This is a genomic window from Kitasatospora fiedleri (assembly GCF_948472415.1).
Classification (GTDB): domain Bacteria; phylum Actinomycetota; class Actinomycetes; order Streptomycetales; family Streptomycetaceae; genus Kitasatospora; species Kitasatospora fiedleri.
The window spans coordinates 3,419,031-3,530,052 of record NZ_OX419519.1; the positions used below are offsets into that span (position 1 = coordinate 3,419,031).

The window sequence follows — 111,022 nt, forward strand, 5'->3', positions numbered from 1 at the left end:
CGGCCGGACGGCTCCTAGGCGGCGGTGGCGACCGCGGCGCGGCGCTGGAAGTCCCGGGCCTCGGCGAGCCGGCCGGAGCGGGCCAGCAGGGTGGCGTGGGTGAGCAGGGTCAGCCGGTCGGCCTCCGGGCGGTCGGCCGCCGGGGCCAGCAGGGCCAGCGCCTCCCCGGTGCGGCCGCGGCCGGCCAGGAAGCCGGCGAACTCGGCCCGCAGCTCGGCCTGCGCGGCGTTGGCCGCCAGGCTCTGCCGGTAGAGCACCTCGGCCAGCTCCGGGTCGCCGAGCCGGTCGGCGGTCAGCCGGGCCAGCTTGCCCAGGGTGTGCGGGTGGTTGGGGCGCAGGGCGAGCGCCCGCAGCATCAGCCGGCGGCCCTCGGCGACGTCGTCCCGGTGCTCGACCAGGTGCAGGGCGTAGTTGCACAGCGTGCGGGGGTGGTCCGGGTCCAGCCGCAGGGCGGCCCGGTAGCGCTCGCCCGCGTAGTCGGGGTCCTGCTTCTTGTGCTCGGCGAACAGCGCGAAGTTGCTGTTCACCCGGGCGTACCGGGTGTCGGCGGGGACGGGCCGGCCGGCCTCGCGCTTCTTGTCGTCCGGCGCCCAGTGGATCTTCTCGGTCCACAGCGCCAGCAGCCGCAGGTCGTTGGCCTCCTGCGGGTAGCGCCGCTGCGCCTCGGCCAGCCCGATCGGGTCCGGCCGGTCGGCGAGGTAGCCGAAGCGGCGCATGGTCTCCCACTCGGAGAGGGTGATCAGCTCCTTGAGCTCCTCCGGGTAGTCGGGGCGGATCGTCGTCGCGTTGATCCGGCTGCCGCCCGCCAGCACCGAGCGGTCGAAGCGCTCGCCGGCCAGGTCGAGGAAGCGGGCGAAGTCCTCCTGGAGGTTCTCCTGGCGGCCGACGAAGTCGACCTCGGCGCCCGGCTCGCCCGCGTAGGAGGCGTAGATGTTGCCCAGGGCGCCCGGCAGGGTGGTCACCGCGCGGCGCACGAAGGTCTCGAAGTCGTCGCTCTCGCAGTGCTCGTCCAGCGGGTACTGCGGGCGCCAGCCCTTCTCCATCCGGTAGGACCAGTAGGAGCGGTACCACTCCAGCGGGTCGCGCACGAAGGCGCCGACGAAGGAGTACGCGGAGCGGTCGAAGTCGGCCAGCAGGTCGTGCTCGCGCATGCCCGGGTCGCCGACGTCCTCGAAGGCGAGGCCGAGTTCCCGGATCTTGCGGCGGATCCAGGTGCTGCCCGTCTTGGGCGTCAGCAGCAACAGCGCGTTACTGCCGAGGAGGTGAATGGCCATGGTCTGCTTCCTCGTTCTGCGGGTCGGCCGCCTTCCGGCGCGCGGCCCGGGGGGAGTCGAACAACTTCACCGTGCTGCCCGGGGCCGGGCCCGGCTCCGGGGCGCCGGGGGCGGGCGCGGGCGCGGGCCGCAGCCAGCGGTCCAGGAACCCGGCGGTCAGTCCGTCCAGGGCGGCCCGGTTGGCGGCGGTCACCACCTCGTGGCCCTCGTCGGGGAAGAGCGCCAGGGTCGCGTCCCGGTCGGCCCGGGCCAGTGCCATGAACATCCGGGTCGCCATCTCGGCCGGCACCCGGCTGTCGTTGGCGCCGTGCACCAGCAGCACCGGGCAGCGCACCCCGGCGGCCCGGTTCACCGGCGAGCGCTCGGCCAGGGCGGCCCGCTGCTCCGGCCGGGACGGGTCGCCGATCCGGCGCCGCAGCATCGGGGCGGCGCTGCGCCAGAACGCCGGCGGCTCGGCGACGAAGCCCACCAGGTCGGTCAGCGGCGAGCTGGCCACCGCGCAGCGCAGCGGACGGTCGGTGGTGGCGGCCAGTTGCAGCACCGCGTAGCCGCCGTAGCTGCCGCCGACCAGGGCGATCCGGTCCGGGTCGGCCAGCCCCTCGGCGACCGCCCAGTCCAGGGTGTCCTCCAGGTCGTCCTGCATCGCGGCGCCCCACTGCCCGTCGGCGGCGGCGATCCAGCCGGAGCCGAAGCCGGTGGAGCCGCGGAAGTTCGGCTCGATGACGGTGCAGCCGCGGGCGGCCAGCCAGGCCCGCCGCTCGGTGTACCGCCAGCGGCTGCGCCGCCACGGGCCGCCGTGCACCAGCAGCACCGCCGGGCCCGGGCCGTCCGGCGGGCGCGGCCCGGTGGGGCGGGTGACGTAGCCGACGGCGCGCCGGCCGTCGCGCAGCGGCACCTCGACCGGGCGGCACTCCACCGGCAGCGGCGCCCGCCCCGGCCGGGCCTCGCACAGCGGCCGGGTGCCGCCGCCGTCCGGGTCGTGCACCAGGTAGTGGACGTCCCGCTCCGGGCGGTGCGAGGCGACCAGCCAGGCGCCCGGCCGGCGTTCCAGCACCTCCGGCTCGGTGCCCAGCGCGGCCCGCAGCCGCTGCACCGCGTCCGCCCACCGGCCGTCCAGCGGGACGCAGGCGAGCCGCTCGCGCTCGACGTGGACCAGCTCCGGCCGGCCGTCCGGGCCGGTCAGCACCCCGGCGTAGTCGCCGCCGGCGACCCGGTGCAGGGTGCGCGGCGCGCCCGCGGGCGCGCCGGGGCGGCAGTCGAGTTCGGCCAGCCGGACGCCGTCCGGGCCGTCCGGCAGCACCAGGTGCAGCCGGGCCGGGTCGGCGGCGAACCCGAGCACCCGGGCGGTCAGCGCGTCCTCGTGCGGCACGTGCAGGTAGCGGGCCCCGGGGGCCGGCCGGCCGCCGTCCCCGGTGTCGAGGTGGCGCAGTTCGCGCGCGCCGTCCGGGAGCACGGTCTCGGCGAGCCGGGGCCGCAGCTCCCGGTCGAAGTAGACGGCGGCGTGCGCGGAGCCGGTCAGCACCGGGGTGCCCGCCCCGGTGCGCAGGCAGATCCGCAGGTAGTCGCGGTGGCCGGGCTCGGCGGCGTCGACCGCGACCACCACCTGGTCGGGGCGCCGCTCGGAGAGCCCGGCGATCCGCATCCGGGTGGCGCCGTCGCCCAGCCGCTGCCACTGCCCGGACTCGACCCGGACCAGGTGCAGCGCCCAGTTCTCGGCGCCGGCCGCGTCCGCCTCGGCCTCGGCCAGGCCGACGCCCGGCAGGTGCGTCCAGGTGAAGGCCCGGCAGCGGGCCGCGCCGACCCGGCCGCGGTGTACCTCCCGGCCCCGCGCCAGGTCGTGCAGCACCAGCCGGACCGCCGCGGTGCCGCTGGACAGCCAGGCGGCGAACCGGCCGTCCGCGCTGATCGAGGGGACGCCGTTGAGCTCGCCGCCCGGCTCGCTCACGGGGCGGTCCGGGCCGCCGCGTGGGCCCGCTCGACGCAGGCCGCCACCGCCGCGATCTCGGTCTCCCGGGGCACGCTGATCCGCACCCCGGCCGGCCAGTCGGCGGGGTAGCCCTGGAGGTCGTGCAGCAGCCGGGTGAGGTAGCCCGCCGCTTTCAGCTCCGCGACGACCGACTCGGCGCGGGGGGTCTCCAGGCAGACGTAGTTGGCGTCCGAGGGCCACACCCGCACGCCCTCGACCGCGGCCAGCGCGGCCGCCAGGGTCTCCCGGGCGGCCCGCGCCCGGCGGACGCTCTCCTCCACCGCCGCGGGCTCGGCCAGCAGCCGCAGCACGGTCTGCTGGGCGACGCCGGAGACGCTGTTGGGCATCAGCCAGAACGGGAAGTCCGGACGGGCGAAGCCCTGCGAGACCGCGAAGCCGATCCGCAGGTTGGCCATCCCCCATGCCTTGGAGAAGGTGCGCACCACCACCAGGTGGGGGAACTCCGCCACCAGGCCGAGCGCGGTGGCGGGGGCGAAGTCCGCGTAGACCTCGTCCAGCACCACCAGGCCGCGGGCGCGCTCCAGCAGGGCCCGGACGTCCGCCAGGTCGAACTGGTAGCCCAGCGGGTTGCGCGGCGAGCAGAGCACGATCACCGCCTCGGGCCGGTCCAGGAACGGTTCGAGGGCGGGCAGCAGCTCGGCGGGCTCGCGCACCGGCACCGCCCGGTAGTTCCAGCCCTGCTGGCGGGAGACGGTCGCGGTGAGGTGGAAGTTCGGGGTGACGTCGACCACCAGGCCGCGGTAGGCGCTGCGCAGCAGCGTGTCGATGAGCTGGGTGGCCCCGGCGCCGACCCGGACGAACGGGGCGGGGACGCCGAACCGGGCGGCGACGGCGGCGGCGACGTTCTCGCTCCAGACGTCGCCCTTGTTGGTGAGGTCGATCGGGTCGGCGGCCAGCCGCAGCTGCTCGGACTGCTCCCGCGGGTCGAGGAACTGGTTGCCGGTCCAGGTCAGGTTCAGGGTCATCAGGGGGTTCCCCGCCTAGGTGTGTTGGGTGGCGCCGGTCGGTTCGGGCCGGAGCTGGAAGCGGCGCTTCTTCCCGCCCGGCGGGGTGATCCGCTCGCACTGCTCCAGTTCGGGGTCCTCGTCGGGCAGCAGGCGGGCCAGCGCCTCGCGCAGCAGGCCGGCCACCGCCGCCGGGTCGGCGGGCTCCCCCGCCCCTGCCGTCCCGGTCGTCCCGGTCGTCTCTGCCGTCCCGGTCGTCCCGGTCGTCCCGGTCGTCTCTGCCGTCCCGGTCGGCTCGGCGGTCCAGCGCAGCAGCGTCCGCCGCCCGCCGCCGAGTTCGAAGCGGAAGTCGGCCAGCCCCGGGACGGAGCCGACCGCGCGGGTCACCTCGTCGGCGGGCAGTTCGCCGGTGCGGAAGGGCACCGTCTCCGGCTCCCGGCCGCGCAGCCGCAGCAGGCGCTGCGTGCCGTCGGCGGCGGTCTCCAGTTCGGCGAAGTCGCCGGTGCGGTAGCGGACGAAGACGGTGCTGCGGTTGACCAGGTTGGTGAGCACCAGCTCGCCGGCGCCGGAGGGGGCGAGCCGGCCCGCCGCGTCGAGCACCTCCAGCCGGACGTTCTCGCCCAGCACCCGGTAGACCCGCTCGTCGGGCGCGGTGGCGGCGATCAGGCCGCCCTCGGTGGAGGCCAGCGCGTCCACCAGGGGCGCGCCGAAGTAGCCGGTGAGCCGGGCCCGGTCGTCGGGGTGCAGCGGCTCCCCGCTGGTCAGCAGCAGCCGGGGCCGCCAGGGCGCCCGCGCCATGCCCTGCCGGAGCAGTTCGGTGCGCAGGTCCAGCAGGTAGGTCGGCTTGCCGTACAGGACCGGGGCCGGGAACCGGGCCAGGACGGCCGGGACGGACGCCCCCGCGTCGGGCAGTTGCAGGCGCAGGTAGAGCCCGTCGTTCAGGGCCGGGAGCGGGCGGACGAAAGTGGGCCGTCCGGGTTTGTTGCTGACGAACAGGACCGCGGGCGCGCCGCGCGAGAAGAGCTCCCCGGGCAGTCCGGCGATTTCCCGGATCTGGGCGAAGAAACGGTGGTTCACCGCGTACCAGGCGGATTCGTCCAGGGCCACTTCCAGGGGCTGCCCGGTGGTGCCGCTGGAGGATATCCGGTGCTCCGGTTCGCCGGCCCCCTCCGGGCGGAACCGCCCGCCCTCCGCCTGGTGCTCGGCCCGGCCCACCAGGGGGAAGTCGGCGTCCGCGCCGAGTTCTCGGTAGAAGGGGACGCACCGGCGGGCGTACGCGAGGAATTCGGAATGCACGCTTGCCATGAAACCTGCTTCGTCCGGAAATTCAGACACTTCTTCCGTCGGCAGGAGTGTGACACTTTGCATCTCGCGGTGTCAACCATCGGAAAAGCATTCCCGGGGAACGCCGAAATGGCCCCGGAGAGCACCGTGGGTGCGCTCGCCAAGGCCCTTCCGGTATGGGATTTTTTTATCGGTCCTCAGCGGGCGGCCAGCGCCGCCAGCTCGTCGACGTCGTACTCGGCCCGCGAGAAGTCGCCGTAGCGGGTCAGCTTTCCGCGGCTGGCCCATTTGCGGACGGTCGCCTCGGAGACCCCGGCGGCCTGGGCCGCCAGCCGGGTCGGCAGGGTGCGCGGGCGGGTCGCGGCCGGGGCTCCGGGAGCGCCGGGGCCGCCGGGGGCGGCCAGGGTGCGGCGCAGGGCCAGCCACTCGCCGACCTGCCAGTCGTGCCCGGCCGCGCAGCGGACCGCGCCGCCGGGCCGGGGACCGGCCGTCGACGCCTCCACCGGGCTCCCGCAGCCGGGCCGCGGGCAGCGGCCCAGCAGGACCGCGTCCGCGCCGCGCCGGCGCAGCACCCCGCGGGCCGCGGCCGCGGCCGCGCCGAACTCGTCGGCGGCCTCGTCGGCGGCCGGCAGGGCGAGCAGCGCGTCGAGGTGGCGCAGCAGGAACGCGGCCAGCGGGCCGGCCTCCCGGGCGGGCGCCGGGGCGGCGGGCAGCCGGTCGGCGACCGCCCCGGCCCAGCAGGCCAGCGTTCCGGTGATGCCGGTGCGGGCGGCGCTGGCCTCCTCGTCGAAGCCCGGGCCGCCGCCCCGGCGGCCGCCGCTGACCCGTTCGCGCAGCGGCATCGCGGCCGGCTGGCGCAGCGACTCCAGTTCGCGGTGCAGCCGCTCCAGTTCCACCAGGGCCGCCGCGATCCGGTCGCGGAGTCGGGGCGACGGGCTGGTGCCGCCGCCCGCCGGGGTGTCGTCCACGGCTCGGTTCATGGGTGCTCCTCTGGGCGCGGGGCCCGGTGGCGGGCCGGCGGTGGGGCGGCGGGCGTCCGGTCCGGTCAGTCCCAGCCCCAGCTGCCGGCGGCGGCGACCGTCGCCGTCCCGGCGGGCGCGGCGGTCCCGGCGGCGGCCGTCCCGGTCCCGGCGGCGGTCGGGAGCTCCGCCGTCGCGACCCCCAGCACGGCGGCGGCCGCCGCGGCGAGGACGAGCGAGGTCAGGAAGCGCACAGACATGGGGGGTCCTTTTCGCGGGGACGTCGAATTCACTGGGGCCCGGCCTTCCCGGAGGAGAATTGCGGCATTCCCGCCGCCCCCCTGATTCCAAGAATTCACCTGACCGCCACGAATCAAAGGTGACACATCTTCCGGGCGTCGCTCCAGGTCTGCCCGGTGGCCTCATGCTGCCCAGGCAACAAGGTGCCATTCACCACGCCAGGCGCACCGTTCCGTCGCACAGACCGGCAAGTCCCATACCGCCGGAAACGACCAAATCGGAACGTACGGCACCGCCCCGGAGCAGCTGCCGGACCACCGCGAGAACCCGCTCGCCCGCTATGCGCGCGCTCGGCCCGGTGAGGTAGATGACCCCCAAATGTCCGGAACCACTCGTTCTAGGCGCGTAGACATGTTGCACGAGACAGTCCGAGGGGTGGGCGGACATTTCCCGCGCGACGTCATTGATGTCCCAGGAACCCGCGACGGGACCGGCCGCGGGTCCGGCCGCGCGGTCGGCCGCGCGGCCCGGAACGGAGTCCGGAACGCGGTCCGGACCGGCATCGGGGCTCGGAACGCCGAACCGGATATGTATCGCATACACGGCTGTCCATGGTGGCACGGCGCCGCCCGGGAAACGGACCCGCGAAAGGCCGCTAACTGCCATGGCAGCACACGGCCACCGGCCGGTCAGATCCAGCCGGCCCGGCCCGCCAGCACCCCGGCCTCGAAGCGGCTGCGGGCGCCGAGCCGGCCGGTGAGGTCCGCCATCATCCGCCGCACCGTGCGCAGCGAGACGCCGAGCTGACGGGCCGCCACCTGGTCGGTGCTGCCCGCCTCCAGCAGCCGCAGCAGCTCCAGCTCCTGCGCCGTCGGCCCGTCCTGCTTGCCGGGCCGCACCCCCTCCAGCGGCTGGCCCTGCTGCCAGGACACCTCGAAGAGGTGCACCAGCGCGGCCAGCACCCCGGGCGCGCGCACCATGACGGCGCCGACCTTGGTGTTCTTCGGGTCGGCCGGGAGCAGCGCCGTCTCCCGGTCCACGATCAGCATCCGGATCGGCAGCGACGGGATGGTGCGGATCTCGCCGCCGAGGCCGGCCAGCCAGTGGGCGTACTCGGTGGTGGCGCGGTCGTTGCGGACGCTGTCCAGGTAGAGGGTGCGGATTCGGACACCGGCGGCCAGGGTCCGCTCGTCCAGCGGGCGGCTGGCGTCCAGCGCCTCCCGGCTCTGCGCGCCGCCCGGCATGAAGGACATCAGCTCCTGCCGCGCCTGCCCGGCCAGTTCGGCCAGCCGGGCCCGGACCGAGGCCACCTCGTCCAGCCGCTCCAGGCTGAGGTTGCCGCGCTGGCCCCAGTGCGCCGAGTAGACGGCGGCCAGCTCGGCGGCCTCGCTGCGGGCGTCGGCGAGCTGGGCCTGCTGGGCCCGGATCTCGCTCTCGCGCCGGTTCAGCAGCGCGGCCAGCCCGATCTCGGGGTTGAGCGCGACGGGGCCGGCGGAGTCCTCCGGCGCGTACAGCATGGAGAGTTCGGCCAGGCCGTCCAGGCAGGTGCGGACCTCGGTCTCGGCCATCGTGAGGTGGTGGGCGATCTCGGGGACCCCCCAGCCGGGGCGGGCGACCACCGTGCGGTAGACCTCCAGCAGGTGGTCGTTCAGCCCCAGCAGGGTGGAGAGCCGCCCCTGCTCCGCTCCGGGTTCTCCCCTGCCGTCGCCCAATGCACGCATCTCTCGCACCCTCTCCACGTACACGCCGCGGGCCGCCGCATGTCGAGGGATCTCCCCGCGCCCGCCGCCCGCAGCGATGGTAGTCGGCGGGGGGCATGCCCACACCAGGGGAGGGTGTCCGGCGGGCCGGACAACACCAGGTCAGAGGCCCTCTCCCGCGGCCGGGGCGCCGTCCACCAGCTCGGCCGGCGGCCGTCCCGGGGCCCGCGCGGCGAGCGCGTGGGACAGCTGCCCCCACCCGGCGGGCGACAGCAGCGCCGCCGCCTCGTCGGCCCCGCACAGCCGCCACTCGGCCAACTCCCCCGGGTCGAGCCGAATCCGGGCCAGCTCGGGCTCCGCCAGCGGGCCGCCGTCGAAGACCTGCACCACCCGGGGCCGGTCGCCGGGGCGGTGTACCCAGTCCACGACCAGCAGCCGGCCCGGGACGCGGTCCAGGCCGAGCTCCTCCGCCACCTCCCGGACGGCCGCCGCCCGGGGCGTCTCCGCGCCCGCCTCCACGGTGCCGCCGGGCAGCCCCCAGTGCGGGCCGCCCGCCGCGGACCTCAGCCGCACCAGCAGCACCCGGCCGTCCGCGTCGGTGAGCACCACCCGGACCTTGGCGACTGCCGCGGGCAGCTCGACCCGGCTCGGCTCCTCCGGGTGGAAGCACAGCTCGTTGCCCTCGGGATCGGTCACGGACACCCGCGGCCCGCCCGCGCCGTCCACCGCCCGCACCCCGGCCCGCCCCCGCAGCACCGCCACGTCCGGCACCACCAGGTCGAGCCGGACCCGGCCACCGCCCTCGCCCGGCCCGACCGGCCGGAAGCACAGCCCCGGCAGCCCCGGCGCCCCCGGCAGCGCGACCCGCACCCGCCCCGCCTCCTCCTCGACCGCCGCCCCGCCGAGCAGGTCGGCCCAGAACCCGGCCAGTTCGCGGGGGTTGCGGGCCGGTACCACGATCCGTGACAGCTGCATGCGGGGAGGGTAACGGGTGCCCGGGGGCGCTCCCCGGCGAGGCCGCCGCGGTTCGCCGTGGTTCGGCGCGGTCAGCGCAGCCAGGAGAGCTCGGCGGCGCGGGCACCGGCCTGGAACCGGCTGCGGGCCTCCAGGAGGTCCATCACCTCGGAGATCAGCCGCCTGACGGTGCGTTCGGAGATGCCGAGCTTGCGGGCCGCGACCACGTCGGTGTCGCCCTGGTGGAGGATTCGCAGCAGGGCGTAGTGCTGGCCCGACAGGCCGTTCCGGTCCCGGCTCCTGGTGTCGCCGAGCGGGGTGGCACCCGACCAGACCAGGTCGAACAGGGCGCACATAGCGGCGATCGCGCCCTTGCCGTACAGCACGGTCGCGGTGTCGCTGCGCTCGGGATCGAGCGGGACGATGGCGGCCTCGCGGTCCACGACGATCATCCGCATCGGCAGCGAGGGCACGGTCCGCACCTGGCCGCCCCGCTCGCCCAGCCAGCGGGCGTAGTCGGTGGTGGGCTGGTGGTTGCGCACCGAGTCCAGGAAGATGGTGCGCAGTTCGACGCCGCGCAGCAGCAGTTCCTCGTCGAGCGGGCGGCTGGACCGGCGGGCGGACTCGCTCTGCCCGCCGCCGGGGATGAACGCCAGCACCTGGGAGTGGGTGCGCGCGCCGAGTTCGGCCAGCCGGTCGCGAATGGCGTCCACGCCGACCAGGTCCTCGGTCTGGGTGAAGCGCCGGCCGGAGGCCGACTCGGCGCGGATCACCTCGAAGGCGGCCTGGGCCCGTTCCACCTCCTGCCGGTGGGCGAGGAGTTCCGCCTCCCGGTGGGCGAGCAGGGTCTTGAGGCCGAGTTCCGGGATCACCGGACGCATGGTGAGCGGGTCGTCCCAGGAGGAGCGGAGCAGCGAGAGCCGGGTGAGCTCCTGGTAGGCGGAGCGGACCTCGCCCCCGGACAGGTCGAGTTCGGCGGACAGGTCGGCCGCGGGTGCCTCGGGGTTGCGCAGCAGCGCCTGGTAGACCCGGCTCGCCGCCTCGCTCAGGCCGAACGACTTCAGCTCGGCCTGCATGTCAGGACGCGTCCGGTGTGCGGCGTATTCGATCGAAGCCGTTCATCATGCGCATGGTATCCCCCACCTTCCGACCAACATGATCGCCCGCGGTGTAGGTCTAGACCACTGGTGCACGTGGTGTCAAAGGTTTCGCCGAAGTTCCCAGCGGATTGCTCAGCCCGCGAGATAGCGGTCCAGTCGGCCGATCGGATTCACCGGTTTCCAGGTCATGTAAGGGATTTCGTCGTTCCGCCGGGCTTCGTCCGGTTGGAGCGCCTTGACCGGATGGTGCAGGTGCACCATGAAATCGTCGTAGCTGTACAGCGCGGTCGCCGCCTGCAGCCGCAGCACCAGGTCCACGTCCTCGCCGCCCCAGCTCTCGTACCGCTCGTCCATCCCGCCGATCCGGTCGAACACCTCCCGGGTCAGCCACACGCAGCCGCCCACCGGTCGGCGCATCCAGAACCCGCGCAGCCCGGCCGGATCGAGCGCCGGCGCCCCGTCCGGGCCCCGGGCGTGCACCGCCCGCCGGCTGGACTCCTCGTCCAGGTACAGCATGTCGCGGTACGGCAGGAAGGCGCCCGTGCCCGGGGCGCGGAACCGCTCCAGGCTCCGGGCGACGAAGCCGCGGTCGGGCAGCAGGTCGGCGTCGAAGACGCAGACGGTCTCGGCCTCCACCGCGGAGTTGGCCACGCCGGCGTTCACCACCCAGGCCTTGTTGAAGGCGCCGGGGTGCGGCGCGAACAGGTACTCGTCGGCCGCCCCCGCGATCTCCGCCCGGCGGCGCGGCACCTCGTCCGCCTCGACCACCGTCACCGTGTACCCGCCCGGCACCGGTTCCTGGTCGCGCAGCGCGGCCAGGCAGGCCAGCAGGTTGCGCAGCCGGTGCCCGTCCGCGCCGCGGTCCCGGAACGGCACCACCACCTGCGCGGCCCGGCCCGGGGCGGTGGTCCGGGCCGCAGCCCCGGTGCCGGGCCGGTCGGCCGGGGCGGGCCGGAGGTCCGGTTCGACGGCCGCGCCCAAGTGGTGGCCGATCCGGCCGCGCTGCGCCGTCCGCCAGGCCAGCTCGGTCAGCGGCAGCATCCGCTCGGGGAACTTCTCGATCATCGGGACCAGCGCGGCCACCAGGGCGCGGTGGTGCTCGGGCCGCTCCGGTTCGGCCAGCAGCCGCCGGGCGGCCGGGGCGAACGGCGCGGCGTCCTCGTCACCCGCGAGCCGGGCCAGTTCCTCGGTCAGCGGCTGCGTGCGGTACCAGTGGTACGGGTTGGCGGCCCGCGCGTGCGGGTCCGCATGGATCACCAGCGCGTCCGCGACGAGGCGGGCCGCGACCGGCGGGTCGGTGGCGCGAAGCCAGGACATGGTGGTCTCCGAATTCCTCACGGGCAATGGGTCGGTGGTACGGGCCGGCCGCCCCGGTGGGACGGCCCAGCGGCCCCCGGTCCGCCGCACGGCGGCTCCTCCGCGGGCAGGTCGCGCAATTCCTCGGACGGCCAGCGCTCCACCCCGTGGTGTGCGCGCAGCCGGGCCCCGACGCCGACCGCCCGCCAGAGCACGTCGGTGAGCTCGTCGGTCCAGGCGTCCGGCCAGTCCGGGGCCGGCACCGGGCCGGCCGCGTCCAGGACGGCGCCGCACAGGCAGGGGCGCAGCTCCAGCGCCGAGGTCTCGGCGGGCGCGCGGCCCAGGACGGTGCCCAGCGCCAGCCCGTAGCGGACCACTTCGGTGAGCGGCAGTATCCGCTCGCGCTCGACGGGCGGCGGCCGGTCGGTGATCGCCACGAACGCCGCGGCCGGGGCCGCACCCGGCCAGTTCCGGCCGGACCGGGCCATGTACCGGCTCCAGGACGCCCGCCGCCAAGTGCCGGCGGCAGGGTCCCACAGCGAGATCCGGGCCCGTCCGGCGTGCAGGCGCGGCAGCACCTCGGGCAGCGGGCTGACCCGGTCGGCGAGCGGGCCGCCGAACGGCCGCTCGGGCGGCCCGGCGCACACCTCGGCCGAGGGCCGGGGCGGGGCGCCGGGCGCGGCCCGGAGCGTGGCCAGGCCGCCGGCGTGGACCAGCGTGTCCAGCCGGTGCCGCCGGGCGAACTCCGGCAGCAGGCCGTCGGGGGAGCCGCCCGCGGCCAGCGCCGCGTCCGCGAAGCCGGAGAACGCGAGCGCCAGGTCGGACGGCAACAGGACGGCGGTCGGCGGCAGGCAGTCCTGCGGCACCGCGGCGGCCCAGCCGCAGCCGCGCAGCGCCGCCAGCCGGGCCGCACCCGCGTTCCACGAGTCGGGCTCCACGTGCAGCGCAAGGGCGGCGCGCGGGTGTCCGGCCACCGCCCGGGCGAGTTCGGCGGTGAACGCGGGCGCCAGCTCGGCGGTGTCCCGGACCACCAGGTGGTGCGTCGAGCCGGTCGTGGCCGCGGCCCGCCAGGCCCGGACGGGGACGCCCGCCGGGTCGCCGCGGACCACCCGGACCGGACCGAGTCCGCGCAGCCGGGCGGTCAGCGCCGCCACCGCCTCCGGGCGGGCCACCCCGCCCGCCACCGCCACGCTGACGACGGGCGTCACGGCGCGGTGCGGGCCGGGGTCGCGCCGACCGGGACGGGGTCGGCCAGTTCCCGGGTCCGTTCGGCCAGCACGGCCAACTGCCGCCCGCTCAGGTCGTCGAACGGCAGGTGGAGGACCAGCCGTTCCAGACCGTCCCGGACGTACCGCTCCAGCAGCGGCCCGAGCAGCCGGGCGCCGACCTCGACCACCGTGATCCGGCCCAGGTCGCGCACCCCGACCGGCCGGTTCCGGTCCGCGGTGCTGACCGCGAGGCTGAGCTGCATGGTGCGGGGCAGCGCAGCGGCCCCGGCGGAGGGCGGGCCGCCCGCGTCGGACAGCCGCTCCGGCGCCAGGCCGGGCACCATCAGGCCGTCCAGGTACGGCCCGAGCGCGGACAGCACGCCCGGGTCGCCGCTGGCCAGCAGCAGCGGCGGGGCCTGGAAGCCGGGGGGCTTCTCGAACCGCACGGTGTCGGGCAGGCCGCGGCCGTCCCGGCGCAGCACGTCGTCCAGGGTGCGCACGGTCTCCAGCAGGTTCTGCCGCCGGGTCTGCGGGTCCAGTCCGTACAGCGCGTTGACGTTGGCCCGGGAGCCCGCGCCGATCCCCAGGACCAGCCGGTTGCCGGAAAGCTGCTGGAGCATCACCACCGAGCGGGCCATGCTCAGCGGGTGCCGGTAGCCGGCGCACAGGATCGCGGTGCCGAACTCCTCGAAGGGCAGTCCGGTGCCCATCGCGTGGGCCAGGTCGGCGACCGGGTCGCCGGCCACCGCGCGGTCCGCGCCGTCGTTCTCGGTCAGCGTGACGTCGCGGGTCCACACCCCGGTGAAGCCGAGCTCCGCCGCCTCGTACAGGTGGCGCCGACCGTGCTGCCAGGGGTCGTCGTACAACGGGAGCAGGATGCCGGTCCTCACCGCGACCACCCGCCCGACCCGATCGACCCGGTGGGGACCGCGGAAACCCGCAGGTCGGGTCCGACCCGCTCGGCGGACCGGAACTCCCAGCGCAGCGCCCCGGCGATGCTCCCGATGCCAAGGTCGCCGAGCGGAGCGGGCCCGGCACCGAGCAGCGCGGGCGCCAGGTGGCCCACCGCCTCGTCCACGCACCCGGCGGCCAGGAGCCGAGCCGCGGTGCGCGGACCGCCCTCGACCAGCACCGAGCGGACGCCCAGGCCGAGCAGGGCGGACAGCAGCGCTCGCGGGTCGACCTGCCCGGCGGAGGACCCGACGGGCAGCAGGTCCGCACCGGGCGGTGCGGCGGCGGTCGCGAACCGCTCCGGCACGGCCAGCACGGTCCGCGCCGACCCGTCGAACACCCGCGCCGTCGCGGGCAGCCGGGCCGGGTCGGAGGCCACCACCACCCGCACCGGGGCGGGGCCGGCCACTCCGTGCCGCACCCCCAGGTGCGGGTCATCGGCGCGGACCGTGCCCGCCCCGACCAGCACCGCGTCGTGCCGGGTCCGCAGCAGGTGGGCCTCGGAGCGAGCCGCCCCGGAGGTGATCCAGCGCGAGCTGCCGTCTGCGGCGGCGATCCGGCCGTCCAGGGTCGTCCCGAACTTCCAGGTCACCCAGGGCCGGCGCCGGGTGGCGCCGGTCAGCCAGTAGCGGTTCGCCCACGCCGCCTCGGCGGCCAGCAGCCCGCCCTCGACGGCGACCCCGGCGGCGGCCAGCGCCGCCGCTCCGCCCGCGGCCGACGGCGTCGGGTCGGCCACCGCGTACACCACCCGGGCCACCCCGGCAGCCCGCAGCGCCTCGGCGCACGGGCCGGTGCGGCCGGTGTGGGCGCACGGTTCGAGGGTCACCACGGCGGTGCCGCCGCGGGCCCGGGGGCCGGCAGCGGCCAGGGCCACCACCTCGGCGTGGGGCTCGCCGTCGCGCAGGTGCGACCCCTCGCCGGCCACCCTCAGCCGCTCGTCCAGGACGACGCAGCCCACCGTGGGATTGGTGCCGGTCCGTCCCAGCCGCTCGGCGGCGAGCTCCACGGCCCGCCGCATGGCGCTCTGCTCGGCCCGCTCGCGCACGGCCTACACCCCCGCCGGGGCGCGGAACGCCGCGCCCAGCCGCAGCAGTTCACCGGCGACCAGGACGCACCGGTCGGCCAGTTCGGCATCCGGTCCGGTCGGCGCACCGCCGACCGCGTGGAAGTCGTCCGGACAGCCGGCGACCTGGGTGGGCACCACCCAGGCACCCATCGCCCGTGCCACCGTGCGCAGTTGGTCGCACACCACGTTGCCGGTGCGCGGCCCGCTGCCGTGCGCGGCGACCGCGACCGGCTTGTCAACGAACGCGTCGCCCGGCAGCCGGTCCAGCACCGCCTTGAGCAGTGCCGAGTAGCCGCCGTGGTAGACCGGAGAGACCAGTACCACCGCCTCCGCCCGGGCGATGCGCTCGCGCAGCCCCGCCTGGTCGGCCGCTGCGGGGTCCCCGGCGGGCACCGTCTCGGTGTCCGCCCCGGCCGACTCCAGCGCGTCGGCGATCGCCCGGGAGAGCGCCGCCGTGTAGGAGTCCACGCGCTCGCTGCCCATCAGTATCAGTGTTCCCATGCCGTCCTCCTGGTCGTCCTGGTCGTCCTGCTCGGGGGCGGGTCAGCTCGCGGACCGGCCGACCGGGCCGCCGAGCGCCAGCGTGTGGCGGGTCACCCTGACCTTGGTCTCCAGGTAGGAGCGGTTGTCCTCGGTGACGAACACCCCGGTCGGCACCACCGCGGCCACCTCGATCCCGTAGCGGGCGAGTTGGGCGGCCTTCTCCGGGTTGTTGGTCAGCAGCCGCACCCGGGTCAGGCCGAGCAGCCGGAGCATCTCGGCGGCGGCCCGGTAGTCCCGGGAGTCCGGGGCGAGCTGCAGTTCCTCGTTGGCCGCGTAGGTGTCGAACCCGGCGTCCTGCAGCAGGTAGGCGTCCAGCTTGTTGTACAGGCCGATGCCGCGTCCCTCCTGCCGCAGGTACAGCACGCAGCCGCCGACCGCGCCGATCCGGCGCACCGCCTCGTGCAGCTGCGGGCCGCAGTCGCAGCGCGCCGAGCCCAGCACGTCGCCGGTCAGGCACTCGGAGTGCAGCCGCACCAGCGGCACGGGATCCGGGTCGGGGCGGTCCTCGCCGAGGGTGATCGCGAGGTGCTCACCGGGGTCGCTCAGGCCGTGGAAGGTGTGCAGCCGGGCGGCGACCGTGTCGCCGCCGTTCAGGTGGATCGGCACGGGCACGGTCGCCCGGATCCGCGCGGTTCCCGTCCCGGTGCCTGCCCCGGCCGCGGCTCCCGTCCCGGTTTCGGGCATCGTCTCGACTACGGACATCGCTCGTCCTCTCTCCCGCCGACCAGCGGCGGATGCTCCGGCAGGGCTTCGGTCAACGGCAGGTGGAGGTCACGGCGTCCCACATCAGGCTCGCCGGGCAGGCCGCCGCGCTGTTCGGCAGGTCGTCGGCCGCCTGCACGGGGCCGCCGAGGAAGAGGACCGCGGCCGCGGCCACGGCGAGAATCCCGGCGGTCCAGGAGGGCGTTCTGGTCTTCGACATGAAATTCTCCAGGGAATTCTTGAGCATTCGGAAAGGGCGTCCGGAAATTCCGGCGGTTCCACGCTCCGGGGAAGTTCCGGATTCGCTCGACGGCCAACTGTCCCTCGGACGGAAAGGCTTCCGCCACCGAAGCCGGTGGCCGGACCCTGCCATGCCTGATCCGGACAGGAGTAGGCCGGGCGGGCGTCGACATGCCCCAGGAAACCCGGTCCGCCGGAGTTGTCGCGGTCCGCGCAGCTCGTGCCGGAACCGGACAGGATGGCCGGATAGGCCGCACGGTCCGCCATTTCCGCACGATCTTCCGACGGCCGGGGCTTTCCGGCCGCGCATTGTGCGCAATGGGCCCGGCTAGGGTGAGGAAATGACCAGCGCACCGAACGGCCGAGTAGCCGCTCCCGCCCTGTCCGACCCGCCGACCACCCTGCTTCTGCTGCGCCACGGCGAGACCGCGCTGACCCCGGACCGGAGGTTCTCCGGCAGCGGCGGCACCGACCCCGCGCTCTCCGCCACCGGCCTCGACCAGGCCGCGAGGGCGGGCGCCTCCGCCCTGCTCGCCGAGGCCCCCGTGCACGCCGTGATCAGCTCCCCGCTGCGCCGCTGCCGGCAGACCGCGCAGGCCGCGGCCGAACGGCTCGGGCTGGGCGTGCGGATCGAGGACGGGCTGCGGGAGGCCGACTTCGGAGACTGGGAGGGCCTCACCCTGGACGAGGTCCGGGCCCGCCACCCCGCGGACCTGCGGGCCTGGCAGGAGTCGGGGGCGGCACCCACCGGTGCTGTCGAGTCACTCGCCCAGGTCGCCGAGCGGACCGCCGCGGCCCGCGACGCCCTGCTGGCCCGCCACCCGGGCCGCCGCCTGCTGCTGGTCAGCCACGTCACACCGATCAAGACCCTGATGGCGGGGACGCTGGGCGCCCCCGCCGGGGCGGTGCACGCGATGTACCTGTCCCCGGCGTCCTTCTCGGCACTGGTGCACACCGGTTCGCGCACCGCCATGCACCTCTACAACGACACCTCCCACCTGCGCTGATCCCAACCGTCCGCAGTCGAACCGACCCCGGGCCGCTGGCCGGATCAGGCACGGCCGGGTCCGGCCAGCCCGGACCGTGGCGGCCGGGGGACGGGCGGGCGAGAGTGGGGCGGTCGGCGAACCGGTCCGTCCGCGCCTCCGCCCGGACGGGCCTGGACGCCCACCGCCCACCGCCCCAGCGACGGAGAGGAAGCCATGGCCAACATCGTCTTCGCCCACCAGGTGCCCGACGCCGCAGCGGAGTTCCTCTCCGTGCTGGACCGGGCCGACGAACCGGCCGCGGTCGTCCTCACCGGGGACGGGTGGCGGTACGTCGAACTGCCCGCCGCCGACGCGGCCACCCGCGTCCGCCACCTCGCCCGGGCCTGCACCCGGCCCGGACCGGCCGCGACCTGGTCGCCCGGACAGGTCTCGTCGGACGACACCCACTGGGCCCACAACCCCGCCGACTGGCGTGCGGAGCAGGCCCGTTCGGGACTCGCCGCCGCCCAGGCCGCGGCCGCTGCCGGACCGGTCCGCCACAGCCTCGGCCACGCCGGGCACTCGCAGTTCCTGATCGACGAGGCGCACCCGCTGACCGAGCGCCAACTGCGGTCAAAAATAGTCCTGTTGGCGGACCTCAAGTCCGGATCGCTGCCGTCCGCCACCGCCGGACGCGACCACCTCACCCAGTCCGCGCCGTCCTGCGAGAGCTTCCTGCACCTCGACCGCGAGCGCGCCGAGCACCTCTACTACCTCGTCTACAGCCCCGACCCGCTGGTCGAGGTGCCGCGCGACCCCTGGGACTTCGCCCGCTCCCCCTACGAGCGGGAGCGGATGACCGCCACCCGCGATTGGGTGCGCGCCACGCTGCCGCACCCCGGGGCCAGCGTGGTGGAGGCCGGTGCGTGCGAGGGTGCGCTGAGCGAACTGCTCTGCGAGGCCGGCCTGGACGTCACCGCCACCGAACCCGCCGACGACTTCCGCGAACGGGCCGCCCACCGACTCGCCGGACGGGCCACGGTGACCGCCGACACCGTCGAGGACCTCGCCCGGACCACCCGGACACCCGCCGACGCCTACCTGCTCGCCGAAGTCCTCTACTACCTCGACGACCCGGCCGTGACCGAGTCGCTGGCCACCGACCTGCTGCTGGTCACCGCCCCGCGCGAACTCCTCGAAACCAAGCTGCGCCCCTACTTCGAAGGTCCCGGCGCGGCCTGCTGGCGGATCGAGTCCGAGCACGAACTGCTCGGCGCGCGCCTGGACTTCCTGGTCGACGGCCTGATGTACCAGCGCAAGCGCGGCAGCGTCGGCCTGGTGTGCCGCCGCCGCGCCCAGGCCGCCCGCTGACCGGCGGCCGCCGCCTGCCTCCCGTCTGCCGCTGCTGTCCACCGCCCGTCGATCGTCCCGGTCCCCGACCGGCCCCGTCCCGCTCCCACCGCCTCCCGGAGCCCCTCATGACCACCACCGCACCCGCCGGACTCCGCACCGTCACCTGGGAACTGACCCCCGAGAACGATGTCCCCCCGAAGCTGCACCACCAGCTGAACGCCCTGCTGCGGGAGTCCTTCCCGTACACCACCGAGCAGTTCCGCGACGGCCGCAGCTGGGCGGGTGCCCGGCCGGAGCGCCGGCTGATCGGCCGGATCGACGGCCGCCCGGTCGCCCACACCGGCCTGCTGCGCCGCTTCCTACGCGTCGGCGGAACGGACCAACTGGTCGGCGAGGTCGGCCTGGTGGCCGTCCACCCCGCACTCCAGGGCACCGGCGTCGGCCGGGAGATGGCCGACCGCACCCAGGCCGCCCTGGCCACCCTCCGGCTTCCGTTCGGCTACCTCAACTGCCACACCAGCGTGCTCGGCTACTACCTCTCGGTGGGCTGGACGGCACTCGACGGCACCGACACCCGGCACTACGAGCCGGACGACGAACTCACCGCCCTGGTCACCACCGCCCGGCCGATGGTCCTCCCGGTCACCGCCGCCCTCACCGCCTGGCCGGCGGGCACCCGAATCGAACGCGACGGCACCGAACTCTGAAGCGGGGAACCCCATGACGCACCGCCACCGACCGGTCGGCCGCCCCACCGGGACGGCCGGACGATGACACCGACCACCGCCCCGCCGACCGGCTCGGCCCTCGGGTCACCGATCGCACCGGCCGCCGGCCGCCGTCCGGTCGTCATCAGCGTCGCCGTGATGACCCACCCGGACCGCCTCGGCCACGCCCGCGCCCTCGCCGCCGCGCTCCCGCGATGGCCCGCCGCGGTCGCCGTCGACCCGCACCCCGCCGAGCCGCCCACCACGTTGCGCGCCGCCCGCGCGGCCTGGGCGGCGATGCCCGCCGACGCCACCCACCACCTGGTCCTCCAGGACGACATCGCCCTCTGCCGCGACTTCGCCGCCCGCCTCGACGCCGCCGTGGCCGCCCACCCGGACCGCCCGCTCGCCCTCTACGCCAACTGGAACACCTGGAACGGTGCGGCGACCCGGGCCGCCGCCCTGGCCGGAGCCGGCTGGGCACCGGCCGTCCCGGGTGAGTGGACCCCCTCGCTCGCCCTGCTGCTGCCGCGCGCCGACGTGCTCGCCCTGCTCGCGGCGGTTCCCGCCGACAGTGCCGAGACTGCCCCGGACGATGTCGTGCTGCAACGCGAACTCGCCTCCCGGGGCCGCCGGGTGCTGATCTCGGTGCCCCACCTGGTGGAGCACCTCGGCGACCGGAGCCTGGTCGGCAACGACACCCACGGCCCCCGCCACTCGGCCTGCTTCGCGGACCACGCCGCACCCGCGGAAGCCGGAACGGCGGCCTCGCCCCCGGCCTCGGCCGCGACCCGGCCCCCGACGTGGCAGCCGTGGGAGTCCTCGCCGTACCCCGCCGCCCTGCTGGTGCACCTGCACCGCGGCGAGGCGCACGCGGTGCTCCCCCACCCCGACGGGCCGCGCCACCTGCCGGTGCAGGAGTACCTGCGCGGCACGGGGCTGGCGCACGACGCCGCGGCCCGCCGCGAACAGGCCGGACGACTCCCCGGGCAGCCTGTCGATTACCCCCGCCTGCGCACCGAACTCTGGTACGCGGGTTACCTGTTGGGGGTGTCCGCGCCCCCTGACGGCCCGACCGCGGACGACCCGCTCGTCCGGGCCGGCCTGCGCACCCTGGCCCTCGGCGGCACCAACAGCCTCGGGCCGGTGCACCGCTGGGCGGTCCGCCACGCCGACCGGCTGACCGACCTGGTCGCGGACGGCGTCGAGGCCGGCCGCACCCGCAGGCGCCGGCACGGCCCGCCGGCCGCCCTCGACCCGTCCGGCCCGATCCCGGCTCCGGCCGAACGGATCTGGCTCCGCAGGCCCGACGTGGAGGACCTCACATGACGATCCGACGCCTGGTGTTCTCCCCGCACGCCGACGACGCCGTGCTGTCCTGCTACGGCGCCCTCGGTCCGGGGAGCGCGGTGGTGACCGTGTTCGCCGGGGTGCCCGAGGACCCGGGGCTGCTCACCGACTGGGACCGCGCGCTCGGCGCCGCCGACTCCCGCGAACTGGCCCTGGAACGCCGCGCGGAGGACCTCCGGTCCTTCGCCCCGCTCGGCCTCGTCCCGGAACAGTGGCCCTACCTGGACGGGCAGTACCGGCCGGGCGAGACCCCCCGGCAGTTGTCGGCCGACCTGGCGGCCCGCGTCCGGGCCGGGGCACCGGTCGGAGCGGGCCCGGCCCGGGAGGTCTGGCTGCCCGCCGGGCTGCTCGGCCACCCCGACCACGTACTGGTCCGGGACACCGGCCTGGCGGCGTGCGCGGAACTCGCGGACGAGGGGCTGCCGCCCCGGGTGGTGCTGTACGCCGAGTACCCGTACCAGCTGTTCCAGATCAGCAACCACCTGCGGGCGGCCGGCACCCGGGACGGATTCGCCTGGACCAACGACCGCCCGGAACCGCTCGCCGCCTGGGCCGCCGAGCAGTTCCCCCGGGCCACCGCGGGGCGGCACCGGGCCGGGGAGACCCGGCTCCCGGAGATCACCGCCGCCGCCAAGGCAGCGGCGATCCGCGCCCACGCCACCCAGGTCGACGTGATGGACCGCCAAGTGCGCGGCCAACTGCTGAACCTCTCGAACCTGGAGCTGGAGTACTGGTGGCCGCTGCACGGAGCCCGGGCGGCGCTGTCGGACCTGGCCGCGTCCGCACCCGCACCCGCGTCCGCACTAGCGTCGGCGTCGGCATCGGCGCCGGCGCCGGCGGGCGCCTCGTCGGCCGGAGCACGGAACGGCGGCGGCCGGTGAGCCTGTCCCCCGCCGACGTGGCCGACCCGCGGCACCCCGGGGCGGTCGGTGACGCACCGGACACCCGGGCCGCCCGGCTGCGGCGGCGCCTCGGCCTTCCCGCGCTCGCCGGCCAGGGGCGGATCGTCGCCGCCACCGTGCTCGACGCGTTCGGCGTCGGGATGTTCGTCCCGCTGTCCTTCCTGTTCTTCATCCTGACCACCGACCTGACGATCGCCCAGGTCGGCCTGGGCACCAGCATCGCCACCGTGCTCTCCCTGCCCGCCGCCCCGGTGGCCGGCACGATCGTCGACCGCTGGGGCCCCCGCACCTCGCTGATCGCCAACAACCTCCTGGCCGCGGCCGGTTACCTCTGCTACCTGCTGGTGGACTCGCTGCCCTCCCTGGTCGGCAGCATGCTGGTGGTGCTCTGCGCCGAACGCCTGTACTTCGCCTCCTGGCCCGCCTTCGTCGCGGACCTGGCCGAAGGCGCGGAACTCGACCGCTGGTACGCCTTCACCACCGCGGGCACCAACGCCAGCGTGGGCATCGGCGGCGCGGCCGGAGGGCTGCTGCTGGGCAGCGGCTGGTCCGGTGCGGCCGTGTTCATCGTCGCCGTGAACGCCGCGACCAGCGTGATCGCGGCGTTCCTGCTGCTGGCCCCGCGCGGCACGAGAACGACGGCGGCTCCGACCGCACGACCGCCGGCTGCGGCGACGGCCTCCGACAGCCCACTCCAACCGGACCGGACGGGATGGTGGGACAGCTGGCGGACCCTCTTCCGGGACCGGGTGCTGCTGGCCCTGATGGCGGCGCAGACCGCCTTCGCGTTCGGCTGGCTGATCCCGACCGTGGTCCTGCCCGTCTACCTGGTCGAGGTGGACCGGCTACCCGCCTGGCTGCCATCGACCGCCCTGACGGTGAACGCCGTCGTGATCGTGCTGGCCCAGTCCCTGGTGACGGCCAGGGTGGTGGCGTACCCGCGGGCCAGAGTGATCTCCTGGGCCGCCGTCCTGATGCTCGGCTCGATCGCCCTCCTGGCCTTCGGCGCCGCCGGCCGCGGCCCCGCCACCGTGGCGGTGGTCTACACCGCGGTCCTGCTCTTCACCGCCGGCCAGATCCTGGCCGGCCCGGCCACCACCGCCATCTCGGCCACCGCCGCCCCACCCGAAGCCCGCGGCCGCTACCTCTCCCTCTTCAACCTCACCTGGGCCCTCTCCGCAATCACCGGCCCCCTCCTGGTGGGCACCCTGATCGAGCACCACCCCGCCGTCTTCTGGACCCTCCTCGCCACCCTCGTCGCCACCGGCGGCCTCGGCTACCGCCTGGCCGCCCACTGGTCACCCCCCACTGCCTGACCACCCACCCAACCCACACCACGACCAAGGGCCAGGCTGACGGGACAACCCCGGCGACCTGGCCCTCGTCACGTGCGCAACGGCTCTGCTCGCTGAGCCCCCTGTCGGGTTCGAACCGACGACCCCCGCTTTACAAGAGCGGTGCTCTGGCCAGCTGAGCTAAGGAGGCGCGGTGGCCGTCCGCGGAGATCCACGGCGGCACCAGTGGGCAGTGTACCGGGCGGGGGCGCGGGGGGTGGGGTGGTTGTGCGGGAGGGGGTGTGACCGGATCGATGCCAACTCGGGGGCGGCAGAGGGCTGACAAAAGGATGAACTGCCAGGTAGCGTCGCGGAGAGCCGGGCCCGGCACCAGTGGTTCAGACCAGTGGGGAGTTGCCGGGGCGGCGGCGAGAACATCCACCTTTACTCGGATCGTCCGGCACGTTCCTGCCGGTGAAGGAGCGAAGCACCATGGCTTCTGTGACGTACGACAAGGCCACCCGTGTGTACCCGGGTGCCGACAAGCCCTCCGTCGACCAGCTCGACCTGGAGATCGCGGACGGCGAGTTCCTCGTCCTGGTCGGTCCCTCCGGCTGCGGCAAGTCGACCTCGCTGCGCATGCTGGCCGGCCTGGAGGACGTGAACGAGGGCGCCATCCGCATCGGCGACCGCGACGTGACCCACCTGCCGCCGAAGGACCGGGACATCGCCATGGTGTTCCAGAACTACGCGCTGTACCCGCACATGACCGTCGCCGAGAACATGGGCTTCGCCCTGAAGATCGCCGGCGTGAACAAGGCCGAGATCCGCACCAAGGTCGAAGAGGCCGCCAAGATCCTCGACCTGACCCAGTACCTGGACCGCAAGCCGAAGGCGCTCTCCGGCGGTCAGCGCCAGCGTGTCGCGATGGGCCGCGCGATCGTCCGCCAGCCGCAGGTCTTCCTGATGGACGAGCCGCTGTCGAACCTGGACGCCAAGCTCCGCGTGTCCACCCGCACCCAGATCGCCTCGCTCCAGCGCCGCCTGGGCATCACCACGGTCTACGTCACCCACGACCAGACCGAGGCCATGACCATGGGTGACCGCGTCGCGGTCCTCAAGGACGGTCTGCTGCAGCAGGTCGACGCCCCGCGCGCCATGTACGACCGCCCGGGCAACCTGTTCGTGGCCGGCTTCATCGGCTCCCCCGCGATGAACCTCATCGAGGTCCCGCTGGTCGACGGCGGCGTGAAGTTCGGCGGCTCGATCATCAACATCGCCCGCGAGGACCTGGCCAAGGCCGGCGACGCGAAGAGCGTCGTGGTCGGCATCCGCCCCGAGCACTTCCAGGTCGTCCCGGCCGGCGGCCTCGAGGGCGTCGCGGTCACCGTCAACGTGGTCGAGGAGCTCGGCGCCGACGGCTACGTGTACGGCACCACCCAGGTGTCCGGCGAGGACAAGGACATCGTGGTCCGCGTGCACAGCCGCGAGATCCCGCAGCGCGGCGAGACCATCCACATCGTGCCGGTCGGCAACGAGCCGCACGTGTTCACCACCGAGGCCGAGGGCGGCAAGCGCCTCAGCCGCTGAAGCTGAACCTGACGCCGAGGCCGAGGCCGACGCCGACGCCGACGAGAGCACCGGAGGAGGGGCGCCGTACCTGACGGCGGCGCCCGCCCCCCGCTCCCCGCTTCTTCCACGGAACCCCCTGCCCACGGCGGTCGGCAGGGGGTTCCGGCGTTCCCGGAACGCCCCCGCGCACCCGGCCCGGCGCTCCCCGGACACTTCCGGCCGCGATAGTGACGCTCTCCGGACGCTTCCGTCACTCCCGCGGACGCGGCGTCAACCCGATGGCGGAACAAAACGGGACAGCGGTCACCCGATGGTGTAACGCGACGCGCCCGCCCCGCCACGCACCGCTACTCTCCTGTGCGTGAAACAGCTCGTGCGCCGCATCGCCCAGACCGTTGCCCTCACCCTGCCGGTGGTCCTGGTGACCACCGGCACGCTCGCCGTCACCCGCGTCCCGTGGGCCCCACCGACGGGCCTGGACCAGCAGGTGGTGGCGGCCTCCAGTGGCGACGGCACCATCGGCCGCACCGCCACGGCCCCCAACACCCAGGGCCTCGCCCCGCAGGACGCCCTCCGGGTGGACCTGATGGAGGAGCTGAAGAACCACAACCCGGGCACCGCCCTCGACCTGCTCGAACGCACCATGCGCGAGAACCCGTCGCTGACCCCGTACTGCACCGCGCTGGCCGGCGAGCTCGGCCGCGCCGCGGTGAAGAAGTACCAGGGCGACGCGAAGCGCGCCCGCTCCTTCGCCCGCCCGGTCTGCGACGGCTCGTTCGCCGCCGGCGTGGTCAACTGACCGACCGCGCACGGGAGGAGCGGCCCCGGCGGCAGCCCCGACGGCGGCACCGGCCCGGGCCCGAGCTCGACCGGCCGACCGCGCACCGGAGGTGCCCTCCCCCGACGCGGCCCGGGCCGGCCGGAGCGGGCCCGCTATCGTGGCGCGCATGACAGCAGACACCGGCACCGCCCCGGGTGCCACCGCCCCCGCCGTCACCCAGGCGGTGATCCTGGCGGGCGGGCAGGGCTCCCGGCTGCGGCCGTACACCGACGACCGGCCCAAGCCGCTGGTGGAGATCCCCGGCACCGGGAAGCCGATCATCGGACACCAGCTGGAGTGGCTGGCCGCCGAGGGCGTCACCGACGTGGTGATCTCCTGCGGCCACCTCGCCGAGGTGCTCCAGGAGTGGCTGGAACGGGCCGACCTGCCGCTGCGCACGCGGACCGTGGTGGAGGCCGAACCCCTGGGCCGCGGCGGCGGGTTGCGCTACGCCGCCGCCTCCCTGCCGCGCCCCGCCGAGCCCTGGTACGCCACCAACGGCGACATCTGGACCAGGTTCAGCCTGCGCGAGATGGCCGCCTTCCACCACGAGCGCGCCGCCACCGCCACCCTCGCGCTGGCCCGCCCGCGCATCCCGTGGGGCGCCGTGGAGACCGACCGCTTCGGCAACGTGCTGGACTTCATCGAGGCCCCGCCGTCCCCGTTCCTGATCAACGCGGGCCTGTACGTCTTCGCCCCGGGCTTCCGCGAGCTACTCCCCGAGGTCGGCGACCACGAGCGCACCACCTTCCCGCAGCTGGCCCGCGACCGCCGACTGGCCGGCTACCAGCTCCCGCAGGGCTGCTACTGGCGCGCCATCGACACCGCCAAGGACCTCACCGAGGCCGCCAAGGAGCTCTCCGCGTCCCGGCAGTAGCCCCCGGGCGCTCCCACAACCCCGCACGGGCCCGCCACGACGCCCCGGAGGCCGCGGAACGCGCTCCGGGGCGTCCCGCTGCCCGGGGGGGGGGGGAGCACGGCGCGACCGCCGACGGCCCAGCGGCCGCACAGAGACACCGAAGACACCGAAGACACCAAGACCCCGCAGCAGAGCCGTAGGGTCCCTCCCGGACGTCCGGGAGGGACCCTACGGCGTGTCGTTCCGCGCGGGATCGGCCGTCAGGCCGCGGGCGCGGGGTGCTGCGGGCTCATGCCGAGTTCGAGCAGCGGCGGTCCGCTGCCCAGCAGGCCGCCGATCACGCCGTGCGAGGGCTGCGCGGTGCGCGGTGCCCCGGCGGGGGCGCCGCCCGTGCCGGTGCCGCCGGCGGAGCCGCCGTTGCCGGTGCTGCCGCCGCCGCCACCGGTGCTGGAGGTGCCCGAGCCGGCGCCGTTGCGGGCGGTCGGCGTGGCGCCCCCGGACGGGGTGCCGCCGCCGGGCTGCTTGGCCTTGCCGCTGCGGCTGGACGAGGGCGAGGGCGCGGCCGGCGCCTTGCCCTGGCCCTGGCCCTGGGTGGGGCTCGGCGTGGGGGTGGGCGTGGGCGACGGGGTCGGGGTCGGCGAGGGGCTGTTGCTCGGCCAGACCGGGGAGCCGAAGTCGGTGGGCGGCTCGACCGGCGCCGTGCTGCCGCCGGTGCGGACCGCCGCGCCGAGCAGCGAGCCGGAGAGCAGGGTGAGGCCGACCACCACGGCGGTGACCACGCCGCGCCGGCGCAGCATCCGCCGCCGGACCGCGCCGGGTTCGCCGGGCCCGTGCCGGCGGAACGCCTCCAGGGCGATCCGGCCGTCCAGCGAGGCGAACGGGGCCCCGGCGATCAGCAGCGGGCTCCAGGCCGCGAGGAAGATCAGGTCGGGGGTGTCGTAGACCGGCACCGCCTTCCAGCTCACGGTGAACAGCAGCGCCGCGGACAGCGCCATCGCGGTGCCGGCCGCGAGCCGCTGCCACAGGCCCAGGATGGACAGCACGCCGACCACGATCTCCAGGAAGGAGACCGCGAGCCCGGCGCCCACCGGGTGGGCCATCGCGAAGTCCAGCAGCGGCTGGGCGACCTTCCACGGGTGCAGCGAGGACAGCCAGCGCATCATCGAGCCGCGCTCGCCGCCGTCGAAGTACACCGGGTCGCACAGCTTGCTGAACCCGGCGTACACCGACAGCGAGCCGAGCAGCACCCGCAGCGGCAGCAGCACCAGGCCCAGGTCGACCCGGCGGCCGGGGTACCAGGCGTGCTTGGAGCCCTCGCTGAGCGACGGCACCTCCGGCAGCTCGCCCTCGGGCTGCCAGCTGCGCCCGGCGCCGATCCGGACCGTCTCGTCCAGCAGTTCGGGGACGCCGACGTGCGGGGTCTCGCCCGGGGTGCCGGCCGGGCCGTACTGGCGCGGGACGCCCTGGAGCTGCTGGGTGTCGTCGTCCTCGAAGCCCTTGGCGGGGGCGGGCACGGTGGTCAGCCGGACGGCTTCCAGCAGCTGGGTGGCGGCGGTGTCGCCGGGCCCGGTCCGGCCGCTCCAGGCGGTGACCACCCGGGCCTTGCGGCGGGGGGCCCCGCCGGTGACCGAGGCGGCGGTGATCCCGGCCAGCGCGGGCACCGACGCCGCGGGCACCACGATCTGCGGGGTGACGCCGCTGCGCAGGCCGTACGGGTCACCGAAGGCGGCACCGGCCGGGGCGTCGATCATCGGGGCCACCGGGGCGGAGAGCCTGACCCGGAAACTGGCCTGGGTGCTGCTGAGCCTCGACGGGTCGGACGGCACCCGGACCGTGTTGAGGCCCGGACCGTCGTCTATCCCCGCGGGGCGCTGCCCGAGGCGCAGAGGTGTTCTGGTGTCCACACCCCTCTAACCGGGTGACGGGCCCCGAGGACACTCTCCCGGGTGGATTCCGGGCGAGGATTTGAAGTGATCATGAGAAAACCGATCGGGCCCGACCGGACCCGACCGGTTCCCCCACGAAAACGACGCGCTACCGCGGCGCCGCTGCGGCACGGCACCCCGCACCGCGGCGCCGCTGCGGCACGGCACCCCGCACCGCGGCGCCGCTGCGGCACGGCACCCCGCACCGCGGCGCCGCTGCGGCACGGCACCCCGCACCGCGGCGCCGCCGCGTCAGCGCAACACCCCGCGTCAGCGCTTGGCGCGCAGCCGGGCGGCCTCGTACAGCACGATGCCCGCCGCCACACCGGCGTTCAGCGACTCGGTCCGGCCCGGCATCGGGATGCGCACCAGCAGGTCGCAGGTCTCCGAGACCAGCCGGGACAGGCCCTTGCCCTCGGAGCCGGCCACGATCACCACGGGGCCGGTCAGCACGTCCAGGTCGCCGATCTCGGCCTCGCCGTCGGCGGCCAGGCCGACCACCATCACGCCGGCCTTCTGGTATGCCTCCAGCGCCCGGGTCAGGTTGGTGGCGCGCGCCACGGGCAGCCGCGCCGCCGCGCCGGAGGAGGTCTTCCAGGCGCCCGCGGTCATGCCGGCCGCCCGGCGCTCCGGGATCACCACGCCGTGCGCGCCGAACGCGGCGGCGGAGCGGACCACGGCGCCGAGGTTGCGGGAGTCGGTGACGCCGTCCAGCGCGACGATCAGCGCGTCCTGCCCGTTGTCGGCGGCGCCCTCCAGCAGGTCGTCGGGGTGCGCGTACTCGTACGGCGGGACCTGCAGCACCAGGCCCTGGTGGTTGAGGCCGCCGGTCATCTGGTCCAGCTGGGCCCGCGGGGCCTCCATCAGCGGGACGCCGCGCTCGTTGGCGGCCTGGAAGGCCTCCCGGACCCGGTCGTCGGTGTCGAGGAACTGCTGCACGTACAGCGCGGTCGCCGGGACGCCGCCCTGGAGCGCCTCGACCACCGAGTTGCGGCCCACCACCAGCTCGGCCGCGCCCGCGCCGCCGCGGCCGCTGCGGGAGCCGCCGCCGGCGCGGCGCATGCCCGCGCGGGACTTGGCGTCGCGCTCGCGCTTGAGCGCCGCGTTGGCGGCGCGCTGCTTGGGGTGGCCCTTGCGGGCCTCGCCGGGCGGGGTCGGGCCCTTGCCCTGCAGTCCCTTCCGGCTGTGGCCGCCGGTACCGACGCTGGCACCCTTCTTCGATCCGGGGTTGCGGCGGTTCCTGCGCTGGCTGTTGCCGGCCATGGTTGTACTTCCTGTCTCTGCGTCTGCTTCGTGCGTCGGGGCCGCACCCCTACAAAGGTACGGCCCCGGCGCGCCCCGGAGGGCTACTGGTACTACCGGCGGCCGGTGGTCCGGCCCGGTGTCACTGCCCGATCGTCCAGCGCGGGCCGGACGGGGTGTCCTCGATCGCCAGCCCGGCGGCGCCGAGCTGGTCGCGGATGGTGTCCGCGGTGGCGAAGTCCTTGCGGGCGCGGGCGGCCTGGCGCTGGTCGAGGACCAGCCGGACCAGGGCGTCGACCACGCCGCCGAGCTCCTCGCCCTGCTCGGCGCCGCCGGCCCACTGCTCGTCGAGCGGGTCGAGGCCGAGCACGCCGAGCATCGCCCGGACCTCCGCCAGCCGGGCCGCGGTGGACTCCTTGTCGTCCGCGCCGAGCGCGCTGTTGCCCTGCCGAACGGCCATGTGCACGGCGGCGAGCGCCTGCGGGACGCCTAGGTCGTCGTCCATCGCCTCGGCGAAGGAGAGCGGCACCTCGGGGGCGGCGTCGACCGGGCCGCAGCGCTCCACGGCCCGCTCGATGAAGCCCTCGATCCGGGCGAACCCGGTCTCGGCCTCGCGCAGCGACTCCTCGCTGTACTCGATCATCGAGCGGTAGTGCGGGCCGGCCAGGTAGTAGCGCAGCACGATCGGCCGCCAGCGCCGGACCATCTCGGAGACCAGCACCGAGTTGCCCAGCGACTTGGACATCTTCTCGCCGGCCAGCGTCACCCAGGCGTTGTGCACCCAGAAGTTGGCGAACTCGTCGCCGAAGGCCCGGGACTGGGCGATCTCGTTCTCGTGGTGCGGGAAGATCAGGTCGAGTCCGCCGCCGTGGATGTCGAAGGCGCGGCCCAGGTACTTGTGCGCCATCGCCGAGCACTCCAGGTGCCAGCCCGGGCGGCCGCGGCCCCAGGGCGTCTCCCAGCTCGGCTCGCCGGGCTTGGCGGCCTTCCACATCGCGAAGTCGCGCGGGTCGCGCTTGCCGGTCTCGTTGTCGCCGGAGGGCTGCCGCAGGTTCTCCAACTCCTGGTTGGAGAGGGCCAGGTACTCCGGGAAGGTGGTCACCGCGAAGTACACGTTGCCGTCGGCGGCGTACGCGTGGCCGCGCTCGATCAGGCCGCGCATCATCTCGATCATCTCCGGGACGTGCCCGGTGGCGCGCGGTTCGGCGCTCGGCGGCAGGCACCCGAGGACGGTGTAACCCTCGTTGAAGGCGCGCTCGTTGGCGTACGCGATCTTCCACCAGTCGGTGGACTGCTCGCGCCCCTTGGCGATCACCTTGTCGTCGATGTCGGTGACGTTGCGGACGAAGGTGACGTCGTAGCCGCGGTAGCGGAACCACCGCTGCATCACGTCGAAGTTGAGGCCGGACCGGATGTGCCCGATGTGCGGCGGTGCCTGGACCGTGGCGCCACACAGGTAGATCGAGACACAGCCCGGCACCAGCGGGACGAAGTCGCGTACCTGGCGGGTCATGGTGTCGTACAGGCGAAGGCTCACAGCGACCAGGGTAGTGGGCGGCGGGGGGTGCCCCGCCACCTTCCGGCCCCTTTGGCGTGCCCGCGTTCAGCCGATGTTGCCGACGATCTTGCGCGGGCTGAGCCGGATCACCACCCGGACGTCGTCCGGCCCGTCGAAGCCGTAGGCCTCGCCCCGGTACTTGTGCGACAGCTCGTCGATCAGCTCCCGGCCGCCCTCGGTGGTCAGGGTGACCTCGCCGCGCGCCTCGAAGTAGGTGTACGGGTCGTCCGCCGGGTTGACCAGCAGGCTGACCCGCGGGTCGCGCACCAGGTTGAGGTGCTTGCGGCGGCCCTGCACGGTGGAGAACAGGATGTCGTCGCCGTCCCGCTTCACCCAGACCACGGAGGACTGCGGGCTGCCGTCGGGCTGCACGGTGGAGACCACCGCGTAGCTCTTCGCGTCCAGCAGCGCCCTGACCTTGTCGCCGAGTTCGACGCCCATGTCTCCTCCTGTGCCTGGTTCTTGACGGCTTGTCGGAACTCAGGCTATGCGGCGGGCCGTTCGTAGACCAGTGCCGTGGCGATCGCGGCGAGTCCCTCCGCGCGGCCGGTCAGGCCGAGGCCGTCGGTGGTGGTGCCGGAGACCGAGACCGGGGCGCCGACCGCGGCGGACAGCGCGGCCTGGGCCTCGGCCCGGCGCTTGCCGACCTTGGGGCGGACGCCGATCACCTGGACGGAGACGTTGCCGATCTCGAAGCCCGCCGCCCGGACGAGGCGGGCCGCCTCGGCCAGCAGCGCGACCCCGGCCGCGCCCGCCCACTCGGGGCGGGAGGTGCCGAAGTGCGCGCCCAGGTCGCCGATGCCGGCGGCGGAGAACAGCGCGTCGCAGGCGGCGTGCGCGGCCACGTCGGCGTCCGAGTGCCCGGCCAGGCCGGTCTCGCCGGGCCAGTCCAGGCCGGCCACCCGCAGCGGGCGGCCCTCCTCGAAGGCGTGCACGTCGGTGCCGATGCCGACGCGGGGGAGGATCGGGTCAGTAGCCATCGGTGGCCCTCCGGCGGGCGAGCACGGCCTCGGCGAGCACGAGGTCCAGCGGGCGGGTGACCTTGAACGCCTCCTCGTGGCCGGGCACCACGACCACCCGGCCGCCGAAGCGCTCGATCAGCCCGGCGTCGTCGGTCACCTCGGCGCCCTCGGCGAGCGCCCGCTCGTGCGCGGCGACCAGCCCGGGCAGGTCGAAGCCCTGCGGGGTCTGCACCGCGCGCAGGGTGGAGCGGTCGGGCGTGTCCAGCACCGGCTCGGGGCCGGACGGCTGCGGCTCGACCCGCTTGACGGTGTCGGCCAGCGGCACCGCGGGCACCACCGCCCCGGCCCCGGCGCGGACGGCGGCGGCCACCGCGTCCACCACCTCGACCGGCACCAGCGGGCGGGCCGCGTCGTGCACCAGCACCACCCGGGTCCCGGCCGGGACGGCGGCCAGGCCGAGCCGCACCGACTCCTGCCGGCTGGCGCCGCCGGGCACCACCCGGACGTCCTTGCCGTCCAGGCCGTGGCTGTCCAGCAGCGAGACGACCTCGGCCACCCCGTCCGGCGGGGCGCACACCACCACCAGGCCGACCGCCCGGCTGCGGGCCAGCGCCCGGACGGCGTGCACCAGCAGCGGCACGCCGCCGAGTTCGCGCAGCGCCTTGGGGGCGCCGGGGCCGAGTCGCTCGCCGCGCCCGGCGGCCGGGACGACCGCTGCCGCGAGCTGTGCTGAGGCGTTCAGGTTTGGCTCCTCGGGTGTGATGGGTATGGCCCGTGCCGAGCGCGGATACCGCGAGCGGGCAGGCCCCCTTCCTGACTGCACGTTAGTGGAACCGCGCCCGTGGCCCCGCCATGCCACCGCCCCCTTCCGGGCATGGCGAAGCGCCCGAGGTGCCGTTCGGGCACCACCGGGCGCTGCGTCGCACTGCTCAGGAGGCGAGGACCTCGTCGAGCAGCGTCTCGGCCTTGTCCTCGTTGGTGTTCTCGGCGAGCGCCAGCTCGCTCACCAGGATCTGCCGGGCCTTGGCCAGCATCCGCTTCTCACCGGCGGACAGGCCGCGCTCGCGCTCGCGGCGCCACAGGTCGCGGACGACCTCTGCGACCTTGATCACATCGCCGGACGCGAGCTTCTCGAGGTTCGCCTTGTACCGGCGCGACCAGTTGGTGGGTTCTTCGGTGTACGGTGCCCGGAGCACCTCGAAGACGCGGTCCAGGCCCTCTTGGCCCACCACGTCGCGGACGCCGACGAACTCGGCGTTCTCCGCGGGCACGCGAAGCGTCAGATCTCCCTGCTGCACCTTCAGCACCAGGTAGGTCTTGTCCACACCTTTGATCTGGCGAGTTTCGATGGCCTCGATCAGCGCAGCCCCGTGATGGGGGTAGACCACCGTGTCGCCAACCTTGAACGTCATGTGACAGGACCCCTTCCGTGGCTTTCCAGAATAACACGCTTTTCTGCTGACTCGAAGGGCGTTTTCGCAGGTCAGGGCCGGTCCCAGGGCTTGACAACCACCCCGGTCGCATGCTGCGACCGGTGTTCGATCAGGGCTTCCCGCAGGTCGGAGGCGGTCTGACCGCGCGGCGAAACCTCTGGTCACGACTCCGAAACCATGGTTGGATCTTGAGTTTTTGCCCCCGACGCGCCGGGCGCCCCGGATCGTGATCGGACCGCGACACGGGGCCACCCCGTGAGAGGCGGATATGTGTGGTCGGTAGTCTGACCCTCGACCACCGACCGTGATCCGTTTTCCGCTGGATCGTCCCCCCATCAAGGAGAAGTCGCCGCCGTGAGCCGGAGCCTTCGACGCGGCGCTGTCGCCGCCATCGTCCTCGCCGCGATCGTCCCGCTGGCGGCCTGCGCCGCGGGCAACGACGCGAGCACGCTGCAGATCAAGCCGGACAACGCGGCGACGGCCATCGGGAGCGACGTCAAGCTCAACAACATCGTCGTGGTCACCCCCGGGGGGACGGCCGGCGAGTACACCGGCCCGGCGAACGTCACGGTCAACGTCGCCAACACCGGTGACGGCCCGGAGGTGCTGACCTCCCTGAAGGTCGGCGACACCGCCGCCAAGCTGACCGACAAGAGCGGCGCCGCGGTCGACAGCATCGCGCTCGCGCCCGGCGAGTCGGTGCTGCTCGGGGCCGAGGGCGGCCCGCTCGCCGCGGTGCCGAACGCGGACGTGTCGGTCGGCGGCTACGTCAAGACCACCTTCACCTTCAAGAACGCCGGCGAGGTCTCCGCCAACGCCAACGTGCAGCCGGCCGACGGCCTGTACGAGGGCTACGGCCCGGCGAAGGCGTCCCCCTCCGCCCCGGCCTCCCCCGCCGCGAGCGCCTCCGCCTCCGCGGGTGCCTCCGTCTCCGCGGGCGCCTCCACCTCGCCCTCCGCGGGCGCCTCGACCTCGCCCTCCGCCGGGGCCACCGGCTCGGCGAGCGCCCCGGCCGCCCCGTCCGGCTCGGCCACGGCCGGCTGACCCGGCGGCGCGCGGACAGCAGGACAAACAGCAGGACGGACAGCAGGAGGGGCCCCGCCGCGGCGGGGCCCCTCCTGCGTGCTGTGCCGGTGCGCCGCTCTACCGGCGCGTCGCGGTTTACGGCTCGAACTTGTAGCCCAGGCCGCGGACCGTGACCAGGTAGCGCGGGGCGCCCGGGTCCGGTTCGATCTTCGCCCGCAGGCGCTTGACGTGGACGTCCAGGGTCTTGGTGTCGCCGACGTAGTCCGCGCCCCAGACCCGGTCGATCAGCTGCATCCGGGTCAGCACCCGGCCCGCGTTGCGCAGCAGCATCTCCAGCAGGTCGAACTCCTTGAGCGGCAGGTCGACCTTGGCGCCGTCCACCGTCACGACGTGCCGGTCGACGTCCATCCGGACCGGCCCGGCCTCCAGCGCGCCCGGGGCGGCCGCGCCGTCGCCGCCGCCGTCCTCGCCGCGGCGGCGGAGCACCGCGCGGATGCGGGCGACCAGCTCGCGGGTGGAGTACGGCTTGGTGACGTAGTCGTCGGCTCCTATCTCCAGGCCGACCACCTTGTCGATCTCGCTGTCCTTCGCGGTGACCATGATCACCGGGACGTTGGAGCGGACCCGCAGCTGGCGGCAGACCTCGGTGCCGGGCAGGCCGGGCAGCATCAGGTCGAGCAGGACGAGGTCGGCTCCGTTGCGCTCGAACTGCTCCAGCGCGTCGGGGCCGGTGGCGGCGACCGCCACCTCGAAGCCCTCCTTGCGGAGCATGTACGACAGGGCGTCGCTGAACGACTCCTCGTCCTCGACCACCAGTACTCGGGTCACGATCGGGCCTCCGGGGCAGGAAGTGTGGTTGCTGCGTGGTTTTCGGGGTCCTCGACCGGGGCCTGCCCGGCGGGGAGCCGCAGAGTGAAGGTGGAGCCCTGGCCCTCGACGCTCCACACCGACACGGTGCCGCGGTGCGAGGCGGCGACGTGCTTGACGATGGACAGGCCGAGGCCGGTGCCACCGGTGAGGCGGGAGCGGGCGGGGTCCACCCGGTAGAAGCGTTCGAAGATCCGCTCGCGGTCCTTCTCCGAGATGCCGATGCCCTGGTCGGTCACCGAGATCTCGATCAGTTCGCCGTCCGCCTCGCCCAGTGCCGCGGCGCTGGAGATCCGGCGGGTGGCGAGGGCGACCCTGGTGCGCGGCGGGCTGTAGTTGACCGCGTTCTCCACCAGGTTGCCGAGGGCGGCGGCCAGCTGGCCGCGGTTGCCGACCAGGTAGAGGCCGGTGGTGCCGCCCGCCGCGATGACGATCTGCTTGGCGGCGGCGGTCTGCCGGCAGCGGTCGATCGCCTCGGCGATCAGCTCGTCCACCGCGACCGGCTCCGGGTCGACCTTGAGCTGGTCGTCCTGGACCCGGGACAGGTCGATGATCTCCTGCACCAGGCTGGCCAGCCGGGTGGCCTCCACCTGCATCCGGCCGGCGAAGCGCTGCACCGCCTCCGGGTCGTCCGAGGCGTCCGCGACGGCCTCGGACAGCAGCGAGAGCGCGCCGACCGGGGTCTTCAGCTCGTGCGAGACGTTCGCCACGAAGTCGCGGCGGATCGCCTCGATCCGGCGGCGCTCGGTGCGGTCCTCGACCAGCACCAGCACCAGCCGGGAGCCCAGCGGGGCGACCCGGACCGAGACCGCGAGCGGTTCGGCGGTGCGGGCCGCCGCGCCGGGGCGGGTCAGTTCCAGCTCGATCTGCCGGATCTCGCCGTCCCGCCGGGTGGAGCGGGCCAGCGACAGCATCCGGTCGACGGCCACCCGGCCGCCGCGGACCAGGCCCATCGAGTAGGCGGCGGAGGAGGCCTTGACCACCTCGTCGCCCTCGCCGAGCACGATCGCGCAGGAGCGGAGCACCGAGAGCACGGTGTCCACCCCCGGGGGGAGGGCCGGTTCCTGGTCGGGTTCCGGCGCTGTGTTCCTGCTGGTCCTGCCGCCCTTGCCCCTGCCCTGGTCGCGCTCGCTCCAACGGAAGGCGATGGAGGCGGTGAGGCCGACGCCGAGCCCGGCTATGGCGCAGGCAGCGGCGGCGGCCACGTTCACGTCCATGCCTGTCAGCGTAAATGGTGCTCGGGCGGGCTCCGTAAGGGTGCGATCAAGGCATCGGCCTGACGTTGCCGAGAATTCACCTTCACGCTGCCGCCGATTCACCGCAGCGGCCGTGGCAGGTCGCCCGAACGGCTCAGTCTGGGCCGGGCAAGCCCGTGTGGGCGGTGACGCGGCTACCATTCGCGCCACCAGCAGCGGCCGCCCGCGCCGCCCGCCCCTCCGGCGGGTCGGTCCGGGGCGTCCGGTCGGCACCGCCACCGACACCGGTACTGGAGGAGAAGAGCGCATGCGCGACGCGTACCACGAGGAACTCGACTCGATCAGCGACAGCCTGGTCGAGATGGCCCGCCTGGTCGGCTCGGCGATGGGACGGGCCACCACGGCCCTGCTGGACGCGGACCTCGCCCTGGCGGAGGGCGTGATCGCCGCCGACGAGAAGATCAACCAGCTGCACCACGGTCTGGAGAACCGCGCGATCGACCTGCTGGCCCGCCAGCAGCCGGTCGCCACCGACCTGCGGATCGTGGTCACCTCGCTGCGGATGAGCGCCGACCTGGAGCGCTGCGGCGACCTGGCCCGGCACGTCGCCAAGGTCGCGCGGCTGCGCTACCCGGAGACCGCCGTCCCGATCGACCTGCACCCGATCGTGCTGGAGATGGGGCAGCTCGCCCAGCGACTGGTCGCCAAGGCCGGCCTGGTGATCGCCACCAAGGACGTCGACAAGGCGCTGGAGCTGGAGGCGGACGACGACGCGATCGACGCCCTGCACCGCGAGCTGTTCTCGCACCTGCTGGACGACCGCTGGCACCACGGCATCGAGACCGCGGTGGACGTCACCCTGGTCGGCCGCTACTACGAGCGCTTCGCGGACCACGCCGTCTCGGTCGCCAAGCGCGTGGTGTACCTGGTCACCGGCGAGCACGTGGACGACTTCGTGGCCACCGCGGAGTCCGCCGAGTAACCGTCCGCCGGGTCCGGCGAGGGGGCGCACGACGGCCGAACCGCCAGCCTCCGCGCGCCCGTTGACGTGTCGTCAACGGTGGGGTTTCACTCGAAGGGACGGGCGGCTGCTTCGGCTCGCCCGGCTCCGCCCGGACGAGGAGGCAGCCCGATGAAGACCACCGGCACCCCGAACACTCCCCCGCCGCACCCGGTGGCCCCGACCGCCGCGCGGCTGCTGCCGGTGCTGGCCGCCGGTTGCGGCTGCAGCCCGGGGTGCGGCTGCGGCTGCCAGTCCGGCTCGCCCTGCCAGTGCGGCGGCGTGACCGGCGGCTGCTGCGGCGGCCACTGAGCCCGCGCACGACGGACGGCCGGACGCCCCTCCTGCGGGGTGCCCGGCCGCCCTGCCGTGCTCACCGGCCCCTGCCGGGTGCCGGGAGGGACCTTCCGGGCGTCAGGAGAAGGTGACGTCCATGCACTGGTAGAAGGCGTTGCCGGTGTCCGCGATGTCCCAGACCGCCAGGATCACCTGGTGGCCGGTCAGCCCGGTGGGCAGGATCGCGGTGTGGCTGAGCGTGGCCGGGGGCTGCTTGCCGCCCATCGGCACGGTCAGGAACGGGGTCAGGTTCAGGTTCGACCTGGTCAGCTTGGTGGTGGCGTCGTAGCCCGGCTTGGTGAGGAAGTACCGGAACGAGGTGGTGGCGTGCCGCGCCTCGATGCTCCAGGTCAGCGTCAGCTGCTGCCCGGCGGTGACCCTGGTGGTCGGCCAGCCGCCGCCCCGCGGGTCGTCCAGCTGCGCCCAGCGCGCGTCCGCGCCCGCGCACAGCTTGCCGTCGGCGGGCCCGGTGGCCGGGAAGCCCTTGGGGCCCTCGACGCTCTGCGGCTCCCACTGGATGTCGCCGCACTTCTTCACCACACCGGCACCGCACAGCCCCGCCCGGCTGGGCGGCGTCGTGATGTACCCGTGCGAACTGGCCGGGAGGGCGGTGGCCAGGACCGCCGCGGCGGCGGCGAAGCCGACCGCCAGGATGTTGCGCTTGCGCATGGTGCTCCTCCGTGGGGGTGGATGGAGTGCACGACCGCGGGCACGCGGAAGGGGGCCGCGTGGGGGGCGACCAAGATTGTCATGCCCGCGCCGACAGTGGTTCCACGCTAGGAGCGCGCCTTCCCCCGTCAATGGTCTGAACCATTCGAGAACCTTAACCAGGCTTTGCCGCAAGCTTGTTGACGATCGGTCAGCTCCTTTCATGCGGGAGCGCCCCCCTCCCGGCGGACACGGAACAGCCCCCTGGGCCGGGGCGTCGTTGCGCCGGGCAGGGGGCTGAGAGGTGGGTGAGGGCGGGAAGGAGTACTTACTTCTTGCCCTGGTTCTTCACGGCCTCGATCGCGGCCGCGGCGGCCTCGGGGTCGAGGTAGCGGCCACCGGCGGCGACCGGCTTGAAGTCGGCGTCCAGCTCGTAGAGGAGCGGGATGCCGGTGGGGATGTTGAGGCCCGCGATGGCCTCGTCGGAGATGCCGTCGAGGTGCTTGACCAGGGCGCGCAGGCTGTTGCCGTGCGCGGTGACCAGGACGGTGTTGCCCGCGGCCAGGTCCGGCACGATGGCGTCGTACCAGTAGGGGAGCATCCGCTCGACGACGTCCTTGAGGCACTCGGTGTTCGGGCGCAGCTCGGACGGGATCTCGGCGTAGCGGGCGTCGCCGGCCTGGGAGTACTCGGCGTCGTCGGCGAGGGCCGGCGGCGGGGTGTCGTAGGAGCGGCGCCAGAGCTGGAACTGCTCCTCGCCGAACTCGGCGAGCGTCTGGGCCTTGTCCTTGCCCTGGAGGGCGCCGTAGTGGCGCTCGTTCAGGCGCCAGCTGCGGCGGACCGGAATCCAGTGGCGGTCGGCCTTGTCGAGGGCGATCTGCGAGGTGCGGATCGCGCGGCGCAGCAGCGAGGTGTGCAGCACGTCCGGCAGCAGGCCCTCGGCCAGCAGGAGCTCGCCGCCGCGGGCGGCCTCCTTCTCGCCCTTCTCGTTGAGGTCGACGTCGACCCAACCGGTGAACAGGTTCTTCTGGTTCCACTGGCTCTCGCCGTGGCGGAGCAGGATCAAGCGATAGGTCGTGTCAGCCATGGGGCCAAGCCTAGTGGAGGGCGAAATCCGATCGCTCGTCCGTCCGGATCGGGGGTAACGTTCGCCCAGCGGTTTCGACTCTTACCGATCGGGCCGTCCCCACCGTTCCACCCCGCCCGCGGGCGGCCGGCTCCCCCGCCGGTTCTGGCGGCTGGGGACGTCCACCCTGGTGAACCGCCCCGGCGGCTTCGTGGTCACCTCCCTGGCGGTGCACCTGAATTCCCCTGCACGAATGCCGTGTCGCAACAGCTGCGAACATGCAGCCGGAGCAGGCGAGTTTGGGCTGCGCAATCCGCGCTGCAGACGGCCAGGTCCCCGAGCAGTGAGCATGACCGTCGGCGCCGCGGTGCAGGCCGTCCGTCCGGTCGCCGGCGCTGTGCGTCACTGACCGCTGTCCGGCCAGAGATTCACGACGACGAGGTTGTCGGCCGTGTCCCGTCCGACCTCGACGCCATGGCGTACGGGTGCGCATCAGGCCGGGAGGGCTCCGGAGGAGGGGCTGCGGCCGACGGTCGGCGTGTCGTTCACCTGGGAGTGCAGATCCTTTCCCGGCGCGGTGCTGACCGGCGCGACGGATTCGGGGAAGGCGAGCGCGTCGACCCGATCGGTCGGGAAGAACCAGACCATGGCCCGGTAGCCGCCGACCCCCGCATGCCGGTGAGTGGCAGCGATCAGCTGCCGGCCTCATCGGCCTCACGCGCTCGGACGACCCGGATCTCGTACTCGGCGTTCGTGATGGTCACGGCGCAAGACTGCCAGTGGGGGGTGGACCCGGTCCGTGCTTTGGGCTGACCGACGCCCCGACAGTTGGGGGGCGTGGCGACGCCCCCGCGGCTACGGCGGAGCGCTAGGCGGCAACCCCGAGTTCGGTCCGGGTGCGGTGGAGGAAGTCCCGGACGGCGGGCTCCCGCCGCCAGGGGACGAGGGCGGCGTTGAACTCGCGGACGTAGTCCTTGGCCCGACTGGACTGGACGCGGGCGAGGATGTCGACGGCCTGGTTGCCGAGGGCGAGGCCCTGGTCGAGGTCGCGGCCTTGGAGGTGGGCGGTGCCGACGATCGCCAGGCGCATGCCGACGGAGCGGGTGAACACCCCGGTCGGCATCGCGGCGGCCTGCGCGTTCCAGGCCAGGGCGGCCTTGGGGTTCTTGAGGTCGCGGAAGACCTCGGCGGCGTCGGCGGACAGCCGGGCGTGGTGGTAGAAGTCGATCCAGGCGGGCTCGCCGGCACTGTCGCGGGCGTGGTCGAGCAGGCTCTCGGAGACGGTCAGCGCGGCCGAGGCGGCCTTGGCGTTGTTGTCGCGGGCGTGGGCCCGGGCCTCGATGAGTTTGGTGAACGCCAGCACCCTGGGAGCGGCGTTGCCCTTGGCCCGCTCGAAGGCGCCCTGGGTCATGTCGATGGCCTCGCTCGGGAAGCCCCGCAGCAGGGTCTGCATCGCCATCGTGGTGAGGATGTAGCAGCCGAGTGGGACGTCGCCGCCGGCCCGTGCGAGTCGGAGCGCCTGGATGAAGTGCCGCTGGGCGGCCTCGTGCTGCCCGACGTCGAAGGCGGTCCACCCGGCGAGGCGGGACAACTCCGCGGTCACCGAGAACAGCTCGCGGCCGACCTCGTCGCTGAACGAGCCGTTCAGCAGCGGCACCGCGCGTTCCTGGAGGCAGTCGGTGACGGAGTCGGCCTTCCAGTTCCCGCCGCCGTACTTGGAGTCCCACCGGCGGGCGTCGTCCGCGGCCTCCCTCAACTCGGCGAGGTCGGCGGCCCCGACCCGGCCGCGGCCCCGCTGGGCGGAATCGCCGTCGGCCGGGGTGACCAGCCAGCGGGTGACCGGGGTGGCGAACGCGGAGACGGCGAAGCCCGTTCCGGTGAGGAAGTCGCGGCGGTCCACAGTGCTCCAGAACGAAGTGGCGACGCGCACGGCGTCGGCGGGGTCTCGCGGGAAATCCAACCCCACCTCGGCGTCCGGCGTCTCGGCATCCGCCATACCGATCTCCGCCAACTGCACCGGCCTGCCCAGGCGTTCGCCGATCGCTCGGGCCAGCAGCTTGGGCACCGGCCAGTCCGGGATCATGCCCCTGCGACACCAGTTCGCCACCGAGGTGTGCGTGTAGGCCGTGGTCAGCCCGGCCTCGTGGGCGAGCTGGTTCACCCGCAGGGCCAGCGACTTGTGGCTGGCCCCCTCACACGTGTCGATCATCCGGGCCAGCGCGTCGTTCGGCGGCTTGGCCCGGCGGGTGGTCGACGCCACAGCGTCCCCCTCAATCCGTCCCCGGCGGAGCCCGGGGAGGCGTACTCGACTTGGCACGAGAAGTCGTACACCCGGCACCGGGGCCGGATCACCGAGGGTATTGCCTCCACCGCTCACGGTGAACCGCTTCCGCGAGTTGTGAGCCCCCGTGCGAGCCCTCCCCCCGCCCGGTCGGACGCGGTTGTCTGATGCCCCGGGCCTCCGCCGGACCGGACCACGGACCGTCCGGCGGGGCCTCCACCGATTCACGCTCGGGGGTGACACCAGATGTGCGGAATCGCCGGACTGGCAGGCACGGACGCTGCCCGGCACGAGAACACGGTCGCGGCGATGGGCCTGGCCCAGCGGCACCGCGGCCCGGACGGCACCCGGCACCTCGGCTCGGCCGACGGCCGGGCGGTGCTGTCCATGAACACCTTGCTGATCGTCGACGCCGCCGCCCGGCCCGGCCCCTACCAGGACCCGGCCAGCGGCATCGTCCTCACGTTCAACGGCGAGATCTACAACTACCGGCAGGCCGGCGCCGCCTGGGGCATCCCGCTCGAGCCCGGCGAGAGCGACGCGCACCTGGTCCTGCGGGCCTGGGCCAAGCTGGGTGCCGGCTGCCTGGCCGCCCTGGACGGCATGTTCGCACTCGCCGTCTACGACCCGCGCGAGGGCCGACTGTTCCTCGCCCGGGACCGGCTCGGCGAGAAGCCGCTCTACTGGCGCCTGGACGGCGGCCGGCTCGCGTTCGCCTCCGAGGTCACCACCCTGACCGGCTACGGGACCGCCCCGCTGGTCGTCCGCCCCGAAATGCTGAGCATCGAGACGCCGACCGGCGCCGACACCCCGTTCCAGGGCATCCAACTGCTGCCGCCGGCCGGGCTCCTGGCCTTCGACGTCACCACCGGCTCGCTGGTCCAGCGGACCTGGTGGACCCTGGAGGGCCTGGAACCCTGGCAGGGCGACTACCGGAGCGCGCTGGCCCGTTTCTCGACCCTGCTGGCCGACCGGGTCCCGATGCGGGTTCCCCACTCGGACTTCGCCCTGCTGCTGTCCGGCGGGCTGGACTCCTCGGTGCTGGCCTACCTGATGCGGCCCCAGGTCTGCGTCACGGTCCGCTACCCCGGACAAGACCGCCTGGACGAGTCGCGGATCGCCGCGACGGTCGCCCGGGACATCGGGGCCGAACTGGTGGTCATCGAGCCGACCAGCCAGGACTTCACTCGCGCGCTGCCCCGGATCATGCGCGCGCTGGACTACCCGATGGGCAATGCGTCCACGTTCTCCGAGCACATGGCCTACCGGGCGGTCGCCGAGCGCGGCCTGCGCGTCGTGGTCGGGGGACTCGGGCCGGACGAGTTCCTGATGGGCTACGTCCGGCACGCGCTCGTCCTGTTCGGCCCGGAGGCGGTGCTGGCCGCCGGTCTGGACGCCTACCGGCCGCTGGCCTCCAAGCTGCTGGACGGCCCGGGCGGGCCGCTGGGGCCGGTCGACGCGATCGTGAAACTGGTCCTGCGCGGCCAGGACCCGGACGAGCGAGTGCGGGAGTTGGTCGCCGACGCCCTGCACCGGGCCGGCGGAGACCTGGCGCGGGGGCTGACGCTGGCGGACCTGGCCACGGCCTGGCGCCCGCTGGTCATGACCTCGGACAAGCTGGCCTCCGCGTTCGCGCTGGAGCGGCGCTCGCCCTACCTGGCCCGGGACCTGGTCGAGTTCTGCTACCGGCTGCCCGTCGAGCACAAGATCGGCGACCCGGCGGCCGGGAAGCGCATCCTGCGGGACGCCGCCAAGGCCCTCGGCCTGCCCAGGGAGGTCTGGGGCAGCCGGGACAAGCTCGGCTTCGCCTCCCCCGTCCCCGGCTGGCTCTCCGGGCCGCTGGAACCCTGGGCGACCGCGCAGATCAGCTCCGCGCTCGACCGTGCCCCGCGCGGCCTGCAGCCACTGCTGGCCGGCGGCCTGATGCCGGGCGGGCGGTTCGACCGCACCCGCATGCAGGCCCTCATGGCCGCGGCCTGGTTCTCCGACCGGACTCCGGCGGCCGCGGCATGACGGGCCGTCAGCTCACTACGGTGAGCACATGGACACCCTTCCCACCGACCCGTCCGCCGCCGAGCCGCGCGGAGCGGTCGCGATCGTCACCAACCGGCGCGGCGAGCTCCTGCTGCACCTGCGCGACGACCTCGACCACATCGCCTGGCCCGACCACTGGAGTCTTCTGGGAGGCGGCTGCGACCCCGGTGAGAACCCGGCCGAGACGATCGTCCGCGAACTCGGCGAAGAAGCCGGTCTGGCCGTCGACGGCGGCCTGAGGGAGCTGTTCGAGAGCCGGGACGCCCACGGCTCGGGACAGATCATCACCTTCTTCGCCGCCCACTGGGACGGCGACGAAACCGCACTGCCACTGACTGAAGGCGTCACGTTGCAGTTCTTCGCCCCCGAGCACCTGGCCGTCCTGACCATCCCGCCGTTCATCCGCGACGGCATCCACCGCTACCTCGCCGCCCTGCCCGGCACCTGACCGGCCCGTCCTCGAGAAAGGGGGTCGGAGCGCCTGGCCGGGTGGCGCCCCAGCTCCCTCGGAAGGACACGATCGTGAAGCTCAGCGTCATCGGCTGCGGCTACCTCGGCGCGACCCACGCCGCCGCGATGGCCGAACTCGGCCACCAGGTAATCGGCATGGACACCGACACCGACAAGGTCGGCGCCCTCAACAAGGGGCAGGCCCCGTTCGTCGAGCGCGGCCTGGACGACCTCCTCGCCAAGCACACCACCTCCGGCGCCCTGCGGTTCACCGCCTCCTACGCGGAGGCCGCCGCCTTCGCCGACATCCACTTCCTCGGCGTCGGCACCCCGCAGCAGGCCGACAGCGGCGCCTACGACCTCACCCACCTCCACACCGCCGTCCGCCGGTTGGCCCCCGGGCTCACGGACGGCGCGCTGATCATCGGCAAGTCCACCGTCCCGGTCGGCACCGCCGCCGAGCTGCGGAACACCCTCGACGGACACACCCGTGACGGAGTGAGCGTCCGCCTCGCCTGGTCCCCGGAATTCCTCCGCGAGTCCTTCGCCGTCCCGGACACCCTGGAGCCGGACCGGATCGTCCTCGGCATCGAGGACGGAGACACCGGCAGCGAAGCCGACTTCCGGGCCGTCCATGCCGACATCCTGGCCGCCGGGTCGCCGCTGATCGTCACCGACATGCCCACCGCCGAGCTGATCAAGGGTGCCGCGAACGCCTTCCTCGCCACCAAGATCTCGTTCATCAACGCGATGGCCGAGCTCTGCGAGCTGACCGGCGCGGACGTCCAGCAGCTCGCCCTCGCCCTCGGTCACGACCAGCGCATCGGCGCCAAGGGCATGCGGCCCGGCCTCGGGTTCGGCGGCGGCTGCCTGCCCAAGGACCTCGCCGGCTTCACCCACCGCGCCGAAGAGCTCGGCGCCGACCAGGCCGTCACCCTGCTCCGGCAGGTCGGCGTCATCAACCAGCGCCGACGCGAGCGCACCGTCGAACTCGCCCGCGAAGTCCTCGGCGGCACCCTGGCCGGCCAGCGGATCGCCGTCTGGGGTGCCGCGTTCAAGGCCGACACCGACGACATCCGCGACTCCCCGGCCCTCGCGGTCGCCGACGCCCTGCACCGGGCCCGGGCCGAGGTCACCGTCCACGACCCCGCCGCGACGGAGAACGCCCGCAGGGCCTACCCCCACCTCGACTTCGCCGACGACACGGCCACGGCCGTCACCGGAGCCGACCTGCTCCTGCACCTGACCGACTGGCCCCAGTACGCGGACGCCGACCCCGCCGACCTCCTCCAGCACATCGCGGCCCCCCGGGTCATCGACGCCCGCGGCACCCTCAACCCCGAACGCTGGCGGACGGCCGGCTGGACCTTCCGCGCCCTCGGACGCCCCTGACCTGCCGAACATAAGGGCCCCCGAGCCGACCGCACGGCTCGGGGGCACTCAGCTGGGGCGGCGGCACAGCCGGATTGTGCAGAGGCCCCTCCCGGGCAGGGAGGGGCCTCGTTCGACATTGGGGAGTGCGCGGTCAGATCTCGCCGAACTCGCCGGTCGCGGCGGCGGTCACGAAGGCCGCCCAGGCAGCGGGGGCGAACTCCAGGTGCGGGCCGTGCGGGTCCTTGGAGTCCCGGACGTGACCGAAGTTGGCGTCGTCCACCTCGACGCACGAGCCACCGTTGCCGCCGGAGTAGCTGCTCTTCCGCCACTGTCGCGGCGAGACGGACTCATCGAGGGTGGATTGCATGCTCGTGTTCCTCCACTGCTTTCATGATCCGGTCCAGGGACTCCTCTTGCGGCAACGCAGCAGTCCGTACGAAATCGTAGGCCAGGCGGCATTTTTCGACCAAAGCGGTTTCATCCACCAAGTGACCGGCGTTCACGCTCTCCATGTACGCCAGGGGTGGCGCGTCGTCAAAGGTCATCAGGCTGATCATCCCTTCGAGCAGAGCATGCGCCCCCGCTTCGAACTCCACGACCTGGACAACGATCTGCCGGTTGGTGATCAACTCGGCGATGTGCCGGAGCTGCTCAGCCATGATCTTCCTACTGCCGACCACCCGCCTGAGCACCGCCTCATCGAGAACCGCCCAATACAAGAGCCTTGTCGGGTCGCCGATGAGTACCTGTCGCTCCATCCGACCGGTGAGGCGTCCCTCCAACTTCTCCTCGTCAAGCAACGGTTGAGCAGCCAGGATGATCGACTCCGCATACCTCCGCGTCTGGAGCAGTCCCGGCACCACGAGGGGCGCATACTCCAGGATCGTCTTCGCCCGGAGTTCGTGCTCCGCAGCTTCGACGAAATAGTCGGCGAACTGTCTGCTTCGCATGGTCCGCACCAGTGAGTGCAGCCGTTCGAGGTGGCCGTCGGCCGAAAGCACCGCGTCCAGTTGGCGCGACAGGTCTTCCTGCGGGCGCCGGGTGGCCTTCTCCAACTGGCTGACGTACGTCGGCGAGATGAAGACCAGGTCCGCGAGTTCCTGCTGGGAGAGCCCGGCCTTCTCGCGCAGCCGCCGCAGTTCCGCTCCGTAGAACGTGGCCGGGGACCGGGTCGGGTCGAGCGGTGAAGGACTGACCATGGCTCACCTCTACGCAGAGTGCTTGTCAGGATTTCTCCGCTTCCCAGGCTAGTGCGGTTCCGCGACGCTCGAAGCACAGAACGTGACATTCGTGGCATGAGGAAAGGGTGGTAATCGCCGTGGCCAACTCCTTGCTCGACCGGTTGGATCGGCAGGACCGCGCCTTCGGGCGCAAGGTGTGCGACGGCCTCCGGGAAGCACTCGATTCGGCCGGGGTCAAGCTGCCCTCGCTGGCGGTGGAGCGGGCGGCCACCGGGAGGTACCTGGTGCAGCTCGGTGGCGTCACCCCGGACGTGGCGGGCGAGTTGGCGGCCCTGATCTGGACGGGCGCCCCCTACGTGCGCGCCGTACGGAGCGGGGGGCTCAGCGGGGACGTCTCGATGCTCTGGTCGCCGGAGCGCGGCGAGTTGCTGATCGACGCGGCGACCGGACGGCTCGGCGAGTTCTCCCACGCGGACGAGCGTGGCGACCTGGTACTCGTACCGGCCGACGGGGGCGAGCCCTGGTCGGTCGGCCGGTGCGCGGTGCGTCACCCCACCCGCGCGGACCTGGCGCAGGCCGGTCTCGCCCACCCCGCACCGTCCGCATCGACACCGAATTGAGGAAGAAGTGCGGTACACCGGAAGGCCGTTGGAGGACACCGGTGCTCCCCGGCGAGCTGTCCCGCCCGGCCCCGGGCGCCGCCTCGTGAACGACGCGCTGCGGCAGCGGGCCTGGCAGATCGCCGAGAAGCTCGCCGAGGCCGATGGCGGGGAGGCCCGGCTGACCGTCATCCCGGACGGCTACCGGGTCGAACTCCTCCTCACCAGCCCCCACGGACCCGACGACCAGCAGGCCGTCCTCAAGGCACTCGCCCTCGGCGACCGCTGGGGGCACAAGTACTCCCCGCCCGCCCGCAACAACGGCACCGCCCGCGAAACCGTCTGGAGCGAAGTGCACGCACGGGCCGCCCAGGACCCGGCCGGACCGGTCGGCGGCTGAACAGGCCCCGGCGGGCCCTCAGCCGGTCGCGCCGCCGGCTTCGCTCTGCCGCAGCCGGACCCAGGAGTCGTGGTCGTCCTCCAGGATCGCCTGGTACTCGTCGATCAGCGGCAGCAGCCGGACCGGCTCCGGCACCGCGTCACCGTACTCGGCCTTCAGCAGGCCGAGGCGGCGGCGCAGCGAGTTCAGCCGGTGCACGGTGTCGGCGCGCTGGATCCAGAGCGTGCGGTAGCCGAAGAACGCCGCCCAGGCGGCCAGCACGGTGACCAGCGCGCCGGTGACCAGCGCGACGTCGGAGAGCCGGCTGGCGGCGGGCTCGCCGACCTTCAGGCCGAGCAGCACGGTGACCAGCGCGGACAGGCTGACGGTGGCCAGTTGCAGGGTCAGCGCCCGCCGCCGGTCCCAGTCGCGGCGGCGCCGGCGCTCCTTCAGCTCGGCGTCGAGCTCGGCCTCCAGCCAGGCCAACTTCCGTTGTGCGGCGGCGGATTCGGCAGGTCCGGCGAATTCGGTGTCCATGGTTTCCTCCCCGGCCGGGAGGATACCGGGCTCAGTCCCCGGCGGGCGGGTTCCCGCTCGTCAGGTGCGCGAACTCCGCGAGGTTGCGGGTGGATTCGCCGCGCTTGGTGCGCCACTCCCACTCGCGCCGGATCGCGGTCGCGAAGCCCAGCTCCAGCAGGGTGTTGAACGGCTCGTCGGCGTTCTCCAGCACGCTGCCCAGCAGCCGGTCCACCGCGTCCGGGGTCAGCGCCTCCAGCGGCAGCCGGCCGACCAGGTAGACGTCGCCGAGCGGGTCGACCGCGTACGCGACGCCGAACATCCTGGTGTTGCGCTCCAGCAGCCAGCGGTGGAACGCCTCGTGGTTCTCGTCCGGCCGTCGGATCACGAACGCGTTCACCGACAGCGTGTGGTCCCCGATCCGCAGCGCGCACGCCGTGGAGAGCTTGCGCGTCCCCGGCAGCGCGGCGACCACGGTGTACGGATCGGCGGCGGCCGGCTCCCAGGCCACCCCGGCCTGGTCGAGCGCGGCGCGCAGGAGGGTGAGTGCGTCGTCCTTGGCAGCCATGGCCCCACGCTAGCCCCCCGGCCGGCCGACGCGCGTCCGCGGGGCCCGCGTGCGCGCCGTCACATCAGACCCGCGCCGTCGTGTCAGACCCGCGCCGTCGCGTCAGACCCGCGCCGTCGCTCGGACCCGGGCCCTCGCGTCGAACGTCCGCCCTCGCGTCAGACCCGGGCCGCGGACATCGCCCCCGTGTAGACCTCCGCGGTGGCACCGGCCGCGGTGAGCCAGCCGAAGGCGGCGGCGTGGCGGGCGGCGGCGGCGCCCCGGACGGGCGTGAGGGAGGGGTCGGCGACGTAGGGGTGCAGGGCGCGGGCCCAGGCTTCCGGGTCGTGGCCGGGGACGAGGGTGCCGGTGCGGCCGTCGCGGACGGCGACCGGGAGGCCGCCGACGGCGGCGGCGACCACGGGGGTGCCGCAGGCCTGGGCCTCCAGGGCGACCAGGCCGAAGGACTCGCTGTGGGAGGGCATCACCAGGGCGGTGGCGGCCCGGTACCAGTCGGCCAGGCGGGGCTGGTCGACCGGCGGGTGGAAGCGGACCACGTCGCCGATGCCGAGCTGGGCGGCCAGCTTGTGCAGGCTCTCGGGGCGGGCCAGGCCGGTGCCGGAGGGGCCGCCGACCACCGGGACGACCAGGCGCTCGCGCAGCCGGGGGTGCCGGTCCAGCAGCCGGGCGACGGCCTTGAGCAGGACGTCGGGCGCCTTGAGGGGCTGTATCCGGCCCGCGAACAGCAGCACCGCCGCGCCCTGCGGCAGGCCGAGCCGGGCCCGGGCGGCGGCCCGGGAGTCGGGGCCGTCGGGGCGGAAGACGTCCAGGTTCACGCCGGGGTGGACGACGGCCAGCTGGTCGGGGCGGGCGGCGTAGTGGTGGGCCAGCTCGGCGGCCTCCTCCGCGGTGTTGGCGATCAGCCGGTCGGCGGCGCCGACCACCTGGGTCTCGCCGATCACCCGGGCGGCGGGCTCCGGGGTGTCGCCCTCGGCGAGCGCCGCGTTCTTCACCTTGGCCATGGTGTGCATGGTGTGCACCAGCGGGACGCCCCAGCGCTCGGCGGCCAGCCAGCCGACCTGGCCGGAGAGCCAGTAGTGCGAGTGCACCAGGTCGTAGTAGCCGGGGCGGTGGCCGGCCTCGGTGCGCAGCACGCCGTGGGTGAAGGCGCACAGCTGGGCCGGCAGGTCCTCCTTGAACAGGCCCTCGTACGGCCCGGCCGTGACGTGCCGGACCAGCACGCCGGGGGCGAGCTCGACGGCGGGCGGGTCGTCCGAGCTGACGGCGCGGGTGAACACCTCGACCTCGATGTCCAGCTCGGCGAGGCGCTTGGCCAGCTCCACGATGTACACGTTCATCCCGCCGGCGTCCCCCGTGCCGGGCTGGTGCAGCGGCGAGGTGTGGACGCTCAGCATCGCGATCCGGCGCGGCCGACGGGCGCGGGCCGGGGCGGGGGCGCGGTCGCGGCGGGTGCCGCGGGTGCGGTGCGGCGCGGCTCCCGGCGGGACGTGCGGACGAGGTGCTGGGTCACCTGCGGAAGCCTCCCTGTGCGCCGGCCGTCTGGTCTGCTCTTCTCGTGCCGCCGCCCGCGGCCGGCGGCAGCGGGCGGCGGGACGTCAGCCAGGGCAACCGGGGAACGCGTCGCCGTATTCCCGCCGGCGGACGCGGGACGGGTGCGGGTGCCGGTGCGGGCGGACCGGCTGCGTACGCTTGGTGCCCATGGCCGCACGCGACACGCCGCTGTCCCGGGGCCGGTCGAGCCGGCCGGTGGGGACGATCACCCGGGGCACCACGAACACCAACCGGCTGCGGCGGATGGACCGGTGGATCGCGTACACCGCGGGCCGGGCGCTGCGGGCGTCGACGGCCCCGCCGGTCGCGGTGGACCTGGGGTACGGCGCGGCGCCGTGGACGGCGGTGGAGCTGTCCGCGCGGCTGCGGGCGGTGCGGGCGGACGTCCGGGTGGTCGGGATCGAGATCGACCCGGCCCGGGTGGCGGCGGCGCTGCCGATGGCCGAGCCGCCGCTGCTGGAGTTCCGCCGGGGCGGCTTCGAGGTGCCGCTGGACGGCGGGGCGCGGGCCCAGCTGATCCGGGCGGCGAACGTGCTGCGGCAGTACGACGAGGACCAGGTGGCCGAGGTCTGGGCCCGGCTGTGCGGGCGGCTGGCCCCGGACGGGCTGTTGGTGGAGGGCACCTGCGACGAGATCGGGCGGCGGCACGTCTGGGTGGCGCTCGGTCCGGAGGGGCCGCGCACGGTGACCTTCGCGGCCCGGCTGGCGGGCCTGGAGCGGCCGTCCGACCTGGCCGAGCGGCTGCCGAAGGCGCTGATCCACCACAACGTGCCGGGGCGCCCGGTGCACTCCTTCCTGCGCGACTTCGACCGGGCCTGGGCGGCGGCCGCGCCGCTGGGGGCGTTCGGGGCCCGGCAGCGCTGGGCGGCGACCTGCGCGGCGCTGGCCGCGGACTGGCCGCTGCGGGACGCCCCGGCCCGGCGGCGGCAGGGCGAGCTGACGGTGGACTGGGCCGCGCTGGCCCCGCGCTGAGCCCGGCCGTCCCGGACCGACTCGCACGGGTCGTGTGCCCCGCCGGGCACGCGGAACGGGCCGCCGCCCGGTGGTCGAGCGGCGGCCCGTCACCCGGCGGGACGCGGGTCCGGCGGCGTCAGCGGCGCCCCGGCCGGGGGCTCAGTGGCGCCGGCGCTTGCGGGAGAGCACCAGGACGGTCGCGCCGAGCGCGCACAGGGCCAGCGCGGCCGAGGCGATCGACAGGACCGGGGTGCTCGCACCGGTGTCGGGGAGGGCGGGGTGCGGACCGTGGCTGTGGGAGTGGGTGGGGCTGGGCACCGGGGTGCTGGACGAGGGCGAGGGGCTGGGGCTCGGGGAAGGGCTGGGGCTGGGGCTCGGAGACGGGGAGGGGCTGGGGGACGGGGCGTTGACGGTGACGGTCAGTTCGGCCTGGTTGGCGACGGCGGCGGCCCGGGCGAGGACGAGCCGCTGGGCGTCGGCCGGGTCGGGGTCGGCCGGATCGACGGGGGCGTAGACGAACGCCTGGCCGACCGGGCTCTGGGCGGCGGCGGTGGCCCGGATGCGGGCGGAGCCCGGCGCGGACGGGCGGAACCAGAACGGGTCCCCGGCCGGGAGGGTGGCGCCGTCGGCGATCGGCCGGGTGCCGCCGGCGTCGTCGAACAGGTCCCCGCCGGTGGCGGTGAGCACGGCGTCGCCCGCACCGCCCCGGACGGTGTAGGGGCCGGTGATCCCGCCGGTCACCGCCGTGCCGGGGCCGTCGATCGCCAGGGGGGCGGCCGGTTCGGACAGCGGGCCCTGGCCGATCACCCGGGTGACGATCGCCGAGGTCAGCGCGAACCTGGGGTCGCCGGTGGCGAGGACGAAGCGGTCGGTGAAGAACCAGACGGCGGCCTGGACGGCGGCGGCCCGCTGGGCGTCGCTGCTCGCGGCGGCGGGCTCGCCCGTCACCGGGTAGTACTGGGTGAGGACGCGCAGCACGAGGCCGAGGTTGGGCACGTCGGCCAGCGACCAGGTGCCGGGGTCGTAGGGGATGCCCGTCTCGGTCGAGGTGTTGAGGTCGACGCAGTACAGCTCCAGGCGGGCGCCGGTGGTGGCGGTGCCGTAGATGATCCCGCCGAAGCCCGGGGCGGTCGCGGTGTACCCGGCCGTGCTGTAGCCGGGCTGCGGGTACCCGGACAGCGGGTCGAAGGAGGCCGGGGCCTCGAAGCCGCCGTAGGTCTGGCCCGGTCCGGTGGCGGCCGCGACCACCATCGCGGCCGGGGGGTTCGCGGCCGGGGCGGCCGGCCCGGCCGGCGGCTCCCACCGGGCGGAGGCCGTCCCCGGGAGCAGGCACAGGGCCAGCAGCGCGGTGGAGACGAGGGCGACAAGGCGGGTTGCGCGTACGTACACGGATCACCATCCCGGGAGGTCGGCAGCGGCCGTCTCACGGTAGGCAGCGGGGGGAGGCCGGGGGTGCCGCCCCACCCGGCGCGGGCGGGCGGTCACCCGGTCGGCGCAGGAACGGCGGCGGCACCCCGGGCCCGGCCGGAGGCCCGCCGCGCCCACGCCGCGGGGCGATCCGAGCGCCTGTTCGACAGTTCACTCGAACGAGTTATCGATTTTCTCTGGCGTGTTGACGCCCCGTCACGCCACCATGGAACCGCTCGGGCGGCCGTTCCAGCGGTCCCTGAGTGACCGTCAGACGGTCGGCGCGTCGGCCCGCCCGTCAGCCCGCCCGTCAGCCCGCCAGCCCGCGCCGGACTCGTTCGAACGACTCGTACGCGTCGGCGCCGAACAGCACGAAGCGCACCTCGTCCAGGTCCGGGCCCTCCTCGGCCACGGCCGTCAGCGCGATCCGAGCGGCATCGTCCAGCGGCCAGCCGTAGATCCCGGCCGAGACCGCCGGGAAGGCCACCGTCCGCGCCCCCAGCCCGACCGCGACCCGAAGGGACTCCCGATAGCACGAGGCCAGCAGCTCCGCGCGCTGCCGGTAGTCCTCCGCCCGGTACACCGGGCCGACGGTGTGCACCACCCAGCGGGCCGGCAGCCGCCCCGCCGTGGTGGCCACGGCCTGACCGGTCGGCAGCCCCTTGCCGTAGTGCGAGGCCCGCAGCTCGCGGCACTCGGCGAGGATCTCCGGCCCGCCCCGGCGGTGGATCGCCCCGTCCACCCCGCCGCCGCCCAGCAGCGAGCTGTTGGCGGCGTTCACCACCACGTCCACCCGCTGTTCCGTGATGTCACCCTGCACCAGCGTGATCTGTGTCACCGCTGCTCACCTCCAGTCAGTTCCGGTCCCGCCGTGGCGGAAAGCCACGAAAACCCTAGGCAAAGCCGCCACCACACGCGTGGCAATAACCACATCCGCGCCGCTCAGTCGAAGAAATCCTCGGAGATCACGTTATGGTCGCGGGAAGCCCCCCGATGCCCGGTGCCACCCGGGCACTGCGGACGGACACCAGCCGTTGGTCCGTAGGGGAAAGGAAGGACCGACCGATGCCCGCTACGGGAGACGGGCGGGCACCCGACGCGACCAGCAGCGCCGGAACCGCCGAACGCAGCCGCGGCCGCCGCGCCCACAGCGCGCAGCGCACCGGCCCGACCGGCCAGACCGCCGGCCAGACCGCCGGCCAGACCGCCGGTCAGCCCTCGGCCCGGAGCGCCGGCCCGGCGCCGATACCGCATCCGCGCAGCACCCCGGGGGCCACCGAGCCGTCCCGGCCCGCCGCCGACTTCCGCGTCCTGGTGGTGGAGGCCGACGGGCCCGAGCACACCCTGTTCGACTCGCTGGCCGCCGAGCTGGGGCAGCACGCCGAACTGCACCGGGTGGACGGCATCCGGGAGGCCCTCGCCGCCCTGCCGCCGCTGCCCGGCAGCGGTCGCCGCGGGCCGCGCGGCACCGACTTCCAGTGCGTCCTGCTCGACCTCGGCGAGCCCGCCACCACCGGCACCGCCGCCGATCCCGCTTCCGGTTCCGGTCCCGGTGGCGCCCCGGCCCCCGGCGGCGGCTTCGCCGCGGACTTCGCCCCGCGATTCGCCGACGGCTTCTCCGCAAGCCTCCCCGACGGTCTCCCCGACGGGTTCGCCGAGGGCGTCGGCCCGGCGGCCGGTGCCGACGACCGGCTGGACGGGCTGCGGGAGTTGCTGCTGCGCGCCCCGCACACCGCCGTGGTGGTGCTCACCGACGCCGCCGGAGCCGAACTGGGCGCCGCCGCGGTCGCCGCGGGCGCCCAGGACTTCCTGCTCCGGCAGGACACCGGCGGCCCGCTGCTGGCCCGCGCGCTGCGCTACGCGGTGGAGCGCAAGCGCGCCGACGAGTCGCAGCGCCGCCTGGTCGAGGCCGAGATCCGCGGCCAGGAGAACGCCCGGCTCCAGCGCCACCTGCTGCCCACCCCGCTGCTGGACGGCGCGAACCTGTCCTTCACCCGCCGCTACCGCCCGGGCCGCCGCCGCGCCCTGCTCGGCGGCGACTTCTACGACGCCGTCCGCACCAAGGACGGCCGGGTGCACGTGGTGATCGGCGACGTCTGCGGCCACGGCCCCGACGAGGCCGCGCTCGGCGTCGCGCTGCGGATAGCGTGGCGGACGCTGGTGTTCGCCGGGCTGACCGGCCAGCCCCTGCTGACCACCCTCCAGCACGTGCTGGAGCACGAGCGCCGCAGCGACGAGATCTTCGCGACCCTCTGCATGGTCGTACTGGACGCCCCCACGGCGGACGGCGGCCCCGAGGCCGCCGAGCTGTACCTGGCCGGGCACCCCGCGCCGCTGCTGCTCGGCCCCGACGGCCCGCCCGTCCTGCTCCCGCTCGACCAGGCCGGTCCGGCGCTGGGCCTGCTGCCCTGCGACGCGACGCACTCGGTCTGGCCCGCCCTCCAGGTCGAACTGCCGCCCGGCTGGCGGCTGCTGATGTACACCGACGGCCTGGTCGAGGGCAAGGTCGGGGCCGGTTCGCCGCGCCTGGGCCAGGAGGGCCTGATCGAGCTGATCGCCGACCACCAGGCCGCCGGGCTGACGCGCGGCCGACTGGTCGACTCCGCGATCGCCGAGGTCGAGGAGCTGAACGGCGGGGCGCTCACCGACGACGTCGCGGTGCTGCTGCTGGAGCGCAACCCGACGCCGGTGATCATGGGCTGAGCGCGGCCCGCCCGCGCCCGTCCGTCCAGCGGCGAAGCCGAACGGCCCGCCCGCGCCCGGAGACGCCGGAGGGCGGCCCCACCCGGGGCCGCCCTCTTCTCCGCCGTGCTCCGCGCGCCCGCGCCTTCGTCCTCGTCCGGGCGCCGGCGCCGCGTCACCAGGGGCCGTACGGGCCCTGGTTGCCGCGACCGCCGCCGCGGCCGTCGGTGATCAGCTTGATCGCGGGGCGGACGTCCACCACGTAGACGATCGCGGCGACCAGGCCGGCCAGCGTCAGCAGGCCGGTGATCGGGTTGGCGCCGAACAGCAGGTCCCAGAGCAGGACGACGCTCAGCAGGACCACCCAGAAGCCCTTGGTCTTCTTGTCGGCCGCCCGGTACGCGTCCTCCCGGCGGAACACCGCGTCGCCGAGCGCGAACACCTTGAAACAGATGATCGCCGTGGCGACCCACCACAACGGGTTCAGGAGGTTGACGTACAGGATCTGCACCGAGGGGCTCCTCACTCTTTCTTCCATCCTGGCACGGCCACCGGCCGAGTCAACGGCCCCCGACGGCGCGGCGTTGCCGCCGCGCGCCGGTCACTCCTGGTCGGCGGCGGCGCCCTTGCGGGCCCGGGGGGCCTTCTTGGCGGCGGGCTTCGGCGCGGCGGGCTCCTCGTCCACCACGACCTCGGCGATCACGACCTCCTCGACCACGACCTCCTCGACCGGCGCGTCCGCCTCGGCCGACGCCTGCGGCTCGCCGTCCTTCGGGGCGTTGGCGGTGTCCACCACGGTGCGGCCGCGGACGGCCAGCTCGTCGTAGACCTCCTTGGCCTTCACCGCGAACTCCAGCGCCCGGCCGACCTGCTGCATCGCGAACTCCTGCGCCTTGGCCTGGAGTTCCTTCACGTCGGTGGGCAGCGCGTTGACCGCCTCGGTGACCTTCGCCTGGGCACCGGCCAGCGCGGCACCCGCGTCCTGGAAGGCGGCGGCGGCCCGCTCCTGGGTGCCCTTGCGGTCGGCGGCGAGCGCCTCCAGCTGGGCGGGCACCTCGCGGAGCTTCTCGTACGCGAGGTCGCCGGCGCCGGCCAGCGCGTACAGCGGGGTCGGGTCGGTGAGGGTCTTCTTGAACTCGTCGCTGATCGGCATGTCGGTTCCTCCCGGTCGGGGTGCCGCCGCGCGGTCGGGTCGCGCGGGGCGTCGGTCACGCAGGTCTGGTCGTTGGTCGGCTCTGGTCACGCGGGGGTGGGGGCGGGGTCCGACGGACGGGCGGCCTGGTTCTCCTTCAGGAACGCCTCGTACACCGACAGCAGGGCCTGCTTCTGCCGCTCGTTGATCAGCGGATCGTCCAGGATCGCGGCCCGCAGCCCCGGCCCCGCCCCGTCCCGCTCCTCCAGGATTCCGGCCTGCACGTACAGCGTCTCCGCCGAGATCCGCAACGCCTTGGCGATCTGCTGGAGGATCTCCGCGCTGGGCTTGCGCAGCCCGCGCTCGATCTGGCTCAGGTACGGGTTGGACACCCCGGCCACCTCGGCCAGCTGCCGCAACGAGTACTGCGCGCTCCGCCGCTGCTCCCGGATGTACTCGCCCAGCGAGCCCACGTTCAGTGACGCCATACGGGCAGTGTGCACCGCTCCGCTTGCAATTGCAAGCAGGCTGCTAGCGCCAGCGAGCGCGCCGCCCGGCGCGGGGCGAGGGCGGCGTGCGCGCGCGCCGGGCACATAGGGTCGCGGGAGGGATTTTCACCGGTGGTCCCGGCTGGGACGGTCGCACCGGGTGCGGACGGAGGGGTTGAGCAGATGGCGGCGGAGCGGCAGGTCGGTGCGGTGCTGTGTGATCTGGACGGGGTGCTGCGGATCTGGGCGGACCTGGCGGACGTCGACCGGGCGCACGGGTTCGCACCCGGGACGGTCGCCGGGGCGGCGTTCCGGGCGGAGCGGCTGCTGCCCGCCGTGACCGGGCGGGTGAGCGACGGGCGGTGGCGGGCCGGGGTGGCCGAGGACCTGGCGGCGGTGTGCGGGTCGGCGGAGCGGGCACGGGCGGCGGTCGAGGACTGGGGACGGCAGGCGTTCCGGGTGGACGCGGAGGTGCTGGCCCTGCTCGCGGAGGTCCGCCGGGGCGTGCCGGTGGTGCTGGTCTCCAACGGCACCGACCGGCTGGAGGATGACCTCGCCGCGCTCGGCCTGGACGCGGCCGTCGACGCGGTGGTCAACTCCGCCCGGGTCGGTGCGGCCAAGCCCGATCCGCGGATCTACCTGGCCGCCGCCGGACGGGCCGGCGTCCCGCCGCAGCGCTGCCTGTTCGTCGACGACACCGCCGGCCACCTCGCCGCCGCCCGCGACCTCGGCATGCACGTCCACCACCACCGCGGCGCGGACGGCCTGCGCGCGGCGTTCGACGGCCACGGCCTGCGCTGACCGCCCTGTGGAACCGCCTGCCGCGTCCGGGCGGGGCGTGCCACCATCCGGGGTCATGACGATCTTCCACGGGTACGACGGGACCGCCCTCCACTACGAGCGGTTCGGCGACGGTGCGCCGCTGGTGGCGATCCCCGGCGGCCCCGGCATGGACTCCCGCTACCTCGGCACCCTCGGCGGGCTGGACGCCCACCGGGGGCTGGTCCGGCTCGACCCCCGGGGCTGCGGCCGGTCGGCGGCGCCCGCCGACCGGGCGAGCTGCGCATTCGGCGCCCAGGCCGCGGACGTGGAGGCCCTCCGGGAGCACCTCGGGGCGGAGCGGATCGACCTGCTCGGGCACTCGGCGGGCGCGCTCACCGCGCAGCGCTACGCCGCCGAATTCCCGCACCGCGTAAGGTCGTTGGTACTGGTCACCCCGGTCGGCCGGGCGGCCCGGGAGCCGGACCGGGCGGAACTCGCCGCCATCCGGGCCGCGCGCTCGGCGGAGCCCTGGTACCCGGACGCGGCCGAGGCGGACGCCCTGCTGGCCGGCGGGGCGGGCGACCCGGCGGAGCTGGTCCGGCGGATCACGCCGTTCTTCTGGGGCAGGTGGGACGGGACGGCCCGCGACGCGGCGTTCGACCCGGAGCCGGTGCCGGCCGCGCCCTGGATGCGGGACGCGTTCTACGCGGGCTCGGACCGGGCCGGGGGCCGGCCGGTGTCGGCGCCGGTCCTGGTGGTCGCCGGTGCCCGGGACGGGATGATCGGCACCGCCCCGGCGAGGCTGGCCGCCGCCCTCCACCCCGGCGCCCGCCTCGCCGTCCTCCCCGAGGTCGGCCACCGGCCCTGGGTGGAGGCACCGGGCGAATTCACCGCGCTGGTAGGGGAGTTCCTCGACCGGCCGTGAAGGCGCGGCAGCGCGGAGCGGCCCTCATCCGGTCAGCCGCCGGTAGAGCGGGGCGAGGAGCGCCGCCAGGTCGGGGTCGAGGTCGGCGAGGTCGGTGAGGGCGGTGAGGGCGGGGTCGGGCGGGGCGGGGGGCGGGTCGTGGAGGGTGAAGTCGCCGTGCCAGAAGGTGTCGAGGCACTGGTCGAGCGGGAGGTCCATGGCGGTCAGTCCCCGGTGGCGTCGGCGGAGAGGGTGAGCAGTTCGCGGAGCCGGTCGGTGGGGAGCTCGGTCAGCCAGCTCTCCCCGGCGCCGACCACCGCATCGGCCAACTCCCTTTTGCTGTGGATGAGTTCGGCGATGCGCTCCTCGATGGTGCCGGTGCACACCAGCGTGCGGACCTGGACGTCGCGGCGCTGCCCGATCCGGTGGGCGCGGTCGGTGGCCTGGTCCTCGGTGGCCGGGTTCCACCAGCGGTCGAGGTGGACGACCTGGTTCGCGGCGGTGAGGTTGAGCCCGGTGCCGCCGGCCTTCAGCGAGAGCAGGAACACCCCCGGCCCGTCCGGGTCCTGGAAGCGGTCGACGAGTTCCTGGCGGCGCGGCGCGGTGAGCCCGCCGTGCAGGTAGGGGACGGGAGTGCCGAGGCGGCGGCGCAGGTGGGGCTGGAGCAGCGCGCCGAACTCGGCGTACTGGGTGAAGACCAGCGCCCGGTCGCCCGCCGCCAGGGCCTCCCGGAGCAGCTCGACCAGCCGCTCGACCTTGCCGGAGCGGCCGCCCAACGGCGACTTGTCGCGCAGGAGTTGGGCGGGGTGGTTGCAGACCTGCTTGAGCCGGCCGAGGGCGGCCAGCACCGCGCCCTTGCGTTCGACGCCGCGGATGCCGCCGAGGCGGTCGAGCAGGTCGGCGACGACGGCCTGGTAGAGGCCGGCCTGCTCGGGGGTGAGGGTGCAGCGGACGGTGAACTCCTGCTTGGCGGGGAGCTGGCCGCCGATCTCGGGGTCGCTCTTGAGGCGGCGCAGCAGGAACGGCGCGGTGAGCCGCTGGAGCCGGGCCGCGGCGTCCCGGTTGCCGGACTGCTCGATGGGGACGGCGTAGTGCTCGCGGAAGGCTTCGGGGGTGCCGAACAGGCCGGGGTTGGCGAAGTCGAGGACGGTGTGCAGCTCGGCGAGGCGGTTCTCGACCGGGGTGCCGGTGAGCGCGATCCGGGGGCCGGAGCGCAGCGCGCGCAGCGCGCGGGACTGCCGGGCGGCCCGGTTCTTGACGTGCTGGGCCTCGTCGGCGACGACCCGGCGCCAGTGCACGGCGCGCAGCGCGGCGGCGTCGCGCTGGAGGACGCCGTAGCTGGTGACCACCAGGTCGGCGGCGGGGTCGGGCCGGGTCCGGTCGGGGCCGTGGTGGAGCTGGACCCGCAGCCGGGGGGCGAACCGGGCGGCCTCGCGCCGCCAGTTGCCGACCAGCGAGGTGGGGCAGACCAGCAGGACGGGGCCGCGGGCGCCGCGGGCGTGTTCGAGGGCGAGCAGGGCGAGGGTCTGGACGGTCTTGCCGAGGCCCATGTCGTCGGCGAGCACGGCGCCGAGGCCGAGCCGCCCGAGGGCGTCCAGCCAGGCCAACCCGCGTTCCTGGTACGGGCGGAGGGTGCCGGTGAAGCCGGGCGGGGCCGGGGTGCGGTGCGCGCCGGGGAGGCGGCCGAGGCGGCCGGCCAGCAGGTCGCCGAGCGGGCCCTCGGCGTGCACGGCGGTGACCGGGAGGCCGTCGACCACGGCGCCGTCCTCGTGGGCGAGGCGGAGCAGGGCGGCGGCGTCGAGCCGGGGGTCGTCGCGGCGGGCGGCGAGGAAGCGCAGGGCGGCGGCGAGCTGGGCGGCGTCCACCTCGATCCACCGGCCGCGGAACCGGACCAGGCCCGCCTGGGCGGCCGCGATCTCGTCCAACTCCTGCTGGCTGAGCGGCTGTTGTCCGACGGCGAGCTGCCAGCGGAAGTCCAGTACGGCGTCCCGGTCGGCCTGGGCGGCGCGCCGGACGGAGCCGGGGACGGGGGCGGCCTGCGCGGTGGCGGCCAGGCCGAGGCGGGGGCGGCGGTGCCACCAGGCGGGCAGCAGCACGCCGTGCCCGGCGGCGGCGAGCGCGGGGGCGGTGTCGCGCAGGAAGGCCAGCGCCCCGGCCCGGTCGAGGTCGAGGCCGGTGGGGCGGGTGCGGTGCAGGGCGGCCCGCAGGGCGGGGAACGCCCGTGCGGCGCGGTCGAGTTCGGCGCGGTACGCCTCGACCGGGTCGTCCACCGCCCGGGCCAGCGCCGCCGCGCCCGGCCCGTCGGACCAGAGTTCGGCGGCGGGCAGCAGCAGCGAGGGCCGGTCGACCGGGCCGAGCAGCACGTCCAGCCGCCAGGTCTCGTCCACCACGGTGGCGTCCGGGTCGTCGGCGGCGGTGCCGAGCGGTTCGGTGAGCCGGAAGGCCAGCCGGAGGCGGCCTTCCGGCCCGGTGCCGGCCGCGGCGGCGGCGAGGCGGGCGACCTGCGCCGGGTCGGGCGGGGCGGGCAGCCGGGCGTCCGGGCCGCGCAGGGCGGCGACCCAGGCGGGCGAGCCGGGGGGCGCCGGTGCGTCGGGCCCGAGCGCGACCCGGGTCTCGTGGTCGGTGAGCGCGTCCAGCACGGTGTCGAACAGGGCGCCGCCGGTGGGCTCGTGGCCGTCCTCGGCGCGGGCGACCGGCGGGCACCCGGCCGCCAGCGCGCGGGCCTCCCGGCGGGCCGCCGGGTCGAACGCGGGCCGCCAGCGGGCCGCCCACCCGCCGGGCTCCGCCACCAGCGCGGGCAGCACCCGCCCCCGCCCGGCCAGCCGCCAGGCCAGGTCGTGCACGCCCGTCAGCCAGCGCAGCGACGCCCCGTACGCGAGCTCCGCCGCCCGGCCGTCGGGCAGCTCGACGGTGCTGCCGGGCCAGTACGGGTCGAACAGCTCGCCGAGCAGCTGCGCCGCCTCCGGCCGGTCGAACAGCAGCGCCGGGACCCGCCACGGCCGCAGCTCCAGGCCCCTGGCGGTGGAACCCACCGGGAGGTCGGGCGAGGGCGTCGGCCGCGAGCCGAGCGTCGGCAGCCGCAGGGTCAGCCAGCGCTCGTCCCCGCGCTCCGCCAGCCAGGCCGGACCGGGCCCGACCGCCGCGAGCAGCTCCGCGACCTCCCCCGCCGCGCACGCGAACGGGTGCCGCGCCCCCTCCACGGCCCGCCCCCGGAACGCCCCGGCGTCCTCCGCCCACACCCCGAGCCGCCCGTCGGCCCGCCACTGGGCGTGCAGGACGTACATCGGGACCTCCGGAGGATCGGGCGCGGACCTTCCAGCTTAGGTCGCCCCGCCGACGCGCGGAGGCGCGCCCGTCGGAGGTGCGCTCAGGGGCGCGGGGAACTGCGCGGCCGGCCGGGCACGCACCGTGAAGTCGCGACGGAACGGCAACCGACCGCCCTCACCGCGATCCCGCCGGCGTTCACCTCCCGCTGCGCGCAGTTCCCCGCGTCCCCGTCCGCACGCTGACGCGCAGGTGACCCCGGGCCCCCGGTTCCGCCGCCCTTCGCCCTCGCGCCTCAGCTCAGGTGGAACACCGGCCCCCGCGGGGTGAACGGCAGCGTCGCGCCGCGCGGGACGAGGTAGGCGTGTTCGCGGCGCGGGACGCGCAGGGTGTCGCAGTCGGTGTCGGTGATGATCAGCAGCGGGGCGGCGGCGGGGAAGTCGGGGGCGCGGGCGAGCAGGTCGACGCCGGGTTGCAGGACGGTGCCGCCGCGGCCGCGGACCCGGACCCGACCGGCGAGTTCGGCCACCGGCAGGTAGCCCGCGTCGTGGGGGGCGGCGTCGCAGAAGACGACCCGGGCGGCGGGGACGTCGCGGGCGGCGGCGTAGGAGGCGATCGCGCCGAGCGCCTTGCCGAGCAGGACGCGGTCCATCGAGCCGGAGGTGTCGAGCAGGACGCCGAAGGTGCAGCGCGGGGTCTGCTCGTCCGGGTGGTGGCGTCCGGCGCGCGGGATGTCGGGGCTGGCGGACTGCCGGCGGGAGGGGCGGGCGTAGGAGCGCAGCGGTTCGGGGCGGGGGACGAACTCGTCGAACCAGCGGGCGAGTCGGGCGTCCCAGGGCAGCGGCGGCTGGGCCAGGGCGCGGATCTCGTCGACCAGTCCGGCGGGCAGCAGGCCGCGGTCGCGGACGTGCAGGTCGAAGCCCTGCTGGAGGCCGCGCCGGTAGAAGTCGTCCAGGTCGACGTAGCCGCGTCCGCCGGTGCGGGGCAGGGGTTCGCCGAGGATGTCGCCGAGGCCCTTGCCGCGCAGGGTGGCGAGGCGGCGCAGGCGGCGCTGGTCGCGGGCGATCCGGTCGTAGACCTCCTCGGCCGAGAGTCCCCTCAACTCCGGGTCGTGGAGCAGTCCTTCGGGCATCTCGCCGACGTCCATCTCCAGCAGCCAGCCGTTGACGACGTAGTCGGCGGCGACGTTGAACAGGTACGGGTCGCGTCCGCCGGCCCGGTCGCCGTGGCGGAGGGCGGCGTGCAGCATCTCGTGGGCGAGGACGAAGCGCCACTCCTCGTCGGTGTGGTGGCGCAGCGGGTTGAGGTAGATCTCGCCCGCTTCGGCGTTGACGGCGGCGATGGTGATGCCGTGGGCGCGGGCGAGTTCGGCGTCGGCGACCAGGGTGAGTCCGGCGGCGAGGCCGCCGAGCAGCGGGTAGCTGGAGACGAACCAGCCGAGGGCGCGTTCCCAGGGACGCTGCGGGAGGCGGGCGCCGTCGTGGGTCTCGCGGCGGCCCCCGGCGACGTCCATGGCGGCGGAGACGGTGCGGGTGAGGGCGTGGGCGAAGTCGAGGGTCCAGTCCGGCGGGTCCTGGTGCGCGACCCAGCGTTCCAGGTGCTGGTCGGGGCGGTCGCCGCCGGTGCCGCAGGCCCGGTACTCGACGGGGACGCCGTCGCGGCGCCAGCGGGCGGCGAGTTCCTCCTCGTCGCCGCCGGGCCAGCCGGCGGGCAGGTCGTCGGGGGCGCGGCCGATCGGGAAGGTGGCGAGGAAGCGGTTGACGACGGCGCAGCGGGCGGCGAGGCCGGCGGCGTCGGGCTGGACGCGGGGGCCGCGTTCGGCGGGGAGGTGGCCGAAGCCGAGGTGGAGCAGGGCGTGGGCGAGGGCCCAGGCCCACTCCTCGGGTTCGGCGCGGCGGCGCCGGTTGTGGTGCAGGTTGCCGTGCGAGTCGGCGGTGACCCAGCCGGTGGCGGGGTGCAGCGGGCAGTCCCGCTCGTCCAGCCGGCAGAGGGCGGCGGGGACGGCGGCGAGCGCGGGGTTGCCGGCGACCCCGGCCCGGCCGGCGAGGAACGCGGCCTCGACGGGGTCGGTCTTCGCGGGCTCGGCGGCGGGGCGGCGGGCCCGGCTCACCGGCGGGCCTCGACCAGGCGGGGCAGGTCGCGGGCGGCCTCGATCAGGAACCAGGACGGCAGCACGGGGTTGCCGTCGGGCCCGTCGGCGATCACGGTCTGGGCGACCTCGACGGAGATCTCGGCGAGCTGCACCAGCAGCGACTTGGAGCGGTACGCGTGCTGCCGGACGGTCGGCGAGGCGTGCTCCTTGCGGGCGGGCAGCTCCTTGACCAGGCGGCCGCGGAAGGAGTCGGCGAGGTAGTAGAGCAGGTCGCGGTCCTCGATCCGGTGCGGCCAGGAGGCGTCGCCCTTCATGATCGCGTCCAGCCCGTACGCGTTGCGGACGATCTTGGCGTAGCCGCAGAAGGCGACGGCGTGGGCGGGGGTGAGCAGGCCGTGGGCGAGCACCTTGAGGGTGCCCTCGTCGAGGCCGGGGCCGAAGGAGTGCAGCGCGTCGGAGAGCATGTGCCAGGCGCGCGGGGTGGAGAACGGCTCCTCGGTCTTCGGCGGGGCGGACCACAGGTGGTCGGGCCGGTCGGTCAGGTGGTCGGTGATCCACGGGTGGATGCCGTGCCCGGCGGCCCAGCCGAGCCAGTCGTCGGAGCTGGCCCGCAGGTGGACGTGGACCAGGCGGTTGAGCAGCGCGGACGGCATCGGGCGGGCGAGCGCGCCGTCGGTGGCCCGGTTGCCCGCGCCGATCACGATCGAGCCGGGCGGCAGTTCGTAGGTCCCGATCCGGCGGTCGAGGATCAGCGAGTAGAACGCCTTCTGCACGTCGGGGGTGGCGGCGTTCAGCTCGTCCAGGAACAGGCAGTAGGGCTGCTCGCGGGCGATCGACTCGGGCGGGCAGAACCGGGAGCGGCCCTCGGGGGTGATCTGCGGGACGCCGATCAGGTCCTCGGGGGCGAGCTGGGTGCCGAGCAGCGAGACGCACTCCAGGCCGAGCGACTCGGCGAACTGGTTGACCAGCGAGGACTTGCCGATGCCCGGTGCGCCCCAGAGGAACACCGGCCGCACGGTGGCGAGTCCGAGCAGCAGCTCGGGGACCTGGGACGGCGACACGGTGACGGCGGACTGCACAGCTCTCCTGGGGGAGGGGGGTTTCGGGGTTCCGGCGGCCAGTCTGGACGGCGGTGCGGGCGGGCGCACCCGGTTTTCCGGCGAGATGGTTCAACTTTCACCATCATGGTTGAAACTTGAACCACATCGGCGTACGGTGAACCACGTAAACAAGTTGAAGCCTCAACAAAAGGCTTCGATCCCCGTCCCGAGGAGAGCAGCCATGGGCATCTTCAACCGCAGCAAGAACACCGCCACCAGCACCGCCCCGGCCGACCAGGGCCCGGACCTGGCCCACCTGACCGGCGACTACACCATCGACGCCGCGCACTCCAAGATCGGCTTCGCGGTCCGGCACGCCATGGTCACCAACGTCCGCGGCGAGTTCGCCGAGTACGAGGGCAGGCTGCACCTGGACGGCTCGAACCCGGCCGCGTCCACCGCCGAACTGGTCATCAAGGTCGCCTCGATCAGCACCGGCCAGGCCCAGCGCGACGAGCACCTGCGCACCGGCGACTTCTTCGACGCCGCCGCGCACCCGGAGATCACCTTCACCTCGACCTCCGCCGAGCGGGTCGACGGCGACACCTACCGCCTGCACGGCGACCTGACCATCAAGGGCACCACCCGCCCGGTCGCCCTCGACCTGGAGTTCACCGGCGCGGCCACCGACGTGTACGGCGCCGAGCGGGTCGGCTTCGAGGGCGGCACCACCGTCGACCGCACCTCCTGGGGCCTGACCTACAACGCCGCGCTGGAGACCGGCGGCGTGCTGATCGGCGAGAAGGTCAAGCTGACCCTGGACGTCTCCGCCGTACGGGCCTCCTGAACCCGCCCACCCCGGCCGTACGTCCGGCCGCCCCGGTCCCGCCCCCGCCGTCCCCTCGGCGGGGGCGCCGCCGTCTCCCCCGGAAGGAACGCCGCTCCCGGAGCGCTCAGCCGGGCAGCAGCGCCGCGTCCTCGGCCGGCAGCCAGCTGCCCGGCGGGCGGCGCAACCAGCCCTCGGCGGCGGCGAGTTCGGCCGCGCAGGCGCGCAGCGCGGCCAGCCCGGGGTGGCGCGACCCCGCGCGGTGCACCAGGCCGAGCAGGCTGAGCGGCACCGGGTCGACCAGCGGACGGGCCACCCCGCCGGGGATGTCGTGCGCCTCGACGGTGGTGAGCACCGGGCTGCCGTGCCGGGCCAGGTAGCGGGCGAACTCGGCCGGCCCGACCGGCGGGGTGCGCCCGGGCGCGGCGGCCAGGCCGTGCTCGGCGAGCAGCCGCCGGCCGAGGTCGGTCCACTCGGCGGTGGCGGGCTGCCCGGCGAACACGTCCACCGGGTGCCCGGCGAGCGCCGCCAGCGGGACGGCGGGCAGCGCGGCCAGCGGGTGCCCGAGCGGCAGGAAGACCGCCATCGGCACCAGCCGGACCGGCGCGTGCACCAGCCGGGCCCGGTCGGCGGCGGGCAGCCCGGCGTACCGGCCGAACGAGGCGTCCAGCCGGTGCGCGGCCAACTCCTGGGCGGCGGCGGTGAGTCCGCCGTGGTAGCGGGCCAGCAGTTCGGCCTCCGGGCAGCGCAAGCGGGCCGCGGCCAGTACCCGTTCGGCGGTGAACTCCCGCTCTCCGCCGGGGCTGTTGACGTCCACCAGCAGCGCCCGGGTGTCGCCCAGCGCGGTGATCTCGGCTTGGAGTTCCAGCAGTTGGCGCGCCTTCGGGAGCAGCGCCGCGCCCGCCTCGGTCAACTCGACGCTGCGGGTGGAGCGGTGCAGCAGCACGCAGCCCAACTCCCGCTCCAGCGCCTGGACGTCGCGGCTGACGGCCTGCTGGGCCAGGTGCAGTCGCTCGGCGGCGCGGCCGAAGTGCAGGGACTCGGCGACGGCGGCGAAGCTGCGCAGCAGGCGGGGGTGGAGGTCGCGGGGCACGGGCGGAAGATTAACAACAGGAGGCGGTGAATCCGGCGGAGCGGGTGTTGGACGCCCCCGCTCCCCCGCCCCGAGGCTGGAGCCGTCCCCCCACTCCTCGGAGCTCCCCCTTGTCGCTGCCGTCGCCACTGCCACCACTGTCGTCACTGCCGTCCCTGGCGCTCGCCCGCTACCGCCCGGTGTTCGCCGCCCCCGGCGCCCTGGCCTTCACGCTGTCCGGGCTGCTCGGCCGGCTCGCCCTGGCGATGAACGGCGTCTCCACCGTGGTGCTGGTCGCCGACCGGCGCGGCTCGTACGCGCTGGCCGGGGCGGTCTCCGCGGTCGGGGTGCTGGCGGGGGCGGTGCTGCTGCCGCTGCTGGGCCGGCTGGTCGACCGCCTCGGGCAGGCCCGGGTCGCGGTGCCCGCGGTGCTGGCCGCCGCGCTGCCGACGGGGGCGCTGCTGCTGTGCGTCCGCTCCGGCGCACCCGCCTGGACGCTCTTCCTGTGCTGGGCGCTGTCCGGCGGCAGCCCCGACCTGGGCAGCATGGCCCGGGCCCGCTGGGCGCACCTGCACCGCGCGGACCCGGCCGTGCTGCACCGGGCCAACGCGCTGGAGCAGTCGCTGGACGAACTGTGCTTCATGGCCGGTCCGGTACTCGGCATGGCCCTGTGCACCGCCCTCGCCCCCGAGGCCGGGCTGCTCACCGCCCGGGTGCTGGGCACCGCCGGCACCCTGCTGTTCGCCGCCCAGCGGGCCACCGAGCCGCCGCCGGGCCGGGCCCCGCACCGGCACCGGGCCGGGGGGCTGGTCCGGACGCCGGGCCTCCCGCCGCTGCTCGCGGTGTTCCTGGCCGCCGGGGTGCTGTTCGGCTCGCTGGAGGTCACCACGCTCGCGTACACCGACGCGCTCGGCCGGCAGGCGGCGGGCGGCGGACTGCTGGCCCTGGTGGCGGCCGGGTCCTGCGTGTCGGGGCTGGTGTTCGGCGCGGTCCGGCCGCGCCGCCCGGCGGCCCGGCGGCTGGCGCTGGGCACCGGCGCGATGACCGCCCTGATGCTGCTGCCGCTGGCCGCGGGCCTGTCCGGGGCGGGCGTGCCGCTGCTGGGCGCGGCCCTGCTGGCGGCCGGATCGGGCACCGCGCCGACCATGGTCAGCGGCATGACGCTGGCCCAACGCCTGCTGCCCGCGCACCGGTTGACCGAGGGGATGGCGCTGGCGGTCTCCGCGATCCTGGTCGGCATCTCCACCGGCGCGACCCTCGGCGGCGCGCTCGCCCAGCACACCGCCCCCGGCACCGGCTACCTGCTGCCGGCCGGTGCCGCCGCCCTCGCCCTGCTCGCCGCCACCCGGCTGGCGCGCCGGGACGGCTGACGCACCGAGCCTGCTGTCGCACCGGACCAGCTGACACGCCGGTCCGACTGACATGCCGTCAGCGCCAGCCGTACGCGTACTCGGGCAGCTCCGTCCCGTCCGGGAAGCGCGCGGTGCCGCGGCCGAGGCGGCGGGCGCCGTGCCGCTCGTAGAACGCGACCGCCCGCCGGTTGGCGGCCAGCACGTCCAGCCGGACGGGCGCCGCCGGGAAGCGGGCCAGCGCGGCGCGCAGCAGGCGGGTGCCGATCCCGCCGCCGGTCCGGCCGGGGCGGACGTGCAACTGCTCCAGCCGCACCGCGCCGCCGTCCGGCACCAGGTAGGCGAAGCCGAGCGCGGCGCCGTCCCGGTCCTCGGCGAGCAGCAGGACGGGCGTGTCGGCGGGCGTCCCGTAGTCGGCCTCCAGCCGCAGCGTCCAGAGCAGTTCCTGTTCGGCGGCGTCGGTCTCGGCGTCCAGCAGGCCGGCGGGCAGCAGCCCGGCGTACGCGCTGCGGCGGCTCGCGGCGTACAGCGCGGCGACGGCGGCGGCGTCGGGGGCACCGCCCTCGCGCAGGACGGGCGGGGCGGGCGGGCGGTCGGCGGCGGGCATCCGGCCAGCTTTGCACACCTCCCTCCCGTGGGCCTCCGCCGGAGACCTTTCGCCGACCGGGGCTTGAGCGCGTCCGAACCGATGCCCTAGAGTCGCTCACGCACCATTTTGAACGCGTTCGAAAATGCGCTCCCCGCTGCCGGAGGGGAGCCGTCCGCCGTGCCCGCCGCGCCGGACGGCCAGGCACCGGCCCGCGCGGCGGCGTCCGCGCGAAGGCGTCCGCCCGATCGAGCCCGTACGACCGACCCGGTGCCGGGGGGCACCGGGCACGTCGTCCGGCTTCCGATTCGCCCTCCCGGTCCCGAGTTGTCCCGGTCCGGGCTAGGCTCGGGCCGGTAGGAGACCGCGACGAAAGCGAATCAGGCGGGGCGAGGTGGCAGGAAACGGCCAGGAACGGGACCGGCAGGTCCCGGTAGGGTCGGGCGGCGTGGACGACGCGAGCGACAGGGACGAGCAGGCGGCCGGTCTGCCGTCCGGCGAGCTGGCGGGCGGGCGGGCCCAGCCGAAGACCGACAAGAGCGAGGCCACCCGCGCGCTGATCCTGGAGACCGCGATGCGGCTGTTCCAGGAACGCGGCTACGAGAAGACCACCATGCGGGCGATCGCCACCGAGGCGGGCGTCTCGGTCGGCAGCGCCTACTACTACTTCTCGGCCAAGGAGTTCCTGATCCAGGGCTTCTACGACCGGATGACCCACGACCACGCCGCCGACACCCGGGTCCGGACGGCGGACACCCGCGACTTCGCGGAACGCCTGCAGATCGCCATCGAGTCCTGGGTCGACACCGCCGCGCCCTACCACGAGTTCGCCGCCCAGTTCTTCCGCACCGCGGCCGACCCGACCAGCTCGCTCAGCCCGTTCTCCAACGAGTCCCACCCCGCCCGGGCCACCGCCGTCGAGCTCTTCCGCGAGGTGCTCCAGGGCTCCGAACTCGCCCCCAAGCTGGACGCCGAACTCGTCGACCTGCTGCCCGACGTGCTCTGGCTGCACCTGATGGTCGTCGTCCTCTACTGGGTCTTCGACCGCACCCCCGACACCGAGCGCACCCGCGAGTTCGTCCGCCGCTCCACCCCCCTGGTCGCCCGCCTCATCAACCTCTCCCGCTACCGGGTCTTCCGCCCCCTGGTCCGCGACGCCAAGGGCCTGATCCAGGACTTCGTGCTGCCCAGCATCGGGAAGGGCCTCGTCAAGTAGCCCGGGTCACTCAAGTGGCCCGGCCGACCGGGCCCGGGGCGGTGTGGGCGGCCCAGAGCGGCAGGACGCGCGGGGGCGGGACCGGGCGGGGGGCCTTGCGGACGGTGATCCGGACGGCGGGGCCGTGGAAGACCGGGAACCTCGGCATGATCGTCCGGTGCAGGGTGCGGACGGACACCGGCCCCCGGTGCCTGGAGCAGAGCGGGAGGGTGTTCGGCCGCCGCACCGGGACGGGCCGCACCGAGAGGACGAGCCGGTCCGGCCGGGCGGGGCGCGGCAGCCGCACCGGCCGCACGGGGGTGACGGGGTCGCCCGGGCGGGCCAGCCGGACGACGGGCGGTGCGCCGCCGGAGCGGTGGCGGCCGCCGGCCGGGGCGGACCCGGCGAAGAGCAGCCAGGCGCAGGCGAGGACGAGGAGCAGGGCGACGAGGACCACGAGGGCGCCCGCCCAGACGCTGAAAGGGGACATGTCGGAGTCTCCTGGAGGACTTGGGCCGCACCCCGGGGGCGCGACCGCGCCCACCGGGGCCTCTCGTTCGGCCCGAACGCCCCGAACGCTAGGAAGAGCAGCGGCAGTTGTCGACCCGCCGGATTCGAACACCCACCTCCGGGCCGCACCCACGTTCACCCCTGCGGGAATCCCGGCCGACCGGTTTCCCGCAGCTCACCCGCCGTTCGCCAGAGGTGCGCCGGTCGCGCGCCGATCCCCCGCCACCGCAAGGGTTTTCGACACCCGAGCGGGTGAATCGCGGAGTATCCGGGTTGACGTTCCGCCGCGCGACGGGAACCGGGCGAGGACGGGAGCGGGGGTCAGAAGCCGTCCGGGTTCCACGGGGCGCGGGCGGTGCGCAGCAGGGTGTCGGCCCGGACGGCCGCGCCCGGGGTGTGCTCGGTGAGCAGCGCGGCGTCGGCGAGCCGGGCCGCGCTACCGCCGCCGAGGTAGAGGCCGCCGAGCCGGGAGACGTCGAGCGCGAGGTCGGCGGGGTCCTCGGTGCGGGTGATCCGGCCGGTGCCGTCGGCGGCGGTCTCCAGCGCCCAGCGCCCGGCCGTCCAGCCCTCGCGGTCGGCGACGTCCAGCACCAGGCGGCCGGGGGCCTCGTAGCGGCGGGCGGCGAACGCGGCGGGCAGGTCGAGCAGCCGCAGCCAGGTGAAGTCGGCGGTCTCCTCGTGCGGCTTGGCGCCGCGCGGGTCGTTGAGCAGCAGCGGCAGCACGTCCCCGGGGCCGAGGTGGGGGGCGATCACCTGGCGCACCCAGTCGACCGAGAAGGCGTACGCCCAGAGCGCGTTGGCGGTCTTCCGGTCCAGCGCGAGGAAGTCCCGGACGGTCAGCGGGCAGTCGGGGTACGCGCCGTCCCACTTGTCCTCGACGGTGTAGTTGATCATGCCGGTGAGGGTGCCGTCGGCGGTGCGGTGGAAGGCGGTGAAGCCCTGCTTCCAGTCGAAGCCGGGCAGGTCGAGCTCACCCGTCCGCAGTCGCCACCAGGCGTCGGAGCGACCGATCGCGCCGGGCTGGGTGGGGCGCCAGCGCTCGTGCAGGTCGGGGCCGAACTTGGCGAACTCCTCCAGGGTGGCGAAGTCGATCCGGTGGCCCTCGTGCACCGGCAGCCCGGACCGGACGCCGCCGGAGCGCAGCACGTCGACCCGCCAGCCCGCCAGCGGGACGGCCGAGCCGAAGCCGAACCGGCCGTAGATGTTGTGCTCGGCGGCGATCAGGATGGCGGCGGCCGAACCGCGCTCGCGGGCGGCGGCCAGGTCGTGCCGCATCATGCCGCTGAGCAGGCCGCGCCGGCGGTGGGTGGAGTTGACCGTGACGCCGGTGATCGCGTCGACCGGCAGCAGCTCCCCGCCGGGCACCGTCAGCCCGGTGTCGAAGCTGCGGAAGGTCGCGACGCAGCGCGGCCGGTCCGCCTCCGGGACCTCGTGGTCGAAGGCCGCCAGCATCCGCCCCGGCTCGAACAGCAGCTCACGCCACTCCGTCGCCGGGGCGACGTGCGGGCGCATGAACCCGAGCGAGACCGCCCGGTCCCAGTCGGCCAGCTCCTCGTGGGTGATCGGCCGGATCTCGATGCCCCGGTGGGGGCCCTGCTGCGCGTCGTTGCCCATCGGCCCACCGTACGACGCCCCTCCCGGACCGGGCACCCGGTTTTCCCCCGGCCCGCCTGCCCACCTGCCCACCTGCCCGGCCCCGCCGCGCCCCGCCGCGCCGCACCCCCGCGCCGCACCGGCGGTCGGCCGGTGCCTGCTCCGGGGTCAGGGGCGGGCGTAGAAGTCCGGGCGGCCCATGATCCAGAGGCTGGCCTGCTTGATCGCGGCGCCGGGCCGGGGGGCCTCGATCATCTGGTCGTCGCCGAGGTAGATGGCGACGTGGTAGATGTCGGCGGCGCGGCCGGTCTTGGTCCAGAAGACCAGGTCGCCGGGCCGGAGTTGGGCGTAGCTGACGGGGGTGGACTCGGCGTACTGGTCGGCGGCGAAGTGGGTGAGCTGCTTGCCGCCGCGCCGCCAGGCCATCATGGTCAGGCCGGAGCAGTCGTAGCCCTGGGGGCCCTCGCCGCCCCAGATGTAGGGCAGGCCGACGACGGACCGGGCGAAGGCGAGCGCGGCCTCGGAGCCGCCCGCCGACCAGGCGCTCTCGCGCTGCGGGGCGGCGTGGTGCCGGACGGCCTGGGCGGCGGCGGCCGCCTCGGCCTCGGCCTGGGCCCGGCGGGCGGCCTCCTCCGCCGCGCGGGCGGCGAGGGCGTCGAGGGCCTCCTGGCGCTGCCGTTCGAGTTCGACGGTGGTGTCGCGGGCGGTGGCGAGCTCGGCGAGCAGGGCCTCCCGACGGCGGCCGATCTCGGCGACCTGCTGCTGCTGGTCGGCGACCCGCCGCTCGGCCTGCTCCTTGGCGGTGCGGACGGTCTCGGCGGCGGTGCGGGCGGCGGCCTCGGCGGTGCGGGCCTCGGCGGCGGCCCGGGAGGCGGCCTTCGCGGTGCGGGTGGCGTCGTCGAGGATCTGCCGGGTCTGGGCGCCGGCGGTGCCGACGGCGGCGGCCCGGCTGGACAGCGAGGCCGTGCCGCTGGCGCCCAACAGGGCGTTGATCGACGAGAGTTGGGGCGAGGCGCCCTGACGGTACATCTCGGCGAGCAGCCCGGCGGCCCGGTCGACGGCCTCGGTGTGGGCGGCCTCGGCGGCGGTGGAGCGCTCGGCGGCGGCCCGGGAGGCGTCCCGGGCCCGGCCGAGCCGGACGAGTGCGCCGTTGTACGCCTCGACGGCCTGTTCGGCGGCCTGCCCGGCCCGGTCGAGCTCGTCCCGGGCGGCGGCCAGCCGGGCCTCCACGGCGGTGGCGTCGGCGGCCTTGGCGTCGGCCTCGGCCCGGGCCCGGGCGACGTCGTCCGCGCTGGGGAAGCCGGGCTCCGGGTCGTCGGCGGGCGCGGCGGCCGGCAGGGCCGCGGGCGCGGCGGCCGGGGTGGCGGGGGCGTTCGCGGCGGGCAGCAGCGCGAGCAGGGCGGCGCCGGCGAGGAGGAGGGCGGGGAGGAACCTGCGCGGCACGACGTGGTCCCCTCTCGGCGGGCGGCGACGGGATTCCGACGATCAGCCGGATATCCCATGACGTGACGATCCGGTCACTCCGGTCACGCACCGCAAGATTCTCAGACCTGACGGTGGCTCAGCGCCATCGCCATACGGCCGCGCGGGTGAGATGTCGGATTGTGTGAACGGGCAGCCGCGCCGCACCGGGAGGGACGTCCACGAACCTTACCGGTTCGCCGTCGCACCACCCCGGTTTTCCACGTCCTTCAACGGCTCCCCCGCCCCCAGGTCCGCCCCGGCCCGGTCGCGGTGGTCCGCACCCGCCCGGCCCGGACGGTGCGGCGGCGGCGCTGGGCCCGGGCCCGCCGCGCCGGGTCGCCGCCGAGCGCCGCCGCGCCGTCCGGGTGCCCGCCGCCCGGGACGCCCCGGCCCGGGCGGCGCCGGTGGGCGAGCGCCCGGGCGGCCATCCGCTCGGCCACCGCCTGCGCCTTCGGGTGCCCGGCCGGGACCTTGTCGGGCGCCCCGGCGATCAGGTCGAACAGCCAGGTGCGGGCCCGGTCCGTCCGGGCGTGCAGCCGCCGTTCGCGCCGGACCGCACGGGCCATCCGGCGGGGGCGCCCGGCGTACCGCCAGCGCGCCCAGGGGCTGGAGGGGCGGGCCAGCCGGATCGCGCCGATCCAGGACAGGCCGGGCACCATGATGCCGAGCAGCCCGGTCCAGACCTTGCCCTTGAGCAGCGCGGCCAGGCAGACCAGCGCGTTGACCCCGATCACCGCGACCAGCCCCCAGCGGGTGTCCTGCCCGGGGACGACGCCGAGCGGCACGTAGCCGGTGAGCAGCAGCGCGGTGAGCAGGATGCCGAGGATCACCGCGTCCACCGACTTGCGGCCCTGCTCGCTCCAGTACACGTCGTCGAGGTGCAGGATCAGCGCGAACTCGTCCAGCACCAGCCCGCAGCCGATGCCGAAGGAGAGGCCGAACCAGTCGATCCAGGGGTGCCCGCCGTCGGTGGCGAAGGTGCCGATGCCGCCGAGCAGCAGGAAGCCGAGGCCGAACACCATGTGGTGGATGTGCAGCCCGCCGGGGGTGATGTTGCCGGGCCACCAGCGGACCTGGGCGCGGATCATCCGGGTGCTGAACCGGATGAACGCGAACGAGGTGATGAATCCGACCAGCAGCAGGAACAGCGGCTGCTTGTGGGCGTCCACGATGTGGTGGCGGTAGCCGTCCAGCAGTGCACTGATCATCGGGTGGTGCCTCTTCCGGCGGGGGTCGGCGCGGGGTCGACGAGGGAGCGGGGCGCGAGGGTCGGCGGGCGGGGATCGACGAGGGGGTGACCCGGGGTCAGAAGCCGCGGGTGCGCTTCGCCGCCCGGCGCGGGAGCAGCACGTGCGGGGTGTCCCGGTCGCTCGCGCCGGGGTTCTTCAGGAACAGCCGGGCCACCTCGCCGCCGAGGTTGACGCCGATGGCCAGCGCCAGCGCCAGCGCGACCGCCCGGGAGGCGGAGACCAGCCCCGTCCCGGCGTGGCCCTGGGCGAACGCCAGCATGCCGAGGTAGAGCGCCGAACCGGGCATCAGCGGTCCTATCGCGGCGGTCACGTACGGCAGCGCGGAGGCCGACCGGTAGCGGGCCAGCAGCTGGCCGAACAGGCCGACCAGGCCCGCCGCCAGGCCGGTGGCGACGATCGCCGAGACGCCCGCGTTCTGCGTGAGCACGCCGTACGTGGTCCAGCCGATCGCGGCGTTCGCCACCACCATCGGCAGCGCGCGCCGGTCGGTCTGCAGCAGCATCGCGAAGGCCAGCGCCAGCACCACCGCGGCGACCAGCTGGACCGGCGGGTTGGCGGTGCCGCCCAGGCTCTCGTCCGGCCTGAGCCGGGCGTTGTAGTTGACGCCGACGTACAGCACCAGCATCACGCCGATGACGATGCCCGCGATCAGGTACATCACCTCCAGCAGCCGGGCGGCGGCGGTGATGTAGAAGCCGGTCAGGCCGTCCTGGACGGCGGCGACCATGGCCCGGCCGGGCAGCAGCGCGAACAGCCCGCCGGTGATCACCACCGAGCCGCGCAGGTGCAGTTCGTTGAAGGACAGCAGGATGCCGCAGAGCGCGGCGGGCATCGCCGCGACCACGAACTGGTAGAACTCCGGCAGCCCGCGGCGGGCGATCGCGGAGGCCAGCCGGTCGCCGACCACGGCGGTGGTGAACGCGGAGACGAACACCAGCCAGGCCGTGGAGTCGACCTGCCCGCCGACCAGGAAGGACGCCGCCCCGGCCAGCAGCCCGGTGGCCACCGCCATCAGCCACGCCGGGTACGGGTGCCGGTTGCGGCGGATGCCGGCCAGCCGCCGGTACGCGTCGTTGACGGTGACCTGCTCGGCGGTGATGTCGGCGACCAGCTCGTACACGGCGGCCAGCCGGGTGTAGTCGGAGGTGCGGCGGCGCACCACCCGGTCCGCGGTGACCGGCGGGTCGATCAGCGAGGGCTGGTGGGAGATCGAGATCAGCGTGAAGGTGACCTGCGGTTCGCAGTGGTCGAGCCGGTACGCGTGCGCGATGCCGAGCATCGCGGCCTCCACGTCCTCGGCGGCCTCGCCGCTGGCGAGCAGCAGTTCGCCGATCCGCAGCGACAGGTCGAGCACCCGCGGCACGTTGCGCTGGGCCTGCGCCCCGGCGGCGGGGTGCAGTTCGCGGGGGGTGCGCTCGAACGCCGGGCGCTCGGCCATCGGCGTCCGCAGCAGGGTGCGCATCCGGTCCGGCCAGGGGGCGTCGCCGGGGGCGCCCTTGTGCAGCTCGGCCAGGTCGAGGCCGTGCGACGGGGTGTAGCCGGCCGCGTTCCACTCCTCGGGCGTCAGGGTGTCCTGGAGGAGCGGGTTGCGGCGGGTCCGGACCGGCTCCGCGGCCTCGGGCGCCGGCTGGCGCCCGAGCAGGCCCTCGGTCTGCACCGGCTCCGGCGCGTGCGGCACGCTGACGGTCCGTTCGATCGGCGGCGCGTCCGGCCCGAGCAGCCCCTCGGTGGGCGGCGCTTCCGGCGCCGGCACGCCCTCCGGCTCGCGATCGGACACGGCGCTTCCTCCACCACCCCGGCCGCCCGCCCGGTCGGGGCCGCCTCCTGGCCTCCACCTTGCCCGATCAGCGGCGACGGTGCGAACAACCGGCCGCGTGGGCCCCGCCACCCCGGCCGGGCCGCCGCACCGCCGTCCCGGCCCCGCCGTCGCACCGCCGCCGTGCCGCCGTCGCACCGCCCTCGCGCCGGTCGGCGGCCGCCCGGGGACATGCGTCGCCCCCTTCCGGGATGAAAACCCGCGAACCGGACACAATGACCGGTTATGAGCGAGCAGCGGACGGCGGCCGACGGCCCGACGGCGACCGAGGACCCCGGGGACGGCGGCGGCGAGAGCGTCACCACGGTGGTCGTCGCGGGCCTGTGCAACCTCGGCATCGCCCTGGCCAAGGCCGTGGCGGGCGCGCTCAGCGGCTCCAGCGCGATGCTCTCCGAGGCCGCGCACTCCTTCGCCGACACCGTCACCGAGGTGCTGCTCTTCCTCTCCCTCAAGCGCAGCACCCGCCCCGCCGACGACAAGCACCCGCTCGGCTACGGCCGCGAGCGCTACCTGTGGGCGCTGCTCGCCTCCTTCGCCACCTTCGTCGGCGGCGCGGTGTTCTCGATCCACGACGGCATCCACACCTTCCAGTACGGCGAGGAGCTGGGCAGCCCGGCCCTCTCCTACCTGATCCTGGCCGTCGCCTTCGTCCTGGAGTCCGTCTCGCTCTCCCGGACGGTGCGTCAGCTGCGCGACGAGACCCGGCGGCTCGACGTCGGCGGCTACCGCTACCTGCGGCACACCTCCGACACCGCCGTGAAGGCCGTCTTCCTGGAGGACTGCGCCGCCCTGGTCGGCCTGCTGTTCGCCTTCGGCGGCCTGCTCGGCGCCCAGCTCACCGGCGACGCCCTGTGGGACGGCCTGGCCTCCGTCCTGATCGGCGCGCTGCTCGCCTGGGTGGCCTACGTCCTGGCCCGGGACAACGCCTCCCTGCTGATCGGCCGCTCGCTCCCCGAACGCTACGAACGCGCCATCACCGAGGCCCTGACCGCCCAGCCCCAGGTCGTCCGGGTCCTCGACCTGGTGACCAGCGTGCACGGCCCCGACGACGTCCTGGTCGCCGCCAAGGTCGACTTCGCCGACCTGGCCACCGCCACCGACATCGAGACCGCCTGCGACCGCGCCGAACGCGCCGTCCGCCACGCCGTCCCGTCCGTCACCCGGGTCTACCTCGACCCCACCCCGCCCCGCGGCTGACGCTCAGAGGGCGGCGGTGTCCAGGACGAGGCCGAACGGTTCCGGGAGCCGGATCGCCGCGCCGAACGGGTGCGGGCCGTCCACCACGGCGTAGCCGAGGTCGTGCGGTTCGCAGAACAGGGTGCACTCGCGGGCCTGCCGGTCGACGAGCAGGTAGAGCGGCGCGCCGTACTGGGCGTAGCGCTTGCGCTTGGTGACGCGGTCGGTGTCGCCGTTGGACTCGGAAGTGACCTCGACGACCAGCAGGGTCTGGTCGGGGGTGAGGGCGGCGGCGCCGAGCGCGAGGTCGTCGGGGACGACGGCGATGTCGGCCAGGTACCAGTTCGGGGAGCCGGGCAGGTCGAGGTTGCCGGAGCCGCTGACGCAGCCGAGTTCGTCGATCCTCGCGTCGAGTTGCCGCCGGATGCGCGCGACGACGCGCTCGTGGTCCCACATCGGCGACACCAGGACGATCCGCCCTTCGATGACCTGGGCCCACCGGTGGTCGATGAGCTGCACGGCGTACTTCAGCGCCGCCTCGTGGTCCACGTCGCCGTAAGCGATCGGCTGCGCAGTCATGGCCGGCTCCCTCGCTCGCGTGCGGTCCCCACTGCGGACGCCCCGCCTCCCACCGTACCCGGTCCGGAGCAGCGGCATCCGCCGTCCGGACCGGGCGGGTGGCCGGGGTCAGAGCTGGTAGGCGTCGACGATCCTCCGGTGCCGGTCCGGGTCGGCGCCCGCCGCTTCGGCGAGGGCGGGCCAGGCCAGCGGGTGGGTCAGGTGGGCGGTGAGTTCGGTGAGCAGGGTGTCGGCCTGGGCGGCGGTGCCGGTGGGCGGGACGCCGAGGGCGGCGTAGATGCCGGGGAGTCCGTTCTCGTCGCCGGCCGGGTCGGCGATCCGGTACTGGTCGCCGCTGTAGACCCAGACCGCGTACCCGGCGGCCCGGAGGGCGTCGCGCAGGGCGTACCAGTCGTCGTCCGCGGGGCGGCCGCCGTCGATCCAGTAGGTGGTGTAGCCGGCCGGGTCGAGCAGGGTGAGGAACTCGAAGACCGGGTGCCAGTCCGCGGCGTCCGGGGAGCCGGGCTCCGGGCGGTCGTTGAGGACGGCCGGGGAGAAGACCGCGACGTCGCCGTGGTTGAGGTCGAGGTCCTCGCCGAGCACCGGCAGCACCCGGGCGGTGGCCGGGCCGGTGCGCAGGGCGGGCAGGTCGGTGGTGGTGCCGTTGGCGCGGGGGACGCGCAGTTCGATCAGCTGCCACTCCTCGTCGACCGGGCCGCTGTCGGTGTCGAACTCGATGCCGATCCGGGCTCCGGCGGCGCGGACGGCCGCCCAGTCGCGGTTGGCGGTGGCGGCGGTGGCCAGGTGCCACAGGTCGGGTTCCTGGACGGTGCGGTGCGCCTGGTCCTCGCCGGCCTCGGCCGGGTCGAGGGCGTGCGCGAGCAGGTCCTCGTACAGCCGCTGGGCCTCGGCGTGGTCGCCGCGCCGGGTGGCGGCGGTGGCGGCGAGCCGGCGGGTGTTGAGCGCCTCGGGCGAGTGGACGAGGACGGCGGCGCACTGTTCGCCGACCTCGGCCCAGCGGCCCTGGGCGGCGGCCCAGCGGGCCCGCAGCCAGTGTCCGTCGGCCGGTTCGCCGGCGGCGGCCAGCCGGGTGGCCAGCCGGTCGACGCCCTCGCCGTCCTCGGCGTCGATCAGCAACTGGCCGAGCATGCCGGTGAGGTACTCGTGGCCGGGGTCCACCTCCAGCTGGGCCCAGGCGAGTTCGGTGACGGCCCGGGTGTGGCCGAGCGCGCCGAGGGCGCCGGCCAGGTTGACCACCAGGACGGTGTCGGGCCGCTCGCCGCGGGCCAGCGCGGTGGCCAGCAGGTCGGCGCCGGTCTCCGGGTCGGGCCGGTGCTCGGCCAGCCACTGCGGCAACTCCTCGACCGGCACCGGGAGTTCGGGCCTGGGCAGGGCCTCGGCGGCGGCCCGCAGCGCGGCCACCTGCTCGGCGACGCCCGCGGTGCGGCGGAGCTGTCCGAGCTTGCGCTCGCCGGTGCCGGCCAGCGTCAGGGCGACCTCGCGGGCGCCCCGGGCGAGGGCCAGCCGGCCGGCCCGCAGCACCAGGTCGAGGCAGGGGCGGTGCGAGCCGGCCGCGTCCAGTTCGCCCGCCCAGGAGGCGAGTCGGGCGCCGAGCGCGGCGTCGTTGTCGAACTCCCCGGCGGCGGCCAGCAGTTCGACGGCGGCGGACCAGCGGTGCCGGATGTCGGGGTAGCGGTCGGCCTCCTCGGCGTCCGGCAGCAGCTCCAGCGCGGGGCCGGTGCGGCCGAGCGCGGCGAGCTGGAGGGCCCGGCCGGAGGCGAGCTTGCGCCGGTCGTCGTCGTCCAGCCGGTTCCCGGCGGCGACGTGGGCGCGCTCGGCGGTGTCGTAGGCGTCCAGCGCGTCCTGGTGGCGGCCGAGCCGGTGCAGCGCGGAGGCGCGGCTGTGCACGAAGGAGAGCGAGATCCGCTCGCCGGCCGCCGTGATCCGGGTCTCGGCCCGGTCGAGGTGGGTCAGCGCGTCCGCGGGGCGGCCGTCGTCCTCCAGGGTGTCGGCGTACTCGCGGGACAGGCAGTCGAAGCAGGCCCGGGCCGGTTCGACCCGCTGGAGCGCCTCCTCCAGCACGGCGAGCCGCTCCGGGACGTAGCCGGGGCCGTCGATGTTGGCGTGGCAGATGGTGAAGTCCTGGACGGCGCAGACCGACTGCGGACAGGACGCGGTCTCCTCGCGGTGCGCGAACTCCAGCAGCGACACCGCCTCGGACATCGCGGCCTCGCCCTGGTGGCGCTTGTTGAGCAGGTTCTGCAGCCGCCAGTGCCGCAGGAACACCTCCACCCAGGGCAGGCCCAGCGCCCGCGCGGAGGCCAGTGCCTCCGGGAACACCGCGTCCAGCTGCTCGTTGCGGCCGTCCACCGCGTGCCCGGCGATCTCGGCGATCGCGTCGGCCAGCCGGTGCTGGCCGGACTCGGCGAGCTGCCGGTGGGTGTCGTGCACCCAGGACCAGATGTCGGTGGTCATCGTTCCTCGTTCCCCTGCGGAAGGTCTGCGGTGTCCGCGATGTCGGTGGAGATGGTGTCGGGCACCGCCGACAGGCCGCCGGCCGGGACGGCGGCGGTGAGCGCGGCCACCGCGGTGGAGATCCCGGACAGCGCGGCCCCCAGGTCGCCGGCCGCGGAGCCGGAGGCCGCCGCCATGATGACCTTCAGCGAGCGCAGCAGCGCGGCGGCGGTGGCCGCCCCGGTGTGCCCGTCCCGGTAGGCGGCCAGCAGGTCGCGGACGGCGGGCGAGGCCAGGTTCAGGTAGAGCCGGGCCCGGACCGCGCCGTCGGTGCGGGCGGTGAACGCCCGCGCCAACTGGAGGGCGGCGGACGGGATGCGGGCGTCCGCCCGGTCGTCCTCGATCCGCGCCTTGAGCTCGGCCTCGCGGTCCGGCACCAGCACCAGCGGCAGGCCGGGCGGGTCGAACCGGGCGGGCACCAGCTGTTCGCCGTCCTCGGTCAGCGCGGCGGTCAGCCACGCCTGCTGCTCGGCGGGCAGCGGCACGTCCGGGGCCCGGAACAGCTCCCGGTTGCCGCTCTCGCTGCCCAGTTCGACGATCCGGCAGTCCCGCAGCCGGGCGTAGCGGCGCAGGAACGGCAGCACCGCGTACCGGTCGCCGCGGGCGATCGGCACCTGCATCGCCCGGTAGAGCATCTCCTCGAAGCCGCCGCCGCTGCCCAGCGCCACGTGCACCGCGCCGGAGCCGGCGGCCCGCAGCGCGCCGGCGGTCAGCTCGCCCTGCGAGGTCGGGACCGGGACGTCGTCGGCGAGCAGGGTGAACAGCCGGTCGTCGCAGAGCGCGGCGCCCAGCAGGTCCTGGCCGTGCCGGGCCAGGATGCGCCGCCAGGCGGCCGGGTGCAGCCGGGCGGTCTCGTACAGGCCGTCCACGATGGCGTCGGCGAGCGCCTGCTGGAGCGCCCGGTAGTGCTCGTCGCGCTGGAGGTCCTCGCGGCTGGCGGTGGGGGTGAGCCGGGTCGACTCGACCACGCCGCCGATGAACCCGGCCCAGCTGGGCAGCAGGTCGCGGGCGTCGTCGGCGAGCAGCATGCCGCGCAGGTAGACCGCGAGGTCCCGGTTGTCGCTGGACCCGTAGGTGCCGCCGTCCTGCACCCAGAGCAGCCCGACCGCGTCGGTGCGGCCCTCGACGGGTGCCACCGGGAAGGCGGTCAGCGGCTCGAAGCTGCGGGAGAACGCGGCGGCGAACCGCATCCGGTGCAGGTGCGGCGAGCCCGGCGCGTCCTGCCGCCAGGGCACCACCACGTCGTTGACCGGCTCCTCGTCCGCCCCGACGTGGACCGGGACCGGCAGCAGCACGCAGTACCGGGCCAGCACCTCCCGCAGCGCCTGCTCGTCCGCGAGGTGCGCGTGCTCGGCCTTCAGCCGCAGCCGCACCACCGTCCCCGGCCCGGGCCGCGCCGGGGCCGGCTCCACGCTGTACTGCTCGCCGCCCCGGCTGCGGTAGGTGTGCGCGGCCGACGGCTCGCGGTGCGAGGCGGTGGTGACGGCCACCTCCTCGGCGACCGAGAACGCCGAGAGGAAGCCCAGGCCGAAGGCGCCGATCAGCTCCTGGTTGCCGGTCAGGTCGCGCAGCATCCGGGTGTAGCCGGTGCCGACGGTCGCCAGGTACGCGTGGATCTCCGGCTCGGTCAGCCCCGCCCCGTTGTCCTCGATCGCCACCGTCCGCGCCGCGGTGTCCCCGCTGACCCGGATCAGCGGGCGGTACTCCCCCTCCGGGTCCTCCAGCTTCCGCCGGGTGTGCGAGTCGTGGGCGTTCTGCACCAGTTCGCGCAGCGCCACCAGCGGGGTGGAGTAGAGGTGGGTGGCGAGCACGCCGACCAGGCCGCCGAGGTCGACCTCGGTGGTGCGGAGATTCGCCGAGTTCTCGGCGGCGGGGAATTCGGCGCCACTTCCGTCGGCACCGGAAGCGGGGGGAAGGCCATCAGACATGAGGCCACAGTGTGCCAGTACGACAATCGGGCGACCACTGTTTTCCGATGTCCGGTTCCTGTCGATCCTCGGTCAACTCGGCATTGACGCGCGGAGCTCGCCGACGGTCCGCGCCGGACGGTGAACTCCCTTGTCAGGACGGTGTTCCACCGCCCCCGGCCGGTCACCGCGGGTTCCCGGACTATTCCCCGGGAGTGACACCTTCGAGCGAACCCGCGTGCCCGCACTGGAACCCGAACGGCCCAGTGGGCAATCCTGATGACGCGACGCCAGGAACCGACGCGAACGGGGCGGCCACCCCGCAGCGTCACATTCGCACCAGTTAGCAGGGAGACCACCGTGTCCCGTATTCGCGCAGCCGCCGTCGTCACCGCCCTCGGGGCGTTCCTCCTCGCGGGCGTCGGCACCGCCGCCGCCGACAACGGCGCCGCCGCCGACCACGGCTCCAACAGCGGCGTGGTCAGCACCATCGGTTCCGGCAACATCGTCGGCCCCGTCCACGGCAACGCCAACGGCACCCAGCAGACCGCGACCGGCTCCGGCGCGAGCAACCAGAACAACACCCTCGGCGTGACCGACAACGCCGGCGGCGTCGGCGCCCTCCAGTCCAACGCCAACCTGGCGCACACCGTGTACTACCCGTTCGTCCTCTACTAGGCCGACCGCGCCGACGCTCCCACGGCCGCCCCGGGCACCGCGCCCGGGGCGGCCGCGCGTCCGCCCGGCCTGCTCGCGCCCGGTCCCGGCGGCCATGGACACCGGAAGCTACCGGCGATTAACTTGGCTGCGCGACCAGCCGCCGCCGAAGGGAGCGCACCGTGCGCCGCACCGTGTACAACGAGGACCACGAAGCGTTCCGGGAGACCATCCGGGACTTCATCGCCAACGAGGTCGTCCCGGTCTACGAGAGCTGGGAGGAGGCCGGCCACCCGCCGCGCGACTTCTACCGCAAGCTCGGCGAGCTCGGCGTGTACGGCATCGAGGTGCCGGAGGAGTACGGCGGCGCGGGCGAGACCGGCTTCAAGTACCAGGCGGTGATCTACGAGGAGACCGCCCGCGCGGGCGTCACCTTCGGCTCCTCGGGCGTGCACACCGGCCTGGTGCTGCCGTACCTGATGGAGTACGCCTCCGAGGAGCAGAAGCGGCGCTGGCTGCCGGGCTTCGTCTCGGGCGAGATCATGACCGCGATCGCGATGACCGAGCCGGGCGCGGGCTCCGACCTGGCGGGCATCGCCACCACGGCGAAGCTGTCCGCGGACGGCACCCACTACGTCCTCAACGGCGCGAAGACCTTCATCACCGGCGGCGTGCTGGCCGACCTGGTGCTGGTGGTCTGCCGCACCGCCCCGTACGACCCGGCGGACCGCCGCGCCGGCCTGTCCATCCTGTGCGTGGACACGAAGTCCGAGGGCTACGCGGTCGGCCGCAAGCTGCAGAAGATCGGCCTGCGCACCTCGGACACCGCGGAGCTGTCGTTCAGCGACGTCAAGGTGCCGGTGGAGAACCTGCTCGGCGAGGAGGGCAAGGCGTTCTCCTACCTGACCCACAACCTGGTGCAGGAGCGCCTGGCGATCGCCGTCGGCGCGTACGCCTCGGCGGCGGCCGCGGTGCAGTTCGCGGTGAAGTACGTCAAGGAGCGCAAGGTGTTCGGCAAGGCCGTCGCCGAGTTCCAGAACACCAAGTTCTCGCTGGCCGACTGCCAGGCCCAGGTGCTCGCCCAGCAGGCGATGGTCGACCAGGCGCTGGAGCTCTACCAGAGCGGCGAGCTGACGGTGGCGGACGCCGCCGCGGCCAAGCTGTTCTGCACCGAGTCGGCCTCCGAGGTGATCGACAAGTGCCTCCAGCTGCACGGCGGCTACGGCTACATCCTGGAGTACCCGATCGCCCGGCTCTACACCGACAACCGGGTGTTCCGGATCTACGGCGGCACCAGCGAGGTCATGCGGACGATCATCGCCAAGTCGCTCGGCCTGTAACCGCGGGCGCGGCGGAGGCGGGCACCCGGCCGGGTGCCCGCCTCCGGGCCGTTCCGCCACTCGCCCGGTCGGTCGACGTCAGTTGACGCTGCTGCGCCACGCCTCCCGTCCGGCCGCCGAGGCGGCCCTCGCCTGGTGGAAGGTGCGCTGCGCCATTTCGGCGGGGTGGGTCTCCAGGGTCCGGACCCAGCCCCGGCCCGCGCTCACCAGGGCGGCGCAGACCAGCGCCGTCCCGGCCAGTGCGACGACGGCGCCGATCCCGGTGAGGCCCGCGCCGACGGTGAGCATGCCGCGGTTCACCTGGAAACCGCCGACGGTGAATTTCTGTTTGGTCGCCATAGGGCCACCATCGGCCCGCTCCCCCGGCCCCGCACGCCGAGCGGGCCGTCCCTTAACCCCTGCGCGTGATCCAGCGCGCGACACGCGCGGGCCCCCGCCTAGGGTCGGCCGCGGGGCCCGGTCGGCGGGCCCGGTGGTGCGGGGGCCCGACGGAGGAGAACGCGATGACCGAGCAGCCGACCCGGATCGACCTGAACGCCCTGGCCGAGGAGCACGCCGCCAAGGCCGCCGCCAGCCCGCACGGCCGCAGCGCCCACCTGCTGCTGCACGACGGCGTGCTGCGGCAGACCGTGATCGCGCTGCGGGCGGGCGCGGTGCTGGACGAGCACAACGCCCCGGTCGCCGCCAGCCTGCAGGTGCTGCGCGGCCGGGTCGCGCTGACGGTGGAGGGCCGCCGCCAGGAGGCCGGCCCGGGCGAGCTGCACACCGTCCCGCAGGAGCGGCACGGCCTGGTCGCCCACACCGACGCGGTGGTGCTGCTCACCGCCGTCACCGCCTGACGCCCGGCGCCCGGCGCCCTTCTCCCCCGCCCGCCGCCGGCCCCTCCGGCCCCCGTCAGCCCCCGGCCCGGCCCAGCACGTCGCCGGAGACCAGGGACAGCCCGCGCAGGTAGTCCTCGCCGCTCGGTGCCAGTTCCGGGCTGACCATCCACTGGGCGGCCTGCCCGAGCAGCAGCGACTGGTAGAAGACGCCCCGGGCCAGCTCCTCCGGGGTGTCCGCCACCTCGTCCCGGCCCTGGAACAGCGCGGCCAGGCCGAGCCGGCCGTCCTTCTGCGCCGCGGCCAGCCGCTCGGACAGCCCCGGCAGGTGGTCGAGCTGTCCGAGCAGCTCGAACTGCACCGTCCACAGCCCGCGGTGCTCGGCGAAGCTGTCGCGCACCGCGTTCCAGGCCCGGACGAAGCGCTCCCGCGGGTCGTCGACCTCCGCGGCGGCGGTCAGGGCCGCGCCGATCGAATCGCCCCACGTCTCCATCGCGCCGACCAGCGCCTCGACCAGCAGGGCGTCCTTGGAGCCGTAGTGGTAGCCGATCGCGGCCAGGCTGACGCCTGCGCCGGTGGCGATGTCCCGGGCGGTGGTGCGCCCGTAGCCCTTCTCTTGCAGGCAGCGGGCGGCACTGGCCAGCAGGTCCTCACGATTTCCCATGTCCCGATGCTAGCCCCGTCCAAGACGGGCGTCTTGCGCGAACGTCTGAAACGAGCGATTGAGACGCTTGTACTAGACAAGCGTGCAAGACGTCCGTACAGTCACCGTCATGACCACCGACGACCGCACCACCCACCGCGCCGGCCGCCGCGCCTGGCTGGGCCTGGCCCTCCTGCTGCTCCCGACCCTGGTCCTCGCCATGGACATGGGCGTGCTGTTCTTCGCCGTCCCCTTCATCGCCACCGACCTGCACCCCAGCGGCACCCAGCAGCTGTGGATCATGGACATGTACTCGTTCCTGCTCGCCGGGCTGCTGATCCCGATGGGGGCGCTGGGCGACCGGATCGGCCGGCGCAGGCTGCTGATCGGCGGCACCGCCGCCTTCGCGGTCGCCTCGCTGGTCGCCGCCTGGTCGGACGGGGCGGGCCGGCTGATCGCCGCCCGGGCGCTGCTCGGCATCGCGGGGGCGGTCTTCGGGCCCTCCACGCTGGCCCTGATCCGCAACATGTTCCCCGACCCCAAGCAGCGACAGGCCGCGATCGGCGCCTGGAGCGGCGTGATGATGGCCGGCGCCACCCTGGGGCCGGTGATCGGCGGACTGCTGCTCGACCACTTCTGGTGGGGCTCGGCCTTCCTGATCGCCGTGCCCGCGATGCTGCTGGTGATGGTCCTGGCCCCGGTGCTGCTCCCCGAGTACCGCGCCCCGCGGCAGGGCCGCTTCGACCTGCTCGGCGCGGCCCTCTCGATGGCCACCGTGCTGCCCGTCGTCTACGGGATCAAGACGCTCGCGGTGGACGGCTGGAGCCCGCGGCCCGCGCTGGTGCTGGCGGTCGGGCTGCTGGTCGGCGCCGCCCTGGTGGTCCGGCTGCGGACGGCCGCGGACCCGCTGGTCGACGTCACCCTGTTCCGTGTCCGCACCTACACCGGCGCGATCACCGTCAACACCATCGCGATGTTCGCCATGATGGGCTTCACCCTCTTCACCTCCCAGTACCTCCAGCTGGTCAAGGGCTACAGCCCGCTCGCCGCCTCGCTCTGGGCGCTGCTGCCCAGCGTCGGCGTCGGCGCGGCCGTCGGCGGGTTCGGCGCGCTGGCCGGCCGGGTGCGGCCGGCCGTCCTGCTGGTCGCCGGGTTCCTGGCGAGCGCCGCCGGGTTCGTCGCGATGGCCCTGGTCGGCCCCGGCTCCTCGCTCGCCCTCCCGCTGGTCGCCGCCGGCGTGATCGCGGCCGGCTCAGTCGGCACCATCAGCATCACCGGCGAGATGGTGCTCTCCGCCGCCCCCGCCGACCGGGCCGGCGCGGCCGGCGCCACCTCGGAGACCGCCCAGGAGCTCGGCAGCTCGCTCGGCATCGCCCTCCTCGGCGCGGCCGGCGCGGCGATCTACCGCTCCCGGATGGCGGACACCGCCCCCGACGCCGCCCGCGACACCCTCGGCGGGGCCGTCACCAGCGCCGCCCACCTGCCCGGCGAGGCCGCCGACCGGCTGCTGGCCACCGCCCGCGACGCCTTCGCCGCCGGCATGCACGTCGCCGCGGTGGTCGGGGTCCTGGTGATGCTCGGCGCCGCGCTGGCCGCCCACCTGCTGATGCGCCACCTGCCGGTGCCCGGCACGGCGGACGCGGAACCGGCGGAGAAGGCGCTCGCCGCGTAAGCGCGCGGCCGCGCCCGACCGGGGCGCGGGGCAACCGCGCGAGCGGGCCCGAACGGACCGCGAGGCCGCGACGGAACGGCAGGCCACTGCCCTTCCCGCGGCCTCACCGGCGTCCACCCGCCGCCGCGCGCGGTCCCGCACGTTTCCGGTCCGTCCGTGCGTGCCGCTCCCGCTCGGCCTAGGGTCGCGGTATGGCGGCGGAGGACGCGGGGCCGGAGGAGCAGCCGGAGGAACTGGACTACCGGTTCACCCTGGCCAACGAGCGGACCTTCCTGGCCTGGATCAGGACGGCGCTGGCGCTGCTCGCGGGGGCGGTGGGGCTGGACCAGCTGACGCCGGACCTGGCGCCGGTGCCGGTGCGGGTGGTGCTCTCGGTGCTGCTGGCGGCGGGCGGGGCCGGGCTGGGGGTGGCGGCCTACCGGCGGTGGGTGCGGGTGGAACGGGCGATGCGGGCGGGCGGTCCGCTGCCGGCGACCCGGATCATGCCGGTGCTGACGGTGTGCGTGGCGCTCGCGGCGGCGGTGTTCTCGGCGCTGATCGTCGGCTGGTCGCGGTGAGCGCCGCCCCGCGCGATCCGGGCCTCCAGCCGGAGCGGACGCTGCTGGCCTGGAGCCGCACCGCACTGGTGCTGGCCGCGGACGCGCTGCTGGTGCTGCGGACCGGCTACCTCCGGCGGTCGCCCGGACTGGCGGCGCTGGGCGGGGTGTTGGCGCTGGCGGCGGCCGGGCTGTACGCGTACGGGGTGCGGCGGCGCAGTGCGGTGGAACACGATCCGCACGTTTCGGCGGGCCGGTGGTGGATGCGCGGGCTGACCGCGGTGGTGGTGCTGGCGGCGGGCGGGGCCGCCTGGTCGGTGCTGGTGAACACGGGTAGATGAGGTCCCGGGGGCGGCTTCCGGGGCCGGACGGGTGGTGCAGACCACATGACTCGGATCACCTGTTTTTCGGCGGCTGTTTGCCGACCGGTGTATACGTTCGCCGACAAGGCCAGGCATACTGGCCGAGTCGGGCGTTCCGTCCGGCCCAGACGTCACAGCGAGAACTTCCATGAAAGGACCGGTGGTCAGGGATGTTCCGTAACGGTCTTGAGCCCTGGCACATCATCATCGTCCTGGTGGTGCTGGTCCTGCTGTTCGGCTCGAAGAAGCTCCCCGAGATGGCCCGCGGTCTCGGCAAGTCGATGCGCATCCTGAAGGCCGAGACCAAGGCCCTGCGCGAGGACGACGCCCCCGCCGAGGCCCCGAACGCCACCGCCGCCTCGCAGGCCGAGCAGGTCCGCCCGGCCGTCGAGCCGGTCGTCGTCACCAAGACGACCGAGACGACCACGAAGTCGACCACGGCCTGACGCCGCGTCGGCCCCCGGCCGACCCGCCCGCCGTACCGGAGCCCCCGGCCCGTCGCCCCGACGGACCGGGGGCTCCGGCGTGTCGCCGCACCCGGGTGGCTGACCGTTTTGTTCTGGTATCTCCTGGTATTCACCTGACGGCGGATCACCTGGGAGGCACCGGATGGCGGCGGACCCGTCGGGCGATCGGGAACTCGCGGAGCTGCGCGAACGGATCGCCGTCCTGGAGCACCGGGAGCACCGGGAGCAGGGGCCGCCCCGGCGGGAGCACCACCGGGTGCGGTCCTTCCTCGCGGTGCTGCTGATCGTGCTGGCCGCGGTGCTCACCCCGCTCGGGGTGGTCGCCGCGTGGAGCAAGTCGCAGGTGACCGACACCGGCCGGTTCGTGTCGACGATGGCGCCGCTGGCCTCCGACCCGTCGGTGCAGAACGCGCTCACCGACCGGGTGACCACCGCGGTGATGCAGCAACTGCCGATCACCGACCTGCTGAACGAGGTCGCCCCCGCCGACCGGCCGCTGCTGGACGCCGCGCTGGGCCGGCTGGGTCCCGCGCTGACCAGCGGGCTGACCGGGTTCGTCCACGACCAGGTGCTGCGGTTCGTGCGGTCCGACGCCTTCGCCACCCTCTGGACCGGCGTGCTGCGCAACGCGCACGCCGCGTTCGACAAGGTGCTGACCGGGCAGGGCGGCGGCGCGGTGCAGGTGCGGGGCGACACCGTCAGCCTGGACCTGGCGCCGGTGATCGCCGCGGTGAAGGACCGACTGGTGGCCAACGGGCTGGGGCTGGCCTCGAAGATCCCGGAGGTGCACACCGACTACACGCTGGTGCAGTCGGACGCGGTGCGGAAGGCGCAGACCGGGCTGCGGGTGCTCGACCTGGCCGGGTTCTGGGTGCCGGTGCTGGCGGTGCTGTGCGCGGTCGGCGGAGTCCTGCTCGCGGTGCGGCCCCGCCCGGCCACCGTCGGGGCGGCGCTCGGGATGGCCGCCGGGGCGGTGCTGCTGGGCGCCGGGCTGAGCGTGTTCCGGACGGTCTACCTGGACAAGCTGCCCGCCGACGTCGACCAGGCCGCCGCGATGGCGGTGTACGACACCCTGGTGCGCTACCTGCGGGCGGGCATCCGGATGGTGCTGGCGCTGGGCGTGGTGATCGCGCTGGCCGCCTGGCTGACCGGGCCCGGGCGGCGGGCCGGTCGGGTGCGGCGGCTGTGGGGCTCCGGCCTGGGCGCGGTGCGGCAGGCCGCCGAGGGGCTCGGCCTGCGGCTGGGCCCGGTCGGTCGGCTCGTGCACCGCTGGAAGTCCTGGCTGGGCTGGGGCGCGGTCGTCGTCGCCGCCGTCGTGCTGCTGACCTGGAGCTACCCGACCGCGGCCGTGGTGCTGTGGATGGCGCTGGTGCTGCTGGCCTTCCTGGCCGTGCTGGAGTTCCTGGACGCACCCGCAGACACCCCCGCCGACGGCTCGGCCCGGCCGCCCGCCGGACCGCCGGGACCGCCCGGACCGGCGGCCGGACCGCCCGCCGACGAGAAGGCCGCACCGGCGTGAGGGAGGCGGCCCGGACGTACCTCGCCCTGCTGGGCGGCCCGGTGCTGCTGCTGACGGCCTACTTCACGGTGCCGCTGGGCTGGTTCGGGCCGCACCACGCGGCGGTCAGCTGGACGGTGTTCGGCACGCTGCTGGCCGTGCTCGGCGTCGGGCTGCTGCGCGAGGCTCGGATGCAGGTGCTCGGGCGGTCCCGGCGCCCGGCGCCGCGCATCCTGACCCTGCTGTGCGCCGCGCTGGTGGTGTTCGCCGCCGCCTACCTGGGGATGTCCCGGCAGCCCGGCGAACTGGACGGGCTGATCACCAAGGTCGACGCGCTGTACTTCACGGTGATCACCATGGCGACCGTCGGGTACGGCGACATCCACCCGTCCGGGCAGGCCGCCCGGGTCGTGGTGATGCTCCAACTGCTGTACACCTTCGTCTTCCTGACCACCGGGGTGACCGCGCTGACCCGGCAGGTGAAGACCCGGGCGGCGCGGCGGGCCCGGCACGAGGAGTAGCGCGGGTCAGTCGTCCTGCTGGGCGGCCTGGGCGTGCACCGCCGCGACCAGGGCGCCGAGCCGGACCTGCCAGCCCGCCAGCAGCGGGGCCGCCGCGGCCTTGTGGCGCTGGAGGTCGCGGACCAGCTTCTGGGCGTCCTTGAGGGAGTCCTCGGCGTCGGACGGGTGCCGGTCGTTGACGGCCCGGGTCGCCTCGTCCAGCAGCCCGGTCAGGTCGTCCTGCTTGTCCCGGTCCCGGCTGAACTCGGCCTGCGCCACGTCGGCCCGCAGCTGGGCGAGCTGGCCGACCAGGGCGCCGCCCTTGGGCGACGTGGAGGGCTTGGGCGAGGTGCTGGGCTTCCCGGACGCGGACGCCGACGGCGACGGGGAGGCCGACGGCGACGGGGACCGCGACGGGGGCGGGGCCGCGGTGGTGGCGGCGGCGGCCGTCGGCGCGGGGGTGGACGCGGCCGCCGGGGCGGGGTCGCCGCCGCCGCTGAGCGAGAACGCCACGATGCCCGCCACGCAGACGAACACCGCCGCGCCGACGCCCGCGTACACCAGCGGGTTGCGGCCGTGCCGGGGCGCGGGCTCCTCCTCCGCGAAGCGGGACGGGGAGAGCAGCGGGGCCGCCACCGGCGGCAGCACCGAGGTGCGCTGCGGCTCGGCCCACGGCTGCTGCGGCTGCGGCGGGTACGGCTGCTGCGGCGGGGCGGCGGGGAAGGCGGCCGCGGGGACGGGCGGCAGCACCCGGGTCGCGCCGCCGAGCAGCTCGGCGGCGCGGTCGACCGGCCCGGCCGGGACGGCGGCCAGCAGTTCGGCGGCGGCGGACCGCGCGTCGGCGGGGCGCTCGTCCGGGTGCTTGGCCAGCAGCCGGAGGATCGCGGCGTCCAGCGCGGGCGGCACGTCGGGGCGGTGCGCGGAGACCGCGAGCGGGTACTCGGTGACGTGCTTGAAGGTCACCGCGACCGGGGTGTCGGCGGTGAACGGCGGGGCGCCGACCAGCATCTCGTACAGCACGCAGCCCACCGCGTACAGGTCGGCGCGGCCGTCGACCCGGCCGGCGGTGGCCTGCTCCGGGGAGAGGTAGGCGGCGGTGCCCAGCACCGAGGCGGTCTGGGTGAGCTGCTGGCCGGCCGAGGAGCCGGCCCGGGCGATGCCGAAGTCGACGACCTTCACCCCGCCGTCCTGGGTGATCATGATGTTGCCGGGCTTGATGTCCCGGTGCACCAGGCCCTGGGCGTGCGCGGCGGCCAGCGCGTCCAGCACCGCGGCGGCGGTGCCCACGGCGCGCTCCACCGGCAGGACGCCCTGCTCGGCGATCACCCGGCCCAGGGTCGCGCCGTGCACCAGCTCCATCACCAGGTACGGGGAGCCCTGGTCGACGCCGGAGTCGAAGACCGTGACGATCCGCGGGTGCGCCAGCAGCGCGGCCGACCTGGCCTCGCGGGCGAACCGCTCGGCGAACCGCGGGTCGTCGGCCAGGCCGCCGTTGAGTACCTTGACCGCCACCGGGCGGCCCAGCTGGTGGTCCAGGGCGCGGTACACCGTGGCCATGCCCCCGACGCCGAGGATCTCGCCGAGCTCGTAGCGCCCGTTCAGTGCGCGTCCGATCATCGGATGTTCCCTCCACCTCGGTCCGGCAACCCGTGAACCATAGCGGGCCCGGCCGGGGCCGGTTCAGGGGCGCTGGACGAGCAGGGCGGCGGTCAGGGCGGCCAGGGCGGCGGCGAGCAGGGCGCGGGCCCCGCGCGGCGGGCCGCCGCCCAGGGTGCGGCGGGCGGCGCGGGCGGCGGCGCGTTCGGCGGCGGGCGAGGTGCGGGGGAAGGTCATCGCGAGCTCGCCCGGAGGTGCGGTCGGTGGGTCACCGTGGCTCCAGGGTGTTCGGGCGGTACGGGCGGGCCGGGCTCCGGACGGACGGTGGACCCGGGGGAGCCCGGCCGCCCGTCCGGAGCGGTTCCCCGACCGGCGGCGGACCCGGGGGAGTCTTCGGCCGGTCGGAGCTGTCCCGGACGGACGGGGGCCCGGGGGAGCCCGTCGTCCGTCCGGAGTCTCGGTGTCAGTCCTGGCCGCTCCCCCCGTCGGCCGGCCGGTCGGACCCGGTGCGCCCCCACCGGCCGGCCGGGAACGACGGCCAGGACGGGGCGGACCGGCCCGGGGCGCTCGACCGGCCCGGGGCGGTCGAGGGCCGGTCGCGGCCCTCCCCGCCCGGCTGGTCCCAGCCGCGCGCGGCGAGCAGCGCGCAGAAGCCGGCCACCTTCTCCGGGGCGCCGGCCGCCTTCAGCAGCTCGGCCAGTTCCGGGACGGCGGCCGCCTCCCGGGGCCGGCTGCCGGACGCGACCCGCCCGGCGAAGCCCTCGCACAGCCGCACCAGGTCCGGCAGGTCGGCCGGGCCGGTGGCGGACGGCGCGGGGGGCCGGGTCGGGCTGCCGCCCGGGCGGGGGGTGCCCGTCGGCGGCCGGCCGGTGCGCTCGGCACCGGGGCTCCCGGACGCGGTGGCGGGCGCGGGGGTGGACGGCGCGGGCGCGGGCGCGGTGCCGGTGGCCGTCGGGGACGGGGCGGGGCCGCCCAGGGCCTCCGGCAGCCGGCCGTGTCCGGCCGCGACCGCGACGCCGCCCACGGCGGTCACCCCCAGCGCGACGGCCACGGCCTTCGCGCTGAGCGCCCGTGCGAGCGCGGTGTCCGCCATCTTCCGTCTCCGGTGCTGCGTCGGGGCCGACTGGCGACGAGCCTGCCGGAACGCGGCCACGGCCTCCTCCTCGCCGGGCAGCGGGCCGTCGCCGGCCGCCTCGCCCGTCGCGGCGGCGGCGAGCAGGGCGGCGAGCTCCGGCCGTCCGGGCGCGGACCGCCGTCCGGCGGAGGGGTCCTGACCGGCCTCCGGGTCGACCGTGGCACCGCCGAGCAACTGCTCGGCGGCGGCGCGATCGATCCGGCGGGATCGGTTGGTGCTCATCTCATGTCCTTCAGCGTCGGCACCTGCGCCGGTGTCACACCCCGCGCGGAAACTTTTTCCCCGGCCGTTCCCCCGGCCGTCCCGGCAGTCGTCCCACCTGCCGTCCCACCTGCGGCTCCGCCCGCTGCCCCGCCCGCGGCTCCGCCGGCCGCCCGGCGGGGCACCCCGGCGGCGGCTCCCCCGCTCTGCTCCAGCACCCGGGCCAGCCGCTTGAGCCCGCGGTGGGCGGCCATCCGGACGCTGCCGGAGCGCTTGCCGAGCACCTTCGCGGCGCTCTCCGCGTCCAGCCCGAGCACCACCCGCAGCAGCACCGCCTCGGCCTGGTCGGGCGGCAGCGAGGCGATCAGCGCGAGCGCGTCGGAGGTGGCGACGGTGGCCATCGCCTGGCCCGCGGTGTCCTCGGCGGCGGCCAGTTCGGCGAGGTACTCCACCGGCAGGTCGGCGACCGGTCGGCGGCGCACCCGGCGCAGGTGGTCCATCGCCCGGTTGCGGGCCACCGTCGCGGCCCAGCCGCGGAACCCGTCCGCGTCGCCGCGGAAGCCCGGCAGGTCGCGGGCGATCTGCAGCCACGCCTCGGACGCGATGTCCTCGGCGTCCTCGGCCCGCCCGCCGACCAGCACCCGCAGGTAGCGCAGCAGCCCCGGCTGGACGGCCCGGAACAGGACCCGGAACGCCTCCTCGTCGCCCGCCTGGGCGGCGCGGACGGCCGCGGCGAGGTCGGCCCGCCGGGCGGGCGGACGGTCCGGTCCGGAGGGGCGGTCGAGCCGCTCCCCGTCGTCCGCCCCGTGGTGTTCAGCTCTGTGCACCCGCCACATCATGCGGCATCCGGGGGAACGCTCCCACCGCCGGGGCGCGGCCCGGCCGGTGACGGACCGGTGGTGGAGCCGGGCCCGCCCGGCGCGGGGCCGACCCGGCCCGGTCGGCCGTCAGCCCGGCTCGGTGTCCCGGGCCGCAGGGCCCGAGCCGGACCGACCTTCGTCCCGCCGACCGCTGTCCTTCGCCCGCGGTCCGCCCCCACTCACCCGCCATACCGTGCACATAAGGGGCAATTCACCCCGATTCCACCCGTGGACGAGGAGGCCGGGAACCGGCATGCGCACCGCCCAGGAGCTGTACACGACGGGGATACGCGACCACTTCGCGCCCGCCCTGCGCGGGCTCGGCTTCCAGGGCTGGCGGCACTCCTTCTCGCTGCCCGACCGCGAGCGCTGGGCGGTGCTCGGCGTGCGCGCGGTGGTCGGCGACGGGCGGGTCCGGTACACCGTCAACCTGTCCGTCACCGACAAGGCCGCCTGGGACCGGCGCAGCATCCGTCCCGACGCCAACTCCCCCACCGGGCTGGAGCGTTGGCACTCGCACATCGGCGAGCTGCTGCCGGTCGGCGGCGAGGTCTGGTGGGAGGTGGCGCCCGGGCCGCGCTGGCTGATCGCCGTCGAGGACTCGGTGGCCGCCGTCCGCGGCTACGCGCTGCCCGAACTGCGCCGCCGGCTGGTCGCCGACGACCGCGAGCGGTACCTGGGCCAGGCCGAGCTCGACGGCGTCAACGGCGCCCTCGCCGCCGCCCACCTGGCCCGCATCCAGCGCGCCGAACTGACCGTCGGTGTCCTGGAGTTGTACGGTGCGTGGAGCCGGCACGACCCGGCCGCGCAGGCCGTCCTGGCGGGCGCCGCCCGCGGCTTCCTCTCCGTCCGGGACGCCCGCTTCCACACCGTCCGGGCGCTCGACACGCTCGGCCGGACGCTCTGGGAGTTCCGCCGCCCCGAGGACGGGAACCATCCCGGAGCGGGCTGAGTCCCTGTCAGTGGCGGTGCGCCGGAGCACCGGTGGGGCGCACGGGACGAACCGCGGGGGGCGGACATGACGGGGACGACGGTGGCAGCGCACGAGGAACGGCGGCTCGACTGGGACGGCTGCCTGAACGTCCGCGACCTCGGCCTGCTGCCCACCCGGGACGGGCGGCGCACCCGCACCGGCGCGGTGGTCCGCGCCGACAACCTCGACCGGCTCACCGCCGAGGGCCAGCACGCGCTGCTCGGGTACGGCGTGCGCACCGTCGTCGACCTGCGCGACGCCGCCGAGTACCGGCCGCTGCTGCCCGCCCCCGACGGCGTCGACCTGGTCCGCGTCCCGCTCGACGCGCTGGCCGGGCCCGACTGGTGGGCCCGGTTCGGTGCCCTGGACGGCACCCCGCTCTCGTTCCGCCCCTACCTCGACCACTGTCGGCCGGCCGTCTCCGAGCTGGTCGCCGCCGTCGCCCGGGCCCGCCCCGGCGCCGTCGTGGTGCACTGCGGGGCCGGCCGCGACCGCACCGGCCTGGCCGCCCTGGTCCTGCTCGCCCTGGCCGGGGCCACGCCCGCCGCGATCGCCGAGGACTACCTGCTCTCCGCCGCCAACCTGCGGCCGATGTGGGCGCTCCTCGACCGCCCCGAGGAGGAGGCCGGCATCGCCCGCGTCCTCGCCGACGCCGACACCACCCCCGAGCGGGCGCTGCACGAGGTCCTCGCCGAGTTCGACGCCGAGCAGTGGCTGCCCGCCGGGGACGTCGCCGCCGTCCGGGCCCGGCTGCTGGGCTGAGCCCCGGCGCGGCCGGACGGGGACTTAATCGTTCGCGGCGCGGCCGGGCGGCGCAGGATACTGCCCGGCATGACGGACTTCTCGCTGTTCGACACCCGCGGCTACCCCACCGTCGACGTCCGCACCGGCTACGCCGGGTGGGTCGACAGCTACGAGAGCACCGTGCAGGACGCGATGGACCTCGACGTGCTGGCGGCGCTCGCCGTCCCGCGCTGGGCCGACGCCGCCACCGCCGTCGACCTCGGCTGCGGCACCGGCCGCACCGGCGCCTGGCTGCGCGGGCGCGGCGTCGGCGCGGTGGACGGGGTCGACCTCACCCCCGAGATGCTCGCCCGCGCCCGCGAGCGCGGCGCGCACCGGCGGCTGGTCGAGGGCGACCTCGCCGCGACCGGCCTGGCCACCGGCGGCTACGACCTGGCCGCCTGCTCCCTCGTCGACGAGCACCTCCCCGACCTCGGCCCGCTCTACCGCGAGGCCCACCGGCTGGTCCGCCCCGGCGGCCTGTTCGTGCTGGTCGGCCTGCACCCCGCCTTCATCATGGCCGCGGGCATGCCCACCCACTACGACGGCCCGGACGGCCCGATCGCCATCACCACCCACGTCCACCTGGTCAGCGACCACCTCACGGCCGGGCTGGCGGCGGGCTGGCGGCTCGCCGAGATGCGCGAGGAGGTGGTCGGCGACCGGTGGACGGCCCTCAAGCCCAAGTGGGAGCGCCACCGCGGCCAGCCGGTCTCGGCGGCGTACGTCTGGCGGAGCGAGCAGGGGTAGGTGGGGGCGCGGGCGGGGGCCTCCCGGCCTCGCGGCCCGTCACCAGCCGGAGTTCGGGGCGGTCACGACCCGGGTGCGGCCGTCCGCCCGGGCGGCGAGGGCCGCTTCGAGGCGCAGGGCGCGGGCCGGACCGACCAGGGCGAGCGCCTCGGGGACGGGGGCCCAGCGGTAGGCGTCGAGTTCGCCCGGCGGGAGGGTGATCGGGGTGTCGGCCGGGAAGACGCCCAGGTCGAAGAGGAAGTGGCAGGCGGGGTGGTCGAGTTCGCCGCTCGGGTTGGTCCAGGCGACGGTCAGCAGGTCGCCGGCCTCGCGGTGCAGCCCGGTCTCCTCGTGGAGTTCGCGGGTCGCGCACTGCCGCGGGTCCTCGCCGAGGTCGACGGTGCCGCCGACGAACTGCCAGCCGGGGCGGTAGCCCGGCTTGACGATCAGGACCCGGCCGTCGGGGTCGGTGATCAGGCAGCCCGCGGCGGCGTAGACGCGGTGCAGGGAGGCGAGCCACTCCTCGCGGGAGGCGAACTCGGGGGTGTCGGCCATGGCGCTCCTTCGGCGGGGGCGTGAATCTGCGGCCCCACTCTCCCACCCCCGCCGGGGTGTTCGCCGGGGCGTCTCAGTGCGCCGAGTGCCGTTCCGCGCCGCGGTGCCGGTGGCCCGGCAGGCTGGAATGGAGGGCGGGCCCGTCGGCCGGGCCGACCCCGGTGGGCATCCGGTGGCCGCCGTGGCCGAACGGCTCGTCGCCGTGGCCGAACGGTTCGTCGCCGTGATGGGGGCCGGTGCGGGTGGCGAGGGCGCCGCCGGCCTGCGGCTGCGGGGCGAGGGGCGCCGGATCGGCGGCCATGCCGCGCTGCTCCAGCAGTTCCCGGGTGCCCCGGCGGAGCATGGCCGTCCGGTCGGTCGATCGCTCGGTCATCGTCGATCTCCCTTCATTCCTTCATCAGTCCGATATGCCCGTTTATCGACGCGTGTACACCCGGGTGCACCGGCCCCCTTGCCGGAACGGCCGGACCGGGTCGGGGCGGTGTGGGACCATGCCGCGTGGCCACGGTGATACAAGCCGACGAATCCGAGGAGTCCCGGACGCCCCCGCCCCCGGCGCGGGCCGGGCGGGCGGACCGCGTCCGCCACCCCGCCGCGCTGATCCGGCTGGTCGCCGGGGTCTGCTGGATTCTGCTGGTGCTGCTGCTGGCCGGGTACGCCCGGTCCTCCGTCTTCGGCCTGGACAGCGACGTGGCCCGCGGCCTCGACCTGCTGCCCTGGCCGCCCGCCAAGCTCACCGCCGCGCTGTGCGGCGCCGCGCTGCTCACCGTCCCGCTCGGCTTCGCCCTCGACCGGGTGCTGCGCGCCGACGGCCGCCGGGTCGCCGACGCCGTACTGGCCGCCGTCCTCGCCTACGGCCTCTCGCTCGGCCTGGACCTGCTGATCGGCGACCTCGCCACCCTCACCCACCCGCTGCCCGTCGGCCCCGGCCGCACCGACCCGGTGTACGGGCACCTCGCGCCGGTGCTGGCCTTCATGACCGCCCTGGGCACCGCCGGGCGGCGGCGCTGGCGCACCGCGCTGGGCGTCACGCTCGGCCTGTCCGGCCTGTCCGGGCTGATCACCGGGTACGCCACCCCGCTGTCGCTGGCGCTGGCCCTGCTGCTGGGCTGGACCACCGCGCACGCCGCCCGGTACGCCGTCGGCGAGCCGGTCGCCTCGCCCACCGAGGGCCAGATCGCCACCGCCCTGGCCGGCTCCGGCGTCCGCCCGGACACCGTGCTCACCCTGGGGACCGGCCGCTACCTGGTCACCCAGCACGACGGCCGTCCCGACCTCGACGTCCACCTGCTCGACCGGTACGCGCAGGCCAGCGGGCTGCTCGGCCACCTGTGGCTGGCGCTGCGGCTGCGCACCGCGCCCCGCCCGCTCGGCCTGCGCCCGCTGCGCGCCGGGCTGGAGCACCAGACCCTGCTCGGCCACGCCGCGTCCGCCGCCGGGGCCCGCACCCGGCTGCCCGTCGCGGTGGTCGAACTCGGCCCGGACGCCGCCCTGGTGGCCTACCGGCGGATCGACGCCCGGCCGTTCGCCGAACTCTTCGCCGAGCCGGCCGCGCCCGGCGACGACCCGGCGGACGGTGTCCCGTACGACGACCTCCCCGACGGCCCCACCGACGCCGAACTGCGCGACGCCTGGCAGCAGTTGGCGCTGCTCCAGCGGCGCCGGATCGCCCACCGCTCGCTCTCCCCGAACACCGTGCTGCTGGACGCCGAGGGCAAGGTCCACCTGGTCGGGCTGGCCCGCGGCGAGATCGCCGCGAGCGAACTGCTGCTGCGGCTGGACGTCGCCGGGCTGCTCGCCGTGCTGGCCGTGCACGCCGGGCCGGAACGGGCGGTGCGGGCCGCGATCGAGGTGCTCGGGCCCGGCCCGGTCGGCACCGCGCTGCCGCTGCTGCAACCGATCGCGCTGGCCCGCGACACCCGGGCCGCGCTGGCCCGGCACCGGAACCTGACCGCCGACCTGCGGGCCGAGGTGCAGCGCCGGATGCCGCAGGCCACCGCCGTGCCCGTCCGGTTGGAGCGGCTGCGCCCGCGCACCCTGCTCACCGTCGCCGCCTGCGTCGCGGTCGGGTACGCGCTGCTGCAGTTCCTGTTCGGCAGCGACGGCAACCCGATCGCCCTGGTCGCCCAGTCCGACCCGCTGTGGCTGGCCGGCGCGGCGCTCTGGGCGGCGGCCAGCTACCCCGTGGCGACCTTCGCGTTCAGCGGCTTCGTCCCCGAGCAGCTGTCGTTCCGCGCCACGCTGGCCGCCCAGACGGCCGGCTCGTTCGTGAAGGTGGTCGCGCCCGGCGGCGTCGGCGGCCTCGCCCTGAACACCCGCTACCTCCAGTGCGCGGGCATCCCCACCGCGCAGGCGATGTCCAGCATCGGCGTCAGCCAGCTGTTCGGCCTGGTGCTGCACATGCTCCAGCTCGCCGTGTTCAGCGCCCTGGTCGGCGTGGACGGCACCCCGCCCGGGGCCGAGTCCGCACCGTCGGCCGGCGGCTGGGTGCTCTGGCTGGCCGGGGCGGCCGGCGCGGTGGTCGCGGTGTCGGTCGCCGCGGTGCCCTCGCTGCGGCGGCGCGCCCAGACCCTGCTGCGGCCGCTGCGCGCCGAGGTGCTGCCGCGCCTGCTCGACCTGGCCCAGCAGCCCGGACGGCTGGCCACCGGGGTGGCCGGGCAGCTGCTGGTGTCGATGTGCTTCGTGCTGTGCCTGTACTGCTGCACCCGGGCGGTCGGCCAGGACCCGGCCTTCAACGCCGTCGCGGTGAGCTTCCTGGCCGGGAACGCGGCGGGCAACGTGATCCCGACGCCGGGCGGCGTGGGCGGGGTCGAGGCCCTGATGCCCACCATGCTGACGTTCACCGGGCACATCGACCACGCCGGTGCGATGGCCTCCGTCGTGCTGTTCCGGCTGCTCACCTTCATGCTGCCGGTGCTGCCGGGCTGGGCCGCCTTCGCCTGGCTCAAGCACCGCCGGGCGATCTGAGCCGAGCCCGGCGGCACCGGGGAGCCGGCGGCACCGAGAGGCCGGCGGGAGCGGCGGGCGGAGGAGAGCGGTGGGCCGAGGGGAGCGGCGGGCCGAGGGGAGCGGCGGGCCGCTACTCCCGGTAGTCCTCGTCCTCCAGCGCGACCTCGCGGACCTGCTCCACCGCGTCGCCCTCGTCCGCGGGCTCCGCGCCCCGCTCGCGCCGCTGCCGCAACACCTCCAGGTCGTCCACCTCCGGCTCGGCCGCCGCCCGGTCCTGGTCGGCGGCCTCCAGCACGGTCGGGGACTGCTCGTCCTGCTCGTCCTCGGGATACTCCGGGTTCTCCGCATTGACACGCATACCGCCAGTATCCGACCGAACCCCGGGGAACCCGAGCCTTTCCGGCGGCGGGTCCCGAATCCGCCGCCCGGGCCGCCGCCGGGGCCGCCGCCCGGCCGGGGCCCGTACGCGCGGGCTCAGGGCTCGGCGCGGAGCGGCCTCAGGACTGGGCGGGGGCCCGGCGCTTGGCGGACGGGACGACCAGCGGGGTGCCGGTCTCCGGGTCGGGGATGACCCGGCAGGGCAGCCGGAAGACCTCCTCGACCAGTTCGGCGGTGACCACCTCCTGCGGCGGACCGGCCGCCACCAGCCGGCCGTCGCGCAGGGCGACCAGGTGGGTGGCGTAGCGGGCGGCCTGGTTGAGGTCGTGCAGGACGGCGACCAGGGTGCGGCCCTGCTCCTGGTGCAGGCGGGCGCACAGGTCGAGGACCTCCATCTGGTGCGCGATGTCCAGGTAGGTGGTGGGCTCGTCGAGCAGCAGCAGCGGGGTCTGCTGGGCCAGCGCCATCGCGATCCAGACCCGCTGGCGCTGGCCGCCGGAGAGCTCGTCCACCGGCCGGTCGGCGAGTTCGGCGACGCCGGTGTCGGCCATCGCCTCGGCCACCACCCGCTCGTCCTCGGTCGACCACTGCCGCAGCACGCCCTGGTGCGGGTAGCGGCCGCGGGAGACCAGCTCGGCGACGGTGATGCCGTCCGGGGCGATGGACGACTGCGGCAGCAGGCCCAGGGTCCGGGCGACCTGCTTGGCGGGCAGCGTGGCGATCGACCGCCCGTCCAGCAGCACCTGCCCGGCGACCGGCTTGAGCGTCCGGGACAGCGCGCGCAGCAGGGTGGACTTGCCGCAGGCGTTCGGGCCGACCACCACGGTGAAGGAGTGGTCGGGGATGTCGACGGTCAGGCCCTCGGCGATGGTGCGCTTGTCGTAGGCGAGGGTCAGGTCGCGGCCGGCCAGGCGCGGCTCGGGCTGGGCCATCAAGGGCTCCGTTCGGGACGACGGGGACGACGGGGTGGACGGTACTCGGGCCGACGGCACCCGTGGGGACGGGCGGCCGGTCACAGGCGGCCGGCCCGGCGCTGGGTGGCGAGCAGCCAGACCAGGTAGCCGCCGCCGAGCACGCCGGTGACCACGCCGACCGGCAGCTGGCGGTCGCCGAACAGGTGCTGCGCGGCGAAGTCGGCGGTGACCAGCAGCGCGGCGCCGGTGCACATCGAGGCGGCCAGGTTCGGGCCCGGCGAGCGGGTGATCCGGCGGGCCAGCTGAGGGGCGGTCAGGGCCAGGAAGTTGACCGGCCCGGCCGCCGCCGCGGCCAGCGAGGCGAGCAGCACGGCGGCGCCCAGCAGCGCGATCCGCAGCCGCTCGGGACGCACGCCCAGCCCGCTCGCGGCGTCGTCGCCGAGCTCCAGGGCGCGCAGCGCGGGGCCGCAGACCAGCAGCACCAGCGGGACGAGCACGGCCAGCGCGACCGCCAGCGGCCGGGCCTGCTCCCAGCCCCGGCCGTCCAGGCTGCCGGTCAGCCAGAGCACCGCGCGGGCGGCGTCCATCAGCTGGGTGCGGGTCAGCAGGTAGCCGTTGACGCCGGTGAGGATCGCCGCCGTCCCGATGCCGACCAGCACCAGCCGGGCGCCCTGCACGCCGCCGCGCCAGGCCAGCGCGTAGATCAGCACGCCGGTGACCAGCCCGCCCGCCACCGCGCCGCCGGCCAGCGCGGCGCTGGAGCCGCCCGCCACCACGACCAGCAGCGCGCCGGTGGCCGCGCCCTGGGTGAACCCGAGGATGTCCGGGCTGCCCAGCGGGTTGCGCACCAGCGTCTGGAACAGCGCCCCGGCCAGCGCCAGCGCCGCGCCGACCAGCAGCGCGGTGGCCACCCGGGGCAGCCGCAGCTGGTTGACGATGAAGTCCTCGGCGACGCTCCCGCCGCCGAACAGCGTCCGCACCACCTCGCCGGGCGCGATCGGGTAGTCCCCGCGCCCGAGCGCCAGCACCCCCACCCCCAGCGCCACCAGTACGGCCCCCGCGCAGACCGCCAACGCCCGCGGCCGGTACCGCACCGACCACCCGCCGACCCGCAACGTCCTCATGCCCCGACCTCCCCGCCCCGCCCCGCGCCCTGCGGGCGCGCAGCCGTCGCCTCCACACCGCCGCCGACCGCCGGCCGCCGGGTCCGAATCCGAGTGGGTGTCATGCGCGGGCCTTCCCCCGTCGTGCGAAGTACAGGAAGAACGGTCCGCCGAGGACGGCCGTGACGATGCCGACCTGGAGCTCGCCGGGGCGGCCCAGGACGCGGCCGAGGACGTCCGCGCCGAGCAGCAGGACGGGGGCCAGGACGGCGCAGTACGGGAGCAGCCAGCGCAGGTCGGGGCCGGTGAGGGCGCGGACCAGATGGGGGACCATCAGGCCGACGAAGACGATCGGGCCGCACGCGGCGGTGGCCGCCCCGCACAGCAGGGTGACGGCGACGATCGCGGCGGCCCGGATCGCGGCCGGCCTGGCCCCGAGGGCCCGGGCCGCGTCGTCGCCGAGCGCGAGCGCGTTGAGCGGACGGGCCAGGCCGAGCGCGAGCAGCGCGCCGAGGGCGACGAACGGCAGGATGCCGAGCACGGTGGAGGTCTGGGCGCTGGCCAGCGAGCCGACCGTCCAGAAGCGCATCTTGTCGAGCGAGGCGGTGTCCAGCAGCATCACGGCGCTGACGTACGAGTAGAGGGTGGCGTTGAGCGCGGCTCCGGCCAGCGCGAGCCGGGCGGGGGTGGCGCCGCGTCCGCCGCCGACCGCGTACACCAGGACGGAGACCAGGGCGGCCCCGGCCAGCGCCCACCAGACGTACCCGGTGAAGGAGGTGACGCCGAGCACGGCGGCGGCGGTGGCGACGGCGGCGGAGGCGCCGGCGTTGATGCCGAGCAGGCCGGGATCGGCGAGCGGGTTGCGGGTGAGGGCCTGCATGACGCCGCCGGCCAGGCCGAGCGCGGTGCCGGCGAGCAGCCCGAGCAGGGTGCGGGGCAGCCGCATCCGGTGGACGACGGTGTACTCGGGGGCGTTCGGGTCGAGCAGGCCGTGCCAGACCCCGGCGGGGCTCAGCTGCCGGGCGCCGAGGCCGAGGCTGAGCACCAGGACGGCCAGCAGCACGAGCAGCCCGGCGGCCAGGCCGAGCGTGCGGGGCGAGCCGCGGCGGGCGGGGGTGGCGGCGCCGGGTATCGGGAGGGAGCCGGTGGTGCTCAAGGGTGCTCCGGATCGGTCGGGGACGGGCCGGCGGGACCCCCGGGGGACCCTCCGTACCGGTACTTAGGTTAGGTTAACCTGCGTACGTCCGGCGGCCGCCGCCGGGTACCCGCACCTCGGCGCCCCCACCGACGTGCCGCTCCGCCCTGCTCCGAACCGCCCGAACCGAGGTACCGCCATGTCGTCTTCCCCCCGCCTGACCCGCCGCGGCCTGCTCGCCGCGGGCGGAGCCACCGCCCTGGGCGCGGTCCTCGCCGCCTGCGGCTCCTCCGGCGACGGGAAGGCGTCCGGCGGGGCCGGGTCCGGCTCGACGGCGGCCGGCGGCCCGTGGACCTTCACCGACGACCGCCCGCAGGCCGTCACCGCGAAGACCGTTCCGAGCCGGGTGGTGGCCTTCACCGGCGCCGCCGCCGCGCTCGCCGACTTCGGCCTGGACAAGCAGCTGGTCGGCGTCTTCGGCGAGACCAAGTCGGCCGACGGCAAGGCCGACCCGCAGGCCGGCAGCCTGGACGTGGACAAGGTCGAGATCATCGGCAACGCCTGGGGCGAGTTCTCGATCGAGAAGTACGCGGCGCTGCGCCCCGAGCTGCTGGTGACCCACATGTACGACCCGGGCGCGTACTGGTACGTGCCGGACGAGTCCAAGGACAAGATCCTGGCGCTCGCCCCGCAGGCGCTGATCTCCACCGGCCGGGTGACCATCACCCAGCCGATCGAGCACTACGCCAAGCTCGCCGAGTCGCTGGGCGCGGACCTCAAGGCGCAGCGGGTCGTGGACGCCAAGGCCCGGTTCGAGAAGGCGTCCGAGGAGCTGCGGCAGGCGGTCAAGGCGGCCGGCGGCGTCAAGGTGATGGCCTGCTCCGGCAGCGCCGACCTGTTCTACGTCTCCAACCCGAAGGTCTCCTGCGACCTGATCTACTTCGCCGAGCTGGGCGTGGAGTTCATCCAGCCGGAGAAGACCGACGGCGGCGACTACTACGAGGGCCTGAGCTGGGAGAACGCCGGCAAGTACCCGGCCGACCTGCTGCTGCTCGACCAGCGCTCCACCGCCCTCCAGCCCAAGGACCTGACCGCCAAGCCCTCCTGGGGCCAGCTGCCCGCCGTCAAGGCCGAGCAGATCACCCCGTGGGACGCGGTGCCGCGGTTCTCGTACGCCGGGTTCGCCCCGCTGATCGAACGGCTGACCGCCGCGATCCAGAAGTCCCGCAAGCTGAGCTGAAGGGCCATCGGATGACCGGCCAGGCCCAGGAGTACGACTTCTTCCCGGCGCACGTGGTGCGCACCCGGCGGCTCGGCCCGACCATGCTGCGGGTCACCTTCGGCGGCGAGGCGCTGCGCGGCTTCGCGAGCGGCGGACGCGACCAGTCCTTCTCGCTCTTCCTGCCGCGGCCCGGCCAGGACGAGCCCCTCCTCCCGTACCGGGAGGGCGAGGGCTGGTTCCGGGCGTGGCGGGCGCTCCCGGCGGGCGAGCGGGCCGTGATGCGCTCGTACACCGTCCGCGCGCAGCGGACCGAACCACCCGAGGTGGACGTCGACTTCGCCCTGCACGGCACCGGGGACGGCCCGGGCGGGGCGCCCTCCGGGCCGGCCGCCGGCTGGGCCGCGACGGCGGGGCCGGGCGCGCGGGTGGTGCTGCTCGGGCCGGCCGTCGCCGACAACCGCTCGGTGGCCTTCCGGCCGCCCGCGGACACCGGCTTCGTGCTGCTGCTGGCCGACGAGACAGCGCTGCCCGCGGCCGGCGGCATCCTGGACCGGCTGCCGGCCGGCACCCGCGCCCTGGTCTGGATCGAGGTCCCGGACGCCACCGACGTCCAGGACCTGCCCGCCCCCGACGGCGTGGACATCAGCTGGCTGGTGCGCCCGCCCGGCGCGCCCTCCGGGCTGCTCGACGCCCTGCGCGCGGCCGACCTGCCCGCCGGCGCCCCGTACGCCTGGATCGCCGGCGAGTCCGGCACCGTCAAGGAGCTGCGCCGCCACCTGGTGCGCGAACGCGGCGTCGACAAGCGCGCGGTGACCTTCTCCGGCTACTGGCGGCGCGGCGCCTCCGAGGACCGGCTGCGCGAGGAGGCGTACGCCGAGCCGTCCTGACCCGCTCCTCCCGGAGGACCGGTCCGGCCCGTCCCGACCCGCTGCTCCCGAAGGCCCGCCCGGCACCCCCGGGCGGGCCTTCGGCGTTCCGCCACGGCGGCTTCATGCCCCCTCAGTGTTCTTGCAATCGAGTTGCAATAAGGTGGCACTCGCAACTGACCCTCCGTCGACCGAGAAGGGCTGCTCAGCCATGGGTGCCTACACGCTGCCTGACCTCCCGTACGACTACTCCGCCCTCGAGCGCGCGATGTCCGCCGAGATCCTGGAACTGCACCACTCCAAGCACCACCAGGCGTACGTCAACGGCGCCAACTCGACGCTGGAACAGCTCGCCGAGGCCCGCGACAAGGACCAGCTCGGCGGCCTGGTCGGCCTCCAGAAGACGCTGGCCTTCAACCTCTCCGGCCACGTCCTGCACTCGCTGTTCTGGCAGAACCTCTCCCCCGAGGGCGGCGACCGCCCCGAGGGCCCGCTCGCCGACGCCCTCACCGAGCACTTCGGCTCCTTCGAGGCGTTCCGGAAGCAGCTCACCACCGCCACCGTCGGCGTCCAGGGCTCCGGCTGGGGCATCCTCTCCTGGGAGCCGCTCGGCCGGCGCCTGATCGTCGAGCAGGTCTACGACCACCACGGCAACGTCGGCCAGGGCACCACCCCGCTGCTCGCCTTCGACGCCTGGGAGCACGCCTACTACCTCCAGTACAAGAACGTCCGCCCCGACTACGTCACCCGCCTCTGGGACGTCGTCAACTGGCAGGACGTCAGCGCCCGTTACGCCGCCACCCAGGGCTGACCACCGACGGCCGGGCGGACGGCTCCCCCCGCCGCCCGGCCCCCTCAGGCCCGGCCCGACCGCCGCGAGGCCCGCCCGGCCAGCGCGGCCGCGCCCAGGAAGGCCGCCGCCGCGACCAGCGCCGCGGCGTGCAGCCCGCGCACCGGGCCCAGCGTGCCCGTCAGGGTGCCGAACAGCGCCACGCCGAGCGAACTGCCCGCCTGGCGGGCGACGTTGAACACCGCCGAGGCCGTCCCCGCCACCCCCGCCGGAGCCGCCTCCAGTACCGCGACGGTCGCCGCCACCACGGTCAGCGGCGTCGCCAGACCGGTCGCCGTCAAGGCGAACAGCAGCACCGGGTACGGGGTGTGCGGCCCGACCGCCAGCCAGCCCAGGAACCCCGCCGACCCCAGCAGCAGCGCCCCGGCCATCGTCGGGTACGGGCCGCGCCGGGCCGCCAGCCTGCTGGACAGCGGCGCCGCGAGCAGCCCCATGCCCACCGACGGCAGCAGTGCCAGCCCCGTCGCCCACGAGCCGTAGTGGCGCTCCTGCTGGAAGTGCAGCGTCAGCACGTACAGCATCCCGTAGTACCCGAGGCTGAGCAGCAGGCCGACCGCGTCCACCGCCGCGAGCCGGCCGTCCCGCAGCAGCGCGGGCGGCAGCAGCGGCACCCGGCCGTCCGGGTCCCGCCGCGACCGCCGCTCCAGGCGCAGCTCCACCCGGGCGAACCCGGCCAGCGCCGCCGCCCCCACCACGAACGCCGCCGCCACCCACGGCGAGCCCCAGCCCCGCGCACCCGCCTCGTTCACGCCCCCGACCAGCGCCACCAGGCCCAGCACGCCCAGCAGTTGGCCCGCCGGATCGCCGCGCCGCGCCGACCGCCCCTCCGGCCGTCGTCCCTCCGCCGCCGGCCCGACGTACCGGTACGTCAGCAGCGCGGCCAGCGCCGCGACCGGCAGGTTCACCCAGAACACCCACCGCCAGCCCAGCCCGGCCACCAGCAGCCCGCCCACCGCCGGCCCCGCGCCGAACGCCACCGCCGAGACCAGCCCCCACACCCCGACCGCCCGGGCCCGCAGCGCACCGTCCGGGTACGCCGCGCGCAGCAGCGCGAACGAGGCCGGCACCAGCAGCGCCGCCCCCGCCCCCTGCGCGAACCTGGCCCCGACCAGCACCGCCCCGACCCGGCCGCCGCGGAGAGCGCCGAGGCCGCCGCGAACAGCCCCAGCCCCGCCAGGTACAGCCGCCGGTGCCCGAACCGGTCGCCCAGCCCACCGCCGAGCAGCAGCAGCCCGGCGAACACCGTGCTGTACCCGTCCACCACCCACTGCAGCCCCGCCGCCCCCACCCCCAGCGAGGCCCGGACGTCCGGCACCGCCACGTTGACCACCGTGACGTCGAGCATCACCAGGAAGTGGCCCAGGCTCAGCGCGACCAGCGGCGGCAGGGCGAGCCGCGCCGCCGGCGGCCGGACGGGCGTCCGCGTCATCCGTACGAAAGTCATGACGGCAGTCTCCGCGCGAAACACTTCGCCGCCTGACGAACCGTGCCCGTCCCGGGCCGTCCTAGGCTGGAGGCGTGCCCGTTCCCACCTCTTCCCCCGCGCCCTCCGCTTCCCCCGCGCCCTCCGCCGGCCAGCCCGACGTCGCCCGGGCCGCCGCCCTGTTCGCCGACCCGTCCCGGGCCCGGATGCTCAAGGCGCTCAGTGACGGGCGCGACCTGTCCGGCGCCGTCCTCGCCGCCGAGGCGGGCATCGGCGCGCCCACCGCCAGCGCCCACCTGGCCAGGCTCGTCGACGCCGGACTGGTCACCGTCCGCAGCCACGGCCGCAACCGCTTCTACCGGCTGGCCGGCCCCGAGGTCGGTCACGCCCTGGAAGCCCTCGCCCTGATCGCGCCCCCGCTGCCGATCACCTCGCTGCGCGACAGCGGCACCACCAACGCGCTGCGCCGCGCCCGCACCTGCTACGACCACCTGGCCGGGCGGCTCGGCGTCGCCCTGATGGGCGCCCTGCTCGAACAGCGCCTGCTCACCGGCCACGACGGCACCCACCACCCGGCCACCGCCGTCCACGACCGCGCCTCCGGCTACGGCCACGACCACCACTACCGGCTCACCGCGTCCGGCCGGGCCGCCCTGCACCGGCTCGGCATCGACCTGGACGCCCTCCCGCCCCGCCGCCCGCTGGTCCGCTACTGCGTCGACTGGAGCGAACAGCAGCACCACCTGGCCGGCGCCACCGGAGCCGCCCTCACCGCCCGCCTGCTCACCCTGGGCTGGCTCCGCCACGGCGCCAGCCCCCGCGTCGTCCACCTCACCCCGTCCGGCACCACCGGCCTCGCCGACTGGATCGGCCTCCGGCTCCCCGCCTGAACCCTCCCAGCCCTCCCCGCCCTTCCCTCCTTCCCCTCCGCCGCCCTCTCACGTGGCCCTCCCCGCCCTTCCCCCTTCCTCTCCGCCGTCCGCCATCCCCTAACGTGGCCCCATGAACGCGGAACCCGACGACGCGGTACGGGAGTTCGAGCACCACCGGCAGCGGCTGTTCTCGCTGGCCTACCGGATGCTCGGGTCGGCCGCCGAGGCCGAGGACACCGTGCAGGACGCGTACCTGCGCTGGCACGGCGCCGAGCCCGGGCAGGTCGCGGCACCCGGGCCGTGGCTCAACAAGGTGGTCGCCAACCTCTGCCTGAACCGGCTCACCTCGGCCCGGGCCCGGCGCGAGGAGTACCCGGGCACCTGGCTGCCGGAGCCGGTGGCGAGCGGGGCGCTCGGGCCGATGGAGCGGGCCGAGCAGCGCGAAGCCGTCTCCTTCGCGGTGCTCACCATGATGGAGCGGCTCTCCCCGCCCGAACGCGCCGCCGTCGTGCTGCGCGACGCCTTCGCCTACAGCCACCGGGAGATCGCCGGCGTCCTGGACTGCACCGAGGCCGCCGCCCGCCAGCTCTACCACCGCGGCCGCAAGCACCTCGTCGACGAGGCCCCGCACCCCGGCCCCGTCGACGCCGAACAGAACGCCGCCCTGCTCGGCCGCTTCCTGCGCGCGGCCTCGGACGGCGCCCTGGACCAGCTCGAACAGCTCCTCGCCGCCCAGGTCGTGGTCTGGTCGGACGGCGGCGGCAAGGTCCGCGCCGCGCTCCGGCCGGTGCACGGCCGCACCAACGCGGCCCGCTTCCTGGCCGGCCTGTTCGAACGGTTCACCGACGGCGTCCGGTTCGAACTCGCCGAGGCCAACGGCAGCCCCGTCCTGCTCGGCTGGGAGGGCGAGGACCTCACCTCCGTCGGCGTGCTGGACGCCGGGCCCGACGGCGTCACCGGCATCCGCATCCTGCGCAACCCGGACAAGCTCGCCCACTA

107 protein-coding genes, 1 tRNA gene and 2 pseudogenes (1 of these 110 running past the window's edge) are annotated in these 111,022 nt (G+C 75.3%); 43 read left to right on the forward strand and 67 right to left on the reverse strand.

The window, feature by feature from the left end:
* Positions 1-14 precede the first annotated feature (14 nt).
* The 16 genes from QMQ26_RS15775 to QMQ26_RS15850 form a co-directional block, all read right to left on the reverse strand.
* The gene (locus tag QMQ26_RS15775; RefSeq protein WP_282206076.1) at positions 15-1,274 is read right to left on the reverse strand and encodes a tetratricopeptide repeat protein; all 1,260 of its coding nucleotides are present in this window, start codon (positions 1,272-1,274) and stop codon (positions 15-17) included.
* A complete protein-coding gene (locus QMQ26_RS15780; protein ID WP_282206077.1) occupies positions 1,249-3,219 on the reverse strand; it encodes an alpha/beta hydrolase family protein in 1,971 nt (656 codons plus the stop codon). The genes QMQ26_RS15775 and QMQ26_RS15780 overlap by 26 nt, the downstream gene beginning before the upstream one ends.
* Positions 3,216-4,226: a pyridoxal phosphate-dependent aminotransferase gene (locus QMQ26_RS15785; protein WP_282206078.1), complete on the reverse strand. Its 1,011-nt coding sequence runs from the start codon at positions 4,224-4,226 to the stop codon at positions 3,216-3,218. Before QMQ26_RS15785 ends, QMQ26_RS15780 begins: the two co-directional genes overlap by 4 nt.
* A 15-nt stretch (positions 4,227-4,241) precedes the next feature.
* Complete coding sequence (locus QMQ26_RS15790) at positions 4,242-5,501, reverse strand: phenylacetate--CoA ligase family protein (RefSeq protein ID WP_282206079.1); 1,260 nt, start codon at positions 5,499-5,501, stop codon at positions 4,242-4,244.
* Positions 5,502-5,686: 185 nt separating this feature from the next.
* Positions 5,687-6,469, reverse strand: a complete 783-nt coding sequence (locus QMQ26_RS15795) for a hypothetical protein (protein WP_282206080.1) — start codon at positions 6,467-6,469, stop codon at positions 5,687-5,689.
* Between the two features lie 65 nt (positions 6,470-6,534).
* Complete coding sequence (locus tag QMQ26_RS15800) at positions 6,535-6,708, reverse strand: hypothetical protein (protein ID WP_282206081.1); 174 nt, start codon at positions 6,706-6,708, stop codon at positions 6,535-6,537.
* Between the two features lie 669 nt (positions 6,709-7,377).
* Complete coding sequence (locus QMQ26_RS15805) at positions 7,378-8,409, reverse strand: LuxR C-terminal-related transcriptional regulator (RefSeq protein WP_100837647.1); 1,032 nt, start codon at positions 8,407-8,409, stop codon at positions 7,378-7,380.
* A 141-nt stretch (positions 8,410-8,550) separates the two neighbouring features.
* A complete protein-coding gene (locus QMQ26_RS15810) occupies positions 8,551-9,363 on the reverse strand; it encodes an NUDIX domain-containing protein (RefSeq protein ID WP_282206082.1) in 813 nt (270 codons plus the stop codon).
* Positions 9,364-9,434: 71 nt separating this feature from the next.
* The gene (locus QMQ26_RS15815) at positions 9,435-10,418 is read right to left on the reverse strand and encodes a helix-turn-helix domain-containing protein (RefSeq protein WP_282206083.1); all 984 of its coding nucleotides are present in this window, start codon (positions 10,416-10,418) and stop codon (positions 9,435-9,437) included.
* Between the two features lie 156 nt (positions 10,419-10,574).
* Positions 10,575-11,759, reverse strand: coding sequence for a glycosyltransferase family 2 protein (locus tag QMQ26_RS15820; protein WP_282206084.1), 1,185 nt, complete (start codon positions 11,757-11,759; stop codon positions 10,575-10,577).
* 17 nt (positions 11,760-11,776) lie between these two features.
* The gene (locus QMQ26_RS15825; RefSeq protein ID WP_282206085.1) at positions 11,777-12,946 is read right to left on the reverse strand and encodes a hypothetical protein; all 1,170 of its coding nucleotides are present in this window, start codon (positions 12,944-12,946) and stop codon (positions 11,777-11,779) included.
* Positions 12,943-13,836, reverse strand: coding sequence for an LLM class flavin-dependent oxidoreductase (locus QMQ26_RS15830; protein ID WP_282206086.1), 894 nt, complete (start codon positions 13,834-13,836; stop codon positions 12,943-12,945). The genes QMQ26_RS15825 and QMQ26_RS15830 overlap by 4 nt, the downstream gene beginning before the upstream one ends.
* Positions 13,833-14,942, reverse strand: coding sequence for a bifunctional diaminohydroxyphosphoribosylaminopyrimidine deaminase/5-amino-6-(5-phosphoribosylamino)uracil reductase RibD (ribD, locus tag QMQ26_RS15835; protein ID WP_282206087.1), 1,110 nt, complete (start codon positions 14,940-14,942; stop codon positions 13,833-13,835). Before ribD ends, QMQ26_RS15830 begins: the two co-directional genes overlap by 4 nt.
* Before the next feature lie 3 nt (positions 14,943-14,945).
* Positions 14,946-15,464: an NADPH-dependent FMN reductase gene (locus tag QMQ26_RS15840; RefSeq protein ID WP_282206088.1), complete on the reverse strand. Its 519-nt coding sequence runs from the start codon at positions 15,462-15,464 to the stop codon at positions 14,946-14,948.
* A 42-nt stretch (positions 15,465-15,506) separates the two neighbouring features.
* Entirely contained in the window at positions 15,507-16,112 is a 606-nt protein-coding gene (locus QMQ26_RS15845; protein ID WP_318552245.1) for a GTP cyclohydrolase II, read from the reverse strand.
* Between the two features lie 148 nt (positions 16,113-16,260).
* A complete protein-coding gene (locus QMQ26_RS15850; protein ID WP_282206089.1) occupies positions 16,261-16,428 on the reverse strand; it encodes a hypothetical protein in 168 nt (55 codons plus the stop codon).
* 379 nt (positions 16,429-16,807) lie between these two features.
* Here QMQ26_RS15850 and QMQ26_RS15855 point away from each other — a divergent pair.
* The 6 genes and pseudogenes from QMQ26_RS15855 to QMQ26_RS15880 form a co-directional block, all read left to right on the forward strand.
* A pseudogene (locus QMQ26_RS15855) lies at positions 16,808-17,455 on the forward strand (histidine phosphatase family protein); the annotation flags it as partial.
* A gap of 195 nt (positions 17,456-17,650) precedes the next feature.
* Positions 17,651-18,787 (forward strand): class I SAM-dependent methyltransferase, encoded by a 1,137-nt coding sequence (locus QMQ26_RS15860; protein ID WP_282206090.1) that lies wholly within the window; start codon positions 17,651-17,653, stop codon positions 18,785-18,787.
* A gap of 107 nt (positions 18,788-18,894) precedes the next feature.
* Entirely contained in the window at positions 18,895-19,476 is a 582-nt protein-coding gene (locus tag QMQ26_RS15865; RefSeq protein ID WP_282206091.1) for a GNAT family N-acetyltransferase, read from the forward strand.
* 63 nt (positions 19,477-19,539) lie between these two features.
* Positions 19,540-20,805: a hypothetical protein gene (locus QMQ26_RS15870; protein ID WP_282206092.1), complete on the forward strand. Its 1,266-nt coding sequence runs from the start codon at positions 19,540-19,542 to the stop codon at positions 20,803-20,805.
* A complete protein-coding gene (locus QMQ26_RS15875) occupies positions 20,802-21,707 on the forward strand; it encodes a PIG-L deacetylase family protein (RefSeq protein WP_282206093.1) in 906 nt (301 codons plus the stop codon). The genes QMQ26_RS15870 and QMQ26_RS15875 overlap by 4 nt, the downstream gene beginning before the upstream one ends.
* A complete protein-coding gene (locus tag QMQ26_RS15880; protein ID WP_282206094.1) occupies positions 21,704-23,044 on the forward strand; it encodes an MFS transporter in 1,341 nt (446 codons plus the stop codon). Before QMQ26_RS15875 ends, QMQ26_RS15880 begins: the two co-directional genes overlap by 4 nt.
* A gap of 95 nt (positions 23,045-23,139) precedes the next feature.
* On the opposite strand, the gene QMQ26_RS15885 is transcribed toward QMQ26_RS15880, so the two are convergent.
* Positions 23,140-23,213 (reverse strand) — tRNA-Thr (locus tag QMQ26_RS15885).
* 281 nt (positions 23,214-23,494) lie between these two features.
* On the opposite strand from QMQ26_RS15885, the gene QMQ26_RS15890 reads away from it, so the two are divergent.
* From QMQ26_RS15890 to QMQ26_RS15900, 3 genes are all read left to right on the forward strand, one after another.
* Positions 23,495-24,592 carry an ABC transporter ATP-binding protein gene (locus QMQ26_RS15890; protein WP_100837645.1) on the forward strand — a complete coding sequence of 366 codons (1,098 nt, stop codon included), beginning with the start codon at positions 23,495-23,497 and terminating at the stop codon, positions 24,590-24,592.
* A gap of 343 nt (positions 24,593-24,935) precedes the next feature.
* Positions 24,936-25,373, forward strand: coding sequence for a hypothetical protein (locus QMQ26_RS15895; RefSeq protein ID WP_100837644.1), 438 nt, complete (start codon positions 24,936-24,938; stop codon positions 25,371-25,373).
* Positions 25,374-25,521: 148 nt separating this feature from the next.
* On the forward strand, positions 25,522-26,271 hold the full coding sequence (locus tag QMQ26_RS15900; RefSeq protein ID WP_100837643.1) for a nucleotidyltransferase family protein: 750 nt from the start codon (positions 25,522-25,524) through the stop codon (positions 26,269-26,271).
* Between the two features lie 242 nt (positions 26,272-26,513).
* On the opposite strand, the gene QMQ26_RS15905 is transcribed toward QMQ26_RS15900, so the two are convergent.
* The 7 genes from QMQ26_RS15905 to QMQ26_RS15935 all read right to left on the reverse strand — a co-directional run bounded on the left by QMQ26_RS15905 (position 26,514) and on the right by QMQ26_RS15935 (position 33,352).
* The gene (locus QMQ26_RS15905) at positions 26,514-28,079 is read right to left on the reverse strand and encodes a DoxX family membrane protein (protein WP_282206095.1); all 1,566 of its coding nucleotides are present in this window, start codon (positions 28,077-28,079) and stop codon (positions 26,514-26,516) included.
* A gap of 369 nt (positions 28,080-28,448) precedes the next feature.
* Entirely contained in the window at positions 28,449-29,441 is a 993-nt protein-coding gene (gene rlmB / locus QMQ26_RS15910; protein WP_282206096.1) for a 23S rRNA (guanosine(2251)-2'-O)-methyltransferase RlmB, read from the reverse strand.
* 121 nt (positions 29,442-29,562) lie between these two features.
* Positions 29,563-30,957 (reverse strand): cysteine--tRNA ligase, encoded by a 1,395-nt coding sequence (cysS, locus tag QMQ26_RS15915; RefSeq protein ID WP_282206097.1) that lies wholly within the window; start codon positions 30,955-30,957, stop codon positions 29,563-29,565.
* A gap of 66 nt (positions 30,958-31,023) precedes the next feature.
* Positions 31,024-31,419: a PPOX class F420-dependent oxidoreductase gene (locus QMQ26_RS15920; protein WP_282206098.1), complete on the reverse strand. Its 396-nt coding sequence runs from the start codon at positions 31,417-31,419 to the stop codon at positions 31,024-31,026.
* 44 nt (positions 31,420-31,463) lie between these two features.
* On the reverse strand, positions 31,464-31,958 hold the full coding sequence (ispF, locus tag QMQ26_RS15925) for a 2-C-methyl-D-erythritol 2,4-cyclodiphosphate synthase (RefSeq protein WP_100837638.1): 495 nt from the start codon (positions 31,956-31,958) through the stop codon (positions 31,464-31,466).
* Positions 31,948-32,709, reverse strand: a complete 762-nt coding sequence (ispD, locus tag QMQ26_RS15930; protein WP_400684208.1) for a 2-C-methyl-D-erythritol 4-phosphate cytidylyltransferase — start codon at positions 32,707-32,709, stop codon at positions 31,948-31,950. Before ispD ends, ispF begins: the two co-directional genes overlap by 11 nt.
* A 160-nt stretch (positions 32,710-32,869) precedes the next feature.
* Positions 32,870-33,352: a CarD family transcriptional regulator gene (locus QMQ26_RS15935; protein WP_014136563.1), complete on the reverse strand. Its 483-nt coding sequence runs from the start codon at positions 33,350-33,352 to the stop codon at positions 32,870-32,872.
* Positions 33,353-33,727: 375 nt separating this feature from the next.
* On the opposite strand from QMQ26_RS15935, the gene QMQ26_RS15940 reads away from it, so the two are divergent.
* Entirely contained in the window at positions 33,728-34,417 is a 690-nt protein-coding gene (locus tag QMQ26_RS15940) for a DUF461 domain-containing protein (protein WP_282206099.1), read from the forward strand.
* 117 nt (positions 34,418-34,534) lie between these two features.
* Here the strand turns inward: QMQ26_RS15940 and QMQ26_RS15945 are convergent, their stop codons facing one another.
* Positions 34,535-35,227, reverse strand: a complete 693-nt coding sequence (locus QMQ26_RS15945; RefSeq protein ID WP_033250991.1) for a response regulator transcription factor — start codon at positions 35,225-35,227, stop codon at positions 34,535-34,537.
* Positions 35,224-36,483, reverse strand: a complete 1,260-nt coding sequence (locus QMQ26_RS15950; protein ID WP_100837636.1) for a sensor histidine kinase — start codon at positions 36,481-36,483, stop codon at positions 35,224-35,226. Before QMQ26_RS15950 ends, QMQ26_RS15945 begins: the two co-directional genes overlap by 4 nt.
* Before the next feature lie 286 nt (positions 36,484-36,769).
* On the opposite strand from QMQ26_RS15950, the gene phoU reads away from it, so the two are divergent.
* Complete coding sequence (gene phoU / locus QMQ26_RS15955; RefSeq protein WP_100837635.1) at positions 36,770-37,444, forward strand: phosphate signaling complex protein PhoU; 675 nt, start codon at positions 36,770-36,772, stop codon at positions 37,442-37,444.
* Between the two features lie 150 nt (positions 37,445-37,594).
* Positions 37,595-37,774 carry a hypothetical protein gene (locus QMQ26_RS15960; protein WP_282206100.1) on the forward strand — a complete coding sequence of 60 codons (180 nt, stop codon included), beginning with the start codon at positions 37,595-37,597 and terminating at the stop codon, positions 37,772-37,774.
* Between the two features lie 102 nt (positions 37,775-37,876).
* Here QMQ26_RS15960 and QMQ26_RS15965 read toward each other — a convergent pair whose 3' ends face one another.
* From QMQ26_RS15965 to QMQ26_RS15975, 3 genes are all read right to left on the reverse strand, one after another.
* The gene (locus QMQ26_RS15965) at positions 37,877-38,467 is read right to left on the reverse strand and encodes a lytic polysaccharide monooxygenase auxiliary activity family 9 protein (protein ID WP_282206101.1); all 591 of its coding nucleotides are present in this window, start codon (positions 38,465-38,467) and stop codon (positions 37,877-37,879) included.
* A gap of 307 nt (positions 38,468-38,774) precedes the next feature.
* The gene (locus QMQ26_RS15970) at positions 38,775-39,533 is read right to left on the reverse strand and encodes a phosphoglyceromutase (protein WP_100837632.1); all 759 of its coding nucleotides are present in this window, start codon (positions 39,531-39,533) and stop codon (positions 38,775-38,777) included.
* 847 nt (positions 39,534-40,380) lie between these two features.
* On the reverse strand, positions 40,381-41,772 hold the full coding sequence (locus tag QMQ26_RS15975; RefSeq protein ID WP_282206102.1) for a sporulation protein: 1,392 nt from the start codon (positions 41,770-41,772) through the stop codon (positions 40,381-40,383).
* Between the two features lie 267 nt (positions 41,773-42,039).
* Between QMQ26_RS15975 and QMQ26_RS15980 the strand changes: the two genes are divergently transcribed.
* The 3 genes from QMQ26_RS15980 to QMQ26_RS15990 all read left to right on the forward strand — a co-directional run bounded on the left by QMQ26_RS15980 (position 42,040) and on the right by QMQ26_RS15990 (position 45,669).
* Complete coding sequence (locus QMQ26_RS15980; protein ID WP_282206103.1) at positions 42,040-43,806, forward strand: asparagine synthetase B family protein; 1,767 nt, start codon at positions 42,040-42,042, stop codon at positions 43,804-43,806.
* Between the two features lie 28 nt (positions 43,807-43,834).
* Positions 43,835-44,275, forward strand: coding sequence for an NUDIX domain-containing protein (locus QMQ26_RS15985; protein ID WP_282206104.1), 441 nt, complete (start codon positions 43,835-43,837; stop codon positions 44,273-44,275).
* 74 nt (positions 44,276-44,349) lie between these two features.
* Positions 44,350-45,669 (forward strand): UDP-glucose dehydrogenase family protein, encoded by a 1,320-nt coding sequence (locus tag QMQ26_RS15990; protein ID WP_282206105.1) that lies wholly within the window; start codon positions 44,350-44,352, stop codon positions 45,667-45,669.
* Positions 45,670-45,802: 133 nt separating this feature from the next.
* Here QMQ26_RS15990 and QMQ26_RS15995 read toward each other — a convergent pair whose 3' ends face one another.
* A complete protein-coding gene (locus QMQ26_RS15995) occupies positions 45,803-46,018 on the reverse strand; it encodes a DUF397 domain-containing protein (RefSeq protein WP_282206106.1) in 216 nt (71 codons plus the stop codon).
* Positions 45,999-46,850 (reverse strand): helix-turn-helix domain-containing protein, encoded by an 852-nt coding sequence (locus QMQ26_RS16000; RefSeq protein ID WP_282206107.1) that lies wholly within the window; start codon positions 46,848-46,850, stop codon positions 45,999-46,001. The genes QMQ26_RS15995 and QMQ26_RS16000 overlap by 20 nt, the downstream gene beginning before the upstream one ends.
* Positions 46,851-46,969: 119 nt before the next feature.
* Here QMQ26_RS16000 and QMQ26_RS16005 point away from each other — a divergent pair, with 119 nt between their 5' ends.
* Together QMQ26_RS16005 and QMQ26_RS16010 are read left to right on the forward strand one after the other, a co-directional pair.
* Complete coding sequence (locus QMQ26_RS16005; RefSeq protein ID WP_282206108.1) at positions 46,970-47,452, forward strand: hypothetical protein; 483 nt, start codon at positions 46,970-46,972, stop codon at positions 47,450-47,452.
* 85 nt (positions 47,453-47,537) lie between these two features.
* Positions 47,538-47,831 carry a hypothetical protein gene (locus QMQ26_RS16010; protein ID WP_100837624.1) on the forward strand — a complete coding sequence of 98 codons (294 nt, stop codon included), beginning with the start codon at positions 47,538-47,540 and terminating at the stop codon, positions 47,829-47,831.
* 18 nt (positions 47,832-47,849) lie between these two features.
* On the opposite strand, the gene QMQ26_RS16015 is transcribed toward QMQ26_RS16010, so the two are convergent.
* The 3 genes from QMQ26_RS16015 to mshA all read right to left on the reverse strand — a co-directional run bounded on the left by QMQ26_RS16015 (position 47,850) and on the right by mshA (position 50,288).
* Positions 47,850-48,347, reverse strand: coding sequence for an SLATT domain-containing protein (locus QMQ26_RS16015; protein ID WP_100837623.1), 498 nt, complete (start codon positions 48,345-48,347; stop codon positions 47,850-47,852).
* Between the two features lie 31 nt (positions 48,348-48,378).
* Positions 48,379-48,894, reverse strand: a complete 516-nt coding sequence (locus tag QMQ26_RS16020; RefSeq protein ID WP_100837622.1) for a type III secretion system chaperone family protein — start codon at positions 48,892-48,894, stop codon at positions 48,379-48,381.
* 158 nt (positions 48,895-49,052) lie between these two features.
* Complete coding sequence (gene mshA / locus QMQ26_RS16025; RefSeq protein ID WP_404814132.1) at positions 49,053-50,288, reverse strand: D-inositol-3-phosphate glycosyltransferase; 1,236 nt, start codon at positions 50,286-50,288, stop codon at positions 49,053-49,055.
* A 304-nt stretch (positions 50,289-50,592) separates the two neighbouring features.
* Here mshA and QMQ26_RS16030 point away from each other — a divergent pair, with 304 nt between their 5' ends.
* The gene (locus QMQ26_RS16030) at positions 50,593-51,417 is read left to right on the forward strand and encodes a methyltransferase domain-containing protein (RefSeq protein ID WP_282206109.1); all 825 of its coding nucleotides are present in this window, start codon (positions 50,593-50,595) and stop codon (positions 51,415-51,417) included.
* Between the two features lie 141 nt (positions 51,418-51,558).
* Here QMQ26_RS16030 and QMQ26_RS16035 read toward each other — a convergent pair whose 3' ends face one another.
* Both QMQ26_RS16035 and QMQ26_RS16040 read right to left on the reverse strand, forming a co-directional pair.
* On the reverse strand, positions 51,559-52,788 hold the full coding sequence (locus QMQ26_RS16035) for a Cys-Gln thioester bond-forming surface protein (RefSeq protein WP_282206110.1): 1,230 nt from the start codon (positions 52,786-52,788) through the stop codon (positions 51,559-51,561).
* Positions 52,789-53,116: 328 nt separating this feature from the next.
* Positions 53,117-53,644: an O-acetyl-ADP-ribose deacetylase gene (locus tag QMQ26_RS16040; protein ID WP_282206111.1), complete on the reverse strand. Its 528-nt coding sequence runs from the start codon at positions 53,642-53,644 to the stop codon at positions 53,117-53,119.
* Between the two features lie 227 nt (positions 53,645-53,871).
* Here QMQ26_RS16040 and QMQ26_RS16045 point away from each other — a divergent pair, with 227 nt between their 5' ends.
* Positions 53,872-55,509 carry a PP2C family protein-serine/threonine phosphatase gene (locus QMQ26_RS16045; RefSeq protein WP_282206112.1) on the forward strand — a complete coding sequence of 546 codons (1,638 nt, stop codon included), beginning with the start codon at positions 53,872-53,874 and terminating at the stop codon, positions 55,507-55,509.
* A gap of 154 nt (positions 55,510-55,663) precedes the next feature.
* Here the strand turns inward: QMQ26_RS16045 and QMQ26_RS16050 are convergent, their stop codons facing one another.
* The 3 genes from QMQ26_RS16050 to QMQ26_RS16060 form a co-directional block, all read right to left on the reverse strand.
* On the reverse strand, positions 55,664-56,026 hold the full coding sequence (locus QMQ26_RS16050; protein WP_100837617.1) for a DUF2516 family protein: 363 nt from the start codon (positions 56,024-56,026) through the stop codon (positions 55,664-55,666).
* Positions 56,027-56,089: 63 nt separating this feature from the next.
* The gene (locus tag QMQ26_RS16055) at positions 56,090-56,641 is read right to left on the reverse strand and encodes a hypothetical protein (RefSeq protein ID WP_282206114.1); all 552 of its coding nucleotides are present in this window, start codon (positions 56,639-56,641) and stop codon (positions 56,090-56,092) included.
* An 86-nt stretch (positions 56,642-56,727) separates the two neighbouring features.
* Positions 56,728-57,108: a helix-turn-helix domain-containing protein gene (locus QMQ26_RS16060; RefSeq protein ID WP_282206115.1), complete on the reverse strand. Its 381-nt coding sequence runs from the start codon at positions 57,106-57,108 to the stop codon at positions 56,728-56,730.
* A gap of 183 nt (positions 57,109-57,291) precedes the next feature.
* Between QMQ26_RS16060 and QMQ26_RS16065 the strand changes: the two genes are divergently transcribed.
* The gene (locus tag QMQ26_RS16065; RefSeq protein WP_282206116.1) at positions 57,292-57,909 is read left to right on the forward strand and encodes an HAD family hydrolase; all 618 of its coding nucleotides are present in this window, start codon (positions 57,292-57,294) and stop codon (positions 57,907-57,909) included.
* 55 nt (positions 57,910-57,964) lie between these two features.
* Positions 57,965-58,795: an alpha/beta fold hydrolase gene (locus QMQ26_RS16070; protein WP_282206117.1), complete on the forward strand. Its 831-nt coding sequence runs from the start codon at positions 57,965-57,967 to the stop codon at positions 58,793-58,795.
* A gap of 24 nt (positions 58,796-58,819) precedes the next feature.
* Here QMQ26_RS16070 and QMQ26_RS16075 read toward each other — a convergent pair whose 3' ends face one another.
* From QMQ26_RS16075 to QMQ26_RS16090, 4 genes are all read right to left on the reverse strand, one after another.
* Positions 58,820-58,993: a hypothetical protein gene (locus tag QMQ26_RS16075; RefSeq protein WP_282206118.1), complete on the reverse strand. Its 174-nt coding sequence runs from the start codon at positions 58,991-58,993 to the stop codon at positions 58,820-58,822.
* 5 nt (positions 58,994-58,998) lie between these two features.
* Positions 58,999-62,058, reverse strand: coding sequence for a DEAD/DEAH box helicase (locus QMQ26_RS16080; protein ID WP_282206119.1), 3,060 nt, complete (start codon positions 62,056-62,058; stop codon positions 58,999-59,001).
* Positions 62,059-62,333: 275 nt separating this feature from the next.
* Positions 62,334-64,148 (reverse strand): vWA domain-containing protein, encoded by a 1,815-nt coding sequence (locus tag QMQ26_RS16085; RefSeq protein ID WP_282206120.1) that lies wholly within the window; start codon positions 64,146-64,148, stop codon positions 62,334-62,336.
* Positions 64,145-65,209, reverse strand: a complete 1,065-nt coding sequence (locus QMQ26_RS16090) for an AAA family ATPase (RefSeq protein WP_282206121.1) — start codon at positions 65,207-65,209, stop codon at positions 64,145-64,147. The genes QMQ26_RS16085 and QMQ26_RS16090 overlap by 4 nt, the downstream gene beginning before the upstream one ends.
* A 202-nt stretch (positions 65,210-65,411) precedes the next feature.
* Between QMQ26_RS16090 and QMQ26_RS16095 the strand changes: the two genes are divergently transcribed.
* Complete coding sequence (locus tag QMQ26_RS16095; protein WP_282206122.1) at positions 65,412-66,017, forward strand: YceI family protein; 606 nt, start codon at positions 65,412-65,414, stop codon at positions 66,015-66,017.
* A 106-nt stretch (positions 66,018-66,123) separates the two neighbouring features.
* Here the strand turns inward: QMQ26_RS16095 and QMQ26_RS16100 are convergent, their stop codons facing one another.
* Positions 66,124-67,089, reverse strand: coding sequence for a LysR family transcriptional regulator (locus QMQ26_RS16100; protein ID WP_282206123.1), 966 nt, complete (start codon positions 67,087-67,089; stop codon positions 66,124-66,126).
* A gap of 110 nt (positions 67,090-67,199) precedes the next feature.
* Between QMQ26_RS16100 and QMQ26_RS16105 the strand changes: the two genes are divergently transcribed.
* A complete protein-coding gene (locus QMQ26_RS16105) occupies positions 67,200-68,438 on the forward strand; it encodes an MFS transporter (RefSeq protein WP_282206124.1) in 1,239 nt (412 codons plus the stop codon).
* A 58-nt stretch (positions 68,439-68,496) separates the two neighbouring features.
* Here the strand turns inward: QMQ26_RS16105 and QMQ26_RS16110 are convergent, their stop codons facing one another.
* Positions 68,497-69,024: a GNAT family N-acetyltransferase gene (locus QMQ26_RS16110; protein ID WP_100837607.1), complete on the reverse strand. Its 528-nt coding sequence runs from the start codon at positions 69,022-69,024 to the stop codon at positions 68,497-68,499.
* Positions 69,025-69,451: 427 nt separating this feature from the next.
* Between QMQ26_RS16110 and QMQ26_RS16115 the strand changes: the two genes are divergently transcribed.
* Positions 69,452-70,219, forward strand: coding sequence for a TetR/AcrR family transcriptional regulator (locus QMQ26_RS16115; protein WP_100837606.1), 768 nt, complete (start codon positions 69,452-69,454; stop codon positions 70,217-70,219).
* Positions 70,220-70,229: 10 nt separating this feature from the next.
* Here the strand turns inward: QMQ26_RS16115 and QMQ26_RS16120 are convergent, their stop codons facing one another.
* The 5 genes from QMQ26_RS16120 to QMQ26_RS16140 all read right to left on the reverse strand — a co-directional run bounded on the left by QMQ26_RS16120 (position 70,230) and on the right by QMQ26_RS16140 (position 76,792).
* Positions 70,230-70,688 carry a hypothetical protein gene (locus QMQ26_RS16120; RefSeq protein ID WP_282206125.1) on the reverse strand — a complete coding sequence of 153 codons (459 nt, stop codon included), beginning with the start codon at positions 70,686-70,688 and terminating at the stop codon, positions 70,230-70,232.
* A 341-nt stretch (positions 70,689-71,029) separates the two neighbouring features.
* Entirely contained in the window at positions 71,030-72,322 is a 1,293-nt protein-coding gene (locus QMQ26_RS16125) for a GNAT family N-acetyltransferase (RefSeq protein ID WP_100837604.1), read from the reverse strand.
* Positions 72,323-72,469: 147 nt separating this feature from the next.
* On the reverse strand, positions 72,470-73,744 hold the full coding sequence (locus QMQ26_RS16130) for a C40 family peptidase (protein WP_282206126.1): 1,275 nt from the start codon (positions 73,742-73,744) through the stop codon (positions 72,470-72,472).
* A 248-nt stretch (positions 73,745-73,992) separates the two neighbouring features.
* Entirely contained in the window at positions 73,993-74,973 is a 981-nt protein-coding gene (locus QMQ26_RS16135) for a hypothetical protein (RefSeq protein ID WP_282206127.1), read from the reverse strand.
* Positions 74,974-75,070: 97 nt separating this feature from the next.
* Positions 75,071-76,792, reverse strand: coding sequence for a threonine/serine exporter family protein (locus tag QMQ26_RS16140; RefSeq protein ID WP_282206128.1), 1,722 nt, complete (start codon positions 76,790-76,792; stop codon positions 75,071-75,073).
* A 264-nt stretch (positions 76,793-77,056) separates the two neighbouring features.
* Between QMQ26_RS16140 and QMQ26_RS16145 the strand changes: the two genes are divergently transcribed.
* A complete protein-coding gene (locus QMQ26_RS16145; RefSeq protein WP_282206129.1) occupies positions 77,057-78,028 on the forward strand; it encodes a cation diffusion facilitator family transporter in 972 nt (323 codons plus the stop codon).
* A gap of 3 nt (positions 78,029-78,031) precedes the next feature.
* Here the strand turns inward: QMQ26_RS16145 and QMQ26_RS16150 are convergent, their stop codons facing one another.
* From QMQ26_RS16150 to QMQ26_RS16160, 3 genes are all read right to left on the reverse strand, one after another.
* A complete protein-coding gene (locus tag QMQ26_RS16150) occupies positions 78,032-78,586 on the reverse strand; it encodes a Uma2 family endonuclease (RefSeq protein ID WP_282206130.1) in 555 nt (184 codons plus the stop codon).
* A 108-nt stretch (positions 78,587-78,694) separates the two neighbouring features.
* Complete coding sequence (locus QMQ26_RS16155) at positions 78,695-81,040, reverse strand: hypothetical protein (RefSeq protein ID WP_282206131.1); 2,346 nt, start codon at positions 81,038-81,040, stop codon at positions 78,695-78,697.
* On the reverse strand, positions 81,037-83,007 hold the full coding sequence (locus tag QMQ26_RS16160) for an ATP-binding protein (RefSeq protein WP_282206132.1): 1,971 nt from the start codon (positions 83,005-83,007) through the stop codon (positions 81,037-81,039). Before QMQ26_RS16160 ends, QMQ26_RS16155 begins: the two co-directional genes overlap by 4 nt.
* Positions 83,008-83,346: 339 nt before the next feature.
* Between QMQ26_RS16160 and QMQ26_RS16165 the strand changes: the two genes are divergently transcribed.
* Entirely contained in the window at positions 83,347-83,664 is a 318-nt protein-coding gene (locus QMQ26_RS16165) for a hypothetical protein (protein ID WP_282206133.1), read from the forward strand.
* A gap of 161 nt (positions 83,665-83,825) precedes the next feature.
* Positions 83,826-84,983: an acyl-CoA dehydrogenase family protein gene (locus QMQ26_RS16170; protein ID WP_100837589.1), complete on the forward strand. Its 1,158-nt coding sequence runs from the start codon at positions 83,826-83,828 to the stop codon at positions 84,981-84,983.
* A 78-nt stretch (positions 84,984-85,061) separates the two neighbouring features.
* On the opposite strand, the gene QMQ26_RS16175 is transcribed toward QMQ26_RS16170, so the two are convergent.
* Entirely contained in the window at positions 85,062-85,322 is a 261-nt protein-coding gene (locus tag QMQ26_RS16175) for a hypothetical protein (RefSeq protein ID WP_100837588.1), read from the reverse strand.
* Between the two features lie 164 nt (positions 85,323-85,486).
* Here QMQ26_RS16175 and QMQ26_RS16180 point away from each other — a divergent pair, with 164 nt between their 5' ends.
* Positions 85,487-85,822 carry a cupin domain-containing protein gene (locus QMQ26_RS16180; RefSeq protein ID WP_100837587.1) on the forward strand — a complete coding sequence of 112 codons (336 nt, stop codon included), beginning with the start codon at positions 85,487-85,489 and terminating at the stop codon, positions 85,820-85,822.
* Positions 85,823-85,877: 55 nt separating this feature from the next.
* Here QMQ26_RS16180 and QMQ26_RS16185 read toward each other — a convergent pair whose 3' ends face one another.
* Entirely contained in the window at positions 85,878-86,465 is a 588-nt protein-coding gene (locus QMQ26_RS16185; protein ID WP_282206134.1) for a TetR/AcrR family transcriptional regulator, read from the reverse strand.
* Positions 86,466-86,574: 109 nt separating this feature from the next.
* On the opposite strand from QMQ26_RS16185, the gene QMQ26_RS16190 reads away from it, so the two are divergent.
* From QMQ26_RS16190 to QMQ26_RS16215, 6 genes are all read left to right on the forward strand, one after another.
* The gene (locus tag QMQ26_RS16190) at positions 86,575-88,116 is read left to right on the forward strand and encodes an MFS transporter (protein WP_282206135.1); all 1,542 of its coding nucleotides are present in this window, start codon (positions 86,575-86,577) and stop codon (positions 88,114-88,116) included.
* Between the two features lie 191 nt (positions 88,117-88,307).
* The gene (locus QMQ26_RS16195) at positions 88,308-88,673 is read left to right on the forward strand and encodes a YidH family protein (RefSeq protein WP_100837584.1); all 366 of its coding nucleotides are present in this window, start codon (positions 88,308-88,310) and stop codon (positions 88,671-88,673) included.
* Complete coding sequence (locus tag QMQ26_RS16200) at positions 88,670-88,993, forward strand: DUF202 domain-containing protein (RefSeq protein WP_282206136.1); 324 nt, start codon at positions 88,670-88,672, stop codon at positions 88,991-88,993. Before QMQ26_RS16195 ends, QMQ26_RS16200 begins: the two co-directional genes overlap by 4 nt.
* A gap of 191 nt (positions 88,994-89,184) precedes the next feature.
* Positions 89,185-89,460, forward strand: a complete 276-nt coding sequence (tatA, locus tag QMQ26_RS16205; protein WP_282206137.1) for a Sec-independent protein translocase subunit TatA — start codon at positions 89,185-89,187, stop codon at positions 89,458-89,460.
* Positions 89,461-89,623: 163 nt separating this feature from the next.
* A complete protein-coding gene (locus QMQ26_RS16210; protein ID WP_282206138.1) occupies positions 89,624-91,000 on the forward strand; it encodes a hypothetical protein in 1,377 nt (458 codons plus the stop codon).
* Complete coding sequence (locus tag QMQ26_RS16215) at positions 90,997-91,500, forward strand: potassium channel family protein (RefSeq protein WP_282206139.1); 504 nt, start codon at positions 90,997-90,999, stop codon at positions 91,498-91,500. The genes QMQ26_RS16210 and QMQ26_RS16215 overlap by 4 nt, the downstream gene beginning before the upstream one ends.
* A gap of 6 nt (positions 91,501-91,506) precedes the next feature.
* Here the strand turns inward: QMQ26_RS16215 and QMQ26_RS16220 are convergent, their stop codons facing one another.
* The 4 genes from QMQ26_RS16220 to QMQ26_RS16235 all read right to left on the reverse strand — a co-directional run bounded on the left by QMQ26_RS16220 (position 91,507) and on the right by QMQ26_RS16235 (position 95,247).
* Positions 91,507-93,096 (reverse strand): protein kinase domain-containing protein, encoded by a 1,590-nt coding sequence (locus QMQ26_RS16220; RefSeq protein ID WP_282206140.1) that lies wholly within the window; start codon positions 93,094-93,096, stop codon positions 91,507-91,509.
* 63 nt (positions 93,097-93,159) lie between these two features.
* The gene (locus tag QMQ26_RS16225) at positions 93,160-93,312 is read right to left on the reverse strand and encodes a hypothetical protein (RefSeq protein ID WP_158585402.1); all 153 of its coding nucleotides are present in this window, start codon (positions 93,310-93,312) and stop codon (positions 93,160-93,162) included.
* Positions 93,313-93,538: 226 nt separating this feature from the next.
* Complete coding sequence (locus tag QMQ26_RS16230) at positions 93,539-94,432, reverse strand: hypothetical protein (RefSeq protein WP_282206141.1); 894 nt, start codon at positions 94,430-94,432, stop codon at positions 93,539-93,541.
* Positions 94,429-95,247, reverse strand: coding sequence for an RNA polymerase sigma factor (locus QMQ26_RS16235; RefSeq protein ID WP_282206534.1), 819 nt, complete (start codon positions 95,245-95,247; stop codon positions 94,429-94,431). The genes QMQ26_RS16230 and QMQ26_RS16235 overlap by 4 nt, the downstream gene beginning before the upstream one ends.
* A 277-nt stretch (positions 95,248-95,524) precedes the next feature.
* Between QMQ26_RS16235 and QMQ26_RS16240 the strand changes: the two genes are divergently transcribed.
* The 3 genes from QMQ26_RS16240 (at position 95,525) to QMQ26_RS16250 (ending at position 97,777) form a co-directional block, all read left to right on the forward strand.
* Positions 95,525-96,223 (forward strand): hypothetical protein, encoded by a 699-nt coding sequence (locus tag QMQ26_RS16240; RefSeq protein WP_282206142.1) that lies wholly within the window; start codon positions 95,525-95,527, stop codon positions 96,221-96,223.
* An 81-nt stretch (positions 96,224-96,304) separates the two neighbouring features.
* Positions 96,305-97,006: a tyrosine-protein phosphatase gene (locus tag QMQ26_RS16245; protein ID WP_282206143.1), complete on the forward strand. Its 702-nt coding sequence runs from the start codon at positions 96,305-96,307 to the stop codon at positions 97,004-97,006.
* 69 nt (positions 97,007-97,075) lie between these two features.
* Positions 97,076-97,777: a class I SAM-dependent DNA methyltransferase gene (locus QMQ26_RS16250; protein WP_282206144.1), complete on the forward strand. Its 702-nt coding sequence runs from the start codon at positions 97,076-97,078 to the stop codon at positions 97,775-97,777.
* 39 nt (positions 97,778-97,816) lie between these two features.
* Here the strand turns inward: QMQ26_RS16250 and QMQ26_RS16255 are convergent, their stop codons facing one another.
* Both QMQ26_RS16255 and QMQ26_RS16260 read right to left on the reverse strand, forming a co-directional pair.
* Positions 97,817-98,311 (reverse strand): NUDIX domain-containing protein, encoded by a 495-nt coding sequence (locus QMQ26_RS16255; RefSeq protein WP_111553811.1) that lies wholly within the window; start codon positions 98,309-98,311, stop codon positions 97,817-97,819.
* Positions 98,312-98,384: 73 nt separating this feature from the next.
* On the reverse strand, positions 98,385-98,684 hold the full coding sequence (locus QMQ26_RS16260; protein ID WP_282206145.1) for a hypothetical protein: 300 nt from the start codon (positions 98,682-98,684) through the stop codon (positions 98,385-98,387).
* 125 nt (positions 98,685-98,809) lie between these two features.
* Here QMQ26_RS16260 and QMQ26_RS16265 point away from each other — a divergent pair, with 125 nt between their 5' ends.
* Positions 98,810-101,278, forward strand: coding sequence for a lysylphosphatidylglycerol synthase transmembrane domain-containing protein (locus QMQ26_RS16265; protein ID WP_282206146.1), 2,469 nt, complete (start codon positions 98,810-98,812; stop codon positions 101,276-101,278).
* Positions 101,279-101,390: 112 nt separating this feature from the next.
* Here the strand turns inward: QMQ26_RS16265 and QMQ26_RS16270 are convergent, their stop codons facing one another.
* The 4 genes from QMQ26_RS16270 to QMQ26_RS16285 form a co-directional block, all read right to left on the reverse strand.
* Positions 101,391-101,618 (reverse strand): hypothetical protein, encoded by a 228-nt coding sequence (locus tag QMQ26_RS16270; protein ID WP_100837571.1) that lies wholly within the window; start codon positions 101,616-101,618, stop codon positions 101,391-101,393.
* A 139-nt stretch (positions 101,619-101,757) separates the two neighbouring features.
* Positions 101,758-102,570 carry an ABC transporter ATP-binding protein gene (locus tag QMQ26_RS16275; RefSeq protein WP_100837570.1) on the reverse strand — a complete coding sequence of 271 codons (813 nt, stop codon included), beginning with the start codon at positions 102,568-102,570 and terminating at the stop codon, positions 101,758-101,760.
* An 80-nt stretch (positions 102,571-102,650) separates the two neighbouring features.
* Positions 102,651-103,676, reverse strand: a complete 1,026-nt coding sequence (locus QMQ26_RS16280; protein ID WP_282206147.1) for a FecCD family ABC transporter permease — start codon at positions 103,674-103,676, stop codon at positions 102,651-102,653.
* A gap of 100 nt (positions 103,677-103,776) precedes the next feature.
* Entirely contained in the window at positions 103,777-104,811 is a 1,035-nt protein-coding gene (locus QMQ26_RS16285; protein ID WP_282206148.1) for a FecCD family ABC transporter permease, read from the reverse strand.
* Positions 104,812-104,989: 178 nt separating this feature from the next.
* Here QMQ26_RS16285 and QMQ26_RS16290 point away from each other — a divergent pair, with 178 nt between their 5' ends.
* The 3 genes from QMQ26_RS16290 (at position 104,990) to QMQ26_RS16300 (ending at position 107,689) form a co-directional block, all read left to right on the forward strand.
* The gene (locus QMQ26_RS16290; protein ID WP_282206149.1) at positions 104,990-106,030 is read left to right on the forward strand and encodes an ABC transporter substrate-binding protein; all 1,041 of its coding nucleotides are present in this window, start codon (positions 104,990-104,992) and stop codon (positions 106,028-106,030) included.
* 11 nt (positions 106,031-106,041) lie between these two features.
* Positions 106,042-106,899, forward strand: coding sequence for a siderophore-interacting protein (locus QMQ26_RS16295; RefSeq protein ID WP_282206150.1), 858 nt, complete (start codon positions 106,042-106,044; stop codon positions 106,897-106,899).
* A gap of 190 nt (positions 106,900-107,089) precedes the next feature.
* Positions 107,090-107,689 (forward strand): superoxide dismutase, encoded by a 600-nt coding sequence (locus QMQ26_RS16300; protein WP_100837565.1) that lies wholly within the window; start codon positions 107,090-107,092, stop codon positions 107,687-107,689.
* A gap of 44 nt (positions 107,690-107,733) precedes the next feature.
* On the opposite strand, the gene QMQ26_RS16305 is transcribed toward QMQ26_RS16300, so the two are convergent.
* Positions 107,734-108,843: an MFS transporter gene (locus tag QMQ26_RS16305; protein WP_282206151.1), complete on the reverse strand. Its 1,110-nt coding sequence runs from the start codon at positions 108,841-108,843 to the stop codon at positions 107,734-107,736.
* A 77-nt stretch (positions 108,844-108,920) separates the two neighbouring features.
* Positions 108,921-109,172: pseudogene (locus tag QMQ26_RS37470) on the reverse strand (MFS transporter); the annotation flags it as partial.
* Between the two features lie 74 nt (positions 109,173-109,246).
* Between QMQ26_RS37470 and QMQ26_RS16315 the strand changes: the two are divergent.
* Entirely contained in the window at positions 109,247-110,041 is a 795-nt protein-coding gene (locus QMQ26_RS16315) for an ArsR/SmtB family transcription factor (protein ID WP_282206152.1), read from the forward strand.
* Positions 110,042-110,153: 112 nt separating this feature from the next.
* Positions 110,154-111,022, forward strand: the 5' portion of a protein-coding gene (gene sigJ, locus QMQ26_RS16320; RefSeq protein WP_282206153.1) for an RNA polymerase sigma factor SigJ. Its footprint extends 37 nt past the window's final position; only the first 869 of its 906 coding nucleotides appear in the window; it begins with the start codon at positions 110,154-110,156; its stop codon lies beyond the right edge, outside the window.

Coding starts and splice junctions, on each gene's coding strand:
- QMQ26_RS15875 (WP_282206093.1), top strand. CDS start 20,802: ATGACGATCCGACGCCTGGTGTTCTCCCCGCACGCCGACGACGCCGTG.
- QMQ26_RS15980 (WP_282206103.1), top strand. CDS start 42,040: ATGTGCGGAATCGCCGGACTGGCAGGCACGGACGCTGCCCGGCACGAG.
- tatA (WP_282206137.1), top strand. CDS start 89,185: ATGTTCCGTAACGGTCTTGAGCCCTGGCACATCATCATCGTCCTGGTG.
- QMQ26_RS16195 (WP_100837584.1), top strand. CDS start 88,308: ATGGCGGCGGAGGACGCGGGGCCGGAGGAGCAGCCGGAGGAACTGGAC.
- QMQ26_RS15890 (WP_100837645.1), top strand. CDS start 23,495: ATGGCTTCTGTGACGTACGACAAGGCCACCCGTGTGTACCCGGGTGCC.
- QMQ26_RS15860 (WP_282206090.1), top strand. CDS start 17,651: ATGGCCAACATCGTCTTCGCCCACCAGGTGCCCGACGCCGCAGCGGAG.
- QMQ26_RS16210 (WP_282206138.1), top strand. CDS start 89,624: ATGGCGGCGGACCCGTCGGGCGATCGGGAACTCGCGGAGCTGCGCGAA.
- QMQ26_RS16125 (WP_100837604.1), bottom strand. CDS start 72,322: ATGGGCAACGACGCGCAGCAGGGCCCCCACCGGGGCATCGAGATCCGG.
- QMQ26_RS16020 (WP_100837622.1), bottom strand. CDS start 48,894: ATGGCTGCCAAGGACGACGCACTCACCCTCCTGCGCGCCGCGCTCGAC.
- QMQ26_RS15920 (WP_282206098.1), bottom strand. CDS start 31,419: ATGGGCGTCGAACTCGGCGACAAGGTCAGGGCGCTGCTGGACGCGAAG.
- QMQ26_RS16225 (WP_158585402.1), bottom strand. CDS start 93,312: ATGACCTTCCCCCGCACCTCGCCCGCCGCCGAACGCGCCGCCGCCCGC.
- QMQ26_RS15850 (WP_282206089.1), bottom strand. CDS start 16,428: ATGTCGAAGACCAGAACGCCCTCCTGGACCGCCGGGATTCTCGCCGTG.
- QMQ26_RS15775 (WP_282206076.1), bottom strand. CDS start 1,274: ATGGCCATTCACCTCCTCGGCAGTAACGCGCTGTTGCTGCTGACGCCC.
- QMQ26_RS15985 (WP_282206104.1), top strand. CDS start 43,835: ATGGACACCCTTCCCACCGACCCGTCCGCCGCCGAGCCGCGCGGAGCG.
- QMQ26_RS15870 (WP_282206092.1), top strand. CDS start 19,540: ATGACACCGACCACCGCCCCGCCGACCGGCTCGGCCCTCGGGTCACCG.
- QMQ26_RS16275 (WP_100837570.1), bottom strand. CDS start 102,570: ATGGCCCAGCCCGAGCCGCGCCTGGCCGGCCGCGACCTGACCCTCGCC.
- QMQ26_RS16270 (WP_100837571.1), bottom strand. CDS start 101,618: ATGCGTGTCAATGCGGAGAACCCGGAGTATCCCGAGGACGAGCAGGAC.
- QMQ26_RS15950 (WP_100837636.1), bottom strand. CDS start 36,483: ATGGACGTGAACGTGGCCGCCGCCGCTGCCTGCGCCATAGCCGGGCTC.
- QMQ26_RS15840 (WP_282206088.1), bottom strand. CDS start 15,464: ATGGGAACACTGATACTGATGGGCAGCGAGCGCGTGGACTCCTACACG.
- QMQ26_RS16260 (WP_282206145.1), bottom strand. CDS start 98,684: ATGACCGAGCGATCGACCGACCGGACGGCCATGCTCCGCCGGGGCACC.
- QMQ26_RS15965 (WP_282206101.1), bottom strand. CDS start 38,467: ATGCGCAAGCGCAACATCCTGGCGGTCGGCTTCGCCGCCGCCGCGGCG.
- QMQ26_RS16135 (WP_282206127.1), bottom strand. CDS start 74,973: ATGATCAGTGCACTGCTGGACGGCTACCGCCACCACATCGTGGACGCC.
- QMQ26_RS16075 (WP_282206118.1), bottom strand. CDS start 58,993: ATGGACCTCCCGCTCGACCAGTGCCTCGACACCTTCTGGCACGGCGAC.
- QMQ26_RS16050 (WP_100837617.1), bottom strand. CDS start 56,026: ATGGAAGAAAGAGTGAGGAGCCCCTCGGTGCAGATCCTGTACGTCAAC.
- QMQ26_RS15865 (WP_282206091.1), top strand. CDS start 18,895: ATGACCACCACCGCACCCGCCGGACTCCGCACCGTCACCTGGGAACTG.
- rlmB (WP_282206096.1), bottom strand. CDS start 29,441: ATGGCCGGCAACAGCCAGCGCAGGAACCGCCGCAACCCCGGATCGAAG.
- mshA (WP_404814132.1), bottom strand. CDS start 50,288: ATGCTGAGCGTCCACACCTCGCCGCTGCACCAGCCCGGCACGGGGGAC.
- QMQ26_RS16230 (WP_282206141.1), bottom strand. CDS start 94,432: ATGAGCACCAACCGATCCCGCCGGATCGATCGCGCCGCCGCCGAGCAG.
- QMQ26_RS16160 (WP_282206132.1), bottom strand. CDS start 83,007: ATGTCTGATGGCCTTCCCCCCGCTTCCGGTGCCGACGGAAGTGGCGCC.
- QMQ26_RS16155 (WP_282206131.1), bottom strand. CDS start 81,040: ATGACCACCGACATCTGGTCCTGGGTGCACGACACCCACCGGCAGCTC.
- QMQ26_RS16145 (WP_282206129.1), top strand. CDS start 77,057: ATGAGCGAGCAGCGGACGGCGGCCGACGGCCCGACGGCGACCGAGGAC.
- QMQ26_RS16065 (WP_282206116.1), top strand. CDS start 57,292: ATGGCGGCGGAGCGGCAGGTCGGTGCGGTGCTGTGTGATCTGGACGGG.
- QMQ26_RS15805 (WP_100837647.1), bottom strand. CDS start 8,409: ATGCGTGCATTGGGCGACGGCAGGGGAGAACCCGGAGCGGAGCAGGGG.
- QMQ26_RS15900 (WP_100837643.1), top strand. CDS start 25,522: ATGACAGCAGACACCGGCACCGCCCCGGGTGCCACCGCCCCCGCCGTC.
- QMQ26_RS16250 (WP_282206144.1), top strand. CDS start 97,076: ATGACGGACTTCTCGCTGTTCGACACCCGCGGCTACCCCACCGTCGAC.
- QMQ26_RS16060 (WP_282206115.1), bottom strand. CDS start 57,108: ATGGCGTCACTGAACGTGGGCTCGCTGGGCGAGTACATCCGGGAGCAG.
- QMQ26_RS16120 (WP_282206125.1), bottom strand. CDS start 70,688: ATGTCCCCTTTCAGCGTCTGGGCGGGCGCCCTCGTGGTCCTCGTCGCC.
- QMQ26_RS16095 (WP_282206122.1), top strand. CDS start 65,412: ATGGGCATCTTCAACCGCAGCAAGAACACCGCCACCAGCACCGCCCCG.
- QMQ26_RS16000 (WP_282206107.1), bottom strand. CDS start 46,850: ATGGTCAGTCCTTCACCGCTCGACCCGACCCGGTCCCCGGCCACGTTC.
- phoU (WP_100837635.1), top strand. CDS start 36,770: ATGCGCGACGCGTACCACGAGGAACTCGACTCGATCAGCGACAGCCTG.
- QMQ26_RS16175 (WP_100837588.1), bottom strand. CDS start 85,322: ATGGCGACCAAACAGAAATTCACCGTCGGCGGTTTCCAGGTGAACCGC.
- QMQ26_RS15935 (WP_014136563.1), bottom strand. CDS start 33,352: ATGACGTTCAAGGTTGGCGACACGGTGGTCTACCCCCATCACGGGGCT.
- QMQ26_RS16220 (WP_282206140.1), bottom strand. CDS start 93,096: ATGATCGGACGCGCACTGAACGGGCGCTACGAGCTCGGCGAGATCCTC.
- QMQ26_RS16150 (WP_282206130.1), bottom strand. CDS start 78,586: ATGACTGCGCAGCCGATCGCTTACGGCGACGTGGACCACGAGGCGGCG.
- QMQ26_RS16235 (WP_282206534.1), bottom strand. CDS start 95,247: ATGTGGCGGGTGCACAGAGCTGAACACCACGGGGCGGACGACGGGGAG.
- QMQ26_RS16180 (WP_100837587.1), top strand. CDS start 85,487: ATGACCGAGCAGCCGACCCGGATCGACCTGAACGCCCTGGCCGAGGAG.
- QMQ26_RS15810 (WP_282206082.1), bottom strand. CDS start 9,363: ATGCAGCTGTCACGGATCGTGGTACCGGCCCGCAACCCCCGCGAACTG.
- QMQ26_RS15960 (WP_282206100.1), top strand. CDS start 37,595: ATGAAGACCACCGGCACCCCGAACACTCCCCCGCCGCACCCGGTGGCC.
- QMQ26_RS16280 (WP_282206147.1), bottom strand. CDS start 103,676: ATGAGGACGTTGCGGGTCGGCGGGTGGTCGGTGCGGTACCGGCCGCGG.
- QMQ26_RS15800 (WP_282206081.1), bottom strand. CDS start 6,708: ATGTCTGTGCGCTTCCTGACCTCGCTCGTCCTCGCCGCGGCGGCCGCC.
- QMQ26_RS16240 (WP_282206142.1), top strand. CDS start 95,525: ATGCGCACCGCCCAGGAGCTGTACACGACGGGGATACGCGACCACTTC.
- QMQ26_RS16295 (WP_282206150.1), top strand. CDS start 106,042: ATGACCGGCCAGGCCCAGGAGTACGACTTCTTCCCGGCGCACGTGGTG.
- QMQ26_RS16185 (WP_282206134.1), bottom strand. CDS start 86,465: ATGGGAAATCGTGAGGACCTGCTGGCCAGTGCCGCCCGCTGCCTGCAA.
- QMQ26_RS16110 (WP_100837607.1), bottom strand. CDS start 69,024: ATGCCCGCCGCCGACCGCCCGCCCGCCCCGCCCGTCCTGCGCGAGGGC.
- QMQ26_RS16300 (WP_100837565.1), top strand. CDS start 107,090: ATGGGTGCCTACACGCTGCCTGACCTCCCGTACGACTACTCCGCCCTC.
- ispF (WP_100837638.1), bottom strand. CDS start 31,958: ATGGCTACTGACCCGATCCTCCCCCGCGTCGGCATCGGCACCGACGTG.
- QMQ26_RS16080 (WP_282206119.1), bottom strand. CDS start 62,058: ATGTACGTCCTGCACGCCCAGTGGCGGGCCGACGGGCGGCTCGGGGTG.
- QMQ26_RS16290 (WP_282206149.1), top strand. CDS start 104,990: ATGTCGTCTTCCCCCCGCCTGACCCGCCGCGGCCTGCTCGCCGCGGGC.
- QMQ26_RS16055 (WP_282206114.1), bottom strand. CDS start 56,641: ATGCCGATCAGCGACGAGTTCAAGAAGACCCTCACCGACCCGACCCCG.
- QMQ26_RS15795 (WP_282206080.1), bottom strand. CDS start 6,469: ATGAACCGAGCCGTGGACGACACCCCGGCGGGCGGCGGCACCAGCCCG.
- QMQ26_RS16015 (WP_100837623.1), bottom strand. CDS start 48,347: ATGGACACCGAATTCGCCGGACCTGCCGAATCCGCCGCCGCACAACGG.
- QMQ26_RS16030 (WP_282206109.1), top strand. CDS start 50,593: ATGGCCGCACGCGACACGCCGCTGTCCCGGGGCCGGTCGAGCCGGCCG.
- QMQ26_RS15995 (WP_282206106.1), bottom strand. CDS start 46,018: ATGCAATCCACCCTCGATGAGTCCGTCTCGCCGCGACAGTGGCGGAAG.
- QMQ26_RS16045 (WP_282206112.1), top strand. CDS start 53,872: ATGCCCGCTACGGGAGACGGGCGGGCACCCGACGCGACCAGCAGCGCC.
- QMQ26_RS16070 (WP_282206117.1), top strand. CDS start 57,965: ATGACGATCTTCCACGGGTACGACGGGACCGCCCTCCACTACGAGCGG.
- QMQ26_RS16190 (WP_282206135.1), top strand. CDS start 86,575: ATGACCACCGACGACCGCACCACCCACCGCGCCGGCCGCCGCGCCTGG.
- QMQ26_RS15785 (WP_282206078.1), bottom strand. CDS start 4,226: ATGACCCTGAACCTGACCTGGACCGGCAACCAGTTCCTCGACCCGCGG.
- QMQ26_RS16255 (WP_111553811.1), bottom strand. CDS start 98,311: ATGGCCGACACCCCCGAGTTCGCCTCCCGCGAGGAGTGGCTCGCCTCC.
- QMQ26_RS15815 (WP_282206083.1), bottom strand. CDS start 10,418: ATGCAGGCCGAGCTGAAGTCGTTCGGCCTGAGCGAGGCGGCGAGCCGG.
- QMQ26_RS15970 (WP_100837632.1), bottom strand. CDS start 39,533: ATGGCTGACACGACCTATCGCTTGATCCTGCTCCGCCACGGCGAGAGC.
- QMQ26_RS15820 (WP_282206084.1), bottom strand. CDS start 11,759: ATGTCCTGGCTTCGCGCCACCGACCCGCCGGTCGCGGCCCGCCTCGTC.